General features: G+C 39.7%; 105 protein-coding genes and 1 riboswitch (1 of these 106 running past the window's edge). Of the genes, 38 read left to right on the top strand and 67 right to left on the bottom strand.

The window, feature by feature from the left end:
- Positions 1-82 precede the first annotated feature (82 nt).
- The 7 genes from DBR40_RS22210 to DBR40_RS22240 form a co-directional block, all read right to left on the bottom strand.
- Positions 83-520, bottom strand: a complete 438-nt coding sequence (locus tag DBR40_RS22210) for a hypothetical protein (RefSeq protein ID WP_124561932.1) — start codon at positions 518-520, stop codon at positions 83-85.
- Complete coding sequence (locus tag DBR40_RS22215) at positions 507-890, bottom strand: phage holin family protein (protein ID WP_124561933.1); 384 nt, start codon at positions 888-890, stop codon at positions 507-509. The genes DBR40_RS22210 and DBR40_RS22215 overlap by 14 nt, the downstream gene beginning before the upstream one ends.
- Before the next feature lie 52 nt (positions 891-942).
- Complete coding sequence (locus DBR40_RS22220; RefSeq protein ID WP_039474732.1) at positions 943-1209, bottom strand: YtxH domain-containing protein; 267 nt, start codon at positions 1207-1209, stop codon at positions 943-945.
- A gap of 72 nt (positions 1210-1281) precedes the next feature.
- Positions 1282-2331, bottom strand: coding sequence for an AI-2E family transporter (locus DBR40_RS22225; RefSeq protein ID WP_124561934.1), 1050 nt, complete (start codon positions 2329-2331; stop codon positions 1282-1284).
- 141 nt (positions 2332-2472) lie between these two features.
- Positions 2473-2679 carry a response regulator gene (locus DBR40_RS22230; RefSeq protein WP_158674115.1) on the bottom strand — a complete coding sequence of 69 codons (207 nt, stop codon included), beginning with the start codon at positions 2677-2679 and terminating at the stop codon, positions 2473-2475.
- A 155-nt stretch (positions 2680-2834) separates the two neighbouring features.
- The gene (locus tag DBR40_RS22235) at positions 2835-3614 is read right to left on the bottom strand and encodes an enoyl-CoA hydratase/isomerase family protein (RefSeq protein WP_124561935.1); all 780 of its coding nucleotides are present in this window, start codon (positions 3612-3614) and stop codon (positions 2835-2837) included.
- Between the two features lie 3 nt (positions 3615-3617).
- Complete coding sequence (locus DBR40_RS22240; protein WP_124561936.1) at positions 3618-4037, bottom strand: cobalamin B12-binding domain-containing protein; 420 nt, start codon at positions 4035-4037, stop codon at positions 3618-3620.
- Positions 4038-4299: 262 nt separating this feature from the next.
- On the opposite strand from DBR40_RS22240, the gene DBR40_RS22245 reads away from it, so the two are divergent.
- The gene (locus tag DBR40_RS22245) at positions 4300-5955 is read left to right on the top strand and encodes a glutamine--tRNA ligase/YqeY domain fusion protein (protein WP_124561937.1); all 1656 of its coding nucleotides are present in this window, start codon (positions 4300-4302) and stop codon (positions 5953-5955) included.
- A gap of 163 nt (positions 5956-6118) precedes the next feature.
- Here DBR40_RS22245 and DBR40_RS22250 read toward each other — a convergent pair whose 3' ends face one another.
- Positions 6119-6901, bottom strand: coding sequence for an N-acetylmuramoyl-L-alanine amidase (locus DBR40_RS22250; RefSeq protein ID WP_233603959.1), 783 nt, complete (start codon positions 6899-6901; stop codon positions 6119-6121).
- A gap of 167 nt (positions 6902-7068) precedes the next feature.
- Between DBR40_RS22250 and DBR40_RS22255 the strand changes: the two genes are divergently transcribed.
- Positions 7069-8748, top strand: a complete 1680-nt coding sequence (locus DBR40_RS22255) for a dipeptidyl-peptidase 3 family protein (RefSeq protein WP_124561939.1) — start codon at positions 7069-7071, stop codon at positions 8746-8748.
- Between the two features lie 398 nt (positions 8749-9146).
- Positions 9147-11588 (top strand): outer membrane beta-barrel protein, encoded by a 2442-nt coding sequence (locus tag DBR40_RS22260; protein ID WP_124561940.1) that lies wholly within the window; start codon positions 9147-9149, stop codon positions 11586-11588.
- Positions 11589-11682: 94 nt separating this feature from the next.
- Here DBR40_RS22260 and DBR40_RS22265 read toward each other — a convergent pair whose 3' ends face one another.
- From DBR40_RS22265 to DBR40_RS22295, 7 genes are all read right to left on the bottom strand, one after another.
- Positions 11683-12630: a TPM domain-containing protein gene (locus DBR40_RS22265; RefSeq protein ID WP_124561941.1), complete on the bottom strand. Its 948-nt coding sequence runs from the start codon at positions 12628-12630 to the stop codon at positions 11683-11685.
- A 161-nt stretch (positions 12631-12791) separates the two neighbouring features.
- On the bottom strand, positions 12792-13286 hold the full coding sequence (locus DBR40_RS22270; protein WP_124561942.1) for a GNAT family N-acetyltransferase: 495 nt from the start codon (positions 13284-13286) through the stop codon (positions 12792-12794).
- Positions 13283-13843 carry a thiamine pyrophosphokinase gene (locus tag DBR40_RS22275; RefSeq protein ID WP_124561943.1) on the bottom strand — a complete coding sequence of 187 codons (561 nt, stop codon included), beginning with the start codon at positions 13841-13843 and terminating at the stop codon, positions 13283-13285. The genes DBR40_RS22270 and DBR40_RS22275 overlap by 4 nt, the downstream gene beginning before the upstream one ends.
- 63 nt (positions 13844-13906) lie before the next feature.
- Complete coding sequence (locus tag DBR40_RS22280; protein ID WP_124561944.1) at positions 13907-15199, bottom strand: hypothetical protein; 1293 nt, start codon at positions 15197-15199, stop codon at positions 13907-13909.
- 60 nt (positions 15200-15259) lie between these two features.
- Positions 15260-15904 carry a thiamine phosphate synthase gene (locus DBR40_RS22285; protein ID WP_124561945.1) on the bottom strand — a complete coding sequence of 215 codons (645 nt, stop codon included), beginning with the start codon at positions 15902-15904 and terminating at the stop codon, positions 15260-15262.
- Between the two features lie 120 nt (positions 15905-16024).
- Positions 16025-18472 (bottom strand): TonB-dependent receptor, encoded by a 2448-nt coding sequence (locus DBR40_RS22290; RefSeq protein WP_124561946.1) that lies wholly within the window; start codon positions 18470-18472, stop codon positions 16025-16027.
- Positions 18473-18528: 56 nt separating this feature from the next.
- Positions 18529-18627, bottom strand: a riboswitch (TPP riboswitch).
- A 187-nt stretch (positions 18628-18814) separates the two neighbouring features.
- Positions 18815-19351, bottom strand: coding sequence for an AAA family ATPase (locus DBR40_RS22295; RefSeq protein ID WP_124562091.1), 537 nt, complete (start codon positions 19349-19351; stop codon positions 18815-18817).
- A 438-nt stretch (positions 19352-19789) separates the two neighbouring features.
- On the opposite strand from DBR40_RS22295, the gene DBR40_RS22300 reads away from it, so the two are divergent.
- The gene (locus tag DBR40_RS22300; RefSeq protein ID WP_124561947.1) at positions 19790-20107 is read left to right on the top strand and encodes a carboxypeptidase regulatory-like domain-containing protein; all 318 of its coding nucleotides are present in this window, start codon (positions 19790-19792) and stop codon (positions 20105-20107) included.
- Positions 20108-20319: 212 nt separating this feature from the next.
- The gene (gene carB / locus DBR40_RS22305; protein WP_124561948.1) at positions 20320-23157 is read left to right on the top strand and encodes a carbamoyl-phosphate synthase large subunit; all 2838 of its coding nucleotides are present in this window, start codon (positions 20320-20322) and stop codon (positions 23155-23157) included.
- A 191-nt stretch (positions 23158-23348) separates the two neighbouring features.
- Here carB and DBR40_RS22310 read toward each other — a convergent pair whose 3' ends face one another.
- The 3 genes from DBR40_RS22310 to DBR40_RS22320 all read right to left on the bottom strand — a co-directional run bounded on the left by DBR40_RS22310 (position 23349) and on the right by DBR40_RS22320 (position 27794).
- Positions 23349-24656 (bottom strand): M20/M25/M40 family metallo-hydrolase, encoded by a 1308-nt coding sequence (locus DBR40_RS22310; RefSeq protein WP_124561949.1) that lies wholly within the window; start codon positions 24654-24656, stop codon positions 23349-23351.
- 10 nt (positions 24657-24666) lie between these two features.
- Positions 24667-26508 (bottom strand): M61 family metallopeptidase, encoded by a 1842-nt coding sequence (locus DBR40_RS22315; protein WP_124561950.1) that lies wholly within the window; start codon positions 26506-26508, stop codon positions 24667-24669.
- A 164-nt stretch (positions 26509-26672) separates the two neighbouring features.
- Positions 26673-27794 (bottom strand): DUF4407 domain-containing protein, encoded by a 1122-nt coding sequence (locus DBR40_RS22320; RefSeq protein WP_124561951.1) that lies wholly within the window; start codon positions 27792-27794, stop codon positions 26673-26675.
- A gap of 128 nt (positions 27795-27922) precedes the next feature.
- On the opposite strand from DBR40_RS22320, the gene DBR40_RS22325 reads away from it, so the two are divergent.
- Positions 27923-28240, top strand: a complete 318-nt coding sequence (locus tag DBR40_RS22325) for a rhodanese-like domain-containing protein (RefSeq protein WP_124561952.1) — start codon at positions 27923-27925, stop codon at positions 28238-28240.
- A 189-nt stretch (positions 28241-28429) separates the two neighbouring features.
- Complete coding sequence (locus DBR40_RS22330; RefSeq protein ID WP_124561953.1) at positions 28430-28630, top strand: DUF6358 family protein; 201 nt, start codon at positions 28430-28432, stop codon at positions 28628-28630.
- A gap of 45 nt (positions 28631-28675) precedes the next feature.
- Here DBR40_RS22330 and DBR40_RS22335 read toward each other — a convergent pair whose 3' ends face one another.
- The gene (locus DBR40_RS22335; RefSeq protein WP_124561954.1) at positions 28676-29710 is read right to left on the bottom strand and encodes a dipeptide epimerase; all 1035 of its coding nucleotides are present in this window, start codon (positions 29708-29710) and stop codon (positions 28676-28678) included.
- A 79-nt stretch (positions 29711-29789) separates the two neighbouring features.
- Between DBR40_RS22335 and DBR40_RS22340 the strand changes: the two genes are divergently transcribed.
- Complete coding sequence (locus DBR40_RS22340; protein ID WP_124561955.1) at positions 29790-30926, top strand: hypothetical protein; 1137 nt, start codon at positions 29790-29792, stop codon at positions 30924-30926.
- 205 nt (positions 30927-31131) lie between these two features.
- Here the strand turns inward: DBR40_RS22340 and DBR40_RS22345 are convergent, their stop codons facing one another.
- The 11 genes from DBR40_RS22345 to DBR40_RS22395 all read right to left on the bottom strand — a co-directional run bounded on the left by DBR40_RS22345 (position 31132) and on the right by DBR40_RS22395 (position 46825).
- Positions 31132-32757 (bottom strand): NADP-dependent glyceraldehyde-3-phosphate dehydrogenase, encoded by a 1626-nt coding sequence (locus DBR40_RS22345; protein WP_124561956.1) that lies wholly within the window; start codon positions 32755-32757, stop codon positions 31132-31134.
- Between the two features lie 121 nt (positions 32758-32878).
- Positions 32879-34324: an MFS transporter gene (locus DBR40_RS22350; RefSeq protein WP_124561957.1), complete on the bottom strand. Its 1446-nt coding sequence runs from the start codon at positions 34322-34324 to the stop codon at positions 32879-32881.
- Positions 34325-34352: 28 nt separating this feature from the next.
- On the bottom strand, positions 34353-35015 hold the full coding sequence (locus DBR40_RS22355) for a bifunctional 4-hydroxy-2-oxoglutarate aldolase/2-dehydro-3-deoxy-phosphogluconate aldolase (RefSeq protein ID WP_199748414.1): 663 nt from the start codon (positions 35013-35015) through the stop codon (positions 34353-34355).
- 2 nt (positions 35016-35017) lie between these two features.
- A complete protein-coding gene (locus DBR40_RS22360) occupies positions 35018-36064 on the bottom strand; it encodes a sugar kinase (protein ID WP_124561958.1) in 1047 nt (348 codons plus the stop codon).
- Between the two features lie 114 nt (positions 36065-36178).
- The gene (uxaC, locus tag DBR40_RS22365) at positions 36179-37579 is read right to left on the bottom strand and encodes a glucuronate isomerase (RefSeq protein WP_124561959.1); all 1401 of its coding nucleotides are present in this window, start codon (positions 37577-37579) and stop codon (positions 36179-36181) included.
- A 143-nt stretch (positions 37580-37722) separates the two neighbouring features.
- On the bottom strand, positions 37723-39369 hold the full coding sequence (locus DBR40_RS22370; protein ID WP_124561960.1) for a UxaA family hydrolase: 1647 nt from the start codon (positions 39367-39369) through the stop codon (positions 37723-37725).
- Position 39370: 1 nt separating this feature from the next.
- Positions 39371-40882: a tagaturonate reductase gene (locus tag DBR40_RS22375; protein WP_124561961.1), complete on the bottom strand. Its 1512-nt coding sequence runs from the start codon at positions 40880-40882 to the stop codon at positions 39371-39373.
- Between the two features lie 58 nt (positions 40883-40940).
- Positions 40941-41969 (bottom strand): pectate lyase, encoded by a 1029-nt coding sequence (gene pelA, locus DBR40_RS22380; protein ID WP_124561962.1) that lies wholly within the window; start codon positions 41967-41969, stop codon positions 40941-40943.
- 129 nt (positions 41970-42098) lie between these two features.
- Positions 42099-44030: a glycoside hydrolase family 88 protein gene (locus DBR40_RS22385; protein ID WP_124561963.1), complete on the bottom strand. Its 1932-nt coding sequence runs from the start codon at positions 44028-44030 to the stop codon at positions 42099-42101.
- Between the two features lie 5 nt (positions 44031-44035).
- Positions 44036-45709 carry a glycoside hydrolase family 28 protein gene (locus tag DBR40_RS22390; RefSeq protein WP_124561964.1) on the bottom strand — a complete coding sequence of 558 codons (1674 nt, stop codon included), beginning with the start codon at positions 45707-45709 and terminating at the stop codon, positions 44036-44038.
- Positions 45710-45868: 159 nt separating this feature from the next.
- Positions 45869-46825: a pectinesterase family protein gene (locus DBR40_RS22395; protein WP_124561965.1), complete on the bottom strand. Its 957-nt coding sequence runs from the start codon at positions 46823-46825 to the stop codon at positions 45869-45871.
- Positions 46826-47076: 251 nt separating this feature from the next.
- Here DBR40_RS22395 and DBR40_RS22400 point away from each other — a divergent pair, with 251 nt between their 5' ends.
- Positions 47077-48732: a glycoside hydrolase 43 family protein gene (locus DBR40_RS22400; RefSeq protein ID WP_124561966.1), complete on the top strand. Its 1656-nt coding sequence runs from the start codon at positions 47077-47079 to the stop codon at positions 48730-48732.
- A gap of 12 nt (positions 48733-48744) precedes the next feature.
- Positions 48745-49524: a rhamnogalacturonan acetylesterase gene (locus DBR40_RS22405; RefSeq protein ID WP_124561967.1), complete on the top strand. Its 780-nt coding sequence runs from the start codon at positions 48745-48747 to the stop codon at positions 49522-49524.
- Between the two features lie 40 nt (positions 49525-49564).
- On the opposite strand, the gene DBR40_RS22410 is transcribed toward DBR40_RS22405, so the two are convergent.
- The 4 genes from DBR40_RS22410 to DBR40_RS22425 form a co-directional block, all read right to left on the bottom strand.
- Entirely contained in the window at positions 49565-49999 is a 435-nt protein-coding gene (locus DBR40_RS22410) for a carboxymuconolactone decarboxylase family protein (RefSeq protein WP_124561968.1), read from the bottom strand.
- Between the two features lie 189 nt (positions 50000-50188).
- A complete protein-coding gene (locus tag DBR40_RS22415) occupies positions 50189-50758 on the bottom strand; it encodes a Crp/Fnr family transcriptional regulator (protein ID WP_124561969.1) in 570 nt (189 codons plus the stop codon).
- Between the two features lie 56 nt (positions 50759-50814).
- Positions 50815-51597 carry a GLPGLI family protein gene (locus tag DBR40_RS22420; protein WP_124561970.1) on the bottom strand — a complete coding sequence of 261 codons (783 nt, stop codon included), beginning with the start codon at positions 51595-51597 and terminating at the stop codon, positions 50815-50817.
- Positions 51598-51602: 5 nt separating this feature from the next.
- The gene (locus DBR40_RS22425) at positions 51603-54398 is read right to left on the bottom strand and encodes an outer membrane beta-barrel family protein (protein WP_166207940.1); all 2796 of its coding nucleotides are present in this window, start codon (positions 54396-54398) and stop codon (positions 51603-51605) included.
- A gap of 274 nt (positions 54399-54672) precedes the next feature.
- Here DBR40_RS22425 and DBR40_RS22430 point away from each other — a divergent pair, with 274 nt between their 5' ends.
- The gene (locus DBR40_RS22430) at positions 54673-55317 is read left to right on the top strand and encodes a GIN domain-containing protein (protein ID WP_124561971.1); all 645 of its coding nucleotides are present in this window, start codon (positions 54673-54675) and stop codon (positions 55315-55317) included.
- 121 nt (positions 55318-55438) lie between these two features.
- On the opposite strand, the gene DBR40_RS22435 is transcribed toward DBR40_RS22430, so the two are convergent.
- Entirely contained in the window at positions 55439-56980 is a 1542-nt protein-coding gene (locus tag DBR40_RS22435; protein ID WP_124561972.1) for an aldehyde dehydrogenase family protein, read from the bottom strand.
- A 117-nt stretch (positions 56981-57097) separates the two neighbouring features.
- Here DBR40_RS22435 and DBR40_RS22440 point away from each other — a divergent pair, with 117 nt between their 5' ends.
- Positions 57098-57976 carry a TraB/GumN family protein gene (locus DBR40_RS22440; RefSeq protein WP_124561973.1) on the top strand — a complete coding sequence of 293 codons (879 nt, stop codon included), beginning with the start codon at positions 57098-57100 and terminating at the stop codon, positions 57974-57976.
- 92 nt (positions 57977-58068) lie between these two features.
- Entirely contained in the window at positions 58069-60579 is a 2511-nt protein-coding gene (locus DBR40_RS22445; RefSeq protein WP_124561974.1) for a M1 family metallopeptidase, read from the top strand.
- Between the two features lie 77 nt (positions 60580-60656).
- Here DBR40_RS22445 and DBR40_RS22450 read toward each other — a convergent pair whose 3' ends face one another.
- On the bottom strand, positions 60657-61112 hold the full coding sequence (locus DBR40_RS22450) for a nuclear transport factor 2 family protein (protein ID WP_124561975.1): 456 nt from the start codon (positions 61110-61112) through the stop codon (positions 60657-60659).
- 249 nt (positions 61113-61361) lie between these two features.
- Between DBR40_RS22450 and DBR40_RS22455 the strand changes: the two genes are divergently transcribed.
- The 7 genes from DBR40_RS22455 to DBR40_RS22485 all read left to right on the top strand — a co-directional run bounded on the left by DBR40_RS22455 (position 61362) and on the right by DBR40_RS22485 (position 67451).
- Positions 61362-62765: a tetratricopeptide repeat protein gene (locus tag DBR40_RS22455; protein WP_124561976.1), complete on the top strand. Its 1404-nt coding sequence runs from the start codon at positions 61362-61364 to the stop codon at positions 62763-62765.
- 60 nt (positions 62766-62825) lie between these two features.
- A complete protein-coding gene (locus DBR40_RS22460) occupies positions 62826-63593 on the top strand; it encodes a phosphosulfolactate synthase (RefSeq protein WP_124561977.1) in 768 nt (255 codons plus the stop codon).
- 77 nt (positions 63594-63670) lie between these two features.
- Positions 63671-64414 carry a shikimate dehydrogenase family protein gene (locus DBR40_RS22465; protein ID WP_124561978.1) on the top strand — a complete coding sequence of 248 codons (744 nt, stop codon included), beginning with the start codon at positions 63671-63673 and terminating at the stop codon, positions 64412-64414.
- A gap of 46 nt (positions 64415-64460) precedes the next feature.
- Positions 64461-65048, top strand: a complete 588-nt coding sequence (gldD, locus tag DBR40_RS22470; protein ID WP_124561979.1) for a gliding motility lipoprotein GldD — start codon at positions 64461-64463, stop codon at positions 65046-65048.
- Positions 65049-65055: 7 nt separating this feature from the next.
- The gene (locus DBR40_RS22475) at positions 65056-65694 is read left to right on the top strand and encodes an MBL fold metallo-hydrolase (RefSeq protein ID WP_124561980.1); all 639 of its coding nucleotides are present in this window, start codon (positions 65056-65058) and stop codon (positions 65692-65694) included.
- Positions 65695-65830: 136 nt separating this feature from the next.
- On the top strand, positions 65831-67066 hold the full coding sequence (locus tag DBR40_RS22480; protein WP_124561981.1) for an ABC transporter permease: 1236 nt from the start codon (positions 65831-65833) through the stop codon (positions 67064-67066).
- Position 67067: 1 nt separating this feature from the next.
- On the top strand, positions 67068-67451 hold the full coding sequence (locus DBR40_RS22485; RefSeq protein ID WP_124561982.1) for a hypothetical protein: 384 nt from the start codon (positions 67068-67070) through the stop codon (positions 67449-67451).
- A 92-nt stretch (positions 67452-67543) separates the two neighbouring features.
- On the opposite strand, the gene DBR40_RS22490 is transcribed toward DBR40_RS22485, so the two are convergent.
- The 4 genes from DBR40_RS22490 to DBR40_RS22505 form a co-directional block, all read right to left on the bottom strand.
- A complete protein-coding gene (locus DBR40_RS22490; RefSeq protein WP_124561983.1) occupies positions 67544-67921 on the bottom strand; it encodes a VOC family protein in 378 nt (125 codons plus the stop codon).
- A 102-nt stretch (positions 67922-68023) separates the two neighbouring features.
- Positions 68024-69691 (bottom strand): sodium/sugar symporter, encoded by a 1668-nt coding sequence (locus DBR40_RS22495; protein ID WP_124561984.1) that lies wholly within the window; start codon positions 69689-69691, stop codon positions 68024-68026.
- A gap of 125 nt (positions 69692-69816) precedes the next feature.
- Positions 69817-71148, bottom strand: coding sequence for a xylose isomerase (gene xylA, locus DBR40_RS22500; RefSeq protein WP_124561985.1), 1332 nt, complete (start codon positions 71146-71148; stop codon positions 69817-69819).
- Positions 71149-71224: 76 nt separating this feature from the next.
- Positions 71225-72709: a xylulokinase gene (locus tag DBR40_RS22505; protein ID WP_124561986.1), complete on the bottom strand. Its 1485-nt coding sequence runs from the start codon at positions 72707-72709 to the stop codon at positions 71225-71227.
- A gap of 209 nt (positions 72710-72918) precedes the next feature.
- On the opposite strand from DBR40_RS22505, the gene DBR40_RS22510 reads away from it, so the two are divergent.
- The 5 genes from DBR40_RS22510 (at position 72919) to DBR40_RS22530 (ending at position 75507) form a co-directional block, all read left to right on the top strand.
- A complete protein-coding gene (locus tag DBR40_RS22510; protein ID WP_124561987.1) occupies positions 72919-73254 on the top strand; it encodes a tRNA-binding protein in 336 nt (111 codons plus the stop codon).
- A 72-nt stretch (positions 73255-73326) separates the two neighbouring features.
- The gene (locus DBR40_RS22515) at positions 73327-73794 is read left to right on the top strand and encodes a nucleoside deaminase (protein WP_124561988.1); all 468 of its coding nucleotides are present in this window, start codon (positions 73327-73329) and stop codon (positions 73792-73794) included.
- A gap of 273 nt (positions 73795-74067) precedes the next feature.
- Positions 74068-74676 (top strand): superoxide dismutase, encoded by a 609-nt coding sequence (locus DBR40_RS22520; protein WP_124561989.1) that lies wholly within the window; start codon positions 74068-74070, stop codon positions 74674-74676.
- A 95-nt stretch (positions 74677-74771) separates the two neighbouring features.
- Entirely contained in the window at positions 74772-75230 is a 459-nt protein-coding gene (locus DBR40_RS22525; protein ID WP_124561990.1) for a hypothetical protein, read from the top strand.
- A gap of 43 nt (positions 75231-75273) precedes the next feature.
- Entirely contained in the window at positions 75274-75507 is a 234-nt protein-coding gene (locus DBR40_RS22530) for a hypothetical protein (protein WP_124561991.1), read from the top strand.
- A 45-nt stretch (positions 75508-75552) separates the two neighbouring features.
- Here the strand turns inward: DBR40_RS22530 and DBR40_RS22535 are convergent, their stop codons facing one another.
- Both DBR40_RS22535 and DBR40_RS22540 read right to left on the bottom strand, forming a co-directional pair.
- On the bottom strand, positions 75553-76485 hold the full coding sequence (locus DBR40_RS22535; RefSeq protein ID WP_124561992.1) for a hydrogen peroxide-inducible genes activator: 933 nt from the start codon (positions 76483-76485) through the stop codon (positions 75553-75555).
- 136 nt (positions 76486-76621) lie between these two features.
- Positions 76622-77551, bottom strand: a complete 930-nt coding sequence (locus DBR40_RS22540; RefSeq protein WP_255420136.1) for a GDP-L-fucose synthase family protein — start codon at positions 77549-77551, stop codon at positions 76622-76624.
- A gap of 115 nt (positions 77552-77666) precedes the next feature.
- Here DBR40_RS22540 and trmB point away from each other — a divergent pair, with 115 nt between their 5' ends.
- The 5 genes from trmB to DBR40_RS22565 all read left to right on the top strand — a co-directional run bounded on the left by trmB (position 77667) and on the right by DBR40_RS22565 (position 80357).
- On the top strand, positions 77667-78317 hold the full coding sequence (gene trmB, locus DBR40_RS22545) for a tRNA (guanosine(46)-N7)-methyltransferase TrmB (RefSeq protein ID WP_124561994.1): 651 nt from the start codon (positions 77667-77669) through the stop codon (positions 78315-78317).
- Positions 78317-78652 (top strand): MGMT family protein, encoded by a 336-nt coding sequence (locus DBR40_RS22550; RefSeq protein ID WP_124561995.1) that lies wholly within the window; start codon positions 78317-78319, stop codon positions 78650-78652. Before trmB ends, DBR40_RS22550 begins: the two co-directional genes overlap by 1 nt.
- A 67-nt stretch (positions 78653-78719) precedes the next feature.
- Positions 78720-79073 carry a carboxymuconolactone decarboxylase family protein gene (locus tag DBR40_RS22555; RefSeq protein ID WP_124561996.1) on the top strand — a complete coding sequence of 118 codons (354 nt, stop codon included), beginning with the start codon at positions 78720-78722 and terminating at the stop codon, positions 79071-79073.
- Between the two features lie 163 nt (positions 79074-79236).
- On the top strand, positions 79237-79824 hold the full coding sequence (locus tag DBR40_RS22560; protein ID WP_124561997.1) for a DNA-3-methyladenine glycosylase I: 588 nt from the start codon (positions 79237-79239) through the stop codon (positions 79822-79824).
- A complete protein-coding gene (locus DBR40_RS22565; protein ID WP_124561998.1) occupies positions 79824-80357 on the top strand; it encodes a GNAT family N-acetyltransferase in 534 nt (177 codons plus the stop codon). The genes DBR40_RS22560 and DBR40_RS22565 overlap by 1 nt, the downstream gene beginning before the upstream one ends.
- Positions 80358-80364: 7 nt before the next feature.
- Here DBR40_RS22565 and DBR40_RS22570 read toward each other — a convergent pair whose 3' ends face one another.
- The gene (locus DBR40_RS22570; RefSeq protein ID WP_124561999.1) at positions 80365-81048 is read right to left on the bottom strand and encodes a hypothetical protein; all 684 of its coding nucleotides are present in this window, start codon (positions 81046-81048) and stop codon (positions 80365-80367) included.
- Positions 81049-81204: 156 nt separating this feature from the next.
- Between DBR40_RS22570 and polA the strand changes: the two genes are divergently transcribed.
- The 3 genes from polA (at position 81205) to DBR40_RS22585 (ending at position 85393) form a co-directional block, all read left to right on the top strand.
- Positions 81205-84009: a DNA polymerase I gene (polA, locus tag DBR40_RS22575; RefSeq protein ID WP_124562000.1), complete on the top strand. Its 2805-nt coding sequence runs from the start codon at positions 81205-81207 to the stop codon at positions 84007-84009.
- 49 nt (positions 84010-84058) lie between these two features.
- A complete protein-coding gene (locus DBR40_RS22580) occupies positions 84059-84898 on the top strand; it encodes an energy transducer TonB (RefSeq protein WP_158674116.1) in 840 nt (279 codons plus the stop codon).
- Positions 84899-85051: 153 nt separating this feature from the next.
- On the top strand, positions 85052-85393 hold the full coding sequence (locus DBR40_RS22585; protein WP_124562002.1) for a hypothetical protein: 342 nt from the start codon (positions 85052-85054) through the stop codon (positions 85391-85393).
- 184 nt (positions 85394-85577) lie between these two features.
- Here the strand turns inward: DBR40_RS22585 and DBR40_RS22590 are convergent, their stop codons facing one another.
- The 7 genes from DBR40_RS22590 to pdhA form a co-directional block, all read right to left on the bottom strand.
- The gene (locus DBR40_RS22590; RefSeq protein ID WP_124562003.1) at positions 85578-86255 is read right to left on the bottom strand and encodes a metal-dependent hydrolase; all 678 of its coding nucleotides are present in this window, start codon (positions 86253-86255) and stop codon (positions 85578-85580) included.
- Between the two features lie 40 nt (positions 86256-86295).
- A complete protein-coding gene (locus tag DBR40_RS22595) occupies positions 86296-86601 on the bottom strand; it encodes a YbaB/EbfC family nucleoid-associated protein (protein ID WP_124562004.1) in 306 nt (101 codons plus the stop codon).
- A gap of 69 nt (positions 86602-86670) precedes the next feature.
- Positions 86671-87903: a serine hydrolase domain-containing protein gene (locus DBR40_RS22600; protein WP_124562005.1), complete on the bottom strand. Its 1233-nt coding sequence runs from the start codon at positions 87901-87903 to the stop codon at positions 86671-86673.
- Between the two features lie 68 nt (positions 87904-87971).
- Positions 87972-88523, bottom strand: coding sequence for a cupin domain-containing protein (locus DBR40_RS22605; protein ID WP_124562006.1), 552 nt, complete (start codon positions 88521-88523; stop codon positions 87972-87974).
- A gap of 120 nt (positions 88524-88643) precedes the next feature.
- Positions 88644-90422 carry a DUF885 domain-containing protein gene (locus DBR40_RS22610; protein ID WP_124562007.1) on the bottom strand — a complete coding sequence of 593 codons (1779 nt, stop codon included), beginning with the start codon at positions 90420-90422 and terminating at the stop codon, positions 88644-88646.
- Between the two features lie 125 nt (positions 90423-90547).
- Positions 90548-92194: a pyruvate dehydrogenase complex dihydrolipoamide acetyltransferase gene (locus DBR40_RS22615; protein ID WP_124562008.1), complete on the bottom strand. Its 1647-nt coding sequence runs from the start codon at positions 92192-92194 to the stop codon at positions 90548-90550.
- A gap of 30 nt (positions 92195-92224) precedes the next feature.
- Complete coding sequence (gene pdhA, locus DBR40_RS22620; protein ID WP_124562009.1) at positions 92225-93220, bottom strand: pyruvate dehydrogenase (acetyl-transferring) E1 component subunit alpha; 996 nt, start codon at positions 93218-93220, stop codon at positions 92225-92227.
- 510 nt (positions 93221-93730) lie between these two features.
- On the opposite strand from pdhA, the gene DBR40_RS22625 reads away from it, so the two are divergent.
- From DBR40_RS22625 to DBR40_RS22635, 3 genes are all read left to right on the top strand, one after another.
- Positions 93731-94288 (top strand): C40 family peptidase, encoded by a 558-nt coding sequence (locus tag DBR40_RS22625; protein ID WP_116252145.1) that lies wholly within the window; start codon positions 93731-93733, stop codon positions 94286-94288.
- 321 nt (positions 94289-94609) lie between these two features.
- On the top strand, positions 94610-95599 hold the full coding sequence (locus DBR40_RS22630; protein ID WP_233603960.1) for a CapA family protein: 990 nt from the start codon (positions 94610-94612) through the stop codon (positions 95597-95599).
- A 44-nt stretch (positions 95600-95643) separates the two neighbouring features.
- The gene (locus tag DBR40_RS22635; protein WP_124562011.1) at positions 95644-95826 is read left to right on the top strand and encodes a hypothetical protein; all 183 of its coding nucleotides are present in this window, start codon (positions 95644-95646) and stop codon (positions 95824-95826) included.
- Positions 95827-95954: 128 nt separating this feature from the next.
- On the opposite strand, the gene DBR40_RS22640 is transcribed toward DBR40_RS22635, so the two are convergent.
- Together DBR40_RS22640 and DBR40_RS22645 are read right to left on the bottom strand one after the other, a co-directional pair.
- Positions 95955-96140 (bottom strand): hypothetical protein, encoded by a 186-nt coding sequence (locus DBR40_RS22640; protein ID WP_124562012.1) that lies wholly within the window; start codon positions 96138-96140, stop codon positions 95955-95957.
- A 110-nt stretch (positions 96141-96250) separates the two neighbouring features.
- Positions 96251-98293, bottom strand: a complete 2043-nt coding sequence (locus DBR40_RS22645) for a M13 family metallopeptidase (RefSeq protein ID WP_124562013.1) — start codon at positions 98291-98293, stop codon at positions 96251-96253.
- An 88-nt stretch (positions 98294-98381) separates the two neighbouring features.
- Between DBR40_RS22645 and DBR40_RS22650 the strand changes: the two genes are divergently transcribed.
- Positions 98382-99314 carry an SPFH domain-containing protein gene (locus tag DBR40_RS22650; protein ID WP_124562014.1) on the top strand — a complete coding sequence of 311 codons (933 nt, stop codon included), beginning with the start codon at positions 98382-98384 and terminating at the stop codon, positions 99312-99314.
- 130 nt (positions 99315-99444) lie between these two features.
- Here the strand turns inward: DBR40_RS22650 and DBR40_RS22655 are convergent, their stop codons facing one another.
- From DBR40_RS22655 to DBR40_RS22670, 4 genes are all read right to left on the bottom strand, one after another.
- A complete protein-coding gene (locus DBR40_RS22655; protein ID WP_233603961.1) occupies positions 99445-101619 on the bottom strand; it encodes a carboxy terminal-processing peptidase in 2175 nt (724 codons plus the stop codon).
- Between the two features lie 346 nt (positions 101620-101965).
- Positions 101966-102649: a hypothetical protein gene (locus DBR40_RS22660; protein ID WP_124562016.1), complete on the bottom strand. Its 684-nt coding sequence runs from the start codon at positions 102647-102649 to the stop codon at positions 101966-101968.
- A gap of 29 nt (positions 102650-102678) precedes the next feature.
- Positions 102679-103521, bottom strand: coding sequence for an isoaspartyl peptidase/L-asparaginase (locus DBR40_RS22665; protein ID WP_124562017.1), 843 nt, complete (start codon positions 103519-103521; stop codon positions 102679-102681).
- Between the two features lie 57 nt (positions 103522-103578).
- On the bottom strand, positions 103579-104475 hold the full coding sequence (locus DBR40_RS22670) for a cyanophycinase (protein ID WP_233603962.1): 897 nt from the start codon (positions 104473-104475) through the stop codon (positions 103579-103581).
- Between the two features lie 271 nt (positions 104476-104746).
- Between DBR40_RS22670 and cphA the strand changes: the two genes are divergently transcribed.
- Positions 104747-107362: a cyanophycin synthetase gene (gene cphA, locus DBR40_RS22675; RefSeq protein WP_124562018.1), complete on the top strand. Its 2616-nt coding sequence runs from the start codon at positions 104747-104749 to the stop codon at positions 107360-107362.
- Positions 107363-107494: 132 nt separating this feature from the next.
- On the opposite strand, the gene DBR40_RS22680 is transcribed toward cphA, so the two are convergent.
- The 11 genes from DBR40_RS22680 to upp all read right to left on the bottom strand — a co-directional run.
- Complete coding sequence (locus DBR40_RS22680) at positions 107495-107950, bottom strand: PA2169 family four-helix-bundle protein (protein WP_124562019.1); 456 nt, start codon at positions 107948-107950, stop codon at positions 107495-107497.
- A 120-nt stretch (positions 107951-108070) separates the two neighbouring features.
- The gene (locus DBR40_RS22685; protein WP_124562020.1) at positions 108071-108988 is read right to left on the bottom strand and encodes a glycosyltransferase; all 918 of its coding nucleotides are present in this window, start codon (positions 108986-108988) and stop codon (positions 108071-108073) included.
- A 180-nt stretch (positions 108989-109168) separates the two neighbouring features.
- On the bottom strand, positions 109169-109930 hold the full coding sequence (locus DBR40_RS22690; RefSeq protein WP_124562021.1) for a class I SAM-dependent methyltransferase: 762 nt from the start codon (positions 109928-109930) through the stop codon (positions 109169-109171).
- Between the two features lie 12 nt (positions 109931-109942).
- Positions 109943-110590, bottom strand: coding sequence for an FkbM family methyltransferase (locus DBR40_RS22695; protein WP_124562022.1), 648 nt, complete (start codon positions 110588-110590; stop codon positions 109943-109945).
- Entirely contained in the window at positions 110587-111915 is a 1329-nt protein-coding gene (locus DBR40_RS22700; protein WP_124562023.1) for a flippase, read from the bottom strand. Before DBR40_RS22700 ends, DBR40_RS22695 begins: the two co-directional genes overlap by 4 nt.
- A gap of 64 nt (positions 111916-111979) precedes the next feature.
- Complete coding sequence (locus DBR40_RS22705; RefSeq protein WP_124562024.1) at positions 111980-112597, bottom strand: hypothetical protein; 618 nt, start codon at positions 112595-112597, stop codon at positions 111980-111982.
- A 42-nt stretch (positions 112598-112639) separates the two neighbouring features.
- A complete protein-coding gene (locus DBR40_RS22710) occupies positions 112640-113158 on the bottom strand; it encodes a DinB family protein (RefSeq protein WP_124562025.1) in 519 nt (172 codons plus the stop codon).
- 18 nt (positions 113159-113176) lie between these two features.
- Positions 113177-113881, bottom strand: coding sequence for a DUF4476 domain-containing protein (locus tag DBR40_RS22715; protein WP_124562026.1), 705 nt, complete (start codon positions 113879-113881; stop codon positions 113177-113179).
- A gap of 78 nt (positions 113882-113959) precedes the next feature.
- On the bottom strand, positions 113960-114649 hold the full coding sequence (locus DBR40_RS22720) for a YjjG family noncanonical pyrimidine nucleotidase (protein ID WP_124562027.1): 690 nt from the start codon (positions 114647-114649) through the stop codon (positions 113960-113962).
- 47 nt (positions 114650-114696) lie between these two features.
- The gene (locus tag DBR40_RS22725; RefSeq protein WP_124562028.1) at positions 114697-115014 is read right to left on the bottom strand and encodes a low molecular weight protein tyrosine phosphatase family protein; all 318 of its coding nucleotides are present in this window, start codon (positions 115012-115014) and stop codon (positions 114697-114699) included.
- 28 nt (positions 115015-115042) lie between these two features.
- Positions 115043-115343, bottom strand: the 3' portion of a protein-coding gene (gene upp, locus DBR40_RS22730; RefSeq protein ID WP_124562029.1) for a uracil phosphoribosyltransferase. Its footprint extends 344 nt past the window's final position; 301 of the gene's 645 nt are visible here — the last part of the coding sequence; its start codon lies beyond the right edge, outside the window; it ends in the stop codon at positions 115043-115045.

Consider the following 115343-nt stretch of genomic DNA (forward strand, 5'->3'; position numbering starts at 1 on the left):
ACTTTTTGGGGTCAGTCTATCTGTGGCTTTTTGTTTAAATGGTTTTGCTCCTGGTTCACTAATGACTTAATGAACTATTGAACTAATAAGTTTCACTATCTGGCGGGATGCCATAATCGACAAACTTCTTTTCTTTTTTCTCTTTCTTTTTACTGAACCAGCCTTTTACTGAATTAAAAATGGCAGAAAGGTGTTCCGCATCAAGCGATTTTCCCAGTTTTCCGGAAACCAATCCTACAGCTGCTTTAGTTAAAAAACCAGCACCTCTAAAGATGGTTTTATTCATAATCATAGGTAAAAGCAAAGACATGGCTGTGCTACTGATGTTCAGCTTTTCATCGGCCTTGAACAAATTGCTGGGTGTAGCATATCTTTTAATCAGCGCGCCTAAAGTAAATTGGTGAAAGTACGCTTTAGCATCTGTCTTTAGCATTTTTTGCTTCAGGGTATATTCCACTTTTAGCTCAAGTTTTTTAGCCTGCAGGTCTTCGAGGTTTCTGATGGTTTTATAGCTTCTCATCTACTTCCTCCTTATCTGCTAGTTTATCGAAATACTTTCTTATGGCAATATTGATGATTGCTTTTTCGATGTATTTATCTTTTGTGAAATATACAATTACCGCAATTAAGATGTAAAGTAAGGATACACAGCCAAAGCCAGCGGCATAATTGTGTAAAACCTCACCCAGGTAAAGCCCAAGCGTAACAGAACCGAACAAAAAGGCCAATACAAAGCAAACGATAACAACAGTGCTTGTTACCAGATCTGCAAAAACCTTGGATACTTTTTCTATAAGATAAAGCCTGGTGTACTCTACCCGGGCTTCTAAAAAGCCTTTGGCATCATCTACCAGATCTTCTATACTTTTGTCTTTATTTTCTTCCTGCATAATTCAGATGAGATTTAACAGGGGCAAATGCCCGGCTATACCTGTTTATTTCTTAAGCGTGTTCTACGTCGTCGCTATACTCTTCTTCTACGCTTCTTAATTTGGTTTTGATAGAGCTTACTACTTTATCTTTTAAGCTAGCCAGGTTATTAATTTCATCAGCAGCTTTATCTTTAATCGAATCGCCTAAATCTTTTAACGATTGGCTTAATTTGTCGCGCGTTTCTTCGCCTTTATCTGGTGCGAATAAAATTCCTAGCGCTGCACCTGCAGCTAATCCTGCTAAAAGCGCAACTACAACTTTTGAGTTATCATTCATAATTAATCTATTTTAAGGTTTAACAATTAAGTACAATATAAAACTACTACATTATTTTATTGTTAAGCTATATTATAACTCCATATGCTCATTATTTGTTTTAATTCTTTCCAATCTCTCTGATGCGAGCGTACTCGTTTCGTAAATTTTAACAAGCAGTATAAAATAAGATAGTAGTAAAGGGCCAAAAACAAGACCCAATATACCGAATAAAGGGATACCAATAATTACGCCAATTACAGTAATTATTGGGTGGATATTGCCAATTTTTTTTGCAATGATAAAGCGCAGTACATTATCGATATTGATAATAACCACAAAACCAAAAACAAGCATGGCCCAGCCGGCAAAATTATTGCCATTTGCAATCTGCAAAATGGCCGCCGGAACAAAAACTACTGGTGGTCCCAAAACCGGTACAAACGATATAAAAGTAGTAATTATGCCCCAAAAAAGCGGGTCTTTATATCCTAAAATAAGAAAAGAAAGACTAACCAATGAGCCTTGAACCAGACAAATTAAGCCCTGTCCCAAAACATTGGCATAGGTTGTGTTCCTCATTTCATCACCAAAGCGTAGGGCATTTTGTTCTCTGAACGGTGCGTATTTAATTAACGAAAATTCGAATTTTTTGCGCTCAATAAGCATAAAGTAGAGTAAAAAGTACATCACCAGCAGACTTAAAATAATATTTACTGCACTCGAAATCAGAGATGGGAATAATTGCGTAGCCCAGTTGCCCAGCCTGTTCATACCTTCCTGAATTAAATCCTGGTTAATTTTTATGGGAATAAGATGTTGTAATTTAACGAGCAGGTTTTTGAAAAAAATTTCATTATTTCTCAACTCTGAAATTTTACTGATTACCATGCTGCTTAAGGCATAAAATGGCAGTACAATTAAAATTATGCTAATGGCAATTAGCGAAATGGCAACCAGTCTTTTGTTCCATCCTTTCCTCTCTGCCAGGTGGATATAGGCAGGGCGCATAATGGTGTAAAGCACAAGTGTACTTAAAATGGCACTGAAAATACTTTGTAATGAGTAGGCAATTAATATCCCGAGGGCAATAATGATAACAAGGTTAATGTTGTTACGTTGCTTATATGAGAATACTGACATAATTTAAATGCTTGGTATTCTTTAAATGTGAAATTGGCAGGTTTTGTTTTACCTAATTTTAATTTAGTTCGTCAATATTAATACCCGAGTAACCAGTAATAATGGTTACACTGGTGGCTGGGTAGTTTTCTTTTATTTTTATTAAAATCTCTCTCCCGTCAATATCTTCCAGCCCCGGTAATCGCACAATACCAAATCGAAGGCCTGTTCCTTTAAAACAGAGGGCGCTGTTGCACCGGATCCTGTACTCGAAACTTCGAAGCCATTTTTGGTTAAAAATGTTGAAACCAGTAACCCGATATTTATCTCATTATCTACTATAAGTATTTTATTTTTCTCTAATAGCATTCTTTATGCTAAAAAGAGCTTCAAATAATCAACCAATTAATTATTGGAGCGCTCTGGATTAACAATTTAGATAGCGCATAACTACTTAAAAAAATTAAATTGAAAAACTTTTGCAATATTTTGTTGTATTGAGTTCGAATTAATACTACAATTGGCTATTCGCCTCTAAAAACGGCCTTTCTTTTTTCTACAAATGCAGCTACTCCTTCTTTAAAATCGGCTGTTTCGAAGCATTTTCCAAACGCTTTAATCTCTGTAGCATACCCATCATTATTGTTTACAGCTGCAACAACCGATTTAATAGCGGCAGAAACCGCCAGTGGCGCACGCTGCTTAACGGCGTTGAAAATTTCTTCTGCTTTAGAGATTAGCTCACTTTGTGGCACCACATAATTTACCAATCCAAACTGCAATGCATCGGTAGCTGTAACCATATTGGCTGTAATAATCATTTCTATGGCTTTACCTTTTCCAACCAGTTGTGTAAGGCGTTGTGTGCCACCATAACCCGGTATTAGTCCTAAGGTAACTTCGGGTAGCCCCAGTTTTGCGTTTTCGGAAGCTATGCGCATGTGGCACGCCATGGCCAGTTCTAATCCGCCGCCCAGCGCAAAACCATTAATGGCCGCAATAAATGGTTTAGTAGAATTTTCTATTGCATTAAAAACAGCATCTTGCCCTTGCTTTGCCAGTGCTTCACCCTGTTCGCCATCATAATCAGAAAACTCTTTAATGTCGGCACCCGCAACAAATGCCTTTTCGCCGGCACCGGTAATAATCACACCTCTTACTTCTGTTGTTCGATCTGCAAATGCAACTACATCTGCCAGTTCGGCTAAAGTATCTTTGTTTAACGCATTTAGTGCCTTTTCGCGGTTAATGGTAATGTATAAAACCTGTTCTTTTATTTCTGAGATTAAATTCTGGTATGCCATAGCTTAAAAATTTCTGTTTTCTGTAACCCAATCCTGTATATATGTCACAATGCTGACCATTGTTGTGCCTGGCGGAAATAGCGAACCCACACCCATATCAGCCAGTTTTAAACGGTCGGCTTCTGGAATAATTCCTCCGCCTGTTAACAACACATCGTCTAACTGTTTTTCTTTCATCAGCTGAATAATCTTAGGAAAAACTGTCATATGGGCACCCGATAAGATAGAAATACCAATGGCATCAACATCTTCCTGTAATGCAGTGTTGACCACCATTTCGGGGGTTTGACGAAGGCCTGTATAAATCACCTCCATTCCTGCATCCCTTAAAGAGGTTGCAATCACTTTTGCGCCTCTGTCGTGGCCATCTAACCCAACTTTAGCCACCAAAACACGAATTGGCCGGTTTAATACTTTGCTCATAATGAATATTAAGTTGTTGTAAATGTATTGAATTTATTAAGCAATTGTGCAATAAGACCTTTGCAGAAGATGTTTCTAGTCTATTAGTTATCGCAATGGTTTACAGCTGTAAGCAGGGCTGAAATAATTCTCTGTTTAGCTTTTAATCTGTAAGTAATAGGTTTATGCGCTATTAACTAACAACTGTGGGCTAATAAACCTTTAATCATTGTATAAATCCGCTCAATCTTTTTACATTTGCATTCCTAATTTACAGGTTTTTATGAGTGAAGAGAAGTCATTGAACTTTATTGAAGAAATTGTTGAGAACGACTTAAATAGTGGTAAGTATGAAACCCTGGTTACGCGTTTCCCGCCAGAACCAAATGGTTATTTACACATCGGCCACGCGAAAGCGATATGCTTAAATTTCGGACTAACACAAAAATATGGCGGGTATACCAACCTGCGTTTTGATGATACCAATCCGGTTACGGAGAAAACAGAATACGTAAACAGCCAGCAGGAAGATATTAAATGGCTGGGTTTTAACTGGAAAAACGAATTGTATGCATCGGATTATTTTGATGAGTTATACGGTTTTGCCGTTAAGTTGATTGAAAAAGGTTTAGCTTACGTTGATGAAAGTTCTGCTGATGAAATTGCGTCCCTAAAAGGTACGCCAACTGAACCCGGACAGGATAGCCCATACCGCAATCGCAGTGTTGAAGAAAATCTGGCCATTTTTACGAAAATGAAAAATGGCGAGTTTGCTGATGGTGCTTATATTTTAAGGGCAAAAATTGATATGGCAAGCCCGAATATGTTAATGCGCGATCCGATTATTTATCGCATTAAACATGCTGAGCACCACCGTACCGGTAATAAATGGTGTATTTACCCTATGTACGATTTTGCACACGGGCAAAGCGATAGTATTGAAAACATTACCCATTCGATTTGTACCCTCGAGTATGTTTCGCACCGCGAACTGTACGATTGGCTTATCGAAAAATTAGAGATTTTCCCTTCCAAACAATATGAGTTTGCACGTTTAAACCTTACTTCAACAGTAATGAGTAAGCGTAAGCTGCTGCAACTGGTTAACGAAAATTTGGTTAACGGTTGGGACGATCCGCGCATGCCAACCATTTCGGGTTTGCGCAGAAGAGGTTTTACGCCAAAGAGTGTTCGCGAGTTTTGCGAACGTATTGGTATTGCTAAACGCGAAAATTTAATTGAGTTGAGTTTGCTTGAATTCTGTATTCGTGAAGACCTGAATAAAAGCGCTAACCGTGTAATGGCGGTTTTAGATCCGATTAAACTGGTTATTACCAATTATGATAAAAATTCGGAAGATTTAATTGGCGAAAATAACCCGGAAGCAGAAGATGGCGGTGGTACCCGTGTAATTCCTTTCAGCAACGAACTTTGGATAGAGCGTGAAGATTTTATGGAGGTGCCAGCTAAAAAATGGTTCCGTTTGGCGCCTGGCGCAATGGTACGTTTAAAATTTGCTTACATTGTAAAATGTGAGGATTTTGTGAAAGATGAAAACGGTAACGTTACCGAAATTCGTTGTACTTATATTCCTGAATCGAAGAGCGGAAATGATACCAGCGGAATAAATGTGAAAGGAACCATACACTGGGTAAGTGCACAACATGCCAAAACTGCCGAAATCCGCTTGTATGAGCGTTTATTTACTTCAGAAACACCTGATGCAGAAGAAGGCGACTTTAAAGATTATTTAAATCCCGAGAGCTTAACGGTATTGCCAAACGCTTACATTGAACCAGCTTTGGCCGATGCCAATTTAGAAAGCCGTTATCAGTTTATCCGTAAAGGTTATTTCTGTTTGGATAAAGATTCGACAGCCGATAAACTGGTATTTAACCGTACGGTTACGTTAAAAGATACGTTTAAGAAACCAAATTAGTTTTAGCTATTTTAACCACAGATAGGCACAGATGAACACGGATTAACGTGGTTTGTCTGTGCTTTCTTGTTAATAGGGGTTAATCGGTTAATTGTTTAAACTGGTTAACAGTGTATGATATGAATTCCCCCTCTTACATCTTCCATCATCCTTTTCCCATCTTTTAGTATTTCGTATACACATTATAAAGCACCAAAATATCTACAGGTGTAAGTGTCGATGTAATATCGGTTTGAATGAAGTGGATTTTGAAAGCGGTAATTGCAGCAGGCAGGTTGCTGGTATCATAACCGATATATTTTAAAGCCATTTCGGTATTAAAATCGGTAGGTGGGTTTTTCAACACATCATCGTACCAGTAGCCAAAGCCCTTATCGGCCAGTTTTTTCCAGGGGAAGTTTTTAGGATCATTTTTACGCTTCGGCGCAATATCGGCATGACCAATAAAATTGGCAGTCGGGATACCGTAAGTTTTCTTTAAAGTAGCCAATAGTTTAAGGAGGCTGTTAATTTGTGCATCGGGCCATGGATCGGTTAAACCATTATTATCCAGTTCGATACCAATAGAAGAAGAATTCAGATCGGTATCTTTGCCCCATTTGCTTATACCGGCATGGTTGGCACGCAAATAATCGTTTACCATGTGTACTACTTTGCCATCGCGGCTAACAACATAGTGCGCACTGGTGCCGGCTTTTGTTGAAAAAAAGGTTTTAACTGTTTGTGCCAGGCTATCTTGCGCGGTATGGTGTATCACTACAAAATTGGGTTTACGTATCCCAAAATTTACAGAACCAATCCACTGTTGGTTTGTTGCATTTAATGAATCATAAAGTTGCCCTGTTGGAGGTACAGTGCCAATAATTTCTGCAAAACCTTTTGCTTTGTCCTTATAAATTTTTTCGGTTGCCGCATACTTGCTCGTGGTACATGAGGCTAAAACCATTGTTAGAGAAAAAGCAGTTATGATAGAGGTTTTGTATAAATTAGAAAACAGCATAGGCATGTTGATTAAAAGAATGAAGTTACAAAGTTAGGCTAAACTTCGCCCAATGCATCAAACTTTATACAAAGCTTTCAAAAATTACTAATTTAGCGGCGATATACTTTAATATGAAGAATTTATACAAATCAACTATACTTTTGCCGGTTTTGGCTGTTTCTGTAGCTGCGTTGTCTGCTTGCGGTGGGGGCTCTAAACCTGCTGATGATAAAAACGGAGCTGTACAAAAAGACAGCCTGACCAGTTATGTGGCCGATCGTTTGCCGATTTACGAAAAGGTAAAACTAACCACCAACATTAACCAGCTAAGCGTTAACGACCGTAAAATATTGCCGCTACTTATTCAGGCGGCAGAAATCATGGACGAGTTGTATTGGAAACAGGTATACCCGCAACGCGATAGTCTTTTGGCTACCATCAAAGATGAAAAAACACGCGATTTTGTAAACATCAACTACGGTCCGTGGGATAGGTTAAATAATGATAAGCCTTTTGTACAGGGAGTTGGCGTAAAGCCTGAAGGTGCAACGTTCTACCCTTATGGTATTACCAAAGAAGCAGTAGAAAAATCTGATCTGGCTGATAAGTTTGGCGCTTATTCGGTTATCAGGAAAGATAGCACGGGCAAATTATCTACCGTGCCTTACCATGTTTTATTTGCCGCTGAGTTGCAGAAAGTAAGTTCGTTATTGAAACAGGCAGCCTTAATAGCTGAAGATGCCGGCCTAAAAAAATATCTGAATTTAAGGGCTGATGCCTTGGTAACCGATAATTTTACAGCTAGTGATTATGCCTGGTTGGATATGAAAACCAATGGTTTGGATATCATTATTGGCCCGATTGAGAATTATGAAGATAAACTTTTCAATGCGCGCACCAGTTACGAGGCTTATGTTCTGATTAAGGATAAAGAGTGGAGCAAGCGTTTAGCCAAGTATGTAAAAATGCTGCCCGAATTGCAGAAAAATTTACCTGTTGAAGCAAAATACAAAACCGAAACACCGGGAACGGATTCTGAATTAAATGCATACGATGTGGTTTATTATGCCGGCGATTGCAATGCCGGATCGAAAACAATTGCTGTTAACTTACCCAACGACGAGAAAATACAGCAGGAAAAAGGCACCCGTCGCTCGCAGCTGAAAAATGCAATGCAGGCAAAATTCGACAAAATACTGGTCCCTATTTCGAAAGAACTGATTGATGCCGAGCAACAAAAATACATTAAGTTCGATGCCTTTTTTGCCAATGTAATGTTCCACGAAGTTGCGCATGGTTTAGGTATTAAGAAAACAATAACCGGTAAAGGCTTCGTTCGTGCGGCTTTAAAAGAACAATACAGCTGGCTGGAAGAAGGTAAAGCCGATATTTTAGGTTTGTATATGGTAACAGGCCTGCTTAAAAAAGGTGAATTACAGGGCGATATAAAAGATTATTACACCACTTTTATGGCTGGTATTTTACGCTCGGTACGCTTTGGCGTTTCGGAAGCGCACGGTAAAGCCAATATGCAATGCTTTAATTACTTTCAGGAAAAAGGTGCCTTTGAGCGTACGGCTAAAGGAACTTACAAAGTAAATTTCGACAAATTTGCATCTGCCATGAACGAGTTAAGTGCATTCATCATTACGCTTCAGGGCAATGGCGATAAAGTTGCAGTAGAAAAGGCACAAAAAGAAAAAGCCATTATCCATCCGGAATTGCAAACAGACCTAGATCGTTTAACCAAAAAGAATATCCCGGTTGATGTTATTTTTGAACAGGGTGTTGATGTGTTGGGGGTAAAATAATATTTCTCATTAAGAGATTCAAAGGCCATAGAACAACAGGTGCAAACTTGTTGTTCTGTGGCTTTTTTTTGGTTCATTTGTTCACTGGTCATTAGTAATTGCAAATTGGTTATTTGTATTAATTGTTTAAACTGGTTAATCGGTTAACTGTAGTATGCTTATTTTTCTATGCACCAAAATTTTAGTCATCGAAGTGCCGACTCCAGACTTAGGACTAAAGACTTTTTCAAATTTCCTGTAACCTTTTAAAAAAACGGTCGTCTTATCTATAACAAAATCATGGAAACCTTTCGTTTCCGAACTAAACTTTAAAATGATTTGCAATAAATGGAAAATGCCTGTACAGGCGTTATGGAAATTTTTTTGCCCGATTTTTTTAAAATATTTAAACCAGACCAATGAAAAATTTATACAAAATATCATTCATCCTTAGTTTCTTTTTTACCACTACACAGCTTTTTGCCCAAACAACAGCTAAGCCCAATATTAGCGGGGTAATTCTGGATGAAAACAATAAACCGGCAGATTATGTTACCGTAGTGCTCTTCAAAGCAGCAGATTCGAGTATCGTTAAAACAGCCTTTACCGATCCAAATGGTACGTTTGGCTTTATAGTACCGGGCAAAGGAAGTTACTTTTACAAAGCCAGCAACATGGGGTATAAAACCTTTAAAAGTAAAACCGTTACGGTAGCTGAAGACAATCAGAAAATTGATTTCGGCACAGCTCAGCTGGTTGCGACTGCACAGAATTTAAAGGAGGTAAACGTAGCCGTTACCAAGCCGCTGATTGAAAGAAAGATGGATAAAATTGTGATGAATGTTTCTAACAGTTCTATCATGACGGGTTCTTCGGCATTAGAGGTTTTACAGAAAGCACCGGGTGTAACGGTCGATCAGAATGATAAAATTTCGATGATGGGTAAACAAGGCGTACTGATTCAGCTGGATGGAAAACAAACCTACATGAGCAGTGCCGATGTAGCCAACTTGCTGCGTAACATGCAGAGCTCCGACATAGAAAGTATCGAGCTGATTACCAATCCATCTTCCAAATACGATGCATCGGGTAATTCAGGAATTATTAATATTAAAACCAAAAAGAATAAAAACGGTGGAACGAATGGTAGTGTAAATGGTTCGCTGGGTTATGGTAAAAACCTGAGGGCAAATGCAGGTTTAAACCTGAATCACCGTACGCAGAAGCTAAATCTTTTTGGTAATTATAACTATGGTAAGTTTGAGCGTGATAACCTGATCGCAATCGACCGGATTTCGAACGGAACGCCAGATACTTACTTTATGCAGGTTGGCGAGAGTAACAGGAAACAGTATAACAATAATTTTAAGGCAGGTTTAGATTATTTTATCGATAAGAAAAATACTATTGGTTTACTGGTAAACGGTTATTTTAACCATGGCACCGAAGCTGCAGGAAACAATACCTTAATCGGTCCGTCTTTTCAAAAAATTGATTCTACATTGATTTCAAACAGTCTGCAAACAAATAAGTACAACAACGTTTCTTACAATTTAAACTATAAATCTGTTTTAGATACTGCTGGTTCAGAAATTTCGGCGGATGTAGATTATTCTAAATACAATGGGAACGATGGTTCTGATTACGCAAACGATTATTTATTTGCTAATGGAAACCGGATTCGCCCCATCAGTTACATTAGAAACAACACCCCATCAATTATAGATATTAAAGCCTTTAAGGTTGATTATAATGTATCGTTAAGTAAAACGGTTAAACTCGAAGCTGGTGTTAAGAGTAGTTGGGTTAAAACCGACAATGACTTGCAGGCTGAGGAATTTGTGAATAATGTTTGGCAAAACGATGTACGCCGCAGTAATCAGTTTATTTACGATGAAAATGTAAACGCCGCTTATACCAACTTAAACAAGCAGTTTAAAAATACCAGTGTACAGATTGGTTTAAGGATGGAACAAACCAATTCGAAAGGAAATTTAGTAACAACCAATACAGTGGTAAAACGAAATTACTGGGATTTTTTCCCAACACTATTTGTGCAACAAAACCTTTCTAAAAACAATCAGCTGGGTTTTTCGTACAGCAGAAGGATAGACCGGCCGAGTTATGATGCTTTAAACCCTTTTATTTATTATCTCGATCAATATACTTACAGCAAAGGAAATCCTTTTTTAAATCCTCAGTATACGCATAATTTTGAACTCAGCTATACCCTGTTGCAGAAATATATATTATCTATCGGCTATAGCCGGGTAAATGATGTAATTGCTGAAGTGATTTTACCAGATGCTGTAAATAAAGCACTTTATCAAACCAATGCCAATATCGCTACCAATATCAGTTACAATGCCAACTTAAATGTGCCAGTTCAGATTACCAAATGGTGGCAAACCAATAATAATTTGAATGTTTTTTATCTGAGTTTCGAAGCTCCGGATTTAGCGGGAAGCGCTCTGAAAACAGGAAAAACATCTTTCCAGTTTAAATCGCAGCAAACCTTTACTATTGTAAACGGCTTTACGGCAGAGCTAAATGGGAACTACGAATCGCCTCTTGATTATGGTACCCTTAGCTTAAAAGCCCGTTATTCTATCGATGCAGGTTTAAGCAAAACGCTGTTTAACAAAAAGGCAAGTTTAAAACTGGCGCTGTCTGATATATTCAATATGTCGGAAAATAACTTATCGAGCGCATATCCAGGTTTGACCTATACTGTGCATCAAAAAAACGAAACCCGTGTTGGACGGATCAGCTTTACTTATCGTTTTGGTAAAAATGAAATCAAGCCTGCACGCCGCCGCACTACTGGTACAGAAGCAGAACAGGGAAGGATGAAGAATTAACCCACCTATTTTGCAAAAAGAAATTATTGATAAAAATAAACGCCGTTCATTTTGGTGAACGGCGATAAATCGTGCGTATAATATTGGCTGTTCTTTACCAGTCTGAGCTAGCCCCTCCGCCTGAAAATCCACCACTTGAAGAACTGTTACCGTTCGATGAATTATCACGGGATGATCCCCAATCGCCGAAATTACTTTCGTTGCTTGGACGTTCTTCCTGTTGTGTTTGTTGAGGAGGGGGAACATTATTGTGATATCTATTCCTGTTTAAAAAACTATTCGCGAAATAACCAGTTGCTGCGCCCGCAAAAAAGGAGCCCATGCCGCTTCTGCGACCGCCATTGTAGCCACCATCATAACCGTTATTATAGCCTCCATAATCACCTCCTACCTGCGGAGGGCCGCTTGGTCTTCGTCTAAAAAGTCTGATAATGAGCATCACTACGATTGTTGCAAATGCAATCCCAAAAAAACCAAGCAATGATAAGCTGTGGTCAGATTTTTGATGGCTAACAGTTTTGGCTTCCTGTTTATCAACAGCCACAAGAGATTGTACTGCGGGCGGTTCGCCATAGCCTGCACTATCAAGTTTAAAAGCAATATTGGACACCAATGCAAAGAGGCCCTTTCCATAATCTTTTAGACGAAAATGTGCCTTTGTTTTAGCTAGTGCATCCTGACTGGTTTCAGCATTAAAAATAGTTTCAAGGTTATAGGCTACTTCGAGTCGTTGCTTTCGTTGCTTTACTGCGGCAACGTAAACTAAACCATCCTCTTTATTGCCAACTTTCCATCTGCGGGCAATAATTAACGAATATTCTTCAATATCGTATTCCTTTGGTATTTTATTTACAATAACAAGTGCAAGTTGTACACCTGATTTTTTTTCGATTTGTTTAATGGTATCGTTTAATTTTTTAATTTCCGACTTAGAAAGCACTTTTGCAAAATCATTTACATAAGTGTCTTTTAAAGGTTTTGGTATTTGCGAAAATGTAGTAAACGTTACGAAAATTAGTAGGAGCGATAATATATATTTCATGATTTAAATTATAGAGCCAATTTAATAATTATTTTTTCTTAAAACTATGCATTAATGGAAGTGGAGAATGAACTCGTTTTAATTTAATTGAAAACGCCCCTCATTTTCATGAAAGGCGTATAAAAGTATTTATGTTGCTTACGGCTATCCGGGACAGTAATTTAGAATTTATATTCCATTACATAATCGTCCATAACATACCCCTCGCCAATATCGAGTTTTACAGATTCTTTAATGGTAAAGCCCCCTTTTAAGTAAAAGTCTTTAGCCTTATTGTGTTTGTTAACATTAAGCTGTAAAGCCGTTCCTCCGGCATCTTTTATCTGATTAAAAACCTCGTTAATCAAAATCTTACCTACGCCTTTACCATGAGCTGATGGCAGCACATATAGTTTGTGTAATTTGTAAATACGTTCTTCGTGGCCGATAATGGAATAGCCCGCAAAACCATATTGATTTTCGCCTTCTTCGGCAATCAAAAAAATATGGCCTTCCATCAATTGTTTCAGCAGCTCGCCCTGGTTGTACATTTTATCTAACATATAATCAATCTGAGCCTGACCAATAATATCCAGATAGGTTGATGGCCAGGTTGCTGCGGCAATATCCCTGATGATTTCTATATCCTGTTCTTTTGCTTTTCTAAGGGTAATCATATCGGTTCGCTAATAAAAATAGGTTGTCCAGAAAAGGTAAATTCTACAAAGCCATCGTTCACCACTTCGAAAACTTCTTCTTCGGTTTGCATCAGGTTGGTTACCTCCAGGTAACGGTTACCATGAATTAAGAATTCGCTGCCAGCAGGTTTCCAAACAGAAAAGCCCGATTTAATAGGATAGTGTTTAGCTCTTTCTGTAAATACTACCAGGTTAATTTTATCTTCAAATCCTGCGAATTTTTCTAAGTCGAACTTTTGGGCAATCACGTTAACTGCCGGATATTTTTCTTCAAATAAGAAGTTGATAGCTACCATTAATGCATCAACCGGGCCCTGAACAACTTTGGTATCTTCCTGAACGTCGTGATTGGTGCCGTTTACCAAAACATCTACCTTCAGGCCTAATGAGACTATTTTGTCGTAGTTGTCGCCATTAACCAAAAGTGTTGGGCTCCATTCCAAAAGCTGTCCTAAAAACTCTTCGTTAAAATTGCCAAGCTCGTCGATATACAAAGCTGGTTCTTGTTTCTCTTTTACAATGTGATGTGATGACATGTTGCGAATATAAAAAAATCACATTAAGTATGGTGTACGAAGAATCAACCAGATGTAAAATGGTTAACGGTTGTAAGGATATTCATTTACCCAGCGAAAGCCCCTGTTAATTAACCTAAAATCTTTCAGATCCTTCTTTTTAAAACTAACTGTGATAGAATCTTTGCCTTTTAGGCCAGAAATAATCAGTTTGTCTTTTCCAATAAGCTGGTAAGTTAAAATATATTGAGCGGACTCCTTATCTACCGAGCCTAATGTGAGCTCCCGCTTTTTTGTATTAAACACTGTTGAGAAGTTAAAGGTACTGTCGTTCATTGTTTTTATACGGGCATAACCAGAATAGTTAATCACCATTTGTTTCCACCGGGTGCTATCGGTAGTTAAAGGTTGAAGTGTTTTGCCTTTAAGCCTCATGCTTTCTACATTGTAAATGCCATATAAAAATGGTTTGGGTGCATCGCCGCCGTAAGTTTTTCTTTGCTGGTTAAACGTATACAATAAAGTACCAAAGGAAACTGTTATGTACAGGTATTTTATGCCATAAGCCGAAAAGTAGAGCCATCGCTTTTTAAAAACTGGCTTGTACATCTTATCTAATTGCGCACTTTCATATTGAATAAAGAAACGGTATAATTTTAAGAAATGAGGTGCCAATATAAAAAGGCTCATCACAACAAGGGCTGTAGAGAGTAATTTTACGGGCACATCGAAGAAGTAATTCATCGACATTACATGAGCAGTTGCTGCAAGTGATAGAAAAGCGCCTACAATTATGGTTCGGCGAAATAAGAGTAACACTGCAGAAACTTCTATAATGCCCATGAAAATATTGTAGCCTTTGGAGAACCCAAGGAAAGTCCATGCCAGGCCCATAGGCGATGCATCGCCAAAAGGTTGGAGCAGACGGTTTAAAGAAGGATCGGGAAACTGGAGTTTAATGACTTTGATTAAGCCGTATAGCACGAGGGTAAAAGCCAGGTAAAACCTGATCAGGACTACCAGCCAATAATAAGCAGCATTATAACTCTTGCGCTTGCGGTCGAAAAGAGACCAAATGATACAGCCCGTTAGTGAAACAAGAAATATAAAAAGCAGCAATATCCAATCGTAGGATGTATCGCCGCTGCCATTGGTATAAATTTTAAAATCGTACTTATAATGAATAACATGTTCAGAAAACCACGGGATAAACTTGTGAAGGACCAGCGCTGGCAACTGCAGCAGGCCTGATATAAAAGGAAAAGCCCCGTTATTGTTCAGGAAAATAAACAGCGGCAATAAAATGAAGAAGAACCTAAAAGAGATTTTTTTTAAAACACCCCAGTGGGCATTGTTTTGAAGAGCGTTTTCTGACATATTGGTTTCGGTTTATCCCAAAACTAAAAAATATCTAACGCGTATTCAAATTACAAGTAGCTAATTCACAGCACTTTCTTTAATTGAAGTGTAAAAATCCTGATAAGCTTCTATAAAATCATCGGCAAAATTTATCGCTCCGGAAACGGCAATACCATAAACACCGGTTTGCATTAAGGCTTCAGCATCGTAAATTTTAATGCCGCCTACCGCCAAAACGGGTAGTTGAATGTTTGCCGCTTTAAGTTCTTGCACTGCTTTGTAATAACCTTCTACTCCTAACAGAGGCAAATTGTTTGGCTTGGTTTCGGTTGTAGCAAATGGCCCGAAGCCCGCATAATCTACGCCCTGCTTAGCTAAACGAATTAAGTTTTCTATCGCATTTGCCGATCCACCCAGCGTAATATCGTTGCCAATCTGGTTGCGGATAGCAGCGAAATCTGCATCCATATCCTCAATATGAAAGCCCTGTATATCGGCCTTGCCATTTAAATGAATGTGATTGGTAACGATTAGTGTAGTACCCCAATCATCGCAGGTTTCGGCAATGGTATTTATATCGGCCAAAAGTGCTTCATCGGTTTTGCTCAAGCAACGGTACTGTATCCACTTTGCTCCTGCTTCGCATGCCAGTTGTGCCTGCTCTATGTGCGAGAGGTGTGGAATATCGTGTGTGATGTAGTGGAGCTTTTCGATGTATTTCATGTTAAACTATTGTTCTGGATCGGGGTTGCAATATAAACAAAATCGCCATTGAGCGTTTGTCCTCAATGGCGATTTTATACTTTGGTCTTTATGCTTTAGCCTTTCAGCTTTCGGGCTTTCTTAAAACTTCACATTCAGGCTTAATAAAAAGTTGGTTCCTGCCTGTGGATAAAAGAAGTTTTCGGTAACCCTGCTGCCGCCCAATTGGTAGCCATAAGTATAACCATTGTTCTCGTAGCGTTTATCAAAAATATTATTGACCAATAAACCCAGATTAATGTTCTTAACCCCGGCAAATTTGAAATCGTAACCTAAACGTGCATTACTTACCCAATAACCATTTATTGTACGATCGTTATTTTGGGTGTTATCTAAATACTGCTTGCTTACATATTTGCTTTGTAAGGCTACCGCAAAACCACTAACCGGCTTGTAGACCAGTTCGCCAAAAAGTACGGCACGCGGTGAGTACGAAATATCGGGAAGTTCGTAGTTGTTTACTACCTTGCCGCCATTATCGTAATCATCATAATACTCCGTAAAATTCTTGATTTTGTTGCGGCTTAATGCAGCGTTGGCGTTTAATATAAACTGTTTACTAATGGTGTAGGCACCATCCAGCTCTATACCCAAACGGTAACTTTTATCAACATTCTGGCGATAACTGGCTCCAACATCATTTATTTGGCCGGTAACCACCAACTGGTTTTTATAGAACATACCATAAGCATTTGCGCCGATGTTTAATTTGTCGTCTTTATATCTGTATCCCAATTCTATATCACTTAAGCGTTCTGGTTTAGGCGAAATACCTGCTACCGAAGCATCGGTATAATCATCACGGTTAGGTTCTTTGTTAGCCACGCTGAATGAGGCATATACATTACTTTCGGGATTGATGAAGTAAGTAGCGCCAAACTTAGGATTAAAGAAATTTAAAGTTTTATTTATGGCGAGTGAATTCAATTTGTTTTCAGTTCCGGCGATATCGTAATAAACGCGGCGGTATTGTAAATCAGCAAACAAGCTTAACGATTCTATAGGGCTGTAGTTAACCTTAGCATAGGTGTTGAAGTCTGTTTTAAAGCCATCGTTATCATAATAATGCCTGTCTATATTGCCGTTTGAGGCATATTGTGCCCAGATAACCTGTCCAAAGTGTGCACCTTTATATTCGTTATATGCACCACCAAGCGTAAAGTTGAGGTTCTTTTGCGGAACATAGTTAAACGCATAGGTAACGCCATAAAAGTCGTTATCTAACCAGCGGCGGCGAATCAAATCTGTTTTGGTAATTGGCGTACCACCGGCAATAACAACCGGATTTAAGCCGTAATTTTTTAGTTGATCCTGCACACGGTATTCTTCGTAGTAGCCTGAGCCCTGGGTATAGTGTAGCGCTCCGTTAAATGAGAACTGATCAGAGAACTGTCTCGCATAAATTAACTGATAATGGTTTTGAACATAATTATCAGTTTGGTTATTGTATAAGAAACTGTTATATCTTCTTCCTGAGTTTAACAGGTTAGCTGCGTCTTCCGCGCTAAGCTCATTCCGGGCTATATAGGCATTCATGCCAGCCACATCATTTTCTAAACGCGATTGCGGAATGCCATTCCACGACTGATAAGTTTTTTCGTTACCAGAGAAAACATTTACGCGCAATAAATCCTTGTTACCATGGTATGCACCTGAAAGGAAATAAGATTTAAGTAAAGATGAACCACGATCTACATAGCCATCAGAACTGATTCTCGATAAACGGCCATCGAAACTAAAACGGTTGTTAATTAAGCCTGTTCCAACTTTTACGGTGTTTTTCCAGGTGTCAAAACTACCATAAGTGCTATTTACTTCTGCATAAGGTTCGGTTTCGCTGGCGGTAGTCTGGATGTTTAAGCTGGCACCAAAAGCACCGGCTCCATTGGTCGAAGTACCTACTCCTCGCTGAATCTGAACATTATCAACTGATGAAGCAAAATCGGGCATGTTTACGTAAAATGTTCCCTGACTTTCGCTATCGTTAATTGGAATACCGTTAACCGTTACGTTAATGCGGCTATTGTCGCTTCCCCGTATGCGGATTCCGGTATAACCAACGCCAGCACCTGCATCCGAATTAACTACCACACCTGGAGTATTCTGTAAAATAAAAGGTAAATCCTGGCCAAAGTTATTTTGCTGGATTTCTTCTTTGCCAATGTTCTTATAAGTAGTTGCCGATTTTTCGGTGGCCCTTGTTGCCCTTACAATCACTTCATCGGCCAGAAAATTCTGCGCGGTTAAAGAGAAATCTATCGTACTGTTTTGCGAAAGGGTTACTGTTTTTTCTTCAGTTTTGTACCCAACATAACTCACTACAAAGGTATATTTTCCATCAGCGAGGTTTGATAGGGTGAAGTTTCCGCCTGCATCGCTCAATACAATGGTTTTCTTATTTTTTATTTTAACGGTGGCCCCAGGTAGGGCATTACGGTTTTGGTCCGTTACCTTGCCGGTAACAGCAAGTTGTGCCGATGCAAAGAAAGGCAATATTGCAACAAGCGCTGCAAATAGTAAATTTTTCAATGTTCTTGTTTTTAGTTAAACCAACCGGAAAAAGGGGTTTCCCCGATTTTTAGTTAAACTTCCATAACTCCAATCCCTACGCCGGCATTACCCGGATCAGGTGCATGACTTTAAAATTCCAATAATCAAATTTCAATGTTCAGTTTTTGAAAATTGAATATTTTGATTTGGTTATTCAAGTCAATGGGTATGTTCTCAGCCTGTTTTTGTGTTTATTTAAACAAGGCACCCCTAATGATGGTGCAAATGTAGGGAATATTTGGCAATTCGGGCGGATATTGTGATATTATGGGGCTAAAAGTTCAAAAAATTGACGGCGTAATCGCAATATTCGAAAATTTATTATGCTGATCCAGCTAAAAAATCGTCAACTGCTTTTTTAGCATTGGCCAACCTATCATCGCCCAGGCCACTAATTACTACATAATTTGCATCGAGTGCTTTTAGTTCTTTATGCCATACTTCCATAAAGTATTCGCGTTGGTTGGGGAAATCGCGCAGCGGATCATCTTGCCAGGGCAAATCAATATCCATTAACAGATATAAATCGTAGGGCCTTTTGGGTAGGGTATCCAAAACCGATTGCGGGGTTTTGCCCAGCACTTCATCGCTCCATATTTTAACCGTTATAAAAGTGGTATCGCAAATAATAAAATCACTTTCTGTTACGGCAAGGATAGCATCTTCGAGTGCCACCTGACCATAAAACATGTTCTCCTCATCCTGTAAGGTATAATCTGTAACCAGGTTTTCGCAATAATAGCGGGCGTACTCAGGTACCCACGAAACTTTATAGTACCTGGCCAATAATTGAGACAGTGTTGATTTACCTGTACTCTCGGGACCAACAACGGCGATCTTTTTAATATTTTTATTCACGTAAATGTATTCTGACAAGGTTCAAATGTAAAAGAAAATGCCTTAAAAGAAAAAATCCGGTTGAGGAGGGCTCCTCTAACCGGATAATAAACCAAACAAACTATTTATGAAGAAATCCTCATGGCGGGTAACTAATCCGCGGAGGAAGCTTTAGATCATTGTCTAAAGTATATACAAAACGCATATATGTTCTACTTATTACAACATTATTGCCAATATTGCGAACATCACAACTTCGTGACTTAATTCTGACTTCTGAGGGCAGTTTCTTAGTGTTATTTTAACACTTATTAACATTCAGATTACAATTGTATATTTCGGCACTACTATTGTGTATAATTATTAGTACGTTTTGAATTTTGGCTGTTCATTATTTAAAACTATTTGTACTAATTGGTGTTATTTATTTTAGACAGTTGAAAATTAAAAACTAAACCAATGAAAAAGTTATGTGCAATATTAGCGCTGCTCATTGTTTTTGCCCTGGGGGCAATCGCCTATACAAATATTAAGTTAGGCGGAATTATTGGTAAAATCACTCCTTCAGATGCTGCTGCTTCTGTTTCACTTGTAGCCGGAACCGATACCTTAAAGGCACAGTTGAGCCAGGGAGTTTTCACCTTTTCTAACCTTAAAGAAGGCGTTTATACAGTTTGGATACAGGCCAACGCGCCGTACAAAGATGCTGTTATTGAAAAGGTGGCAGTGAAAGATAGTGCTACTACAGATTTAGGCGAAATTAAATTACAACAGTAGGTGTTTTAACAAAAGAAAAGATAAAAAAGAGGCAGAATAAAGGCCTCTTTTTTATTTTAAAAAAATCAGCTTAAAATCGCGCTAAAGATGTATCTTTGCATCCCGACAGAACAGTTGGGATTTTTCTTCGCAATAGCACTAAATCTCGTTGCTTTCTAAGGTTCTTAAATGAACCAATACTTTAGAATTTTAATTATTGTTTAAGCTTTATCATGCCTAAAGACACTTCCATTCGCTCAGTACTAATTATCGGATCTGGACCAATTATTATTGGCCAAGCCTGTGAATTTGATTACTCGGGTTCTCAAGCGGCCCTATCTTTAAAAGAAGAAGGGATTACCGTATCAATTATCAACTCTAATCCGGCTACTATTATGACGGATAAAGTTATCGGCGACCATGTTTACCTTCGTCCGTTAACAGTTGATTCGATCGAAGAGATTTTGCAAGAGCATATTGCTGATGCAAGTTTACCTAAAATTGATGCCGTGCTACCAACTATGGGTGGCCAAACAGCACTTAATCTTTGTAAAGAAGCAGAAGAACGCGGTGTTTGGGAAAGATACGGTGTTAAAGTTGTAGGGGTTGATGTTGATGCAATCGAGAAAACAGAAAACCGCGAAGCCTTCCGCCAGTTAATGGTTGATATAGGCGTAGGTGTTGCTCAATCGAAAATTGCCAACTCATTCTTAGAAGGTAAAGAAGCCGCTCAGGAAATTGGTTTTCCATTGGTAATCCGCCCATCATATACCTTAGGTGGTTCTGGTGGTGGTTTTGTGCACAGAAAAGAAGAATTCGATGCTGCACTTAAACGTGGTTTAGAAGCTTCGCCAACACACGAGGTTTTGGTAGAGAAAGCAGTTTTAGGCTGGAAAGAGTATGAGTTAGAGTTGTTAAGAGATAGCAACGATAACGTAATCATTATCTGCTCGATCGAAAACTTCGACCCGATGGGTATCCACACTGGTGATTCGATTACTGTTGCTCCGGCCATGACTTTATCTGACCGTTGTTACCAGGAAATGCGTAACCAGGCGATTAAAATGATGCGTGCCATCGGAAACTTTGCCGGCGGTTGTAACGTTCAGTTCTCGGTTAACCCGGCTGATGACGAAATCATCGCAATCGAAATTAACCCACGTGTATCACGTTCATCAGCTTTGGCAAGTAAAGCAACTGGTTACCCGATTGCAAAAATTGCCGCTAAACTGGCTATCGGTTACAATCTGGATGAAATTGAAAACCAGATTACCAAAACCACTTCTGCATATTTCGAACCTACTTTAGATTACGTGATCGTAAAAGTACCACGCTGGAACTTCGATAAATTTAAAGGAGCCAATAAAGAGCTTGGTTTACAAATGAAATCGGTAGGTGAAGTAATGGCAATTGGTCGTACTTTCATCGAAGCTTTACAAAAAGCTTGTCAGAGTTTGGAAATTGGCCGCTCGGGCTTAGGTGCTGATGGCAGACAAGTACGTAATATTGAAGAAATTATGGATGGTTTGGAGCATGCTTCATGGAACCGTCTGTTCTTAATAAAAGATGCCATGGCGATGGGTGTTCCTTTGGAGTCGATCCGTAAGGTAACCAAAATCGATAAATGGTTCTTAAACCAGATTCAGGAGCTTGTAGCTTTAGAAACTGAGTTAAAAAGATATTCATTAAATAATATCCCGCGCGATTTCTTCTTTACCTTAAAACAAAAAGGATTTTCGGATGTGCAGATTGCCTGGTTATTGGGTAACGTAACCGAAGATGAAGTTTACGATCGTAGAAAAGAGCTAGGCATTCGCAGGGTATATAAAATGGTTGATACCTGTGCTGCGGAATTCCCGGCGCAAACACCATATTACTATTCAACTTTTGAAGAGGAAAACGAATCTGTTTCCTCAGACCGTAAAAAAGTAATCGTATTGGGTTCAGGTCCTAACCGTATTGGTCAGGGTATTGAGTTCGATTACTCTTGTGTACACGGTTTACTGGCTGCAAAAGAATCAGGTTTCGAAGCCATCATGGTTAACTGTAACCCTGAAACGGTTTCTACCGACTTTAACATGGCCGATAAACTTTACTTCGAACCTGTTTTCTGGGAACATGTACGCGAAATTATCGAGTTAGAGAAACCGGTAGGTGTAATTGTTCAGCTTGGTGGACAAACAGCCTTGAAAATGGCTGAAAAGTTAACTGAAAAAGGTATCAAAATTATCGGAACTTCTTTCGAGAACATGGATATCGCTGAAGATCGCGGTCGTTTCTCTGATCTGTTAAAAGAGTTAAATATCCCTTATCCAAAATACGGAGTTGCTGAAAATGCTGAAGAGGCTATCGTTGTAGCCAATGAGGTAGGTTATCCGGTGTTGGTTCGTCCGAGTTATGTACTGGGTGGACAAGGTATGAGTATCGTAATTAACGATGAAGACCTGGAGAAAGCAGTAGTGAAATTGTTGGGCGATTTACCGGGCAACCGTGTATTGATCGATCATTTTTTAGATAGAGCAGAAGAAGCAGAATCGGATTCGATTTCGGATGGTGAGGATGTTCACATTGTAGGTATGATGGAGCACATCGAGCCTGCAGGTATCCACTCTGGCGATTCATTTGCCGTATTGCCAACTTTTAGCTTATCAGAAACGGTAACTAAAGCAATGGAAGAATACTCGGTTAAAATTGCAAAAGCTTTAGATGTGCGTGGTTTACTAAACATTCAGTTTGCCATTAAAGATGAGAAGGTATATGTAATCGAGGCGAACCCAAGGGCATCGCGTACGGTTCCGTTTATTGCGAAAGCATACGATGTGCCTTACATCAACATTGCAGCGAAAATTATGCTGGGTGTAGCAAAACTGAAAGATTTTACCATTGTACGTAAATTGAAAGGTTATGCCATTAAAGAGCCGGTTTTCTCTTACGAGAAATTCCCGGAGGTACCTAAAGAGCTAGGCCCTGAAATGAAATCGACTGGTGAGGCGATCCGCTTCATTAAAGATCTGGAAGATCCTTACTTCCGCAAGCTTTACAAAGACAAATCAATGTATTTGAGTAAATAATAAAAGAACAAAAAAAGGCTTCTGATGTAAATCGGAAGCCTTTTTTGTTTTAGGCAGTTGTTCTACCTATCGCGTTTTTTATCACCATCGTCATGCTGAATTTATTTCAGCATCCCTCCTGTGCTATTGAGACCCTGAAATAAATTCAGGGTGGCGGTCCTGTAAGGCCTGAGAGGTCTGTTCAACTCGTCTTACTGCTTCAGCTTCGGTATCCTTGTCGGTGTATCAGTTCCATTTACAATGCTGGTTGCACTCTTCGCAATTGCTTTGATGGTTGATAAAATATTTTCTACATCTAAAGAGCTGTATTCATCTTTAACTGAGTGGTACAATTTATCGATATCAATTTTATCGGTGCTGATGGTATGTGCCGGAACGCCCAAAGCCGCTAGCGTAGCGTTGTCGCTTCTGTAAAATAAATTCTGCTCAGGATATGGATCCGGGTGAAAAGTAAATTCGGTCCCGGCCAGGTTTTTCTGTAAAATTTTGCCAAAATCCGATCTTTCGTAACCTGTAATAAATGCGGTGTTTTTACCAAATTTAGAGTCTTTTCCAATCATTTCGATGTTAAACATAGCCACAACATCGTCTGGATTTAATTTTTCTGAGAAATATTTTGCACCAAAGCCGCCAATTTCTTCAGCAGTAAAAGCTACAAAAATCAGTGTGCGTTCGTTGTTTTTTTGTGCTTTATAGTATTTGGCGAGGGCAATCATTGCTGTTGTGCCCGAGGCATCATCATCTGCTCCGTTGGCAATACTATCGCCATCTACTGGCTTAAGAAAGCCCAGGTGATCGTAATGGCCCGAGAACACTACAATTTCTTTAGCTTTTGATTTTCCTGGAATTACACCGGCAACATTAAACAATGGCATTTTATCTACTTTGCTTTTAATCGTTGCAGAAAAATCGCTTGCTGCATCTTTGCCCAAAACAAAAACCTGTACCGCACTGGTAGTGGCTTTTATTTCTTTTTCATCAACAGTTGCAGGTTTGCTAAAATAATTTCTGTAACGCTTAAACAAATCGACGAATTTGCTATCAACCAAAACAATCTGATTTTTGCCTGCTTCTGTCATTGCCCTAAGCTGAGCTACAAAAGGTTTTTCAGGGTCTAATTTAACCACAGTGGCATTCGATTTATCGAGGTTAACGTTTTCTGTTGCTACGCCAGAAATAATCAGATTTTCTGAAGCTATCTCCTGCCCATCAATTTTAACACTGGTGTTTTGGTTAGTTATGCGGTATTTATTGAATGTTTGGCGAAAAGTTTTTTCGCCTTCTAAAGGTTTTAAACCAATTTTTTTGAATTCCGATTCGATAAATGTAGCGGCCTTATCAATACCAGGGGTAAAGGTAGCCCTTCCCTGCATATCATCGGCACTTAAAGTTTTAATCAGGTGGTCGGTATATTCTCGGGTAATAATTTTATCGATGTTTTGCGCTTTAAGCTGCAAACCTGCCATTCCGACTAAGGCAAAAAGGGCGATTTTCTTCATTTTTTTATGTTTAATTAGTTGTTTTCGATTTAACTTGTGAGCCTAACCAATTCGTTCTGAAATTTTGCATGGCAGGCGTTAAGGTTCCTCCAGCTTTTTCAATGCTAACAATTTCTAAGGTTGGATTTTCGGTTAAGGTCAATTTTGTTGTTTTTTCTACACCACGATAAAGATAAGTGATATCGACTGTGTCGCCTGGCTTATGATCGTCAATAATTTTAATTACCTCAGGGCCGTTCTTCACTTTTTTTCCATCTATTGTTAATAAAATATCACCAATATCCAGACCTGCTTTATACGCTGGAGTTCCTACAAGGGTTTGCGATAAAATAATTTTGTCGTCTATTGAGCCAATATTTCCAAAACCAGTATATGCCTGCCCTGGGTTTGCCTTACGCAGTACCAGTCCGGCATTTAGTAACAATTGCGCATAATCATTTTTTTCGGTGCCATATATGTACTTTTTAAAGAACCTGGAAGCAAAGGCTGGGTTTTTGGTTAAGCTTGCCAAACTTTTTTCTAAATCAGGAACAGTGTAAGCAATTTCCGGCTTTCCGTAAGCTTTCCACAGTGCCCGCATGTAGTCATCGAGCGTAAGCTTAAATTCGGCTCTTAAACGGAGGTCTAAAGCGAGGGCCGTAGCAGCCCCGTAAGTATAATAGGAAGTAAAAATATTGGCTTTGTTGGTTTGATCTATCGCTACACCGGCATCGGCAAATACCGCGTACCTGCTGGCTTCAATGGGCGAAAAGTTGAGTGCCCCTGGCGAAAGCAGCACCGCGTTTGCCAAACCGTTAAAAGTCTGGATGGCATTATCTTCTGTTTTTAAACCTGCACGGGTTAACAGCAGGTTGCCATAATACTGGGTAAAACCTTCGGCCAGCCAAAGTTCGTTGCTCATATTGGCATGTTCGAAATTAAAGGGTTCTAAGGTTTTGGGGCGTAGGCGCTCCACGTTCCAGCTGTGGAAAAATTCGTGCGAAAATGTGCCCAGCAAATTGGATTCGTACCCTTCAATTTTGGGGGTGCGTTGCACAATGGATGTCGAATTCCGGTGCTCCATCCCATCTCCTGCATTATCGGGGTAAACATCTTCTAAAAAGTAATAATGACCAAAGTCGTAGGTTGGAAACTCGCCCCATACTGCTAAATGCTCATCGACCATTTTTTTAAGCATTCCTGCATAATTGTCGATCGCTTGCTGATCATCGTTTGAATGTGAAATGAGATGGATGGTTTGCACTTTGCCGTCAGTATTTTTAACCTGCCAGCTTGCGGTTTTATAGTCTGCAATTTCAATAGGGCTATCCATAAAATATTGCAGATTGGGTGCAAAATAACTTCCATCGGCCTCAGGTTTAAGCTGGGTGGCCACTTTCCAGTTTTGTTTACCGGCGTAGTTAAACTTTACCTTTCTGGGGCGGTCGTCCATCCCAATGGGGAAAGCAAAGGTTGCCGGAATATTCATGTGGGCATGGGTTTCGTCGAAACCGGCATAGGTGCCGTCAATCCAATTGCCGAAAAGGGTATAGGTTATTTTAACGCTGTTACCTTGGCTGGGGATTTCGTATACATCACCTGCTGGCTGGTTAATCGTTAAGGCTTTTCCTGCGCCATCAAAAGCCTTTAAATGGTATATGTTTTTGCCAAACTCGTGTGTGGCATAGCGCCCCGGCGAAGAGCGGCTCATGCGCACCTTTAACGTGCCTGCAGGAACATTGGGAATAAGCATGCTGATTTCTGCCTCGTGGTGGATGGCATTTGGAAATGAAACTGCATAACTGATTTCGTTTTGGGCAAAAGCCGCAAGTGAGAGCAGGCTCCCGATTGCGGTACCTAGAAAATTCTTCATAAAAAGGGAATTATGAGGGCAATTTAATAAAAATGGAAGATTTTTAAGGTAGCCTTTTTGGCTATTGGTTAATAGTTAGATCGGGAACTGACCATTGTCTATAAGCCATCAACTATGGGCCATTAACCAACCTTTCACCTTCCCTATTCCATCTTCTCTCAAACCTAGCTGTCCCAGTCGTGTTTTTCCAGGTCCCGGTAGGCTTTTCCTTTAATAATTTCCTTTCGTTTGGATGATTCTGAATCGACCCGGGTTTCGTGAATATTATCTGCGACTTCGAAATGAAAATCTTTATCTTTTTTAGAATGGTAAATCGAAACCTCATCTCCGTCGGCAATGGCATAATCGTAAGGGCCACGGGCGCTCATCAGTTTAACAAATACAGGCAAACATTCGAAGAAGATAAACAGCAGGCCAATAAAAGTTACTGCAATGGCGGTGTTATTGTCGCGGCTGCCATCTACGTTAAATTTGAGCTGGCCAAGCGCCCAGTTACGATCGGCAAAACCTGCAATATTGGCGAGGCTGTCTAATTGCTTTTTGGTATATAGTTTTTCAGTAAACAGGCCATCAAATTCTTTGCGTTTATCAACAAAAGTTTCCGATTTGTTAATGGTTGCTTTGAGCGAATCGAGCTCTGCTGTGCGTTGTGCAATTTCGGCTTCCTTGCGTTTGGCATAAGGACCATAACCCATTACACCAGATGTTTCGGTAGTTTTATTCCCGAATATTTCGAAGTTAAGTTTCTGCCGGTCGGATTTGATGCCTTTTTCGAGCGAATCGCGGGTAGCTTTTTGCTGGTTTAAACGGCCAAATTCTACCTGGTATTTTTTCTCGAAAGCTTTATTCAGCGTATCTATTTTAGCGCGCTGACCATTAAGGTAGCTCACTTTTAACCGTTCTTTAATCTCTTTATCAAAAATTTTAAGCTCAATTGGTCTCGAAATTACCATCCCGATCATAATGGCGAGTAAAATACGCGGCGTTGCTTGTAGCAGCTGCTTATTGGTACTTGCGCTTTTATTGATGCTGGATACGATGTAACGGTCCATATTAAAAATGGCAGCACCCCACAAAAAGCCAAAAATGATGGCGAAAATTACCGCCAGGTCATCGCCTTTAAATACAAAATACATGGCATAACCGCCAGAAAGGGCTGCAAATAAGCCTGTAAAAAAGATGGTGGCACCAATGCCGGTATATTTATTTTGTTCTGAAGGATATTTTTCCAGTGTCGGGATATGAGCGCCAGAGCAAAACCAAAAGAAACGGTTCAGTTTGTCCATTTGTAACTATTTATAATTAAACGCCTAAGGGTTTAAGTTGTTACAGTTTTTAGCAAAATTTTATGGCATTTTTTTGATGGAGGCAGTAAGGCTGATTTTCTTATATTTGCATAAATACATTTAATAAAATGAAAGAAATATCGGTACAAGAACTAAAAGAGAAAATCGACAACAATGAAGATTTTCAATTAATTGATGTTCGTGAAACATTCGAATATGAAGTTTCTAATCTGAACGGTGAAAATATTCCGTTAGGTGGAATTTTAATTGAGGCTGATAAGGTTGCGAAAGATAAACCAGTAATTATTCAGTGCCGTAGTGGTAAAAGAAGTGCAGCAGCTGTAATGCAGTTAGAACAACAATACGGATTAGATAACCTTTACAATTTAAAAGGTGGGATTTTGGCCTGGCAAGAGGCTTACGATCCGAATATGCCGGTTTATTAGAATAACCAATTATCAAAAAACAATAACCAAAGTACAATTGTCAATTGGAGTAAGTTAAATATAAACAAATATCAATTTTCAAACTTTACCGATTGCGTAAATGTTATTGGCACCGGATAGGGTTTGAAAATTGGTTATTGCTAATTGGTGCTTTGTACATAAATCTCTTACAAACAAAATCCTCTATCTGTGGGTAAAAAATTTGCTTTAAATATCTTCTACAACCTGGCCATTATCCTTTCTATTTTTGGATTGGTTTGGTGTTACAACAACGCGAAATATCTTCCTGCAGGATTTTTAGTGGGCGTAACTTGCTGCTTGTTTTATTTCAAGTATCAGCTAACCAAAGACATTAGGAAAAGCTTTAAGGAAAAAGATCCTAAATTATAAAAGGATTGAGTTTTGAATGATTGAATGAGGGAATGTGCATTTTGGCTATTCATTCCACATAAGCTCATTAACACCTTCAAGTCCTAATCCGGGTAAATCTTTTAAAATATACCTGCCATTTTCGAAAGCCGGAGCGGTAAAAGGATTGTTTTTGGTTAACCATGGACCATCTAAATCTGCCCAGTTGCACAATGGCGCTAACGCGGCTGCAGCTAATGTTGCGCAGCTGGTTTCGCTCATGCAGCCAATTAAAACCCTCATTCCAAAAGCACGGGCCTTCAAAATCATCTGATGCCCTTCGTACATGCCACAGCTTTTCATCAGTTTTACATTAATGCCGTGGTAAACTCCTTTCAGTCTGTCCATATCGGCTAAGCGCTGTACAGCTTCATCGGCCAGTAGCGGAATCGGGCTGCGCTCGGTTAACCAGGCGTTACCAGCTAGATCATCTTTATCCATAGGCTGCTCAATTAGAACCACACCATTGTTATGCAGCCAGTAAATCAGATCGATGGCTTTAATTCGGTCTTTCCATCCCTGGTTGGCATCTACATACAACGGAACATTGGTCATACTGCGGATTGTTTCGATAATCTCCTGATCGTTATCCCTCCCCAGTTTAACTTTTATCACCTTAAAAGCACTGGCATCTTTCAGTTTTTCGCGGATGACTTCGGGGGTATCAATACCAACGGTATAAGAGGTAACAGGCATTTGGTCTGGGTTTGCTCCATAAATTTCGTAACAGGGTTTATTTAAAATTTTCCCCTGTATATCGTTCAATGCAATATCTATGGCTGCTTTTATAGCTGGCTGTCCGAGTGCAATGCTATCGAGGTAGGCAATAATTTCCCCAAAATTGAAAGGGTGCTTAAAAGCGCTTAAATCTACCTGTTTTAAAAAGCTTGCGGCCGTTTCGTAACTTTCGCCCATGTAAGGCACCATTGAGGCCTCTCCATAACCTGTAATTCCCTCGTAAGTTATTTTAAGCAACATTAAAGGCGTGCTGGTGCGGGTAAATTTGGAAATCGAGAACGGGTGTTTTAATTCTAGTTCAAATTGTTTGTAACTAATCTTCATGATCAATCGTCTTCTAAATAAATAGGGAAATTATTGCCTTACAAAAGTATATTTGTTTATTAACGCAAAAACCTCTGCCATGGAAAACGTTTCAAGATTACGGTATTTTATTTATTTATCCTTAATAATTATTGGAGGATGTACCACAGGAAAGAATGCGCTGCAAAAAGGCGACTACGATGCGTCGGTAAGTAAGGCGGTTAGCAGGTTGCAAAACTCGCCCAAAAACACCGAAGCTATGCAGGTGCTTAAAACTGCTTATGATCTGGCTTTACAGAGCCATTTGCGGAAAATTGATGAAGCTAAATTATCGAACGACTTGTTCAGATGGGAATCGATTATGTACGATTACCAGAAAATAAACCAGCTGGCAGATGATATTAACAGCTGTCCGGCTTGTTTGGCAATAGTGCCCAGCCCATCGAAATATATAAATGAGCTTGCAGATAGTAAATACATGGCTGCCGGGGCGAGATACAACTCAGGGTTGGGTTACTTAAGGGAAAATAACCGTTTAGCAGCAAAAAAGGCTTATTACGAGTTCGAAAAAACACTGAACCTGCAACCGAATTACAAGGATGCGAAAGCTAAAATGGAAGATGCCTACTGGGCTGCGGTAACCCGGGTGGTTGTACAACCGATTATTGTAAACAGCAGCATGTATAAATTAAGTGCCGATTATTTTCAGCGGCAAATTGATCAGTTTATTGGTCAATATTCGCGGAATAAGTTTGTGATTTTTTATGGCGAGCAGCAGGCTACTGATCAAAAAATTGTTCCCGATCAGGTATTGAGCTTAAATTTCGATGATTTTGTGGTTGGACAAACTTATGTAAAAGAGCGGGTTGAAAGGCTCAAACGCGATAGTGTAGTAATTGGCGAAACCCGCGAAAGAAAACCCATTTATGGTACGGTTAAGGCTACTCTGAGTATTTTTGAAAAGAATATTTCTTCTTCAGGCTTGCTGGATATGAGTATTATGGACTGGAGCACTAAAAAACTGGTGCGTCAGCAAAAATTTCCGGGAACTTATATTTGGAGAGATAGTTGGGCGAGTTATAAAGGCGATGACCGTGCGTTGAGCAAGCAGCAACTGGCCATGACAAAACGCAGGGAGATGCTTCCACCGCCACCAAGTACCTTATTTTTGGAGTTTACCAAGCCGATTTACAACCAGTTGGTAGATGATATTGGCTATTATTATAATAATTACTGACAGCCCCCATGGAATTCGCTATTGCAATAACGGTATAGGCAATCCGTCATTCCCAACTTGATTGGGAATCGTAATGAATAAGTTTTAAGATTAGCTTCGCTGAGCACTACTTGGTTCCCATATGCACTGGAATGACGATCGTCTTTTTGCAGAATGACAGGATAAAAAAACGCAAATCCATTGATTTGCGTTTTTTGCTATCAAACTAGAAAATGTATTTCGTACTCAGGAAGTTCGAATCATCTCCTTTAACAATCTCGTTTAATAGTTTTTTATTGCTATCGGTAAATTTAGTGGCTACAAGTGATCTGATTGAGAACGAACGTAACGCATCTACTACCGAGAGGGTACCTTCGGCACTATCTTTACGGCCGGTAAACGGAAATGCATCCGGACCACGCTGGCATTGACAGTTGATATTAACACGACTCACCTGGTTAACCAATGGATCGATTAGCGAAGAAATAACTGCCGCATTGTTACTGAAAATACTGACCTGTTGGCCGTGTGGCGAACCGATTAAGTACTCGATTGGTTCTTCTAAATCATCAAAAGGCACTACAGGTACAATCGGGCCAAACTGCTCTTCGCGGTAAAGTTTCATGTTGCTGTTAACCGGATAAACAATGGCAGGGTAAACAAAAGTTTCGAGGGTTTGTCCACCGTTTTTGTTAATTACCTTTGCACCGTGTTCAGCAGCATCATCAATGCAATCTTTTAAATATTCGGGTTTATTTAATTCTGGTAGTGGGGTAAGGTTTACGCCTTTTTCCCATGGCATACCAAACTTTAGTTTCTCTACCTCTGCCGATAAACGTTTTAAGAATTCCTGCGCCAGGCTGCGGTGCACGTAAACAATTTTAATGGCAGTACAACGCTGTCCATTAAAAGAAAGCGAACCCAATACTGTTTCAGAAACTGCCAGATCAAGATCTGCATCTTTGGTAATAATAGCCGCATTCTTGGCATCAAGCCCTAAAATGGCCCTTAAGCGGTTTACTTTAGGGTGTAGTTTTTTCAGCTCGTTGGCCACCTTGCTCGAACCGATCAGCGTTAGCACATTAATTTTTCCCGATTTCATTAAACCCGGAACAATGGTATTACCGCGGCCGTAAATGGTGTTTACTACTCCCTTCGGAAAACTAGAGCGGAACGCCTCTAATAAAGGGTAGTGCAATAATGTACCGTGTTTAGGTGGTTTGAATAAAAGCGTGTTGCCCATAATCAAAGCCGGAATTAAAGTGGTAAAGGTTTCGTTTAAGGGATAATTAAACGGCCCCATACAAAGTACTACCCCCAGTGGCGAACGGCGCACCTGGGCCACAATACCCTGCTCTATTTCGAAACGCGAAGATTGTCTGTCGATATCTTTTAGCGCATCAATGGTAGCATAGATATATTCAACCGTACGGTCGAACTCTTTTACCGAGTCGGCATACGATTTACCAATTTCCCACATAATCAGTTTGGCAACAATTTCTTTTTGCTCGATCATTTTGTGGGTAAAGTTTTCTACGCAGGCAATACGATCAGCAACGCTCATGGTTGGCCACTGGCCGCGACCGTTATCGTAAGCAGCAACTGCAGCATCCAAAGCTTCTGTCGATTCCTTTTCGGTACATACCGGGAAACTTCCAATCCGTTTTCGTTTTAAACCTTCAGGAGTTTTAATACATACGGGAGAAAAAACTTCGTTAAAAGGTCCGTTCCAGGGTTTCATTTCACCATTGGAAAGGAATTCTTTCTGATTGATTTCTTCCTTGAGCCTAAATTCATCTGGAATCTGGCTCTCTTCAACGAAAATACTTTCGAGGTTTAGCGGTGTACTCAATTTTGGTTTGGTTGTTAGGGTTTATAATTGTTAGTCTATAGTTTAAGTATAGATTAACGTTTTTAAAAAAAACATTAAAGATTTAGGCACTTTTTGTGGTGCCTAAATCTATTGGTTTGAATTATTTAACTTCTATCACTTTATATTTTGGAACAAGTGCTTTCATCACTGTCCATCCAATTAAATAAGCTATAGCACAGAAAGAGAAAACGATAAAATAACCGGCCTCTTTACCCTGGAAACCCATAAAAGTCATTTGGGTATCGCCAGCATAGGTAAACAGTACTCCTGAGCCCTTGTTGATAAAAAATGAGCCTAAACCTCCGGCCATACCGCCAATTCCGGTTACCGTAGCAATGGCCTGACGAGGAAACATATCACTTACGGTAGTAAATATATTTGCAGACCAGGCCTGGTGTGCGGCACCTGCAATACCAATGATAATTACCGGTAACCAGTAGGTGTAATGTCCTAAAGGTTGAGCCAGTAAGGCCAATAGCGGGAAGAAGGCAAAAATCAACATCGATTTCATCCTTCCATCGTAAGGGTTCATGTTTTTCTTGCCGATAAAATAAGATGGTAACCAGCCTCCAATAATCGATAGCAACGTAATTACGTACAATATAAACAGTGGGAAAGCACTTTCGGTACCGCTCATTTTGTAAATATCTTTCAGGTAAGCCGGCGACCAGAATAGGTAGAACCACCAAACACCATCAGTCATAAACTTACCAAAGGCAAAGGCCCAGGTTTGTTTAAACTTAAGGCAATCGGTAAACGATAGCCTTTTTGTTGGCGATGCAGCAGTAACCGTTTCGCTCACTTGCTCATGCGCTACAATATCCTGCTGGATATAAGCCAGCTCAGTTTTGCTTACACGTGGGTGGTTTTCTGGTTTGCCATAAAGTAAAATCCAGAAGAACATCCAGATAAAACCTAAGGCACCAATGATAATGAACGACATCTCCCAGCCATAAGCCTCGGCAATGTAAGGAATGGTTACAGGAGCTGCCAAAGCACCAACAGTTGCACCCGCATTGAAAATACTGGTGGCAAAGGCACGGTCTTTTTTAGGGAAATATTCGGCGGTAGCTTTAATGGCTGCCGGAAAGTTTCCTGCCTCACCCAGGGCCAGTACAAAACGGGCAAAAATAAATAACGAAAGGCTGGTTGATAGAATTAAGGTCGTATTACCCACGGTAGAAAGTGCCTGCTTTGCTCCTGCAAAACTCATGGCCCAGGTACCGGTAATAATCCCTGAAGTAGCAATACCACAAAAGGCGTGGATACATGCACCTACCGACCAGATTCCGATGGCCCAAAGGAAACCTTTTTTGGTATCCATCCAGTCAACAAAACGTCCTGCAACCAACATCGATCCAGCATAAAAAAGAGAGAACAGCGCCGTAATGGTTCCATAGTCGCTATCTGTCCAATGAAATTCGGGAACAAAATAATCTTTCCATGTAAGTGAGAGTACCTGTCGATCTAAATAGTTAATGGTGGTTGCAACAAATAACAGTGTACATATTGTCCATCTGTATTTGCTCATTTTGGTTTGGCTCATTTCGGTTGTGTGTGGTTAGGGATTGGGGTTATTTACTTTGTTTAATGAGGTCGAGTGCCAGTTGGGTATTTTCGTACAGTTCATCGTAAAGACCCTTGCTCATCACATCTTTACTGATTAGTTTACTGCCCATACCAACGGCACAAACACCAGCTTTAAACCAGGTTTTTAAGTTATCGGCATCAATTTCTACACCTCCGGTTGGCATAAATAGCTGGCCGGCAAATAAATCTTTAATTGAAGAAATAAATTCGGGGCCTAAAATATTAGCTGGGAAGATTTTAATGAGCATAGCTTTGTGCTCTTGCGCCACGCTAATTTCGGTTGGGGTCATACAACCCGGAATCCACAGCATGCCTATTTTGTTCGCAATTTCGGCAACAGCCGGATTGATAATCGGTGCAACAATAAAATCGGTTCCGGCCTCAATAAAAGCATTTGCATCAGCAGGGGTTTTAATGGTACCAATACCCAGATAAAGATCGGGCATTTCTGCATCGCGGATTTCTTTTAGCTTTTTAAAATTAGGCAAGGCTGATTTACCACGGTTGGTGTATTCGAAAACACGAACACCTGCTTTATACAGGGTACGCAATATTTCTACACTTCCTGCTTCGCTATCCTGATAAAAAAGGGGTAGCATGCCCTGCTCTAAAATGGCATCTAAAATTTTGTGCTTGTTACTGATCATGGTTATATAATTCTTTGTTCTATATCGGCCACGGTGCTGGTTGTGGCATCACTTGCAATGTATAATTTATCGTATGCGGCTGCGGTAGCAAAATTTAAGGTTTCTTTAGCTGGTAAACCGTTGTAGAAACCATAAATCAATCCGCCCATAAAGCAATCGCCGCTACCCACTTTGTCTAAAATTTCTTCCGAAACATATTCTTCTGAAACGGTGAGTTCGTTGTTGGTATAAATGGCGGTATAATAGCGGATGCCTTTGCCATGATCGAACCTGAAGGTATTGGCTACGGCTTTACATGCAGGGAACAAACTTAATATTTCTTTAGAAGTATCAGTTGCTTGTTGCAGTAACGTTTCTTTTGCATAACCTTCGGTTGGCAGCAAATCGGGGTGGAGTGCCGTGCCCAGCATCTTATTGGCAGCCCAAACATTGCCCATAATTAGGGTACAATATTTAGCCAGCTCAGGTAAAATATCGATCGGCTCCTTACCGTATTTCCAAAGTTTGGCGCGATAATTTAAATCTAAAGAGATGGTAATGTTTTTTGCGCTGGCGGCTTTAAGTGCTTCCAGGCATACATCGGCAATATTTTGGTTAATGGCAGGGCAGATGGCGCTGAAATGGAACCAGGCTACATCCTCAAAAACTTCGTCCCAATTAATCTGTCCAACTTTTAAACCAGCATAGGCCGAATTGGCCCGATCGTAAATTACACCAGCATTTTTAAGGTCTTTTCCTTTTGGCAAATAGTAGAGGCCCAAACGCTCGCCATCGTAAACCATTGGCGTAGTATCGATATTGCGGACATTAAGATATTCAACAATTTCGCGGGTTACCGAATTATCGGGCACAGCCGACAAGTAAGCCGAAGGTACATTCCATAAGGCTAAGGCGGTAGCTACATTTAGTTCGGCGCCTCCAACATAAAACGGCAGTTTGTTTTCTTTTAACCATTGGCCATCCATATCTGGACAGATGCGTAAAAGTATTTCACCAAAGCTTAAAACTTTTTTTCCTTTTTTTGATGAATCGAATATTTGGGTACTCATTTTTGTAGATAATCGGCTTTTTTCATGCTGTTTTCTGCAACGGTATGAAAATAGAAGTAAAACGTTTGAAATGCGTTGAATCCAATGAAATTCTTCGTTAAAGCCTGATTTTGGTTAAAATTTAAAGTAATTTTTTGCGTTAAAGTACGAAATATCCTGCACAATTTTACCGACCCACTCCAGGTCGTTAGGCAATTCGCCATTTTCAATGTCGGTCCCAAACAGGTTACAAACAATCCTTCTGAAATATTCGTGACGTGGGAAAGAAAGGAAACTGCGCGAATCGGTAAGCATACCCACCAGGCGGCTTAAAAGTCCCATGTTCGATAGTGCATTTAATTGTTTAATCATACCGTCTTTTTGATCTAAAAACCACCATGCCGATCCAAACTGTACTTTACCTGCTACCGAGCCATCGTTAAAATTGCCAATCATGGTGGCGATTAATTCGTTATCTGCAGGGTTAAGATTATAGATGATAGTTTTGGCCAGTTTATCCTGATTGTCTAAACGGTTTAAGAATTTAGAAAGCATACGTGCCTGGCTAAAATCGCCAATTGAATCCCAGCCGGTATCAGGACCTAATTGTCTTAACATGCGGGCATTGTTGTTGCGTAGTGCACCCAAATGGTATTGCTGTACCCAGCCTTTTTCGTGGTCCCAATCGGCAAAATAAACCAGCATTGCTGATTTAAATTTCAGGTTCTCTTCGTAAGAAATTCCTTTTTTACTACGGATTTTATCAAAAATAGCGCTGATTTCGGCTTCGGTATAATCTTCGGCATAAATTTGCTCTAAACCATGATCAGATACCGAACAGCCATTAACTGCAAAATAATCGTGACGGCTTTTCAACGCATCGATATAATCCTGAAAACTGCTAATGGTTTTATCCACTACACTTTCCAGTTTATCAATGTATTCGTTTAAACCTTCAATATCATCGCTGTTCATGGCCTTATCAGGACGGAAAGCGGGTAACATTTTTAAGTTTGCACCTTCTCTGGTCAATTGCTGGTGAAAGTTCAGGCTATCTAAAGGATCGTCGGTGGTACAAACCGATTCTACATTCATTTTTGCCAATAAGCCACGTACCGAATATTCGGGAGTTTGTAGCTTAGCCGAGCATTCCTCGTAAATTTTCTGTGCGGTTTTGCCCGAAAGTAAATCGGTAATACCGAAATAACGCTGAAGTTCTAAATGCGTCCAGTGGTATAAAGGGTTACGCAAAGTGTAAGGAACAGTTTCTGCCCATTTCTCAAATTTCTCAAAATCAGAAGCTGCGCCGGTGATGTATTTTTCATCAACGCCATTGGCACGCATGGCCCGCCATTTGTAATGGTCGCCGGCCAGCCAAACCTGGCTTATGTTGGCAAACTGTGTGTTGTTGGCAATTTGCTCCGGGATGAGGTGATTGTGGTAATCTATAATGGGTAATGGTTTGGCAAAATTGTGGTAAAGTTTCTCTGCAGTTTTGCTTTCCAAAAGAAAATTTTCGTCTAAAAAAGGTTTCATGCTATGGTTAGATGTACGATATGAAAGTTGTTCTGGTCATATCTGGTTAATATTCTGTTTCTACCGGCTTGTGTCTCCACAAGCCGGAATTAGGATTAAGTTTAATCCTTCTGGTCAGTGCGGACACTGATCACGGCTGATAATTAAAGGCTCACACCGCGTTTCCAAGGAATAAAATCGTCTTGATTTAATAAGACGGCCTTTGGAATAACCTCGCCACTTGCGGCTTTAATGCAGTATTCCAAAATATCCTCGCCCATTTGTTCGATGGTTTTTTCGCCTTCGATAACCGGACCGCAATTGATATCGATAATATCGCCCATACGTTTGGTTAGGGCATTGTTGGTCGATACTTTAATGGTTGGGCAAACAGGATTTCCGGTAGGCGTACCCAGGCCGGTGGTAAATAAAATAAGGGTTGCGCCCGATGCCGCTTTACCGGTAGTGGCTTCAACATCGTTACCAGGTGTACAAACTAAATTGAGGCCTGGTTTGGTTGCAGGTTCGGTATAATCCAAAACATCTTCAACCGGCGATGTACCGCCTTTTTTTGCTGCGCCAGTGCTTTTTATCGCATCGGTAATTAAACCATCTTTAATGTTGCCTGGTGAGGGGTTCATGAAAAAGCCAGAACCAACGTTTTCAGCCGATTGGTTGTAAGCCGTCATTAACTGGATAAACTTGCGTGCAGCAGTTTCGTCTTTAGTACGGTCAATTAGTTGTTGTTCTGCGCCGCATAGTTCAGGGAACTCGGCGAGCAGAACTGTTCCGCCTAAGGCCACTAATAAATCGGAAGTATAACCCACCGCAGGATTGGCGCTGATTCCACTAAAACCATCGCTACCGCCACATTTAACGCCTAATACCAATTTGTTTAATGGCGCTGGCTGGCGTTCTATTTTATTGATTTCGGTTAAACCGATAAAAGTTTTTCTAATGGCTTCTTTAACCAGTTGTTCTTCACTTTGTGATTGTTGCTGTTCGAAAACAAACAAGGGTTTATCGAAATTAGGGCTGCGGTGTTTCAGGTCTTCCATAAAATCGTGCACCTGCAGATTCTGGCAGCCCAGGCTCAAAACGGTAACACCGGCCACATTAGGGTGATCAGCATAGGCCGCCAATAACTTGCTCAAAACAGCAGCATCCTGACGGGTACCGCCACAACCGCCCTGGTGATTTAAGAACTTTATACCATCAACATTTTTAAAAACACGGTTGGCTGATGGATTGGCCTGCCCGATGGATGCCGGATCAGCCTCTGCTAAAATCTCGCCGTTTTTATAAGCTTCTACCAGCTGGTGTGCGTACGATTTGTATTTGTCGGTTACAGCATAACCCAGTTCGTTATGTAAGGCTTCGCGAATTACATCGAGGTTACGGTTTTCGCAAAAAACAGTCGGGATGAACAACCAGTAATTGGCTGTTCCCACACGGCCATCGCTGCGGATATAACCATTAAATGTACGGCCTTCAAATTTAGAAACATCAGGTGCCTGCCATTCGTAATGGTATGGACGGAATTCGAAAGGATCAGACGCATGTTTGGTATTTTCGGTATCCATTAAGCCACCTTTTAGGATGAAATGCTGTGCCTTTCCAACCAATACACCGTACATAATAATGTGGTCGCCCTGGTTCATATCCTGCATAAAAAATTTATGCTTGGCCGGAATGTCATCCTGTAAAATATAGTCCTGCCCATCGTGGATAACGGTTTCGCCTTTTGCCAGGTTTTGAAGCGCAACCAATACATTATCGTTAGGATGGATTTTTAAAATTCTCGTAACCATTTTATATTGTTCTTTCTGAATGCAAGTTACCTAAAGTTTCTTTTGCACCTTTATTTTGTAATAAATCAACGTACGATTTTACGGCCGCGTTAAAGCCGGGGTAATTGTTTAAGTTTTTATCCCAAAGGCGTCTGTCGCCAAGGGTATTGTCTACCACAGTTTCAGGATTTTTCCAGTATTCGTATAAAATTCCGGCAAATTCATCATCAATAGGGTAAGTTTTTCCATTTAATTTTGCAACGAAAGCATCGCCATCTTTAGCTACATTCATGAAAAGGATATAGGCCGCCACACCCAGCGCGGTAAGCTGAGGCACCTCGTTTTTTAAAGCGTAGTACCTTCTGATTAAAGGCATGTTACGCATCTGCAATTTTGAAGTGTAGTTTAAGGTAATGGCCTGCCACTTGTGCTCTAATGCCGGGTTACTGAAACGGTCGATTACACTTTTTGCAAAAGCAAGGGCTTCTTCGTAAGTAATGTCTTCGTTTACCACAACCGGGGCAATTTCATCCTGCATCAGTTTTAGTACGTGGGCCGAAAACTCTTCGTTGGCCATGGCCTCTTTTACCGTATTAAAGCCGGCTAAAATGGCTAGTCCACAGCTAATGGTGTGGGTGCCGTTCAATAATCGGAGTTTTAATTCTTTAAATTTATCGATTGATGGAACAATGAAAATGCCTTTATCGGCTTTGGCAAACGATAGGATTTCTTTAACCTTTTCGCTCGATGATTCGATGGCCCAAAGTCTGAAAGGCTCTGCCATGATCATCAATTCATCTTCGTAGCCTAATTCGTTTTCAATGGCTTTTTGCTCGGCTGCCGGTAGTTTTCCGGGTACAATACGATCGACCAGAGTTTTGCAGAAATGATTGGCGGTTTTTAACCAGTTTTCGAAATCCCAGCCCAGTTTATTCTGGATGGCCAGGTTCAGTACAATCTCTTTTAGTTTATCAGCATTATCGCTAATGAGTTCAGTTGGTACAATCACCATTCCGCTTTCTGCCGAACCGTTAAAGGCGTTGTAACGTTCGTGCAAAAAGGCAAGCAGTTTGCCGGGGTAAGATTGTGGTGGGTTATCGGTAATTTTATCTTCGCTTTTTACAATACCTACTTCGGTGGTATTCGAAATTACCACTTGCATTTCGGGCTGGTGTGCCGCTTTTAAAATTTCAGCCCAATCCTGTGCAGCCGATAGTACACGACTGATGGATGAATTGATGGTATTTTCTTCAACGTTATCACCATCTTCAATACCTTTAACACACAGGGTATACAGGTTATCCTGTTGCGAGAAAGCATCTGCGCCACCTTTTGAGGTTGATTTAACGACCAGCACGCGACCATTAAAAATGCCCTGATGATTGGCCTTATCGATGAAATAATCGGGTAAACCACGCAGTAAAACGCCTGTTCCAAACTGGATTACTTTTTCTGGTAATGCCAAAATTTCAGCGTTTGGTTTGGTAACCTTTTCGCTGCTGATGCTGTTTAAATTTTCTTTGTTTAAAACCATTGCTGTGTCTTTTCTGTCATTTGCTTTGTTCGCCGCAATGACGTGTTAAACCATTATTTTATTTACCGTTTGTGGCTAGCCACTTCGAGTAATCTTTTTCTATAAATTTTTGGGCCCAGCTACCGTACCAGGCATAACCATTTCTACGTTCCGGAATCAGTTCTTCCAGTTTTAACTTAATGCTGTTGTCCCTGTCGCCGAAAATCGGGATGTTTTTATCGAGGTCGTAAAAACGCGCCCAAACCACTGATGACTGATCGGCAACCAGCGCTGCACTTTTTTCTTTGGTTTTTGGGTCTGTGCCCCTCTCAAAGCGAAACCCTGTAATTTTGTAGGTATTAAACCAATTGTAGGCTGCGGTTATGGCTGCTTTAATTTCGGGCGAAGGATTTTTAAAACGCATTAAAAAACGGGTGATGCCCATCGATTCGCTTGTGCTTAAAGATGCAGGCTCAAAATTCCGTGCTTTTGCTGGCAACAGGCTGTCTTTATCGTATTGTGCAGCCCAAATGGTTAAAACGCCATTCTGTTTTGCCTGTGTTTTTAAAATGCAGGTTATACCTTTTGAAACCGCTTTTTCCGCTTTTGGAATATACGCGGTATTCACGACTTCAAAATCATTCTTTTTAGTTACAATGTCTTCGAGGATATCGAGTACATTAATCATGGCATCATCGTTATAGGTGATCTCTGAGCGGTAAAGCGCTTTATCTGGATAGTATTGCGGCCAGCCGCCATTGGCATACTGTGCTTCCAGGATATAATCAATTCCTTTTTCAGCCGCTTTTAAATAGCTTGCGTTCTGTGTTTTTTTATAAGCTTTAACTAAATAAACTACCTCCCTGCTGGTGGCTTTGTTATCGAATGTGGCGTGTAAATCTTTAGTGGCTTTTATCCTGGCCAAAAGCTCAGGTGTTAAAGTTGCACCATAGTTAACCACACTTTTATCTTCCAGTTGCTTTGGCCAGCCACCATTACCTAGCTGATAAACCAGCATTTTTTCAGCGGTCGAATCTGTAGGCTGCTGTGCAAAACACGATAGCATCAGTGTGCTACAAATCAGGGTTAATACTATTTTTATTTTCATTGTTTGCTTGTTAGTTTTTATTGCCGCAGAGGCACGTATTAACACAGATTATTTTTCTTTTCCATGCGCCATGGTTCGTGTCCGCACGAACCATTTAACCTATAGGTTGGTATCCTCACCAACCATCATTTATTTCTTGCCTAGAACCTGCTTAGTCAGCCAGTTTACCAGATCGTTTGTTGCTTTAAAGTTTTCAAAATCTGCAGGTAACTTTCTGCCATCAATGTATTCGTTGTAAAACCAGGGGTCGCCGACTGCAAAAACGGTTCCTTTGCCATATTTAGCCGTTGCAATCAGTACATCGCCATTATCGGTTAAAGCTGAAACGGCAGGTGCTTTGGCCACAATGGTCGAAATTTCTTTGATGTAAACTTTTTTAGCGGTTTTAAAAATTGCATTTCCTGAAGGGATTTTTACCGCCCCCTGTTCAAAGTTTGCACCTTGCACTTTATTGCGGCTATCTTCATTGAATTTAAGCCCGAAAGTTTCTGGCAGTACATTGAACTTGCTGATTTCGCAATTACCCACATCATTTAATAACAATACTAACACTCCTCCTGCTTTAACCCAGTCCGCTATTTGTTTAGCATGATCGGCATTCATGTAATTCGGATTGGCCGTTTCTTTTTCGGTATCCGGATCTACAATAATATAAATGTTGCTTCCCTTTAAATTTGCAGTTGTTGGTGCAGCTTTAAGCGTAGTAGTTTTAGCACCTGCATCGTTAAATATTTTACCGAATAGCGAGAATCCGTTGTTTTCGTCTTCTTCCCAAACATAATGGAAAGGAATTTTGTCGCCCGTCGGCCCGGTCGTGTATTCGTTGTTGAAGAAATTATCGACAGTTACGGTTAAGCCCTTGCCGGTTTTAGGCAACGCTGCAATTTCCATTTCAGTCGAGGCGCAGATGAAAGCGCCAACTCCTTTCGGATCGTTGGTGATTACTTTTTCGCTAATGTAATATTCAAAACTGCCATCACGGTATTTGGGTTTGCCACCCAGACCCGAAACTGAAACGGTTTTGGTTAGATTGATCCTTTCGTTGCCTGCAGGTTCAACAAATTCTTTCTTTAACCCAGTATAGCCTTTATTGGCGGCTGCCATAAAAGATGGGGCTAACCAACCTTTACGCACGCCTTTGGCCAGGCCATACACAAACATGCTTGAGGCCGAGCTTTCCAGGTAATTTCCTTTTCTGGTGGGCATATCCAAAATATCAAACCAAACCCCCGATTTAGGATCCTGGTATTTTACAGCCGCTGTCGCTGTACGGTTTAAAATTGCTAACAGCTCAGCTCTTTTAGGGTGATTAGCAGGGAAATTATCCAAAACATCAACCAATGCCATAATGTACCAGCCCATAGCCCTGGCCCAAAAATTGGGTGAACGACCAGTTGTTTTATCGGCCCATTGCTCAGCCCTGCTTTCGTCGTAGCCATGATACAATAAACCTGTTTTATTGTCGCGCGAGTTTTTTTCCATTAGAATAAATTGCGTCGCGATATCGTCAAACGCAGCATCTTTTTTCATCAGTTTGGCGTACTCTGCATAAAATGGCTCGCCCATGTACAATCCATCGAGCCACATTTGGTTCGGATAAATTTTCTTGTGCCAGAAACCACCTGCTTTGGTGCGTGGTTGTTTCTGCAACTGATCATAAAGTTTGGTTGCTGCTAACAGATATTTCTGTTGTCCGGTAACTTTGTATAGTAACAACAGCGACCGACCGTTTTTAACGTTGTCGATATTAAAATCTTCAGCTTTATAGGTGCTAATGTTGCCTTCTTTATCGAGATAGGCATCCATCGAGCTTTGCACATATTTAAAATATTTTCCATCACCGGTATTGCGCCAAACTGCTGCTGCACCTTCTAAAACTACACCCATATCGTAGGTCCATTTTGGGCCTTTTGCGCCTTTAAGCAAGGTGGTATCCTGAAACAGTTTTTCCATTGCAGTTAAGGTTAGCTGTTCAGATAATTTCTTTTGTGCTAACCCATTTTGTACGAAAACAATGAGGAACGCTAAGGTTGCTGTAAGGTATATGATTGATTGCTTCATCTTAATTATTTTGAAATCTCCAATACAGATTGATTTACTTCGGTGCCAAAAGCTGATGTTTTTTTTGCTTTTGAAACATCGGTTCCTGTTATTTTCAGGGCTTTTGTTTTTTCGCCGCTAATGTCGAAAAGAAGTTCAGCACCATTTTTATACTGAAGCCCGTTGATATTGATGTTGCTACCGTTTTGTACGTGCACTACCGGATTGGTATCGTTGGTAATGACCTTAACATTTTTAAGGAAAATATTCGATGCTTCAATAATTTCGATGCCTTTTTTAGATTGAATGGTTACATTTTCGAGGTGAATATCCTTGATGTTCATTTCGGGTAAACCCCTGAAAAAGATTGCTTTTTCGGCACCATTGGCTACTACATCTTTAATGTAGAAATTTTTAAATTGAGGAGTTGCTTCGGTAACCGGAACCGTAACGGTTTTAATGGCTTCGCGTTTTTCGCCTGCCAAAGGAACCGGATCAACAGCTGCATAATACATGTCGAATAAAATGGCTTCACCGGGGATATCAATCATGTTAATGTTGTTCACATAAATATTTTCGACCACACCACCGCGGCCACGTGTGGTTTTAAAACGCAGACCAATATCGGTGCCAATGAAAGAACAATTGTACACCCAAATATTTTTGGTCCCGCCGCTCATTTCGCTTCCGATAACGAAACCACCATGCGCGTGGTAAACCACATTGTTTCTGATAATTACATTTTCTGTAGGTACGCCACGTTTGCGGCCAGCTTCGTCCCTGCCAGATTTAATGCAGATACCATCATCGCCTACATCAAAAGTGCTGCCCTCAATCAATACATTTTTGCACGACTCTACATCAACACCATCGCCGTTTTGTGCAAACCATGGGTTTTTAACCTGTAGGTTTCTCAAAGTCAGGTCTTCGCAAAGCAAGGGGTGCAGGTTCCAGGCTGGTGAGTTTTGAAAGGTCACGCCTTCTAAAAGCACTTTTTTGCAACCGGTTAATACCACCAGGTTAGGTCGAAGAAAATCTTTAATATCTTCGTAATCGGCAGCAGTTTTACCCGCTTCAATTACGCCGGTATTTTTGGTGTTCGAGCCTTTAACCGTTTTTTCTGATGGGTACCACATTTTGCCATCGGACCTTACCACACCGCCAGACGCTACTAACGTTTTCCACTGGGTTTCGGTGAGTTTATCTTTTTTTACCATGCGCCATGCGCCACCGTTTCCATCAATAATACCTGCGCCAGTAATGGCTATATTTTGTAAATTAACACCAGAAATAGGGCTTTGGTTACGCCAGGCTGGTTGTCCTTCCCAGTTTCCCTTAACCAGTTTATATTGGTTAAAATCGGCAGTAAACTGCAGAATGGCATCGCGTTTTAAGTGTAGGTTTACATTGCTTTTTAATTCAATTGGTCCGGTTAACCATAGGCCAGATGGGATGAGCACTACACCACCACCTTTTTGACTTACAGCCTCAATGGTTTTGTTAATGCTCTGGGTATTTAAAAAAAGTCCGTCGCCTTTAGCCCCAAAGCTGGTAATGCTGGTGGTATCGTTTTTAAATTTAACCTGCTGAATAACGGGCAATGCTTGATTTTGTTGAGCAATAGCCGAACATGCAGCCGATATTAAAATACATGTGAGCGCTATTTTTGTCCGATAGAAACTACCTGCTATATGTTTCATTGTTGATGCTGTTAAATTATATTTGGTTAATCGTATAACAAGTGTACGTTGTTTGCGCCTAAAACAGAAGAGAAATCTATGCAAACGTTGCCGGAAAACAAACGCAAAAAGCACCTTGTTTAAGGCGCTTGTATTTTGATTATCAGTTGTTTAGTTGATTTATTTGCCCTCGGGAAGCCAGCCTCGGAAAACGTTTTCCAAAATATAGACACTATACTCAATATCCGTTAATTGGTGCGACCATTTGGCTCTCCCATTTGGATTTGCGCCCTTTCCAACACTTTTGTATTCAGCATAGTAGGCAGTTTGTTCGTTACTTGTTTTGCCCCAATTGTTCCAGCCTTCGGGGCGGATCAAATCGGGCAGTGTGCAGTTTAAATAAGCCACTTTTGCATAAGGTCGCCAGGGTCTGCCCAAATAGAAGCTATTTACCTGGGCATCGCCTTTAACAGTACACTTGTTAAAAACATAACCAAATTTGGTCGTATCGGCGGTTGATGCTGCTGTAATGTAACCTGCCTTTTTGCAATAAAGCGTACAGTTTTCGAACCAGGCGGTTGCTGCACCAAAAATGAAATCGACAGTACCTTCAATGTAGCAGTTTTTATAATACTGGCGGTTATTGCCGCCATAGGTATAAAGTGTATCCTGAAAGCCCAAAAGCCTGCAGTTCGTGAAAACCGATTTATCGCCACCTGCCCAAACCGCTACGGCCTGTCCAACCGGACCCGATGAATTTTCGAAAGTGATGTTTTCTGCCGAAAAGCTTTCGCCGTAAATGTAAAAGCTGGATGAACCTGAAGTACCCTTTTCTTCGCCAAAGGTATTTTTCTTTTGCGCATAGTCATCGTAAGTTAAAATGGTTTCGTTAAGGCTTTCACCAATCAGTTTTACATTTTTCTTTGATGCAGCTAAAATCAGCTTTTCTTTGTAAGTACCTTTTTTAATGAAAATTACAGTGGTTTTATTTCTGAAATCGGGTACTGCATGGATGGCTTCCTGTACCGTTTTAAAATTCCCGCTTCCATCGGCCGCAACAATAAAATCGGGTTTAATCTCTGCCGCGTGCGCCTTCAGGGCAATAACCATTAAAAAGAATAAGGCAATTGTTTTCATATCGATTTGGTTAGGAATAAAATAAAATCGGCCACGCAAAAGTATGAACTTCATCACGCAGCCGTGTTTTAAAATATATGATGAACAATTTTAAACATTAATATCCATCAGAAAGAAGTTTTAGCGAAATTAAAAGATGCAAACGATGTCGGGAACGATTGCACAATATCTGTTTGCCTTGGAATAAAAAAAGGCTTAATCTTGTTAGTAAGCCATTGTTAGCCAAATATTACGAAAAACAGCGTTGTAAAATGAAATACCTCCTTAGTTCGATCCTTATTATAGGTTTTGTTGCTGGCACATTTGCGCAACAAAATCCGTCGAATAAATATGTTTCTAAAGTTTGGGTGTCGGATCAGGGCAACGGAACTTATAAAAATCCGGTTGTGAATGCCGATTATTCCGATCCGGATGCTATTCGCGTAGGCGACGATTTTTATATGATTGCCTCCAGCTTTGATGCTGTTCCGGGCTTACCGATTTTGCATTCTAAAGATCTGGTGAACTGGAAAATTATTGGCCATGCCTTAAAGCGCCAGCTTCCTTTTGATCATTTTGAAAAAACACAGCACGGCAATGGCGTTTGGGCACCCGCTATCCGTTACCACAATGACGAATTTTACATTTATTACCCCGATCCTGATTTCGGGATTTATGTAACCAAAGCCAAAATGATTACGGGCGATTGGTCTGCACCACAATTGGTTGCTGCTGGCAAGGGTTTAATAGATCCCTGCCCTTTTTGGGATGAAGACGGAAAAACTTATCTCGCTTATGCTTATGCAGGCAGCCGGTCTGGAATTAAAAGCGTTTTGGCCATTATGCCGTTAAGCAGTGATGGGCTGAAAGTAGTGGCCAAAGGCCGTATTGTTTACGACGGACATGAACTCGATCCGACTATTGAAGGCCCAAAATTTTATAAACGTAATGGTTATTACTATCTTTTCGCACCTGCCGGGGGTGTTTCTACAGGCTGGCAGTTGATCTTGCGGAGTAAAAATATTTACGGACCTTACGAAAGAAAAGTAGCCATGGATCAGGGTAAATCGACCGTTAATGGTCCGCACCAGGGTGCATGGGTAAATACACAAAGCGGTGAAGATTGGTTTTTACACTTTCAGGATAAGGATGCCTATGGCCGTGTGGTGCACTTACAACCCATGAAATGGATTAATAACTGGCCGGTAATTGGTGTGGATAAAGGTGGTGATGGTATTGGCGAGCCGGTTTCAGTTTATAAAAAACCGAATGTGGGTAAAGTATATCCGATCGAAAATCCGGCTGAAAGTGATGAATTTGGAACAGTTGATTTAGGCTTACAATGGCAGTGGCAGGCAAACCCGCAACCCACCTGGTGGTTTACCGATGCCGGCAAAGGAGTTTTAAAATTATATACATCTAAAATACCTGATGAGGCTAAAAATCTTTGGGATGTACCCAATTTATTGATGCAGAAGTTTCCTGCCGATGAGTTTAGGGTAACCACGAAACTTAATTTTAAGCCCAACCCTAAGCTGGAAAATGAAAGCACCGGCCTGGTAATTATGGGGAGAAGTTATGCCCAGATTAGCGTTAAGCGTAAAAAGGATGGCTTGTACCTGATGTATGGTGTTTGCCCGAGTGCAGATAAAGGCAAGCCCGAAAATGAAAAGGAAATTGCCAAACTCAATCCGACAACTGTCGGATCAGCATCAGTGCAGTTAAGGGTACAGGTTGTTAACGGAGCCAAATGCCGGTTTAGCTACAGCGAAGATGGCATTAGCTTTCATCCAATTGGCGACGAGTTTCAGGCTACAGCCGGGCAATGGATTGGGGCAAAATTAGGCTTGTTTGCTGTACGCGATACACAGACAAACGATTCGGGAATCGCCGAATACGATTGGTTTAGGGTGGAGCCAATTAAATAATCGATCAGAAAAATGAAACACCATAAAATTATTATCGCAGTTGTAGCTACTGGTTTTTTGCTGATGTCTTTCATCACCAAACCCAGGCCGGTTAAGGTTTATTTAATCGGCGATTCGACTGTTGCAGATTATACTTTAGATGATGGATACTTACAAAAGAAATATCCACTTACAGGCTGGGGACAGGTTTTTCAACCCTTTTTGCAAAAAGATAGCCTAAAAAAAATAAGCCGACTGATAAAGAGTGATAGCGCTTTGGTGGTTGATAAGGCAAAAGGAGGCAGGAGCACGCGCAGTTTTTTTGAAGAAGGCAGATGGAAAGAAGTTTTAGGCAGTTTACAGAAAAACGATCTCGTATTGATTCAGTTCGGTCATAATGATGCCGCAAAAGATAAACCCGAACGTTATGTAGATATACCGGGTTATAAAGATTTTTTAAAGCTATATGTAAATGAAACCCGGGCAAAAGGTGCTTTACCTATACTCATTACACCAGTTACACGTAATTATCCCTGGAAGGATGGTAAGTTGGGCAGTGCACATGGCGAATATCCACAGGCCGTAAAAGAGGTGGCCAAAGCATTACATGTGCCGATTATTGATTTAACCAGTCTTTCTGCTGATTTTTTTACTACCAAAGGCCAGGAGTATGTGAGCAAAAACTATTTTATGAATTTAGATTCGGCCAGGTATGAGGCTTACCCTAAAGGGCAAAAAGACAATACCCATTTCCAGCCGGAAGGTGCTAAGGAAGTAGCAAGGTTAGTTTTTGGGGAGCTAAAAAAGATTTAAAACCTATCAGATTTTTAAAAACCTGATAGGTTTGGAAATTTTATCCAACAATTACTTTGGCGGTGATAGCAAGTCTGTTCCAGGCATTAATGGTAACAATAGCCATAATGATATTGGTGATTTCGGTTTCGTTAAAGAAACTGGCCACTTTGTTATAAGTAGCATCGGATACATGGTTGCTAATTAAGGTTACCTCTTCAGTTAAAGCAATAACCGCTTTTTCTTTTTCGGTAAACAGGGTGGTTTCTTTCCATGCGCTTAGCAAATACAACCTTTGTTCGGTTTCACCAATTTTGCGTGCATCGGCAGAGTGCATGTTTAAACAAAATGCACAACCGTTAATTTGCGATGCCCTCATTTTAATCAGCTCTGAAAGAATCGGATCGATTTTACTGGCTGATAAATATTTTTCTAAAGCGTACATGGCCTGGTATGCTGCCGGATCTACTTTTGGGATATCAATTCTGCTTTCCATTTTTTTATTGTTTTTGATTACGATGTAAAGTTCCGCATCCTGGCCCTAAAAAAACTTAATGTAGTTTAAGAAATGGATTTAACCGCAAAGGCCGCTAAGTTTTACGCTAAGCTGCGCAAAGAGATATGCGCCCAACTCTGCGTATTTTGCTCCTTGCTCTGCGCGCTCTGCGGTTAAAAATAGCTTAGATTATCTCTTCGCCCTGATCTTACTCAAAAACTCAGGCGTAAAGCCCAGGTAAGAGGCCAGCATGTATTGTGGTACCCGTTGTACAAATTCGGGGAAGAGTTGGTTAAAGTGGCGGTATCTTTCTTCGGCAGTTTGGCTGTAGAGGTATCTAATCCGCATTTGCGAAGCCTGGTGGTTTTTCTGTAAAATTAGCCTGAAATACCTTTCCAGTTTGGGCAGTTTATGGAACATTTCGTCGTAATGATGATGTTCAATGGCAATCACTTCGGTATTTTCTGCTGCCTGGATATAAAATTCTGAAGTTTTTTGGAAGAGGAAGCTGGTTAAGTCCGTAATCCACCAGTTTTCGATAGCAAATTGAGTGGTTTGCTCGGCACCTTTAATGTCGATGAAATAGAGCCTGAGGCAACCCTTTACCACAAAGTAATTGGCCCTGCAGGTTTGCCCTTCTTCCAATAAAAAAGTTTTCTTTTTAACCGAAAAAGATTTGAGTAATGAGGCAAGAAGTTCCTGCTCATCGTTACTCAAATCTATAAATTTATTAATATGGTTATAAAGCGCGCTGTACATTATTTTCCTTTGATTATGCTAAAATAGGCATAATTATAAGAATGAAATATACATCGTTAAAGTGAGAAGGCCTTTAGCGCTGAGAGTGCTTCAGGACCATAATTTTTCAATGCTGAAGTTATTTTATCAGTTAAGCCTTTATTATCGATTGGTTTTCCTTTCGTTGGAGGGGTTAGGTCTTTTTCAGGAACAGTAACTTCAGTTACTTTGGTTGCAAACCAGCTGATGTTTTGATGCGGCAATGCCAAACCTAAAATCATCCCTGGCAATCCTGTAAACGATTCTGGTCCGCCAGAAACTGCAATCTGATTTGAATAATAAGCCACCACATATATCGAATCCATAATAATGGCATTGGCTCTACGGCATTCGTAACCAGCAATTTCTCTTGTTTCATCGGTAATTTTCCAGTTAATCTTGCGCAGACTATCCTTAACAATATAGGTGTCTTCATAAACCGCTTTTTGGGAAATACTTGTGTTGGCATTAAAATCGGTAGCAACGGTATTTTTTAGATCAACAAGAGGATCTCTTGCTGCCCAGTTTGGATTTACAGTTTCCTCTACAGTTGGCCATTTATATAAGCTTTTATCCTTATTAAAGCTTAAGGTACTTTTCGCAACCTTAAATTGTGGATTGTTCTTTTTATACTGATCAAAAGCAGGCGACATGTAACTTTCATTGTCTTTATTGATTTTCTTTTTGATCAAAGCGTACATATTAGACCTTTTCTCAAATTCGATCACCCCACTTTTTACGAAGTGTATATTTTGAGCAAACGTGCTTTTGCTGATGAAAATAACAGCAAATAAGAGGATATATTTTAGTGTAGTTTTCATGATAATTATTTTTGTGTTTTAATTCCGCCGCCCATTTTGTTAAAATCCCATGATACCGAGAACATTAAATACCGCCTTATGGTGGTATAGCTGCTTTGGCTTATGGTCGTGTTAGATGCAAAACGGTTGAAGCCGATATTTTGGTTTAAGATATCATTTACAGTTAAAGAGAACTTTAAATTTTCTGACTTGAAGAATTTTTTACCTATCGATGCATTCCAGATAAAACGTTCAAAACTTTCGGTTAGCACTTGTGTTTTTCCATTATACTGATATTGACCATCTGTAGATATCTCAAATTTTCCAGGCAGTTGTACATTTCCTGATGCATAACCATTCATGCCCCATCCATCGCTGTTAGAACCAATACTCGCTCTTGATGTATTGTAGGTTGGGCCAAAACGCACATAAAAGCTATATTCCTTGTCTTTATATTTTGAAATGTTTATTCCGCCACCATATGTGTAATTTTTGGTGTTATTTAAGGTCCTGCCAAGCTTTGTAGTTATAAAGTTATAAGAAGAGCTCCCGTTAGCATTTGCATTTAAACCAACATTCATATCTAAAAAGCCTATTTTTCTACTTATCTGCCCATACATGTAAAAATTGGTCTGCATTTTATCATCAAAATTGATGTATCTGTAAGTACTCTTACCAACATCATCCGTTGTAACATCACTAATAATCGGATTTGTGGTAAAACTATATGAAGCATTTAGCCACACTGATTGATTGGTTAAAACTTTGTAAGAATTATAACTGGCATTGATATTACTTCTGAAAGATGGTCTTAAATCCTGATTTCCTTCAACAACATTAAACGGGTCGTTATTTACCCTAACCGGCTGAAGCTGATCGAGTGATGGTTGGTTAGTATTACCGTTGTAGTTAAGTCTGAGCGATTTTTGTTGAGAAAAGCGATATTGATAGGATGCTTGTGGCATATAGTTAACAAAGTTTCTTACATAAGTTTTGTTGTGATAAATATCGTCTTGTTTAAAGTTTACACCACTAAATTTTGATCCGAAGTTGATAATTGTTTTGCCCTTTTTATAATTGAAGATGGCACCGCCTTGATTGATCGTTTGGGTCAGCTCAAAATTATTACTGTAAACAGTATCTAAAATATCGTATCTGCCACTACCCGACTGATTGAAAGATTTGCGATCTGATGTTCCATTCATTAGCGTTAAGCCATAATTTATGATGACAGTTAAGGTTTTTGAGAGTGGTTCTGTATAGGCAGCATTTAATTTGAAAGTACTGTTGGTAATATCATTGATTTTTAGCTGATTGGTAAGACTATCTACTTGTCCGGCTGAGGTTAAGCGTCGGTTAAGGGAATTTAAATATCCTTCACTATTACTTTTATTAATTGATTGATTAATATTTAATGATAGTGTGCGGCCCGTTTTCTTTAGTTTTTTTGTGAATAAAACATTAGCGTTAAAGTTTTGATCATCTACTTCATTACTCAACGTTCTGTTTGAGGAATTTAGAAAGCCACCATTGCCATTAGTGGTACCAGTTAAGTAATTGTTTGAAGTATTGCTTTTTTTCAATGCACCGTCAACATTAACTTTCATTGTTAAGGTTGTATCAATCTTGATCTCATACATGGCATCCAGTTTTTGTCTGAACATGTCGTTATCAAACGATTCGTCTGAAGTGCTATTTTGAGTGCCCGATGCTAAATTATTTTGACTGATTGAATTCCTTTCCCCCGAAACCCTGATCGATCCGATTTTATAATTTGTATTTAACGATTCTTTATCCTTATTCCATTTGTTATCGAAATGTAAACCTCCGGTACGGGCTACTGGCAAGCCCTGGCCATTATATTGCCCATCGTAGCTGTCGAAATCATCTCCGCCACTGCTAAAATACATCCCACCATCATCAGTCATAGTATATCCACCAGAAGCGCCATATTTATCACGATCATCCCAACCTAAACCTACAGTGCCGTTGTTACCCAAAATGCCATAGGCTGAAAATTTCTTTTTACCCCAGAATTTGTTAAACATCCCCTGTCCCTGGTAAAAATCTTTTGTTCCGTAACCTCCCTGCACTTTGCCAAAATAGCCATTCTTCTTATCCTCTTTTAGTTTAATGTTAAGGGTTTTGGTTTTCTCTCCATCATCAATCCCCGTAAAACTGGCCTGATCGCTGGCCTTATCGTAAAGCTGAACAGATTCTACCATATCCGCACGTAGGTTTTTGGTAACCAGTGTCGGATCATCGCCAAAAAACTCTTCACCGTCTACCAGTACTTTCGGAACTGTTTTTCCTTGCGCAGTAATTTTACCATCCTTATCAACCTGAAAACCTGGAAACTGTTTTATCAGGTCTTCAACTTTTGAGTTGGGCTCTATGTTATATGCTTTTGGGTCGAACTCTGTGGTATCGCCTTTAATTTTTATCGCCGACCTGTTTCCTTTAATAATTACATCAGCCAATATCTTAGCCATTCCCGTCAGGTTTATCTTATTATAATCTTTTACAAGTGTGGTAGAGTCGAGTGTAAAATGATCTACAAAGTCGGCATATTTTGGGTAGGAGACCAATAGGATAAACTTACCATTTTTGATGCCGGTAAGCTCAAAGGAGCCGTTTTCTGCCGCTCGGGTAAATTTTACCAATGTAGAGTCTTTTGCGTTTAAAACTGCAATAGTGGTCCCTGATAAAAGGGTTGTCGAAGCAGTGTCAATTGTTCGGCCTTTAATGGTATGGTGACTCTGGGCTCTTGTATACGATGCAATGGTGACAAAAAAGCACAGTGAGAGTAATAGACGTTTCATAGAAAGAATCTGTTTTGTTTTTACGAATATAAAACTAATATGTTAGTTGTGCGTTAAGTTTTAACCTTTTTTAACATATAGTACTTAACATCAGCATGAAGGCCACTTTTGAGCTAAAGGGCCAGGCAATTTTCGTATAGGTTATTTGGGCGTTCGTCTATAAATACATGGGCGTGGTATAATATAGCCGCTCTGCCTGAAACGTTTTCGGGAAACAGTCGTCTTATTTTCAGAAAAACAACTGGTAATAAAGGATTTATAAAATATTAAGGTCATGAAAAATTCTATTAAAAAATTATTTGCAGCTGCATTGGTAATGGTTACTTTAAGTAGTGCAACAGTCATAGCAAATGCTACAGAAAACACAGCAAGCTATACCGCTTTAACAAAAGTGAAAAACATCAGTAAAATTGTGGTATCAGGCAATGTTAAATTAATCCTGGTTCAGGATGCTAAAGAAAGTGTTGAGATTTACGATCAATACTACGGCAAAAATGCAATGGTGCAACAACAAGGAGCTGAACTGCGGATTAGTTCTTTTGATAAAAATACTTTAATGGTTATTGCTCATGTTAATAACTTATCAGCTATCGAAGCCTCAAACACTGCAACAGTAAGTACTGCCGGAAATTTTAACCTGTTAAACCTGAATATTGTACTTAACGATAAGGCATCAGCTGATATTAAGGCCAATACGGTTAATTTATCTACAGAAATTAAAGATGCAGCAACGTTGAAATTAGCTGGCTCTACAGAAACACACATCGCTGCAATCGGGGCAGAATCGAAAATTAAAATGGGCGATTTTACTGCCGCTGAAAGCTTCATTAAAGTAACGGCGAAACCAGTTGTACTAGCCAATAGCAATCCATCACGCTATAGCGACATAGACGTAGCTTTATTGGAAAAACTATTCTAACTCCATCATATATTTTACTTAAAAGGCGCTAAATTTTAAATTTAGCGCCTTTTTTATTTTACCCTCATTACAAACGAGGGGCAGCGGACACTGCATTTTTAATGCAGGATTGAAGAATTATCTACAAATCAAATTTAATACCTTGCGCCAGTGGCAAAGTATTGGCATAATTAATTGTATTGGTTTGCCGGCGCATATAAGCTTTCCAGGCATCCGATCCACTTTCGCGACCGCCACCAGTTTCCTTTTCGCCTCCAAAAGCACCACCAATTTCGGCCCCCGAGGTACCAATATTTACGTTGGCTATGCCGCAATCAGATCCGTTGGCCGATAAGAATTGTTCAGCTTCTCTCAGGTTTAAGGTCATAATTGCCGATGAAAGTCCTTGTGGAACACCATTTTGCAAGGCGATGGCTTCATTCAGTGTTTTGTATTTGATTAAGTATAAAATTGGCGCAAAGGTTTCGTGCTGCACAATTTTAAAATCATTTTTTACTTCTGCTATACATGGCTTTACGTAGCAACCACTTTGGTAAGCTTCGCCCGATAATACGCCGCCTTCTACCACGAAATGACCGCCTTCTACCTTGCATTTTTCAATTGAATCAAGGTAAGCAGTAACCGCATCCGTATCAATCAGTGGACCAACATGGTTGTTTTGATCCAAAGGATTGCCAATGCGCAATTGCCCATAGGCATTAACCAGCTTTGAGGTGAAGGCATCGTAAACACTTTCGTGAATAATCAGTCTGCGGGTAGAAGTGCATCGCTGTCCAGCGGTGCCAACAGCTCCAAATACTGCACCAATTAAACTCATATCTAAATCAGCATGTTCCGAAATAATAATGGCATTGTTGCCACCTAATTCGAGTAAACTCTTGCCCAGGCGTGCACCAACAGCTGCCGCAACTGCTTTGCCCATTCGTGTGGATCCTGTTGCAGAAACCAAAGAAACCCGGTCATCATTTGTCAGCTGTTCACCAACTTCTTTATCGCCTAAAATTAAACTACATACGCCTTCAGCAACAGCATTTGCTTTAAAAACTTTTGCAATAATATGCTGACAGGCAATAGCGGTTAATGGTGTTTTTTCTGATGGTTTCCAGATACACACATTGCCGCATACCAGCGCAAGGGCAACATTCCAGCTCCAAACCGCAACCGGGAAGTTAAAGGCCGAAATAATACCTACAATACCCAGCGGATGCCATTGCTCGTACATGCGGTGGTTTGGGCGCTCGCTGTGCATGGTTAAGCCATATAGCTGGCGCGATAAACCCACGGCAAAATCGCAGATGTCGATCATTTCCTGTACCTCGCCAAAACCTTCCTGTAAACTTTTCCCCATTTCATATGAAACCAGTGTGCCCAAAGCAGCTTTGTTTTCACGCAGGGCATCGCCAAACTGGCGAACAATTTCGCCTCGTTTTGGAGCAGGAACTGTACGCCATTCGGTAAACGCAGTCTGTGCTTGAAGCACAACAGCTTCGTAATCAGCACTGGTTGCCACTTTCGCCGAAGCAATCAGTTTTCCATCTACAGGCGAAAAACTTTCCAAAGTTTTTACATTTGCCGCTCCTCCCCAATGGCTTCCTGTGCTAAATGCTGCGTTATCGGCATTTACGCCCAATTTGTTTAAAATGGATTGAATATCTGTAATCATATTTCTAACGGTTTACACAAAACAACAAAAAAATAAAGGAAAGCAGCACACATTTGGTGCTTAACTTTATCACAATTCTTAATATCTTGCCCTAACATTTACTAAAACGACTACTCAATGAAAAACATTAAATTATTACTCATTGCTTTCCTGGGCTTTGGGCTTAGCCTTAAAGCACAAACCAAAAAAGCAACCAACACGCTGCTGTGGGAAATTTCTGGCAATGGATTAAAGAAACCGTCATATTTATTTGGTACCCATCATTTTACAAGCAGAAAGTTTGCCGATACCATGCGGGTTTTGCAGGAGAAACTAAAAACGGTTGATGGTGTGGTAGGCGAGATCGTAATGGATAGCACTATACAGGGAAGAATGGCGCCATTTTTAATGATGAAAAACAATAAACTCGATAGTTTATTTACGCCAGAGGAGTACAAAGAAGTAAACGATTATATTAAAGCTAAGAATCCAGATATTGATCTAAAATTGCTCAATACCTTCAAACCTGCCCTGGTTAGCGTCATGGTTATGCTACTCGACAATCCCGAAATAAAGGAAGTGGCCGATGGAATAGATGACAGCTTTCAGAAGTATGCCAAAAGTAATGCAAAATCCCTTTATGGTTTAGAAACCGCCGAATACCAGGGCGCTTTATTATTTGATGACGATTTGCAGAAGCAAAAAAAGGCCTTGTTAAAATCGATCAGAGAATCGGATAAAAGCAAACTTAGGGCAAAGGAACTTAAGGATTATTACCTTGCTCAGGATATTGATAAACTAACTGATCTCTTTAAAATCCAAGATGAAGAAAATCGAGCGTTTATGACTGAGATGCTCAAAAATCGGAATCGACGCTGGTTAGATCAACTGCCTGCTTTGATGGAAAAAGAATCGCTGTTTATTGTCGTTGGTGCAGGTCACTTGGTAAGTGATGAAGGCCTGATAAAAGGACTGGCGGCTAAAGGCTATATTTTAAAACCTGTTGCAACCAATTAGTTTTAAATATTACTAACAAAAATTTTAATATTTAATTACCACAATTCTTAATACCTTGCCTCAAAGATTACTGACTTATTAAATCTTAAGAAATGAATAAAAATTTTATTGCCTGTGGGGTAATATTGGCTGCTGCTTTTATGGCCAATCCTCTTTTCGCACAGGAACAAACTGCTGAAAAATCTAATAACCTTAATGTTTACCGAGTAACCGCAACCAAAGTTAATGACCTGGTACATACCAAACTCGATGTTTCTTTCGATTATGCAAAACGCTACCTGCACGGTAAAGCATGGCTTACTTTAAAGCCTCATTTTTACGCTACAGACTCGCTAACGCTTGATGCGCAAGGGATGGATATTAAAAGTATTGCGCTGGTTGGGCCAAAAGGCAATACACCACTTAAATACACTTACAATGATAATAAGCTGTATATCAACTTAAATAAAAAGTATACCAACACAGAGAAATATACTGTATACATTGCTTATACAGCCAAACCCGATGAGTTGAAAGTGAAGGGGAGCGCGGCAATTACCGATGCCAAAGGCTTGTACTTTATCAATCCGGATGGTGCCGATAAAAATAAGCCAACGCAAATCTGGACGCAGGGTGAAACAGAATCTTCATCGGCCTGGTTTCCAACTATCGATAAACCCGACCAGAAAACTACACAGGAAATTTCGATGACAGTAAAATCGAAATACACCACCCTGTCAAACGGTAAACTCGTAAGCCAGAAACCCAATACCGATGGTACAAGAACTGATACCTGGAAAATGGATTTGCCACACTCACCTTACCTGTTTATGATGGCCGTAGGAGAGTTTAAAATCACTAAAGATGCCTATAAAGGTAAGGAGGTGAGCTATTACCTGGAGCCTAAATACGCACCATACGCGAAGCAGATTTTTGGTAAAACACCTGATATGATTCAGTTTTACAGCAATTTGCTTGGGGTAGATTATCCATGGAACAAATACTCGCAGGTAGTGGGCCGCGATTACGTTTCGGGAGCAATGGAGAACACCACTGCTACTTTACATGGCGAGCATGTGCAAAAAACTGATCGCGAGCTGTTAGATGGAAATGAAGAAGGTACCATTGCACACGAGCTTTTTCACCAGTGGTTTGGCGATTATGTAACTGCCGAATCATGGTCTAATTTAACCATGAACGAATCTTTTGCCACTTTTGGCGAAGTAATCTGGCATGGCCACGATGCCGGTCAGGATGCTGAAGATAAATCGCGTTATGAAAAACTGCAATCTTACCTTGGTTCGACTAAAAAAGGCGAAAGCCCGGTGTTGGCCCGCTTTTATTATAACGATAAGGAAGATATGTTCGATAACATCAGCTATGCCAAAGGATCGATTATTCTTTATGCGTTGAAAAACCAGATGGGCGATGCCGCTTTTTATAAATCACTTAACCGTTATTTAACTAGCAATGCTTTTAAAAATGGCGAAACGCACCAGTTACGCCTGGCTATGGAAGAGGTAACCGGTAAAGACTGGAGCCCCTATTTTAACCAGTGGTATTACAATGGAGGTCACCCGGTTTTAAGCATCGATTATGGTTACGAAAATGGTAAAGCAATCATTAAAGTTAAACAAACGCAAGATGCCAGCGTGCAGACATTTACCCTGCCTGTTAAAATCGATATTTATGCCGGTGAACAAAAAATCAGAAAGGAAATCCTGATTAACAGCCGTGAACAGAACTTTAGCTTCGATGTAAGTACCAAACCCGATTTGATCGATTTCGACGTAGATAAAATTGTGGTAGGCGAAACCAACGACAATAAAACCGCCGAAAATTACTACTTCCAGTATAAAAATGCACCCAGTTATGCCAACCGGATTGAGGCCTTGCAGTTTATTATGCAAAGCAAAGCCAACAGCGGGCAGCAGGTATTGTTAACAGGTTTAAAAGATAAATCGGCTGATTTACGTGCTTTGAGCATTGATGGGCTGAATTTGGAAGATGCCCAGATAAAAGCTGCGGCCTTACCAGTTCTGCTACAATTGGCCAAAAGTGATAAAGATACCGAAGTAAGATCGGCAGCGATAAGTAAACTTGCCGAAACTGGCGACCAAACCTATAAAGCTTTAATGAACGAAAGTTTAAAAGACCGTTCGTACAAGGTAATTGCTGCCGGACTTGGTGGTTTAGCTAAACTGGCACCGCAAGAAGGTAGTACCGCTTTAGCGGCTTTAGATGCAGATACTAAAGACCATATTGCCGGTTCGGTTGCAACATTATACATCAGCGATCCAAGAGATGAGCACCAGGCCTTTTACGAAAACATTATGGCTACTGGCGACAGAAGTAAAATTTTCGCCACCATTGGCCAGTATTTTCAATATTTAAGGGCAAATACTAACCCTGAGGTTACCGAAAAGGGAATCAAGAATATTAGCGATGTTATTGAAAGATTGAAACTGCAGGCTTATTTAAACAAACAATTGGCAGGCGCTTATACTGCAACTGTGCAGGCTAAACAAAAACAGGCTGCTGCAGCTACGGGTGCAGCTAAAGAAAACCTAAACAAGCAGGCTGAATTGTTTAAAAAAGGTGCAGCAGATTTAGGTAAAGAATAACGAGCAGGTTGAAAAACAAAGAAGGCTGGCATGAAAAACATGACCAGCCTTTTTTCACTTACTTCAAAGCCGTTATCCTAATTGCAGGCATCCTTCCTTCTTGTATCAATAATATAAACAATCTGCCAGCCTTTATCGCCCTTTACCAACTGAAAGGAATTTACGCCACAGTGGCTGAATTTATCGCCCAGATAAAATTTGTAATCCGTCCAAACCGAAGCAAGGGGGCCGTCAATTAATATTTTGGTAAATACAATCCGTTCATCATACTGATCCTCATGCGGAGTGCCAATTAACTTGATAAAATTGTTAACCGACTCGGTCCGTACATTCACTTTCCCATCCTTATTAACAATGGTTTGCATTACTGCATCAGTAGCAAAAGCACTACGTGTTAGGGTGCTGTCGTTGGTTTTCATGCCAGTAAAAAGATTATTTACCGCTTTTTTAATGGCGCTTTCTTCATCCTTTTGAGCAAAGGCCTGTAGGCCAAAGCAGATCCAAAACAGGGCAAAAATGACTGATCCTTTCATGACTTCTTCATTACGTTTGTGTCATAAATTTATAGTATTTTTGTGAAAGAAGGGAAAAGGAACCGCGATGTTGCAAAAATCTATTGATTATCCACACATCTTAATCACAGTTAATAAGCTTTATATTCAGCTATTTACATCATTTTAAATAGGTGATGTTAATAATTATTTTAAAAACGGATAATTAAAAGTAGTAAAATTATAATGTGTTTTTATGCTAATTGGCACGGTTCTTTAATAGTATAATATATGGAAGAAGAATTCTTTTTTGAATCCAACGAAGACGCACAACGCTCAGTAGAACGTTACGAAGAAATGCTCCGCAATCAGGACCAATATTTTTTCGATGCAGGCGCTTTTGAATACATTGTAGATTTCTACATTGAGAAAAATGATCCGGTCAAAGCTTTGCAGGTAGTTGATTTTGCAATTAGTCAACACCCTTACGCAACTGTTTTTTTAATCAAGCAGGCTCATCTGTACATTTTAACCAACAACCACGAACAGGCTTTTATCGCTTTGCAAAAAGCCGAACTACTGGAACCATCAGAACCGGATATTTATTTGCTCCGTGGCAATATTTTTCAGAATACCGAGCGCTTTGACGAAGCTTTAGAAAATTACGAAAAAGCTTTGGGCCTTGCCGAAAGTACCGACGAAATTTTACTGCAAATGGCTTACGTTTACCAGAGCATGTCTGATTACGAAAATGCCATTACCTACATCAAGCTCAGCTTAGAGCAAAACATGGAAAACCAGGATGGATTATACGAGCTGGCTTTCTGTTATGATGTATTGGATAAGCAGGAAGAAAGCATTAAGTTTTACCAGCAATATATCGATACCGACCCGTATTCTTATGCGGCATGGTACAACCTGGGTAATAGTTTTCACAAGCTTAATCTTTTTGAAAAGGCTATTGATGCTTACGATTATGCCATTCTGATTAAAGAAGATTTCAGTTCGGCTTACTTTAACAAAGGCAATGCACTGGTTCAGTTAGATAAGTATACAGAAGCTATTGAGGTTTACAAACAGACTTTTGAGTACGAACCGCCCAATGCCGATACTTATTGTGCCATTGGCGAATGTTACGAAAAGCTCGAGAAAATGGACGAAGCCCGTTCTTATTACAAAAAATCGGTGAAAATGGATCCTAAAATGGCAGATGCCTGGTTTGGGATTGGTGTTACACTTAATTTTGAAGAACGTTATTTCGAATCGCTTCATTTTTATAAAAAAGCAATCGATTTAGAAGCCGAAAATGCCGATTTCTGGTTTGCATTGGCCGATGCCTATTACAAATTGAATCAGATTGATGAATCGATCGAAGCTTATGAGAAAGTTTTAGAGTTTAATCCCCTTGATATTGAGGCCTGGTTAGATTTTAGTACCGTATTGTACGAGCAGGGTAAATTGCTGGAAGCATCGGAAACCATGGCCGAGGCCATTAAAAATAACCCCGAAGCAGCAGAGTTGTACTACCGCATGGTGGCCTATCTTTTTGCGCTGGGTAGTTATACCGATGCATTAGGTTATTTAGAAACGGCTTTAACAACTGACCCTGAAAAACACTATATTTTATTCGAATATTTGCCACAATTACAAGATAATAGTGCCATTTTGAACGTAATAAACAGATATATTAGGTAACGACCTTGTGAGAAAAATTTAACAAATAAATCTCAAAATTTTTTTCACTTTTGTAGGCATATGAATTATCCATTATTAAACGTTCCCGAACGTCCAGCTAAACCACGCCAAAAAGGCTTAACAATGGTTATGGATAAGGGATTAAGCCTGCGCCAGGTTGAAGATTTTATTGACGTTGCAGGCGTACATACAGATATCGTAAAATTGGGTTGGGCTACCTCACATGTAACACCAAACCTTAAAGAAAAGTTAGCTTTATATAAAAGTGCAGGTATTCCGACCTATTTTGGCGGAACACTATTTGAAGCATTCATTATTCGTAATCAGTTTTCAGATTACCAGCGTGTGCTCGATCAGTACGGAATGGAGTATGCCGAGGTTTCGGATGGTTCTATTGAAATTGAGCACGATAAAAAGTGCGCTTATATTAGCGAACTGGCCAAACAGGTAACCGTAATTTCGGAAGTGGGTAGTAAAGATGCTGCCAAAATATTTGCCCCATACAAGTGGATTAAATTGATGCAGGCAGAAATCGAAGCTGGCTCATGGAAAGTTATTGCCGAAGCACGCGAAGGTGGTAATGTAGGTATTTACCGCGGAAGCGGCGAGGTACGCGAAGGATTAGTTGATGAAATCCTGACACAGATACCCGAAGAAACCATTATCTGGGAAGCGCCCCAAAAAGAGCAACAGGTTTGGTTTATTAAACTCATTGGAGCAAACGTAAACCTGGGTAATATTGCGCCAGCCGAAGTTATTCCGTTGGAAACCATTCGTTTGGGATTAAGGGGGGATACTTTTGATCATTTCTTAAACTTAGGTAAATAATATAAAATTTCTGCATTGCGAGGCACTGCTTACCCTCTTGGGGGAAGTACTGTCTCGCAATGAATGTATATGTGCTTATGAAAACTTACGGCTTAATCGGATATCCACTCTCTCACTCTTTCTCTAAAAAATATTTTACCGAAAAGTTTTTAAATGAGGGGGTTGCCGATCATCAATATGAGCTTTTTCCTATCGAAGATATCAAATCGCTACCTGATTTATTAAGTGAAAATCCTGCACTTTGTGGCTTAAATGTAACTATCCCGCATAAGGTAAATGTTCTTTGCTATTTAAACGAGGTAGAGGAAGCTGCCGATAAAATTGGTGCGGTTAACTGTATTTCCATTAAAAGTTTTGAAGGGAAAAACTATTTAAAGGGTTATAACACCGATGCTTATGGTTTTGAAGCGTCGTTAACACCTTTATTAGAACCTCAGCATACCAAAGCACTGGTTTTTGGTGATGGAGGCGCAGCTAAGGCTGTAAAGTATGTTTTAGAAAAGTTAAATATCGAATATCAGATAGTGGTGCGTAAAGCAGTTGAAGGGGCCATTTTATATTCGGATATCACACCTGAAATTTTAACTTCACATAAATTATTAATCAACACAACGCCGTTGGGCATGTCGCCAAATGTAGATACCTTTCCTGATATCGATTACAGTTTGTTGGGGTCTAAGCATTTGGCTTACGATCTGGTTTACAATCCGCTAGAAACGGCATTTCTGATTAAGGCTGCGGCCGGTGGGGCAAAAGTTAAAAACGGACTGGAAATGTTGCATCAGCAGGCAGAAAAAGCCTGGGCCATCTGGAATAAATAATTTGGTTTATCTTTATGCTGTTAACCATTAAGCAATCTTCTGAGGAATGAAACTAAAACTGCTGATTTTTTTACCCTTTGCACTGCTTTTATGCATAACAGCCTGCCAAAATCAAGATTATAGTCCGAAACCTAAAAGTTATTTTCGAATTTATTATCCTGCAAGGGCATATCAAAAATTTGCATCAGATGCACCATTTACCTTTGACTACCCGGTTTATGCTAAAATTGAAGCCTACACCGGGAGAGATGCGCAGCCTTTTTGGTATAATTTGCATTTTCCTCAATTTAACGGATACATTCACCTCACCTATCATGGAGTAGCCGGAAAACCAGAATACGACAGGCTTTTAGAATATACCCGTGAGCTCGCCTTTAAACACACCATCAAAGCAAGTGCAATAGACCAGAAGCTCATCAACTATCCCGATCATAAGGTATATGGAATTTATTATGCCATTGAAGGAAATACCGCCTCATCGGTTCAGTTTTTTTTAACCGATAGTGCAAAACATTATTTCAGAGGGGCATTATATTTCAACGAACGTCCGCAGTACGACTCGATTGCGCCCGTAATCAATTTCATTAAAAAAGATATTGATAAACTTATTTCCACCTTTAGATGGAAAAACTAACAACAATATGATTACAGTAAAAACATTAACTTTTAATGCGTATAGTGAAAATACGTACGTTTTATATGATGAGAGCGGAGAATGTGTAATTATCGATCCGGGAATGTACGAAGGCTACGAGCAGAACGAACTGGTTTCATTTATTAAAGAAAATAACCTTAAACCTGTTTTGTTGCTCAACACGCATTGCCATTTAGACCATGTTTTTGGTAATAAATTTGTGTTCGATACCTATGGTTTAAGGCCGCAGTTTAACATAGGCGAATTGCCAATATTACAGGCCGTACCCGGCTATGCGCCGCAAATGGGCTTTAGCCATTACGAGCTTTCGCCAGAGCCTGATACGTTTCTGCCCGAAACCGGAACAATCAGTTTTGGAAACAGTACACTAAGTTTAATTTTCGCACCAGGCCATTCGCCTGCCCATTTATGCTTTTATAGTGCGTCAGACCATATTTTAATAGGTGGTGATGTGCTTTTTTATGGCAGTATTGGCCGAACCGATTTACCGGGCGGTAACCATCAGCAATTAATTCAAAACATTACCGATAAACTATTTGTCTTACCTGATGAAACCAAAGTTTACCCCGGCCACGGACCGGCAACCAGCATAGGTTTTGAAAAGCAGCATAATCCATTTTTTTGACGTAAAATGGAAGATGGAAAAGGAATGATGGGACTATACTTTTTTTGATGTAAAATGGAAAAGGGTTGATGGGGCTATTCATTTTACATCTTCCATCTCACATCATCCATATTACATTTTAACTATCTTTACCGCAGTGAACACATCTTTCTATATCGCCAAAAGGTATCTTTTTGCCAAAAAATCTACCAATGCCATCAACCTGATTTCGGGTATATCGATGGTAGGCGTAATGGTAGGTAGTGCCGCGTTAATTATCATTTTGTCGGTTTTTAATGGTTTAGAGACAGTAGTGTTGAGTATGTTCGATACCATTACCCCTCAAATTGCCATTACACCGGCTAAAGGAAAGACGTTTGACCCCAATACTACCTATTTTAACCAGTTGAGGCAAAATAAGGCAGTTTATACTTTTACAGAGGTGCTACAGGAAAATGCCTTGTTAAAATACAACAATAAGCAGGCTGTGGGCATGGTTAAGGGAGTTAGCTTCGATTACTTAAAAAACAACAAACTCGATAGTACGATAAAAGAAGGCCGTTTTGTTTTGCACAATAGCAGTGGAGCCAGCGCAGTAATTGGCTCGGCTTTACAGAGCTATCTGGCCGTTAATACTGTTGATCCCTTTACCGAACTGGAAATTTATTCGCCCAAAAAGGATATTTCGGTGAACAATATCAATCCAGCCGACGATTTTGTAGCAAAAAGTATCCGGGTAAGCGGGGTTTTTGAAGTGCAGCAGGATTTTGATAATGGCATTATTGTTCCGCTCGATTTTGCCCGTGAGTTGCTTGGCGAAGATAAAAAAGTGTCGGCTATTGAGATCAATCTGCAGCCGGGCACGGATGTAGACCGCTTTCAAAATGAAGTGATTGAAAGGACCGGAAAGGATTATGAGGTGAGGAATCAGGCAGAGCAGAATAAATCGCTCTACCACATTCTAAACACCGAAAAATGGGCAGTATATATTATTCTTACTTTTATCCTGATTATTGCTATATTTAATATCATCGGCTCGTTAACCATGTTGGTGATTGATAAGGTAAAAGATGTGGCAATTTTGAGTAGCCTGGGTGCCGGAAAAAAGTTAATAAAACGTATATTTTTATTCGAAGGGATGATGATTACCATGTCGGGCTGCGTGCTTGGCTTAATAATCGGAGTTATTTTCTACTATTTCCAACATACTTATGGCTTTATAAAGATGGGTGAAGATGAGCATAAAACCCTGGTAAGTGCTTATCCAATAGGGTTGAAATGGAAAGATTTTGTTTTAGTTTTTGTTACTGTAGGCATCTTCTCATTTTTGGCATCTGCTTTGTCATCCAATTTAAGTGTTAAAAAGATCGATCAAATAAATCAAACCATATAAAATGAAGTTATTTAAGCAAGCTTTTGTATTTGTTGTGCTCCTTGGCGTAGCGGTTACCGCTTGTAATAGAAAAGATAATGCCGAGGGAGAGAATAGTAACCTGAAAACGGTTAAGGGTTTATATAGTTTTGGCCCCGAAATGAAATCGTTTACTCTTTGCGAAGATGGTCGCGAATACTGGGTTAAAGATAGCGTAAGAACCCTTGAGCTATCTTACAGTAATCTGGGTTTCGAAAAACCGTACGAGCCTGTTTACGTAGAACTGGAAGGTTTTTTTGCCAAATCTGATACTTCTATGGTTTCGGCTGATTTTGATTCGACGTTGGTAGTTACCAAAGTCTTAAAAATCAGTAAGGAAATTCCTGACGGCCCTTGTGCACAGTAATTACGCGCCATTGGCTGTGTCTCCATGAGCCATATAATTACGTTATCGGTAGGTATCATCGCCGACCGAAATAGTGGTAATCAGCCAATCAATTATTCCTCATCAGGAACAGCTAACCACCAGGTGTTGTGCCAGGCATCGGTAAAACCAGCACTTAAGCCATAATCCCTTTCATCAGGCTCTTGTACCGAGGTTGCTCCGTTTGCCATAGCCTTATCGTAAAATGCCATTGCCCTGGGCGAAAAAATAAACAAAGCCGAGCCATAGGGCGAATACATTTCGTTGGCCTGCGTAAACATAATTGTGCCTTTATCAATCGTGGCTTCAGCGTGCATGGTACTTCCATCCTCACGCGGTACAATTAACTTAATCTCAGCATCAAAAACAGTTTTAATGAAATCAATAAATTGGCTCGCATCCTTAATGCAGAGGTAAGGCATTATGGGTTGGTAATAATCGGGTGCTTTCATAACATAGCAATTAACCTGTTTAATAAAGTTACCAATTCCTGTTAATAAAAAAAGGCTCACAATTTTCATTGCGAGCCTTTTGCATATTCTTGATTTTTAATTTTACCAGAAAATAGAGTAAAGTGCAACTAAAATTCCGCACACTAACAGCGATCCAACTGCAAATGATGGATGAACTTTGAACATACTTGTATCTACTTCTAAACCATGTGATTTATCGCCTTTGCTGTTTTCGAACATACTAATGGCATACATCACAACGATACAAATTACAAATACAAAACCCATTCTATCTAAGAAAGGTATTTCGTAAATTCCATCTGCGTTGGCTACCGAGAATCCGAAATCGTGTAGGAAAGATAAATCCATCATTCCTGGTAAGAATTTTAACAATACTGATAAACCAAAACCACCAATTGTAGCAAATAAAGCTGCATTTGAAGTTGTTTTTTTCCAGAAGAAACCCAAAATAAACATGGCGAAAATACCCGGACTTACAAAACCAGTGTATTCCTGAATAAATTCGAAACCACCTTTTTTATCGATACCTAAGAAAGGTGAAATGGCGATTGCGATAGCCATTGCAACAATTACTACAGTGCGGCCGGTTCTTACAAGTTTACGCTCGCTGGCTTCTGTATTAATGTGTTTTTTAAAGATATCTAAAGTGAAAATGGTAGAGATACTATTGATTTTACCTGCTAACGAGGCCACAATTGCAGCAGTTAAGGCCGCAAAAGATAAACCTTTTAATCCTGTTGGTAAGATATTCAATAAAGTAGGGTAAGCCCTGTCCGGACGAAGCTCGCCACCCGGCATCATTGAGTTTACATCAATACCTGTTTTTTCCTGATACAACATGTAAACAGCGATACCCGGTAAAACCACGATTAACGGCATTAAAAGCTTTAAAAAGGCAGCAAATAAAATACCTGCTCTTGCAGTTTTTAAATCAGCACCTAATGCACGTTGGGTGATATACTGGTTACAGCCCCAATAGTTTAAGTTTACAATCCACATCCCTCCAAGTAGTACAGTCATACCCGGCAAGGAAGCATAATTGGCACTGTCTTTCTTAAATATCATGTGGAAATGGTCGGGCGCTTTTTCTCTTAAGAAGGCTAAACCATCCAATACTCCGTTTCCGCCAAAGTGATCACTCACTAAATTAAGTGCCAGATAAGTTGTGGCTAAACCACCGAAAATTAAGAATGCTACCTGGATTACATCTGTATAACCAATTACTTTCATACCACCTAATGCTATAATTACAGCAAAAATGGCTAAGCCCATCATACAATACCAGAATCCAATACCCGAAATACTGCTTACAGCTAATGCACCTAAATATAAGATTGAGGTTAAGTTAACGACAACATACAATAACAACCAAAACACTGCCATAATCATTGCAACAGTACCATTGTAACGTTGACTTAGAAATTGTGGCATGGTGTATATCTTGTTTTTAAGATATACCGGAATAAAAAATGTAGCAACAATTACCAATGTTGCAGCTGCCATCCATTCGTAAGTAGAAATAGCTAATCCCATTTTAAATCCGTCACCACTCATTGCTACAAATTGCTCAGCACTAATGTTCGAAGCAATTAACGATGTACCAATTGCCCACCAGGTAAGTGAACCTTCTGCAAGGAAATAATCCTTACTGCTCATCTGCGTTTGCTTCTTACGATGGTAAATCCAAAAACCATAAATTGCTACAATGGCAAAGTAGGCTAGAAAAATAATGTAATCTGTTACTTTCATTTAAGATAAGTTATTTGGTTTAGAGGGCTAAATGTAATAAAATCATTAGTTAAATTTCAAATTTTTTTGTTATAAAATGTTAAATTGACATTTATTATTTTGTAACCTAATCTTTTAGCCTGCAATTAGATGTACCTGTTAATTAAATTTTCCAGATACTCTTGTTTACCGCTGCGTACTTCCGGCTCGCCGTTTTCTGCTGCGTAATTTCTTAAATCTTCTAAACTTAGTTTACCCTGCTCAAACTCTGCTCCTTTGCCACTGTCGAACGAAGCATAACGGTCGGTTCTTGTTTTTTTGTAGTCCGATTTCTGTAAAATAGCATCGGCGGTTATCAGTGCTCGGGCAAAAATATCCATACCACCTACATGTGCGTAAAATAAATCTTTTGGATCGGTAGAGTTACGACGGATTTTAGCATCGAAGTTTACACCACCACCTTGCAGGCCGCCGCCTTCTAAAATGATCAGCATCGCTTCGGTCAGTTCATTAATGTCGTTCGGGAACTGATCGGTATCCCAGCCGTTTTGGTAATCGCCACGGTTGGCATCGATTGAACCTAGTAAGCCGGTATCTACCGCAACCTGTAGTTCGTGTTGGAAAGTATGGCCTGCCAAAGTCGCATGGTTAACCTCCAGGTTTAATTTAAAGTCGTTTAATAAATCGTATTGCTGCAAAAAGCCCCTAACTGTAGCTGCATCATAATCGTACTGGTGTTTAGATGGCTCACATGGCTTAGGCTCGATAAAGAATGTACCTTTAAAACCTTGTTTACGGGCATAATCTTTGGCAGTATGTAAAAATCTTGCCAAATGTTCCTGTTCGCGTTTCATATTTGTGTTTAACAGGCTCATGTAACCCTCTCTCCCTCCCCAAAATACATAGTTTTCACCTCCAAGGGCAATTGTTGCGTCAAGGGCGGCTTTAACCTGCGCTGCGCCGTGTGCCAGTACGTGGAAATCTGGATTGGTAGAGGCACCGTTCATATAGCGTTTATTGCTGAACAAATTGGCGGTTCCCCAAAGTAACTTCACGCCACTTTCGGCTTGTTTTTGTTTGGCATAGGCCACCAGCGCTTCAAGCCTGCGTTCGTTTTCTGCAATGTCATCACCATAGTCTACTACATCCACATCGTGGAAACAATAATAAGGAATCTGCATTTTGGTAATAAATTCAAAAGCAGCATCCATTTTGTCTTTTGCCCTTTCTACAGCATCTTTCTTTTCATCCCAGGGAAAAATATGTGTTGCACCACCAAATGGATCGGCACCGTTGCCATTAAATGAATGCCAGTATGAACAGGCAAATTTAAAATGCTCTGTCATGGTTTTTCCCGCCACTATTTTATTGGCATCATACCATCTAAACGCTAATGGGTTGTCGCTTTCTAAGCCCTCGAATTGAATCTGATCAATACCTTTGAAAAATTCTTTCGCTCCTGTTACTACTCTTGTCATGGTGTTTATTTGTTTTTTTTGTTGATGGTTTTTTGGTTGATAGTTAATTGCCATTGTGGCTATGCGCTATTAACCATTAACTCATTACTAATTGTTCTATTAATATGGTTTTCCAATCCTGATAAATTGGTTCGTATACTTCACTGTTTTGAGGTGTTAATGTTTTAATAGCCTCATGTTGTTTAAAAGCTTCTTCTGCGCTACTGAAAATCCCAGCTCCAATGCCTGCCCCTAAGGCTGCACCAACACTGCCATCGTTTTCATAAAGTTCTACCGGGATGCCTGTTACATCGACAAAGGTTTGGGCAAAAACATCACTTAAAAATAGGTTGGCCTTACCTGCCCTTATTACCTGCGGCCTCATGCCGTTTTCCCTCATAATATCTAATCCATATCGGAATGAAAAGGCAATGCCTTCCTGCACAGCTCTGAAAATATCGGCTTGTGTATGGGTGTTTAAATCGATACACAATAGTTGTGCGCCAGTATACTGATTGTTTAACATGCGTTCGGCGCCGTTGCCAAAGGCAAGTACTTTTAAGCCGTTGCTGCCAATTGGTGCGCTTGCTGCTAAGTTGTTTAATGCCGCATAGGTTGAATTTGGAGCGAAAGTATGTTTTGCCCACCTGTACATGCTGCCGGTGCCGTTAATGCAAAGCAAAACGCCAGTGTGCTTTTGTGCTTCGGTGTAAGTTACATGCGCAAAAGTGTTTACTCTCGATTGTTGATCGCAGGTCAGGTCGTTGCTTACGCCGTAAATAACACCAGATGTTCCGGCGGTAGCAGCTACTTCACCAGGCTTTAACACATTTAAAGAAAGTGCGTTATTGGGCTGGTCGCCCGATTTGTAAGCCACCGGAATGCCTGTTGTTAAACCAAGGTGCTTAGCAATATCTTCTTTTAAAAGTCCGTGGCTGGAGAACAATGGTTTTACTTCAGGAATCAGGTTATTGCTGAGGCCGTAATAGTTCATTACGTCTTTCGAGATTTCATGCTGTTCAAAATCCCAGAAAATACCTTCAGAAAGTGCCGAGATACTGGTGGTAATGACTCCGGTTAATTTCATGGCAATATAATCGCCAGGGAGCATAATTTTGTCGATCTTAGTGTAAACATCCGGCTCATTTGCTTTTACCCAGGCCAGCTTAGAAGCTGTGAAATTACCCGGTGAATTGAGCAGGTGCTTTAACGATTTCTCCTGGCCAATAGCTTCAAAAGCCTGGTTGCCCAGTTCAACTGCCCTGCTATCGCACCAAATAATGCTATCGCGCAATACCTGCTGATCTTTATCTACCACAACTAAACCATGCATCTGGTAGGCAATGCCTATAGCACTGATATCTTTAGGATTAAACAGGCCGGTTGCATTCAATTTTAAAATGGCTTGCTGTACATTTTGCCACCACTCGTTTGGCGATTGTTCTGCCCAGCCCGGTTTTAATGATTTGATTGGAGTTTCTTCTTCCGGATATTGTGCTGTAACCACTTTTTTTTGCGTTGCAACTTCTACAAGTGCAACTTTAATAGATGAAGTTCCTAAATCAATCCCTAATAAATACATGGTTTTAAATTAATTTTATATTTGGTTTATGCAAACGGTTGCATAAAGATAGATGATAAAATATAAAACGCAAATTTTTTATAAAAATCAGCACCTGAAGCATGTGTTGAGATAAATGGTTAGAGTAACATTTCTTTCATTTAATTGTATCACAAGCAGATTTACACGGGAATTTATATTTTTGTTTTTTACACATTTAGAATTAAGTTATGCAAGAGATTAGCTGGGATGATTTCGAAAAAGTTGAATTAAGGGTTGGTACTATTTTAGAAGCCTTCGAATTTCCCGAGGCCCGAAGGCCTGCTTATAAAGTTAAGGTCGATTTTGGTGAATTTGGAATAAAAATGAGCAGTGCTCAAATAACCAAACATTATACATTAGCTGAATTGCCTGGTAAACAGATTGTGGCGGTGACTAATTTTCCTAAAAAACAGATTGGTAAATTTATGTCAGAATTTTTGGTAACTGGCTTTGCCGACGAGAGCGGAGATATTGTACTCACAGCCGTTGAGCGTAAAGTACCTAACGGAAGTAAGCTGATTTAACATTCACGCCTTTCTGGGGCGCCAGCACTTTAGCTTTTGGAAACTTCGGAAGTGTTACCCTATCTTTACGCCATGAGTTTTTATAATTTCGAAGATACCAATCCTGAAGCGGAAGATATTCATTACATGAAGCTGGCGCTCGAAGAAGCTAAAAAAGCTTTGGCCGAAGATGAGATTCCGATTGGGGCGATAGTGGTAAGTAAAAACAGGATTATTGGTCGTGGTTATAATTTAACCGAGCGCTTTAACGATGTAACTGCCCATGCCGAAATGCAGGCTTTTACCTCTGCAGCACAAACCATTGGTGGCAAATATTTAAGAGACTGTACTTTATATGTAACCATCGAGCCTTGTGTAATGTGTGCTGGCGCAAGTTACTGGACACAGGTTGGCCGCATTGTTTACGGCGCCAGGGAAGAAAAAAGAGGCTTTATTTCAAAAGGCACAAGTTTGCTTCATCCTAAAACGGTATTGAAAGGCGGCGTAATGGCAGAGGAATGTGCGGCATTGATGAAGGGGTTCTTCGTCAAAAAGAGATAGGTTCTGCGGTCAATAATTAGTTGGTAGTTAATGGTCAATAGCCACGTGGCTTATAAACGAATCAAATAGATGAAATCTAACTATCAATAATGAACCATTTTTTATCTCCAGAATAAACAGTGCTTATCGTCTTGATTGTCATAACTTTCAACTTTTCCATTATTACAACTTTCCAAAGAAAACCATTTGATGATAATAACATGAACAAATCTTAACGTTCTAATGTTATATTTGCTACAAGAAACATTTTTAAATCTTTAAACATAACATATTATGGCTTTTGAATTACCTGCGTTACACTACGCAACCGATGCATTAGAACCGCATATTGATAAAACTACCATGGAAATCCACCATGATAAACACCACCAGGCTTATGTTACCAACCTAAACAAAGCATTAGAAGGTAAACCTGAGGCAACTGCTAAAATCGAAGACGTTGTAAAAAATATTTCAAAATTCCCTGCTGCTGTTAGAAATAATGGTGGTGGCCACTATAACCACTCTTTATTCTGGAACATTTTAGGTCCAAATAAAGGTGGCGAGCCAACTGGCGATTTAGCTAAAGCTATTAACGAAACTTTTGGTTCGTTTGCTGAGCTTAAAACTAAATTACAGGAAGCTGGTGCAACCCGTTTTGGTTCAGGTTGGGCATGGTTATCAGTAAGTGCTGATAAAAAACTTCAGGTTTCTTCTACTCCAAACCAGGATAATCCTTTAATGGATATCGCTGAAGTAAAAGGTACCCCGATTTTGGGTATCGATGTTTGGGAACACGCCTACTACTTAAAATATCAAAACAAACGTCCTGATTACTTAGCGGCAATCTGGAACGTGATTAACTGGGATGCAGTTGCTGAGCTTTACAAAAAAGCATTGTAATTAAAACCCAATAAAATTTTAGAAAGTCCCGGTGTAAATCGGGACTTTCTTGTTTTAAGATAATTGAGTAACTTCGCACATATTAAATGTTTAACATGAAAAGGCTTGTAATTTTATTGGTAATTCTGATTGGTATAAACGGTTTGGTGCGTGCGCAACAGAATAAGATGCCCACCCCTACAGAAATTGCCCAAAAGAATGTAGATGAACTGGATAAAAGGTTAAAACTAAATGGTACGCAAAAAAGTGTGATATATAGCTTTACCTATAACCAGGCTAAAGAGCAGGCTGATTTAATTAAACGGCAGCAGGCGGGCAACTCGAAAGAGGAAGATGTAGATAAATTCTATAAACTTCAGAACGAGACCAGCAAAAACATTCGGAATGTATTAAGACCAGAGCAACAGCTTGAATACGATAAAGTTATTGAAGAGCGTTTAAGCGGAAAAAGCCAAAAAAATAAGAATAAGAAAAAGAAAAAAGGAGAGGAAGAAGTTGAGAGCGATATTAAAGGATTGCTATCTGCGCCTCCGATAGAGAAACAAAATCAATAATGGCCTAAGCGGCCTTTCTACAGTATCTTATTAATAAAAACAGATGCCAGAAATAATCGTCGGTGCAGTTGTACTGGGGCTGTTATTGTCGCCGCAATTACTGGCAGGTTTTTTGGCCAAAAGAACAGGGCGTAAATTTTGGTTCTGGTTTTTCATTTCCTTTTTAATTCCCGTTATTTCGCTAATTATTTTAATCTTTTTGGAAGATAAAAATCCGGCTACAACTGGTTATAAGCTGGCTGCACATGTAGATAAGGACAAGGAATTAGCATCTTAGTCCGAAAGACTAAAACTCAAATGGACGATGGTGGTGCAAACGGGCTTAAATCCCAACAATATCCTTTTTCTTTTTTTGCTTCATCGCCTTAGGGATAATTTCCAAAATCTCATCTTTTAAAGCATTCAGCATCCGCTTTTTAATGAAGTTTTTATGCGTTACCAAACTGATTTCACGTACCGGTTCAGGCGATTTGAAGTGACGTATTTTACTTGTTTGTTTTGCATTAAGTTCAGCAATAGCTAATTCGGGGAGTAAAGTTGCTCCACCATTTAAATCAACCATTCTAACCAGGGTTTCTACACTACCCGTATTGTATTCAAGTCCTTGCAGTCTGTTATTTTTAGTAGAACGGCAAATGTTCAATACCTGGTTGCGCATACAATGCCCTTCGTTTAACAGCCAGATATTTTCGTCGTTTAGATCCTCTGCATCTACAGCTTTCTTTTTATAAAGTTTGCTGTTTTTACTAATGTAGCTTACAAAATTTTCGTAGTACAACGGTGTTTCGGTAATGTTGGCGTCTGTTAATGGTGTAGCCAAAATGCCACAATCCAATACACCCGTTTTAAGGTGATGGATAATATCTTCGGTGGTATATTCCCAAATTAGTAATTTTAGTTCGGGGTATTTTTCGAGCATTGCTGAAATAACCTCGGGCAATAAGTAAGGTGCAATGGTTGGGATAACGCCGATCTTTAGTTCTCCTAAAACATCCTGCTGCTGACTGCTGATTAGCTCTTTTATTTTGCCGCTTTCCTGTAATACAATTCTGGCTTGCGCAATAATTTGAACACCAATTTCGGTCGGACTTACGGGCTGTTTGCTCCTGTCAAAAATTTTAACATTTAATAATTCCTCAAGCTTTTGTACCTGCATGCTAAGTGTGGGTTGGCTTACAAAGCATTTATCGGCAGCGGTAACAAAACTTCTGTAAGTATCTACTGCAACAACATATTCAAGCTGAACTAAAGTCATATAGTTAAAATTTATTTATAATATCAAATATATAAAATATAACTATATGAAATTAATGAGTGAGAGAATAAGTGAGTGAATGGAAGTGGATTAAAGCATTCTGTCATTTAGCCCTTCTCTCATTCAAATCATTAATTTAATATCTGCTTTCGAAATCCTGATAAGCCAGGGCAATACCTTCTTTAAGTTCGATTTTATGTTTCCACCCCAGATTATGAAGTTTACTTACGTCCATTAATTTGCGTGGTGTGCCATCTGGTTTGCTGGCATCAAATACAAGCTCGCCCTCGTAACCCAATACTTCTTTTATGAGCAAAGCCAGGTCTTTAATAGTTAAATCGTGACCGGTGCCAATATTGATCAGATTTGGTTCGCTGTAGTTTTGCATTAAGAAATAACAGGCATCTGCGAGGTCATCCGCGAATAAAAATTCGCGCATAGGTGTGCCCGAGCCCCACACTACCACTTCTTTTTCGTTGTTTGCCTTTGCTTCGTGTACCTTGCGGATTAATGCCGGTAAAACGTGCGAGTTTTGTGGATGGTAGTTGTCGTTATAGCCATAAAGGTTGGTAGGCATTACCGAAATAAAATTACAGCCGTACTGATCGCGGTAAGCGTCGCACATTTTAATGCCTGCAATTTTAGCAATGGCGTAAGGTTCGTTGGTGTGCTCTAAAGTACCGGTTAAAAGGTAATCTTCTTTTAAAGGTTGCGGAGCCATTTTAGGGTAAATGCAGCTTGAACCCAGGAACATTAATTTTTTAACACCATTAACATAAGCGTTGTGGATTACGTTATTCTGGATAGCCAGATTTTCGTAAAGGAAGTCGGCTCGGTAAGTATTGTTGGCTACAATGCCCCCTACTTTAGCCGCTGCTAGAAATACATAATCAGGTTTTTCTTCGGCAAAAAAATCGGTTACAGCCTGCTGGTTACGTAAATCCAATTCAGCAGAAGTTCTGGTTATAATATTGGTATAGCCTTCTTTTTGCAACTTGCGGTGAATAGCTGAACCTACCATGCCCCTATGTCCTGCAACGTATATTTTAGCACTTTTTTCCAAAATCTGTTTCTTTAATAGCCTGCAAAAATACGATTGATTATTTGAAAGAGACGAGTTATGATCCGAAAAAACAATTTGCTAAATGATTTAATTGTAAATTTGTCTCAAAAAAGAAAACTTGGGTAAAGATAAACTTAGACGTTTTGCAGAAATAGAAACATTTGCAAACGTATATCAATTAGATGAAGGAAAAGCCTTAAAAGGCAAATGGGCTGCAACACATTTTAAAAACAATAATCCGGTTGTGTTAGAACTGGCTTGCGGAAAGGGGGAGTATTCGGTAAACCTGGCTCGATTATTCCCTGAAAAGAATTTTATTGGCGTTGACTATAAAGGTAATCGTATTTGGCGTGGAGCGAAAACGGCGATTGAAGATGGGATTGATAATGTGGCTTTTTTGAGAATACAGATCGAAAACCTGCTCGATTATTTTAATGAAGGTGAAGTAGATGAAATCTGGATTACTTTTCCCGATCCACAACCGCAGGATAGCCGCGAGAAAAAACGGCTCACCTTTCCGGTTTTTTTAAACCGTTATAAACAAGTGTTAAAACCAGGAGGTTGCGTAAACTTAAAAACTGATAACGATCAGCTATATGCTTATACCTGCGAAAAAGTAGCAGAACTGGGTTTGGTTGTGCACAAAAACACCGATCACCTCTATACTTCTGATTTGGTTGATGAGGTATTGTCGATTAAAACGTATTACGAGAAGAAATATTTATTGCACGATAAGAATATTAATTATATTCAGTTTTCTTTTGAATAATGGATACTAACTTTTACGAACAGGTTTATGAGGTTGTAAGGCTCATTCCGAAAGGAAGGGTGACATCCTATGGAGCCATTGCTAAAAGTTTGGGCGCGGCAAAATCGTCGCGGATGGTTGGGCACGCAATGCTTTATGCGGGCACTGCCCATCCACAAGTACCTGCCCACCGGGTTGTAAACAGCAGTGGACTGCTTACAGGAAAATTCCATTTTAAACCGCCCGAATTGATGGAAGAACTGCTAAAAAAAGAAGGGGTTGAAGTTAAGAACGATAAGGTGGTCAACTTTAAAAAGGTATTCTGGAATCCACTGGAGGAAATCAATCTGGATTAAACGGATTGAATTTAACATTAATGCTCATTCACTCATTAAAAAAATCAACATTCAATAATTTGGATACATGGGAAAGTTAGTAGAAGAATTTAATGGCTATCGCGAAAAAATGAACGATAGGATTATGGAAACCGCAAATACCAACATTAAACGGTTCTTTGCACTCGATACCACTTCCTATGCTGATGGTGCGCTGGATGTGAAAACCAAAGAAATGCTGGGCCTGGTGGCTTCGATGGTGCTGCGTTGCGATGATTGCATCAAATATCATCTCGGAAAATGTTTCGACGCTGGCGTTAACAACGACGAAATGAACGAAATTTTCATGATCGCTAATTTGGTAGGAGGAAGTATTGTAATTCCGCATTATAGAAGAGCTGTGGAGTATTGGGATGAGCTGAGTTCGGAGCTGGGAGTTTAATAGAAGAACAGGTAGAAAATCGTCATGCTGAACTCGTTTCAGCATCTCTCCTGAAAGCAAATTAAGTAGATCCTGAAACAAATCCGATAGCTATCGGATCAGAGGGGACGATAAGGAATGAGAATTAATTTATTGACAATTTAACCTTCAAAATTCGCCTAATATGACTCAAGACTCTGGACTTAAGACTCTGGATTCAATAATACGCTGCAGCTGGGCCGGTTCCGATCCACTGTACATTAAATACCATGATGAAGAGTGGGGTAAACCTGTTTACGACGACAAGACTCTATTTGAGTTTCTGATACTGGAAGGCGCACAGGCGGGTTTAAGCTGGATTACCATCCTTCGCAGGCGCGAAAATTACCGCAAGGCTTTTGCCGGTTTTGAGGTAGAAAAAGTTGCTGCTTTTACTGAAAAAGATGTAGAAAGGTTGATGAATGACGAAGGCATTATCCGAAACCGCTTAAAAGTGAACGGGGCCATAACCAATGCCAGGTTGTTTATCGAAATCCAGAAAGAATTTGGTAGTTTTTCTAAATACATGTGGAATTTTGTGCCAGATGGAAAACCGATTTTAAATTCCATCGAAAAAATGAGCGATGTACCTCCGCGTACTGAATTGTCTGACCGTATTAGCAAAGACATGAAAAAGCGTGGGTTTAAATTTTTCGGTACGACCATTTGTTATGCACACATGCAGGCAACCGGAATGGTTAACGATCATTTGTTAAACTGCTGTGCCAGGTAATGTTTGCACCGGCTACATTACATACCGACAGGTTTTTACTGAGGCAATTTTCTGCTGATGACCTGCCATTTGTTTTTGAAGGATTATCGCACCCCGAAGTAATCCGTTATTATGGTGTAAATTATTCTACCCTTGAGGAAACCAACAATCAACTCATCTGGTTTCGTGAGATTCAGGAAAATGAAACGGGTATGTGGTGGGCAATCTGTGATAAAACAACGCTGAGTTTATTGGGCGCCATCGGATTTAATGATTTAAGCAAATCTGATCAAAAGGCCGAAATAGGTTTCTGGTTATTGCCTGAATATTGGGGTCTGGGCATAATAAAGGAAGCAGCCTCTGCAGTGTTTGGTTATGCATCGAAAGTGTTAAACCTGGCGAAGATTGTAGCGTTGGTTGAAGCAGAGAATAATAACAGTAAAAAACTAGTGAAAAAGCTTGACTTTATTTATCAGGAAACTTTATGGAATTGCGAGATTAAAAATGATAATCCCATCAGTTTAGAGATTTATGAAAAGATAATTTCTGAATAGGTTGCTGTTATTTCTTGACTGCATTATATTCTTTTACCCATTCTATTACATCCCTGCTGTTAAACTCGGCACTAGTTTCTACTTTAGCTTTTAGGGCAGGCTGGTCGCCAATTTTTTGTAACAGGATATTTTTAACCTCAATTTTTTTAGCATCATCTGTAATGGCTTTCATGGGTACTTCTTGTAACGGGCCTGCGCCAGGTTTTTCGATGAAGTAACGCACTGCAGGAGCTCCTGCAGATCTTTCGGGAGCAGAATTGTTACCGCCTCCGATACTGATTCCACCGCCCATACCCATGCCACCAAAGCCTCCGGTACCAGTGCCAATACCAATTGAGGGTCTGAATTTTACCTTCTTTTCTTTTACCGTCGGAACAAGCGTACCACCGCCAAATGAATAGAGGTTAACCGTACCCATTTCAATTACTTTTACAAAACGGTATTCGAAATTACGTCCGTTTGCAAAACCTTTGCTTACGAAACTATTGCCGTTCCAGAAAAAATTCTTGATGTCTTTGGCTGGTAATATTACATCGGCTTCATCGTTGGCACTGATAAAAACCGAAAAATAATCGGTGCCTTTAATCGTGCCACGAATTACGTCATCGTTGTTTTTAACGATAAAATCCTGGGCATGGATTGCGTATGTAGTAGTAAAAATAAGTATAATCAGCGTTAGGGCTTTTTTCATATCCATTCGGTTTTTTAAAAATAACGCAATTTTACCGGTTTTGAGATACAGTTCATAAAATTTCATATTATTAGTTCTATAGATTGTTAACTTTGATCTTTTACGATCCGGTAAATCAGTTTATCGGTGCAATCACAAAATCAGTGTAATCATAATATGAAAAAACTCTTTCTTCTAGACGGTATGGCGCTTATGTACAGGGCGCATTTTGCATTAAGTAAAAACCCTCGCTTTACTTCAACAGGAATCAATACCTCGGCAGTAATGGGCTTTACCAATACTTTGCTCGATGTTTTAAAGAAAGAGAAACCAACACATATTGCGGTGGTTTTTGATACCGAAGCCCCTACCGAAAGGCATACCACTTTCGAAGCTTATAAAGCCCAGCGCCAGGCCATGCCCGAAGATTTGGCCGCTGCAATGCCCTATGTAGTTAAATTAATTACTGGTTTTAATATCCCTGTAATTACCTCCGATGGTTATGAGGCCGACGATATTATCGGTACACTGGCCAAAAAAGCGGAGAAAAAAGGTTACCAGGTATACTGTATGACACCTGATAAGGATTTTGGACAATTGGTATCCGAAAATATTTTCATTTACAAGCCTGCACGTATGGGCAACGATATGGAAATACTGGGTGTAAAAGAAATTCTGGCTAAATGGGAAATAGAACGGGTAGATCAGGTTATTGATATTTTGGGCCTGTGGGGCGATGCCGTGGATAACATCCCTGGCATTCCCGGAATTGGAGAAAAAACCGCCAAGCTTTTAATTAAGCAATATGGCACAATGGAAAATATTATTGCCAACTCGCACGAGTTAAAAGGCAAACAACGCGAAAATGTAGAGAACTTTGCCGAACAAGGTCTGATTTCGAAAAAACTGGCTACCATTTTATTGGATGTTCCGGTTGAGTTGGATGAAGTCAGTTTAGAACTTTGCGATCCAAGCCGCGATTTATTAGATCCTTTGTTTACGGAGTTAGAATTCAGAACGCTGGGTCGAAGGGTTTTTGGTGATGAGTTTTCGGTTACTACGGCCAAGTTTCAGGAAGGTACGCAAACTGATTTATTTGGCAACCAGTCTGGAGAGGTAATTCAATATACCAATACCCTTGAAGAAGAACCTGCAGAAAAACTGCCCGCTAAGAGTATAGAAAATACAACGCACGATTATCAGCTGGTTGATACTGCCGAGCAACGTGCTGAATTAATTAAGCTGTTGCTGGCCGAGAAACGGATTTCATTCGATACCGAAACAACTGGTACCGATGCCAATATGGCCGAGCTTGTGGGGCTTTCTTTTTCGGTAAAGCCAGGTACAGGTTACTATATTCCGGTTTCAGCTGTACGCGAAGAAGCACAAGCCATAGTAGATGAGTTTAGGGTTGTGCTGGAAGATGAAAATATTGAAAAAATTGGCCAAAATACCAAATACGATATTTTGGTATTGAAATGGTATGGCCTGGAGGTAAAAGGAAAACTTTTTGATACCATGCTGGCGCACTATTTAATTGATCCGGATACCCGTCATGGGATGGATGTATTATCTGAAAATTACCTGGGCTATTCGCCTATATCCATTACTAAGCTGATTGGACCAAAGGGAAAAGGGCAGCTTAATATGCGCGATGTGGCCGTAATTGATGTGGTTGATTATGCCGCAGAAGATGCTGATGTTACTTTGCAACTGGCGCATGTATTCGAACCGAAATTAACCGAACTGAACGCAGCTAAACTGGCCGAAGAAATTGAAAATCCTTTGGTATATGTATTGGCCGATATCGAAAAAGAAGGTGTTCGCATCGATATTGAAACCTTAAAGGCTTATTCTAAAGAACTCGAAACCGACATTATTAAATTTGAACAGAATGTTTATGATAAAGCAGGGATTAAATTTAACCTTGCATCGCCAAAACAGCTGGGCGAGGTTTTATTTGATAAACTTCAGCTTGATCCCAAAGCCAAGAAAACCAAAACCGGGCAATATCAAACCGGAGAAGATGTTTTAACAGCTTTAGCAAGTAAAAGCGATATTGTACAGGATATTCTGGATTTCCGCCAGTTGCAGAAGCTTAAATCAACTTATGTTGATGCCTTGCCACTAATGGTTAACCCGAAAACCGGCAGGGTTCACACTTCTTACAACCAGGCTGTAGCAGCAACCGGACGCTTAAGTTCCAACAACCCGAACTTACAGAATATTCCGATCCGCACCGAACGTGGACGGGAAGTGCGCAAGGCTTTTATTGCCCGCGATGAAAACCATATTCTGCTATCTGCCGATTATTCGCAAATCGAATTGCGCATTATTGCCGAAATCAGCAAGGAACAAAATATGCTCGATGCATTTAATAAAGGCATCGATATTCATACCGCTACCGCTGCAAAAGTGTATGGCGTAAGCATCGAAGAAGTAGATGGCACTCAGCGTAGAAATGCGAAGGCGGTAAACTTTGGTATCATTTACGGTCAATCGGCATTTGGTTTGTCGCAAAACCTGGGCATTCCGCGTAAAGAAGCCGCCGAAATTATTGAGCAGTATTTTACGCAATATCCGGGTATTAAACAATATATGAGCGATACCATGAACTTTGCGCGCGAAAATGGTTTTGTTGAAACGATAATGGGCAGAAGGCGCTACTTGAGAGACATTAACTCTGCTAACCAAACTGTAAGAGGATTTGCGGAGCGAAATGCCATTAACGCGCCTATTCAAGGTTCTGCAGCCGATATGATCAAGATTGCCATGATCAATATCCACAAAGAGATGAAGGCACAAAATTTAAAATCGACCATGACCATGCAAGTGCATGATGAGTTGGTTTTTGATGTGTTGAAAACGGAAAAGGAAGCCATGAAAGCTATTATCCAGGATAAAATGACCAATGCCATTAAACTTACGGTACCTATTGTAGTGGAGATTGGCGAAGGTGATAACTGGCTGGCGGCACACTAGTATGAAAATGCTCATTACGCTCTTTGCCTGCTTTATTTCGTTTGGATGCATGGCTCAAAAAAGTGATACTTTAATTACTTATAACTTTAATGGCATCCCCACAAAAAGGATTAGTAAAGCAACCTCAACATATAAAATATTTAAAAAAGATAGTACGACTTGGATAAGAATAACATCTGACAAAAATTTCGTAATTACGAAAAGAGAAACTTTTTCAGATTCGCTATTAACGGTGCTAAACGGATATTACCTGGGGTATAAAAATGGCAAACCATTTATAAAAGGAATTTATATTAATAACAATAAATCTGGTGCATGGCTTAGCTACGATTCTACGGGTGTTGCATTAAGTTCTGAAATGTATTTGAATGATGAATTGAATGGGCCTTCTGTTTTTTATTGGCCAAATTCTTCAATTTATTCAGAAACAAATTATATTGATAATAAATATGTTGGCGAAAGGAAGTTTTTTTATAGTAATGGCAACCTGGCAATAAAAGAAATTTATAATGAAAAAAGCAATTTAACAGATAGCTCATATTTTGATATCGAAGGAAAGCCAACGTCGATGAATAAACTGCAAAAAGAACCTAGCTTTCCTGGAGGCATGAATAAATTATATCAATTCATTGCAAAGGGCTTAAAATACCCTGAATTAGCTCTGAAGGAAAGGGCTCAGGAGCGAGTTTTTCTCTCTTTTATCGTAAATGAGTTGGGCGATTTGGAAGATATAACACTAACGCGTTCTCTAAATAAAAGCTTAGGTGAAGAGGCGTTGAGGATTGTAAAAACTTTTCCAAAGTGGATTCCGGGTACATTACTGAATAAGCCTACGCGTACAAAATACAACATCAATATAAATTTTACTTTAAGTGGTATCGGGTATTAGAAAATAAAAATATTCGTTATCTTCATTAAATCTTCATTCCGAATAATGAACTTTATATCAACAAAATAAACGAGTAAAACAAAAATCGAAAGGGCGAAACCTCGGAATAAAACGAAGACGCTTCTAACCACTAAAAAAACAAAATCAAAGAGTATGAAAAAGTTATTGAGTTTAATCGCAATCGCAGCATTTGGTTTAACAACAGCATTTGCTCAAACCCCTGCCACTACAGCACCAGCTAAAGCTAAAACTGTAGTTAAAAAAGAAGTAAAAACTACTGTAGCTCCTGTTAAAGCAGGCGTTAAGCAAGAGGCTAAAAAAGTAGAAACTAAAACCACTACTACAGCTGCTAAAGTAAAAGCAGATGGTACGCCTGATATGCGTTTTAAAGAAAATAAAGCAAAAGCAGTAACTAAGGTTGCTGGCCCAACTAAAAAAGATGGTACAGCTGATATGCGTTATAAAGCAAACAAAGCAGCTGCTAAAAAGAACTAGGTTTAGGTTTTATAATTTGAAAGGGTCCCGGTGCGTATTGGGACCCTTTTTTGTTGAGGCTTACCCTATTTTAGAACCGTCACCCTGAATTTATTTCAGGGTCTCTCTATCTGTTTATAATAAAAAAGAGAGACCATTTAGCCTCTCTTAATTTTGAATCTATAGATTTATGCTTTTTTGAGAATTACAATATTATCGTTTCACCAATCTCTGGCAACAATAAGGTTTTATTTTCGCGTTTAAACTTATCCAAAGCTACAGCTGTATCAATCTCAATTACCGGAAAGGTATTGTAATGTACCCCAATTACCTTGTCGCAATCGAAATATTTGGTAGCAACCAATGCATCATCTACATCCATGGTATAGTTGCCGCCAATTGGTAAAATGGCATAATCTAAATTGTAAATGTCGGCTAAAACCTTCATTTCAATGGTTAGGCCGGTATCGCCGGCAAAATAGATTTGTTTACCATCTGCTTCTAAAACAAAGCCTGCAGGGTTACCGCCATAACTTCCATCGGGCAGGCCTGAAGAATGTGTAGCAGGTACCATGCGCACTGTTCCCCAATCAAAAGTAAACTTGCCAAAGTTCATTCCGTGTACTTTTTCTACGCCTTGTTTGGTCGCCCAGTCGGTTACTTCAGGCATAGCAATTACAGTTGCCTGGGTTTGTTTTGCTAAAGCAACCAGATCGGCTACATGATCGCCGTGACCATGGCTTACCAATATGTAATCGGCTTCAATAGCCTTAATATCGATGTTTTTGGCCAGTGGATTGTGCGAAATAAAAGGATCGAATAAGAGTTTTTTGCTTGCCGTTTCGAGCAAAAAACACGATTGGCCGTAATATGTGTATTTCATAATTGTTGTTGCAAGTATCTGGTACGAATGGCTTAATTTCTTATTGTCCGAACATGCCACCTAAGCCGCCCAGCATATCTTGTGCCGATGCCTGCATTTCTGCTGCACTCACCTGTTCCGCACTGATTAAGGCTTTGTTAATGGCCGTAAGAAGCAGTTCTTCTAACTCTTCTTTATCTGCGTTCTTCAAAAAATCCTCGTCGATAGCAATGCCTGTGATGGCTTTATTTGCTGTTGCGGTAATTTTAATGGCACCGTTCTCAACTTCACCATATACCGATATGGTATCTAAACGCTTTTTAATTTCTTCGGCTTTTTGTTGCGCCGCGAATAATTTATCGAACATAGCTTTGTGTTTTTTGTATTAAACGTTAATTGTGTAAAATGTATATCCTCGAAGAGAAATTAATCCCCCTTAATCTTCATCAGAGCCCGGTAAACTTCCATTACCATGGTAAGCTCCTTTACGTATAACAGGCATATTAAAATGCTTGTATAGCTCATCCAAATGCATTAAACTACCATTAGTTAAATTACCTAAAAATATAATAACAATATTCTTATTTAAATCTCTAACGTAAATGTGGCGAAAACCGTGCCACCATCCCGTGTGATAAACCACTTTATCCATATTTTCACCGTCGAACATTCTCCAGCCATAACCGTAGTTAAAGTGACCGTTTATAGGTTTATTGCGACCTACATAGGCCGAATCGAGACTCTTTTTGGTGAGTAATCTTCCATTTTTCAGGTATTTATCAAATAATACCAAATCGTGTACCGTGCTGTAAATGCCTTTATCTCCAACCGGACCGTCCAAAAAGTTTTGCGCCACAGAATATCTAAAGCTATTGCGGTCATGGCCAACCACATCAACTGGTATTTTTTCGTATTCAGTAGTGCTATAGACATGGGTATGTTTTAAGCCTGCAGGTTTAAATACATGTTCCATCATGTATTGCGAATAGCGCTGACCGGTAACTTTTTCAATAATGGCACCCAGTACCATAAAGTTGGAGTTGTTATAGTGGAAACGGTTATCGGGTTTGGTGTATGGATTAGGTTTCCTTTCGGCAATTACATTCATTACTTCCTGGTTGGTTACACCTTTTTTCATGTTACGTTTTTCTTTGCGCCAGATATCATCAATGAAATACACATAGTTCATCATGCCGCTGCGATGCGAAAGCAGGAGTTTTACTGTGATGCCATCATAAGGAAAGTTGGGGTAGAATTTTTTAACATCATCGTTTAACGAAAGTTTACCGGCCTCTACCAATTGCATGATTGCGGTACCTGTAAACGTTTTAGTAATAGAAGCCAGCTCAAATTCTGAGTTAATGGTTAAGCTATCGCGGTGCAGGTAATCGGCCCAGCCAACGGCTTTTTCGTAAAGGATTTTACCATCTTTAGCCACCAGCATATTGCCGTTGAAACCGAATTTTCTGTGCAGGTTATCTACAAAATCAGCAATCCACTTGTCCCCTTTTTGTGGATTGTAAACTAATAACAGGCTATCGGCTTTGTCGTCGTCTTTTGTGCGTATTTTTTTTTCGGCGGCCTTCTTCTCTTCAGATTTTTTGCTTGAGCAGGCAGTTAGTAAAGTTACGGAGAGGGCTAATGCGGAACATATATATCGAAAATTCATTTATATCAGGGATAGTGTATTTAAAACCCGAAAATTAAAGAATTTTAGACGGTTAAAACGAAAGAGTTTTACACATTTTCGCAATTTTGATTGTACCAGCACTCAAATAAATGCCCTTTGCTGCCGTTAACCGGGTCGCTATCCGGATTTTTTACTTTCGCAATATCTTCATCAGCCTCTGGGCGCTCATCGGCCCTGCCATATTTCATGTTATAATCGGCTCCATTTGGATAGGCACCCACAACAGTAAAATCGTCGGTTGAGTTGAGTTTTTTATGTGCAACACCTGCCGGAATAATCACCACATCGCCTTTATCGAGTTCAATACAAACGCCGTGGTCTCCACCAAACTGTACATCGGCCTTACCACAAAATACGCCCATTACTTCGTGTGTATTGCTATGGTAATGGTGATAATCAAAAATACCATCAACCCAGGCATTGGTGTATCCGTTCTGCGCAAAAACTTTTTTAATTACTTCTTCATTGTCATCCGGATGGAGCCTCAAGGTTCCTTTGTAAACCATTAAAGGAAGAACCGGATTATTAGGGAAGTTTCCGTTTTCTTCTATTTTATGTGCAACTAAATAGGCTTCCTGTATTAATTTTTCTTTATCCATGGCTAGGGTGTTTTACTAATTAACAAAGTAAGTACGAAAGGGTTTAGAATTTTGTTTTATTGCGATGGCTTTAAACCCATCGCAATATTTAGCCTAGGGTTTAAACCCTAGGCTAATAATTTATTTCTGGCTTTCTGCCCAGGCATCCATCTTAGCTTCGAAAACGGAAAGTGGGAAAGAGCCATCTTTTAAAACTGCAGTATGAAAAGCTGATAATTTGAATTTTGACCCAAGCTCCTTTTCATATTTGGTTCTTAATTCCCTTATTTTCATTGCTCCGGTTTTGTAACCCAATGCCTGTGCCGGGATACCCATATAGCGTTCAATTTCTGCAGTTGCCCCTTCGGTACTAATGGCTTCATTGTCGGTCATATATTTAATGGCTTGCTCACGGGTCATGTTTTTGGTGTGAATAGCCACATCAACCACTAAGCGAATGGCGCGGTGCATTTCGTCACCTAACGCTCCCATATGTTGATAAGGATCCTGATATAAGCCCAATTCTTTTCCTAACGATTCGCAATAGAGTGCCCAGCCTTCTACATAAGCATTGTGGCCTCCAAAACGGCGGAAATTAGGTAAGGATTTATTTTCCTGAGTTAAAGAGATCTGATAATGGTGACCAGGAATGGCTTCGTGCAGAAACAGTGATTCCATACCTGAAGTAGTATTGAATGTTTTGGCATCTAAAATCGGAACATAAAAGATTCCCGGACGTTTTCCATCTGCCGAGCCCTGATTGTACTCAGCACTGGCCGACGCTGCCCTGAAAGCCTCTGTTTGACGGATTTCGAACGGTGTTTTAGGCTCCACATCAAACATCTTTTTCAAATTGGGTTTCATGCGCTGATGAATGTCTTCAAAAGCTGCCAATACCTCTTTTGGCGTTTTGTAGGGCATGAATTTTTTATCTGTTTTCATGTATTCGAAAAAGGCCTTTAAATCGCCCTTAAAGCCAACCAGATTCTTGATGCTATCCATTTGTCCTTTTATCCGGGCTACCTCTTTTAAGCCGGTCTGATAGATCTCTTCGGGTGTTTTATTGGTGGTGGTTTGTTGTTTTACCAAATAGGTGTACCACTCTAAACCGCCTGGCATGGCAGACCATCCAGAACTTGTCCTCGCTTTTGGCAGGTATTCATTTTGAAGAAAATCGGCTAATTTTTTATACGTAGGGACAATAACGGTGGTTATAGCATTACGATATGCTTCGGTTAATTTTTGCTTATCAGCAGCAGAAAAATCAGCAGGCAATGAATTGATGGGGCCATAAAATAAACTTTTCTCAGGACTGTTTACTACCATGCTCTGCATCTGCGGAATCATTTTAACCACCAGGGCCTTAGGCAAAACAATTCCTGCAGCCTCGCCTTTTTTAAAGTTGGCAATAGCTGTATCTGCCCAAACCGAGAAGGCTGAGGCACGTTTTAGCCAGTTTTCGTAATTTTTTACCGTTTTAAAAGGTTGTGCACCTGTACCCGAACCCAGTTGACCAATGGTTAAAGGCAAAGCAAACATTTGGTTAAACGGAAGATATTCTGAATGGTATTTTAAACCTTCTAAACTGATACTTAGCTGGTCTTTCAGATAATCAAAGGAGAGTTTATCATTGGCATTAAGGTTTGCCCTGTCGTATTTACCCAGGCTATCCAGATAACGTTCGTTAAACGCTTTGTATGCTTTAATGTAAGCTTGCGAGCCATCGTTTGGCAGGAGGTCATCATAACGTTCGTCTCCAATATAAGTTGCGCTGATTGGATTAAGTTTTAAACCATCCTGATAATATTGTTCGCACATGTTGGCAAATGCCTTGTTTTCTGCGTTGGCATCAGATTTGGTTCCTTGCTTGCAGGCCGATAAGGAAGCAATGCAGGCTGTAAAAAGAAGTATTCTCTTCATATGGTTTAAGTTAGTGTTTAACCAAAAATAATAAATTAAACGTCATTTTATAGATCAGGCCTAAAGCAAAAAAGCCACCCCGGTTAGGGATGGCTTTAATTTATTTTTTCAGTTTTGAAAACTGATTATGCTAATAATCTGATTGGCTCTTCCAATAAACCTTTTAAAGTTTGTAAGAAAGCTGCTCCGGTTGCACCATCAACCACACGGTGATCGCAACCTAAAGTTAACTTCATTACGTTGCCTGGAACAACAGCACCATTTTTAACAACAGGAACGGCTTGGATAGCACCAACTGATAAAATTGCACCATCAGGAGAGTTGATAATTGAGGTAAACTCATCAATACCAAACATACCTAAGTTCGAAACGGTGAAAGTAGAACCTTCCCAATCCGCCGGTTGTAATTTTTTAGCTTTAGCTTTAGCACCAAAATCTTTAACTTCTGCAGAGATATGTGATAAAGATTTACCATCTGCAAAACGCACAACAGGTACCAATAAACCATCTTCAACAGCCATAGCTACACCAATGTTGGTGTGCTCGTTGAAACGGATTTTATCGCCACCCCATGATGAGTTAACAGCTGGGTGTTTTTTCAATGCAACAGCTACCGCTTTAATAACGATATCGTTGAAAGAAACTTTAACTGGAGCAACTGCATTGATTGCCGTACGTGCAGCCATTGCGTTATCCATGTCAATGCTTATTGTTAAATAGAAGTGTGGAGCAGTAAATAAGCTTTCAGCTAAACGTTTTGCAATAACTTTACGCATTTGCGAAACAGGTGCTTCAGTAAATTTAACTTCACCAACAAAAGTTGGAATTACTGGCGCTGCAACTGGTGCACTTCCTGCCTTCGGAGCTTCTGCCTGAGGAGCAGCCGATGGTTTGAAGTTTTCGATATCTTTTTTAATGATACGGCCACCTTCAGCACTACCCGAAACCTGCGATAAATCGATTCCTTTATCTTTAGCGATTTTCTTCGCTAACGGAGATGCTTTAACGCGGCTATCAGATGATGAACTTTCGGCAACTGGTGCAGATGAACTAGCAGCAGCAGTTGTTGCTAGTTTTTCTTCTTTCGGAGCTTCAGCGGCAGCTTTTGGCGCAGTAGTACCGCCAGCTAAAATACCGCTAACATCAGTACCTTCAGGGCCAACAATAGCAATAATGCCGTTAACTTTTGCTGCCGAACCTTTTTCAACACCGATGTGTAATAAAGTACCGGTTGCATAACCCATAACCTCCATAGTTGCCTTATCGGTTTCTACATCAGCTAAAACATCATCATCTTTTACTTTATCACCAACTTTTTTATGCCATTCAGCAATTACGCCTTCAGTCATGGTATCGCTTAACAAAGGCATACGGATTACCGTTACACCTTTTGCTGCTAATTCTTCTTCGCTTAATCCACCACCCTGAGCAGGAGCGGCTTCTTCTTTTGGTGCTTCAGCTTTTGGAGCTTCGCTTTCTGCTTTAGGGGCTTCGGCACTTTGCTCAGCAGCTAAAGCTGCTTTATAATCTTCACCTTCTTTACCAATAACGGCCATGATGGCATCAACAGGAACAGCCTGACCTTCTTCTACACCGACGTATAAAAGGGTGCCATCCCAATAAGATTCCATATCCATTGTTGCCTTGTCAGTTTCTACTTCTGCCAAAACATCGCCGCTTTTCACTTTATCGCCCACTTTTTTATGCCACTTCGCCAAAACCCCTTCGGTCATGGTGTCGCTCATTTTGGGCATTTTAATTACATCAGCCATTATATCTAATTAATTGAAATCTTATTAATATTAGTCCATTACGTAAGGGTAGTTCTCAGTTACATATACATCTTTGTATAACTCAGATGCCTCTGGCCAAGGAGATTCTTCAGCAAATTTCACTGCCTGATCTACCGTAGCTTTAACTTTAGCTTCTACTTCTTCAATCCAGGCCTGGTCTGCATACTTTTCTTTCAAAATAGTTTCTCTTGCAAACTCAACAGGATCTTTTGCTTTATAATCTTCTAACTCTTCTTTAGTACGGTATTTTGCCGGATCTGACATTGAATGCCCACGGTAACGGTAAGTTCTCATTTCTAAGAAAGTTGGTCCTTCACCTTTACGCGCACGTTGAATGGCTTCGTCCATTGCATTGTGAACTGCAACAGGATCCATTCCGTCAACAGGAGCACAAGGCATATCGAAACCTAAACCAATTTTATAAATATCGGTCATGTTGGTAGTACGTTGTACCGAAGTACCCATTGCGTAACCATTGTTTTCGCAAACAAAAACTACAGGTAGTTTCCACAACATGGCCATGTTAAACGTTTCGTTTAATGCACCCTGACGTACAGCGCCATCGCCCATGTAACAAATGTTAACATTATCTGTTCCTTTATATTTTTCTGCAAAAGCAACACCAGCACCTAGTGGAATCTGACCTCCAACAATGGCGTGGCCACCATAAAAGTTATGCTCTTTACTGAACATGTGCATTGAACCACCTTTACCTTTAGAACAGCCGGTAGCTTTACCATACATTTCGGCCATAATGCTATCTGCACTAACGCCTAAAGCCAAAGCATGAGCATGATCACGGTAAGTTGTAATCATCGAATCGCCTTTTTGCATCGCAGATATTGCACCTGCAACTACAGCTTCTTGTCCAATGTATAAATGACAAAAGCCACGTATTTTTTGTTGTCCATATAACTGGCCAGTTTTTTCTTCGAACTTGCGCATCAGCAACATCGACTCAAACCACTTTAACCAGGTATCTTTATTTATTTCTACTGCACTCATTTTAGGGTATTTGTTTTTTTGCGACAGCAAATCTAATTTTTTTATTGTAATTTTTGGCACTTTCGAGTGTAAAAACATCATATTCCCGGCCATAAAATTACATTTAACACTTGTTTTACAATTGAATATGATTGGGAATCGCCTTTTCTGTTTTTAGAAAGATTTATAGCTGATTTTTTATAATTAAAACAACGCCCTTTATCGTAATCTGGAATTAAATTATTCTAAAATTTAATTTTGCGTATGCCATTATTTACATAATTTAAAATATTGCCACTTTTTGCTTTTAAGCCAGGCTTTAGAAAAGAAAAATTTTTGTGACAAAAGATGATTTTCTAGCAATTATTTAACTTAAAAAGGAGCGTATTAAAACAGAAATGTTAATAACTTTTACTTTTTAACATCTAACATTTGGATAACATTTGTATAATTAATACTTTTGGCAACCAACAATAAGCCCATGTGGTGTACGTTAATGTGTAAGTGAATACCCAAACATAACTGTATAACATGATTAAAAAATTTTTGTTTTCTACTCTAATCGCTATTTGCACGTTCTCAGCAGCATTTGCGCAAACTAAAACAAAAGAATCTGGTAAAGAATTAAATGACCCTGATAATCTTGCATCGCAGTATTTCTCGCAAGTAATGGGTGTTGCAGTAGATGCGACTTCGAATTTAAAGCTATACAAATTTATATACGAATGGATCGGAACGCCATATAGTTATGGCGGAAATACTAAAAGAGGCATTGATTGCTCTGCTTTTACTAAAGCGATTTACGATAAAGTTTTCAACACTACTATCAGAAGAAATTCTCGCGATATTTTTAGCATGGTTGATCCCTTATCTAAAGAAGATTTAAAAGAAGGTGATCTGGTTTTCTTTAAGATCAAAAGCAGAAGTATTTCACATGTTGGTATTTACCTGGGCGATAACAGGTTTGCACATGCATCAAGTTCTCGTGGAGTAGTAATCAGTAACCTGAACGAGCCTTATTACAGCCGTTATTTTTACAAGGGCGGGCGTGTACTGGAATCGTTTAAGAAGGAATTTACGGTAGAATAATCAGATCGCAGTTTACAGTTATCAGTTTATAATTCTCAAAGCTTAAAATATACAGTCCTCCCGAAGAAATTTTGGAGGATTTTTTGTTTACTACAACCCAAGCCGTCATTTCGAGCGAACCCGATAGCTATCGGGTGAAACGTATTCGGGAAACCAGTTGAGATTAGATCTCTAGGTTCCAGTCGAGATGACGACTACAATAAAGACCTAATGAAGCTCATTAACACAATCTTAATTTTTCCCTTTGTTCTTATAATTTTAATCAGTTGTACCAGCAACAATGCTCAGGTTATTACTACGCCTGCAGTCAAACAAGATACGGTGATTAGAAAGTTAAAAGATACGATTTCAATCACTGCTGTTGGCGATATTATGCTGGGGTCGGCTTTCCCTTCAAAAATGAACCTTCCTTCCGATGATGCTGTAAATAGCTTTCAGGCTGTAGATAGTTTGCTTAAAGGAGATATTGTTTTTGGAAACCTGGAAGGTTGTTTCCTGAATTCGGGGAACTCTAATAAATGCAATGGCATTAACCCAAATAGCTGTTACGCTTTCAGGATGCCCGAACGTTATGCCGCGATCTATAAAAAAGCAGGGTTTAATGTACTGAGCATTGCCAATAACCATGTAGGCGATTTTGATGCAAGGGGAAGAAAAAATACTGCACGGATTTTAGATTCCTTACAGATTCATTACGCCGGACAGGTAAACAAGCCCTTCCAAATTTTTGAAAAAGACAGTGTTAAATATGCGTTTTGTGCTTTTGCCCCGAACGAAAATACGGTATCTATAAATAAGATTGATAGTGCTAAGGCACTGGTATCGCGCTTAAAAACTATGGCCGATATTGTAATTGTGTCTTTTCACGGTGGTGGCGAAGGTGCCCGTTTTGAACATGTGCCACGCAAAAATGAAATCTTTTACAGAGAAAACAGAGGCAATGTTTATGCTTTTGCACATGCGGTAATTGATGCTGGTGCCGATGTGGTTTTGGGACATGGTCCGCATGTAACCCGGGCAGTTGAGGTGTATAAAAACAAATTTATCGCCTACAGTTTGGGTAATTTCTGTACTTATGGCATGTTCAGCTTAAAAGGTAATAACGGAATTGCGCCTCTACTTCAGCTTAAGATTAACGCAAAGGGCGATTTTCTGTACGCTGATGTGGTATCTGTTCAGCAGGATAAAGTTAACCGCTTAACCATTGATGATAACCATAGGGCTTTTAAGCGGATTAAGGAATTAACAGATATTGATTTTATTGGTCATCAGCTAAAATTCGAGAATAATAAAATCAGTTTAAAAGATTAATTTTCTCCGACATCAATCTCAGTTTATTTCAGAATATTTGCTGTATGAAAAAGGGACTAATACTTCATTACATTATTGGCATTGCAGCTGCGATGCTGGTACTGGCTGCTGCATATTATATTAACCAAAACCCGAAGAACTTGTTGTCGGCCGGAGTTATTATTCTGGCGGGTTGTTTAGTGGCTTTTAGTCAATATCAAATCATTAAACAAAAAAAGAAACAATAATATGCTTGCTATTATTTTGCAGGTAAACCAAACCGATAATTTTAAAGAGGGCATTTATTTAGCACTTGCTGTAGGTGCGGCAATTCTCTTATTTGTTTTATCGAGAAAATTTAGAAGGAAGGGGTAACCTAACTCTCATCCTTTGTATTCTTTACCAATCCAATTCCGGATACAAAGAAAATCAATCCGATTATTCCATAAACCAGCAAGCCTCTGCTGTTTTGACTGTGGTTAACAAAGCCATATCCAGCGTAAATTAAGCCGATAATACCCAAAATGGTTAATATGGTCCCAAAAGTTCGTTTTACGTTCATGATTTTTTTTTAGATAAGACAAAAAAATAAACCTTTTTGTTTTAACCCAATAAAAAAGTCCATTTCTTGAATTGAAATGGACTTTTTACTTTCTTAACTAAAATCTTTACTTACCACACACCTAATCTGTTTGCGGGCGCAACATACATTTTTGCCGTGGCAGGAATATTAAATGCTTTATAGAAGGCCTCCATGTTGTAAACAGGGCCATTTACACGGAACATTTCCGGACTATGCGGATCGGTTTTTAAGCGTACGCGCATACTTTCGTCGCGATCTTTAATTCTCCATACCTGGGCAAAACTTAAAAAGAAACGTTGATCGGGTGTAAAGCCATCAATTTTTTTATCGCCTTTTGCTTGTTCGGTTAGTTTAAATGCATCATATGCAATATTTAGTCCGCCAATATCAGCCAGGTTTTCGCCTAGCGTTAGCGATCCGTTTACATGTTGGTTATCAAGCAAAGTGAAATTGTTATAAAAGGCTTCTACTTTACCTGCTTTAACTTTAAATTGATCCGCATCGGCTTTGGTCCACCATTCTTTTAAGTTACCTGCAGCATCGTACTGGCGGCCCTGATCATCAAAGCCATGTGTCATCTCGTGTCCGATTACCGCACCAATTGCACCGTAATTAATGGCGTCATCTGCAGCAAAATCAAAGAAAGGAAACTGTAGGATGCCCGCAGGGAAAACAATTTCATTAAAAGATGGATTGTAATAGGCATTAACAGTTGGCGGTGTCATGCCCCATTCTGTTTTATCGACATTTTTACCCAGCTTATCGATCATTTCTTTATAAGCATGTTTATTTGCCGATTGGAGATTTGCATAATAAGTATTTTTCGAAACTTCAACATCGTCATATTTTTTCCACTTATCTGGATAGCCGATTTTTTTAATAAATGCGTTTAATTTTTCTAATGCCTTCTTTTTGGTTTCCACTGTCATCCAGTCTACTTTCTGGATTCTTTCTGCATACACTTTTTGTAAATTGTTTACCAAAGTTAACATGCGTTCTTTGGCTTCAGGCTTGAAATATTTCTCGGCGTATAATTGGCCCAAAAGCTCGCCCAGACTTCGATCTGTAGCATTTACAATGGCTTTCCACCTTTCGGTAGGGGCTTGCTGTCCATAAAGTGTTTTAGAGAAGAAGTCGAATTTAGCATCTCTGAACTTCTTGGTAAATGAATTTGCAGATCTGCTTAAAGCATCAAATTTTAGCTTTTCCTTCCAGATTTCTATTGGCTGACTTTTTACCAGTGCTGATAAAGCCTGATAGTATTTTGGCTGTCGAACAATAACAGTATCAGTTTTAGTGCCCAATTTGCTCAAAACAGATGTCCATTCGATGTTTGGGGTCTGTTTCTGAAAATCAGCCACTGTCATTTTATTATAGTTTTTCTGTGGATCACGTAATTGAACCGGGGTAGAATGCGATTGGGCAATGCTTGTTTCAAGTTTTAAAATATTTTCAGCGTATTTGGCTGCATTTACCGAATCGCCTGCCAGGCTAAAAATTTTTGTGATGTATTTGGTGTACTCAGCTCTGATTTTCTTTGCCTTTTCATCTTGTTCTAAGTAATAACTCCGATCAGGCAAGGTTAAGCCGGCTTGTGAAAATGATAATGCGTTTTTTGTACTTAATTTATCGTCCGGATCTACACTAAATCCCAATAAATCTCCTTCCCCTTTTTTATAGCCATCAGCAATAAAACTGATTAAATCTTTATCATTTTTAATGCCATCTATTTTAGCCAAAAGTGGTTTTATGGGATCAATACCTAATTTTTCTATGGTCAATGTATCCATACCACTGGCGTAAAAATCGCCCACTTTTTGTTCTACACTCCCTTTTGTCGCACCTGCTGTCGAAGCATTTTCGAGAATCTTATTCAGATTTTTAAGGTTGTCGTTATATAGCGTATAAAATGAGCCCCAACCGGTTTCTGTTTTTGGGATTTCGGTGTTTTTTATCCATTTACCATTGGCATATAAGAAAAAATTATCCCCGGGTTTTACCGTAGTGTCCATCCCAGCTTTATCAAAAAATTCAGAGCGGTTAGTCACAACATCCGCATCTTGATGTTGTTTATTTTGGCACGCAGCAAACAGTAAAGAGCCGGCAGCAGCAAAGATTAGTTTAATTTTCATTGTTAATAAGTTAGTTAGAAAACTTAAAGCTACAAAATGCCTGATGGAGTTTGTATGAATTTTTATAACTTCATAAAAAAATCTAATTATGCAATACACACTTTACATTCTCATAGCGCTCGGGGTAATTATCCTGTTAAGCTCATTTGTAACCGTTAAACAGGGAACAATAGCGGTTGTAACCGTTTTTGGTAAATATCAAAGACTGCTAAGACCAGGACTAAACTTTAAAATTCCATTAATTGAACAGATTTACTCCCGTATCTCAATCCAGAACCGCTCTGTAGAATTATCTTTCCAGGCAGTTACGCAAGATCAGGCTAATGTATACTTTAAAGCCATGCTTTTGTATTCGGTAATTAACCAGGACGAAGAGACCATCAAAAATGTGGCTTTTAAATTCGTTGATGCTACAAACTTAATGCAAGCATTGATTAGAACCATTGAAGGTTCGATAAGGGCTTACGTGGCTACACAAAAGCAAGCCAATGTATTGGCGCAGCGTAATGAAATTGTACTACATGTTAAAGAGCAGATTGACCAGGTTTTAGATGGCTGGGGGTATCACCTCCAGGATCTTCAGTTAAATGATATTACTTTTGATGAAGAAATTATGCGCTCAATGAGCCGCGTAGTGGCATCTAATAACTTAAAAGCGGCCGCAGAAAACGAGGGTCAGGCTTTATTGATTACTAAAACCAAGGCTGCTGAAGCAGATGGTAACGCCATTAAAATTGCTGCTACTGCCGAACGCGAAGCTGCCCAGTTACGTGGTCAGGGTATTGCCTTGTTTAGAGAAGAGGTAGCAAAGGGTATGACCAATGCAGCACACGAAATGCAACAAGCCAATTTAGATACCTCGGTAATTTTATTCACCATGTGGACAGAGGCAATTAAACAATTTGCTGAGTATAGCGAAGGTAATGTGATCTTTTTAGATGGAAGCACTGAAGGCATGAATAAAACCATGAAAGAAATGATGGCGATGCAACAATCGCAAAATAATGCTAAAAAGGCTTAAAACTCAAAGTTAACAAGTGAAAACACTTTAGATATCCAGGTTTTATCCTGATTTTTCAATTTTATTTCAATAAAAAAAGCCTATCAGAATTTTACATCTGATAGGCTTTTTTATGATTAAGTATTACTACTTATTTATTTATTTTTTCTGCAGCAGGGATACCTAGGTTCATTACATAATTACCCGATTGTTGCATAAAATCGCCCATTACTTTTAATGATTCATCTTCAATAAAATCGAAAGCATCTTGTTTCGTAATTTTATCCCCTTTTTTAATTGCTGGCAAGCCTCTCAATGCTCTTAATTCGTTTTGTCTGGCAAGCGATTTAGCTTCCTGTGCATCGCGCTCTGCTTTAAGCTTAGCTTCGTTCAAGGTTACTGAAGTTTCAGCATCACGTTTTTTCAGCTCGGCAATATCTTGTTTCAGGTATTTAAAATCTAACGAACTGGCAATGCGTTGCTCACTGTTTTTAATCAGTTGCGCCTTAACAGCAGCTAAATTGGCTACTGGTTTAAAGTTAGAGCTTGCAATCACATCCCATGGCAGGGCAGATGGCTCAGTATCTTCTCCAATTTTATCCATTGGGTACACAGAAGGGAAAACCACATCAGGTGTTACTCCTTTATGCTGTGTACTGCTGCCCGCAACTCGGTAAAACTTAGCCATGGTTAAATTAATCTGGCCTAAGTTAATATCGGCAGGGTTGGCTGAACTTGGAGAAGTACCAACAGTTTTATCTTTAGCTATTAATCCGGCTACCCTTTGCAACATGCTTGGGTTTACCAATTTGTTTAAGTCGATTGATGATTGAACAGTACCTTTACCATAGGTTTGGCTGCCCATTACAATACCGCGACCATAATCCTGAATCGCTCCGGCAAAAATTTCAGATGCAGAGGCGCTTAAACGATCTACCATTACGCCAAATGGACCATTCCAGGCTACACCGCTATTCTCATCCTCATCTACTTCTATTTTACCACGTAAATCTTTCACCTGAACAACAGGGCCTTTATCGATAAATAAACCGGTTAACGAAATGGCTTCAACCAAAGAACCACCACCGTTTCCACGTAAATCCAATACAATAGCATTCACTTTATCGATGTTTTTTAAAGAATCAACCAATTTTCTTACATCACGGGTGGTGCTTTTGTAGTTTTTATCACCTGCATTTGCGGCTTTAAAATCTGCATAGAATGCAGGCAATGAGATGATACCAATTTTATAATCTTTACCGTTTGAGTTAATGGTTTTAACTTTTTTCTTAGCCGATTGGTCTTCAAGAATTATTTTCTCTCTTACAAGCTCAATAATTACTGGCTTAGACGACATTTCTTTTCCTACAGGAATTACTTTCAAACGTACTTTGGTTCCTTTAGGGCCTTTAATTTTGGTTACAGTTACGTCAAGTCTCCAGCCAATGACATCAACAAACTCGCCATCGCCTTGTGCTACAGCAATAATCCTGTCGCCAGCGCTTAATTGTTTGCCTTTAAAGGCTGGTCCACCAGGAATAATTTCTGAAATTTTAACTACCTCGTTTTCCAATTGTAAACGGGCACCAATACCTTCGAACGAGCGCGACATTTCCTCATTAAATTCTGTAGCCCTTGCCGGCACAAAATAATTAGTATGTGGATCTATAGACTCGGTAAAAGCATCCATCAGGATCTGGAAAACATCCTGATTATTGGTTTTCGAGGTTTGCGATTGTAAATTCTGGTAACGTTTGGTTAAAGTTTCTACGTTTTTAGTATCTGTTGTGCCGGCCAGGTTTAAGTTAACCAGTTCGTATTTAACACGTTTTTTCCAGGTATCGTTTAAAGCAGCTGAGGTAGTAGCCCAAGGCATTTTCTCGCGATCATAAACGTAGCTATCGGTTTGGTTAAAATCGAATTTGGTTTTAATCTGCGCCAAAGAATAAGTAAAGTATTCATTTAATCTTTTTGCGTAAACGTTATAGATGTAAAACGGACCGCTTAAATCACCGTTTTTAAAGTCATCATCAAGCGTATATCTGTATTTTTCAAATTCTTTGATATCGGTAGCCAGGAAATAGTTTCTTCCCGGGTCTAAAGATTTGATATACTTATCTAAAATAAGCGAAGATATAGAATCGTTGACCTGAATTTTTTTGTAATTGTAGCTCTCAATTAAATTAACAACTTCTTTAATAACGAGTTGTTGTTGCTCATCTGGTTTCACATTCGTAACACCCTCAACCATTGGCTGAGTTTTAGGTGCAGCATGACAAGCAAGTACTGCTGCAGTAAAAATTACAAAAAATATTCTTCTTAACATCTCTTTAAATGATTTAAAATCCATTTCCAATTCTATATAGCCAATATGATACCATTTTAGCAAAAAAACAAAAAAGAGACAGCATTATTACCGTCTCTTGTTAAAACTTAATCAAATCTAGCTAAAAGCTTTTTATTTAACAATAACTATAGGAGAACGTTAACGCTTATTTTTTGTTTTATTTGAGTATTGAAATTTGACCATTTGCAGACGATAAATGGTCAGTTTAGACGCGAATTCTATTTTTGAAGCACGTTTTTTAGCCTGTTTCCGGGCGGTTTTGCCGAAAATGGAGTGGCTAAGTTGATTGTGATGATTAAAATAATCAGAATTGAGGGAACTGTGGTTAACCTTTTTTTCCAGCAGTTTTACTGGCAATAACATCCCTGGCGTCTTTAATCTGGCCTTTATATTGGGTTGTTTTAACAGAGTTGGCAAACCACTCTGCCGATTTTAAGTCGCGGAGGGCCAGGCTAAAATCTTTCTTTTTAATTTTAACCTGCACAATACCCAGCATCGATTCGATGTAGGAGTTGTTGCTTTTTAATTGTTTAGCCAATATGCCCTGTTGGGTATAGAACCACATGGATTGGGTGTATTTGGTATTGGCGAGATAAACTTTGCCCAATAGGCTGTAGGTATTCATTACTCCCGCCCTATTGCCGGTTTTAGAGTAATTCTTTAAGGCAACATTTAGCAGGATTTGCTCGGCATCAGAAAAGCGGCCCAGCTGGTAGTGCATGGTGCTCATTTTGATCACAGCCTGGCCATAACGGTTAAAATTTTTTACCGCATTGTATTCGAAGGCTGCTTTGCCAAATAAGGTTAGCGCTTCATTGTAGTCGCCTTTTCGCTCTAAATCTTCTGCTTCCTCAAAAAAAGAGTTGCCATCTTCCAGTTCAAATTTAGATACGGCAATATTGATTGCGTTACCTCCGTTTGGTTCCTGAATTTCCGGTTTGTCGATATTTTGAGCTCGTAGTTGTACTGATGCAAAAAGGCCAATTAAAGCCAATACAATCCTGGTCATGCAACAAAAATAATACTTTAAATTTAATTTCAGCTAAATACCTGTAAATTAACATCGAAAGATGCCCAAACCATGTATGGATGAGAATCGCAGTGGTACACTTCTCCGGCTGCAGATATGCCTACAATGCCTGCAAAGCCATCAAAAGCTTTAAGTTCGGCGAAAGATTTATCGGCAGCATTTTTTAAAGAAAAGCCATCAGTAACCCGTGTTACAATTTTGGCGGCCAGTGCGCCACTTACAATATCCTCGCCTACACCGGTACATGAAATACCTGCATGGGCATTGGCAAAATTGCCCGCCACTGTAGCCGAATCGCTTACACGGCAGGGAATTTCGAAGCCTTTGCCTCCTGTAGAAGTACCTGCGGCTATATTTCCATCTGCATCGAGGGCTACGCAGCCAACGGTACCTTTGTTGTTTTTTTGGTTTAATTTGGCTTCGTATTCTGCCTGGCGCTGAGCCGTAATAGGATCAAAGTATTCGAATCCGTTTTTGCGTGCAAAATCCTGTGCACCCTGTCCGCTTAAAACACGGTCATCATATGTCAGTAGGTTTTGCGCAATTTTGATCGGATTTTTAATATCTTCAACATTAATTACACCGCTAAATTTTTCAGTTTTACCATCCATTAAGGCCGAACTTAACCGTACCTTTCCATCGCTTTGAATTTGCGAACCGATTCCCGCGTTAAAAAGCTCGTTATCTTCGAGTAAGGCAACGGTGTAAACTACGGTTTCTAAAGCAGTATGGTGCTGCAAATAAGCATGGCCAAGGCTTACAATTTCTGCGAGGGCATCTTGCTTCGCTTTTTTGGTTTCCTGGTTGGTGGATGATTCGCTAAAAAAGCCTCCGTGTATAATTAGTTTCATTTTGTTAGGATCAAGTAGTACGATTTTGTATCAAGTTAACAATTATTGCCAACTGAATTATGCTATCGGGGCTACTTTTGGATGCTGGATAACCAAACTATGATCGTTCAGGTCGTAAACGTCGCCATCGCACATTACATGCACCACCATGTTCTTGATTGATACCGGTTGTCCCATTTCAACATCTGTTAAATTGGTGTCGGCCATGGTACGGCCATCTACTAAAATTACCATACCAGAGCCTATGGCTTCCATCACGTGGCCATCCGAAATGAAAAGACCGGTGTCTTCGCCAAGGCCAATGCCTAAAATACCCGGATTACTAGCTGCTGCATATAATAAACGGCCAATTCTGCCCCGTTGTACAAAGTGTGTGTCTACAATTACATCATCAATAAAGCCAAGTCCGCCGGTAATTTTAACCTCACCTTTTAATAAGGCATCTTTACTGCTGCCCTGGTAAATCATGTTTTTTGAACTGGCTGCTGCTCCGGCCGATGTACCTGCAATAACTACTGGCTCGGTTCTGTATTTTTCGAGCAGGAGCTGATGAATTTTAGTGCCACCAAAAATAGATGAAAGGCGAAGCTGATCGCCGCCGGTAAAAATAATTACCTCTGCCGCTTTAATACGTTCGTAGTTTTCGTCGGCGTTGGCTTCTTCACGGTTGGTGATATTTAATACCCCAACATTGTGTACATCTAATTGTGCGTAAGCTTTTATGTATTCTTCGCCTACTTTTTCGGGCATTAATGATGCCGTTGTGATAATTTCGAAACGTGATTCGGTATCTCTTGCAGATTCGGTTGTAATCCGCTTTAAAATTCCACGCTCAAAAAAGTTCATGTTATCGGGCAATCCGAATTGAGTTTCGGCAAAGCTGCCTGTGTTTATTGCACCGCCAATAATGATGAGTTTACCTTCCGGAACCATTTTTTGTGTATTTGATATCAAAAAATCCAAATATATAGGCTTATGATAAAAAACGCGACTTTTTTTGTCAATATTATTTAAGTTATTAACAATGGTTGAAATAATATAACATAAAATTAACAGTCATGTACCTAAAAATAAAACAAATACCCTTTAAAATTGATTTAACCAAAGGCAGGCGCTATTCTGAGAATAAATGCATAATTTACAGTCAGCATTTTATGTTGTAAATTGAGAAGAAATTTGGCCACCCCAAAGCCTGGTTTAACATTAAAAGCGAGCAAAATATTACATGAAGATATCAAACATACAAGTATTAAGAGGGCCAAACATTTGGTCGATTAACCGGAAAAAGCTAATTCAGATGCGTTTGGATTTGGAGGATATGGAGCAGAAGCCAACCAATGTGATCGAAGGATTTAGCGAAAGGATTGAGAAATTGCTACCCAGCATGTTTACCCACCGTTGTTCTAAAGGTGTAGAGGGAGGCTTTTTTACCCGTGTGAAAGAGGGCACCTGGATGGGACACGTAATTGAACATATTGCTTTGGAAATTCAAACCCTTGCGGGGATGGATACTGGCTTTGGCAGAACTCGTATGACCAAAACCGAAGGAATTTACAATGTGGTGTTCAGCTATTTGGAAGAAAAAGTGGGCGTGTATGCTGCTGAAGCAGCAGTACGGATTGCTGAAGCACTTATCGACAACAAAGAGTACGATTTGGAGCATGATATCCGCCGGATGAAAGAGATCAGGGAGCTTGAGGCGCTGGGTCCAAGTACCGCTTCTATTGTAGAAGAGGCCGTGAGTAGAAGCATTCCGTGGATTAGGCTGAATAAAAGTTCGTTGGTGCAATTGGGTTATGGTAAAAACCAGGTACGTTTCAGGGCAACCATGACTGAAAAAACCAGCAGTATAGCCGTAGATATTGCCAGTAACAAGGAGGAAACCAAGCGCTTGCTTACCGAAGCCGCCATTCCAGTAGCAGCTGGGGTAACCATCTCAAATATCGATGATTTAGAAGCTTCGGTTAAGAAAGTGGGTTTCCCACTGGTATTTAAACCTTTGGATGGTAACCATGGTAAGGGAGCAACTATTAATGTGAAAACCATGGAAGCCGCGATAGCAGCTTTCGAATATGCCAAAACTTATTCCAGAAGGGTAATTATTGAAAAATTCGTTACCGGATACGATTTTCGTGTATTGGTAATCGACCATAAAGTAATCGCCGCTGCGCAACGCGATCCGGCACATGTGAGGGGGAACGGAATTCATACTATTCAGGAACTGATTGATAAGGAGAATGAAGATCCACGCCGCGGTTACGGGCATGAGAATGTGCTAACCGAAATTGCGGTTGATCGTGACACACTGGATTTATTGGCCAAGAAAGAATATACTTTAGCAACCATCCCTGAAAAAGGAGAGATTGTTTACTTAAAATCTACAGCGAATTTGAGTACCGGGGGAACATCTATCGATGTAACCGACATTGTACATCCACAAAATATTTTTATCTGCGAAAGGATTTCGAGGGTAATTGGACTTGATATTTGCGGGATAGACATTATGGCGCAAAACCTCACCCAGCCATTAACCGAAAACGGAGGTGTTGTTTTGGAAGTAAATGCTGCACCTGGATTCAGGATGCACCTGGCGCCTAGCGAAGGTTTACCCCGAAACGTGGCTGCATCGGTTATAGATATGCTTTACCCGCAAGGAAAGCTATCACAGATTCCAATTATCGCTGTAACCGGAACAAACGGAAAAACCACTACTACGCGTTTAATTGCACATATTATCCGCAGTAATGGTAAACGTGTAGGTTTTACCACCAGTGATGGGGTGTACGTACACAATACCATGTTAATGAAAGGCGATACCACTGGGCCGGTGAGTGCTGAATTTATTTTAAAGGACCCGACGGTAGAATTTGCAGTACTAGAAACAGCCCGTGGAGGAATTTTAAGAGCCGGATTAGGTTTTAATGCCTGCGATATCGGCGTGGTAACCAATATTCAGGAAGACCACCTGGGGATTTCTGATATCCATAACCTCGACGATTTAACCCGCGTAAAAGCAGTTGTTATCGGGGCGGTTAGACGTAAGGGCTGGGCCGTGCTAAATGCTGATAACGGTTATTGCGTACGCATAGCGAAAGATGCCCGCTGTAATGTGGCTTATTTTAGCATGGATGAAAATAATCCGGTAGTTAAAGAGCATTGTAAAAAGGGTGGCATTGCCGCTATTTACGAGAATGGTTACATTACCATAAAAACCGGCGACTGGAAATTAAGGGTAGATAAAGCCACCCATATTCCGCTAACTTTTGGCGGTTCGGTAAATTTTATGATCCAGAATGTGCTTGCTGCAACATTGGCAACTTATTTGTGGGGCTACAAACCTGAAGATATCCGCCTGGCATTAGAGACTTTTATTCCTTCTGCTGCACACACGCCGGGAAGGATGAACGTTTTCAGATTCAAAGATTTTAAAGTACTGGTAGATTTTGCACATAACCCTGATGGCTTTAACGGCGTTAAAGGTTTCCTGCAAGGCGTAGAAGCAACCGAGCATGTGGGTATTATTTCGGCAACCGGCGATAGAAGAGATGCTGATATTATAGAAACAGCCCGCATTTCGGCTCAGATGTTTGATAAAATTTACGTATGTCAGGAGAAATACCTTCGGGGACGTGCACAGCACGAATTGGTAGATTTACTGGTGAAAGGGATTAAGGAAGTTGATCCGAACAAGGAAATTATTATCAATAACAAAAGTACTGAGTGTTTGCAAATAGCAATTGAGACCGCTAAAAAAGGTTCTTATCTAACCATTTTAAGCAACACGATCGATAATACCATTCAGCGGGTTACCGAACATTTGGATAAAGAATTGGAAGCTTAGTTTTTCGCATCGAATATCGTCATTTCGAGCGAAGTGCAACGGAGTCGAGAAATCTCTTCTCTAGCAATATGCAGAAAAAAACTCCCCCAGTTATAAACCAGGGGAGTTTTTCGTTTTTATATAAGTACTCAATTAGGCATGTGCGTCGCGCAGTCTTTTAATTTCGTCGTGCGAGGTTCTTAACGATGCTTTTTGATCGGAAATCAGCTCTCTGATGTTAGCAGGGAGATCTTCGCTCTCTAAAGCCATTTTATAAGCATTTTGTGCAGCATCTTCGCCAAATTCGCAATTGTTTAAAACCGTTTGGCGGTCATTTCCGGTAAACATGGCTTTAACATCCATCCAAACCCGGTAAATTTTGCCTGAATTGGTCGTTCCAGTTTCAATGTCTTCGCCTAAGGCCGATACTTCAGTTGCCAAAGCCATTTTATATTTCTGGCTTTCGCCAATCATATTGAGAAAAAGTGATTTTAGATCGGCATCACCATCTTTTAACTCCTGGCGGCCTTTTTCGTAACCTTCAATGCGGTCGTTGTTAATTTGGACAAGATCGTTTAATACTTCTGCGGTTGCTGTTGTTGTTTTCATGTTTTTATTTTTTATAGTTTCGATGTATAAAAAGAACATGACCGTTTAAAAAAAGGTTTGTCATTTTTTAAATAGCTTACAACAAGAGGCTATACGCTTGGCAATGTTTGTAACAGAAAGCTATTTTTTAGAAAAGTACTGCGTCAGTTTTTCTTTAACAAAACGCCTGATGCGGGTTACCATATTTCCTTTCCTTTTGGCCAAAAATCCTTTTATTGATTTGTATGCGTTAGCGTCTTCAGCAATTAAGGTTGGAAACTCTGTTATGGGTTTAGGGTTGATAATTACGTTATAAATATCGTTTATGCCCGAGTGTACCCCGGTTCCATCGTGCCCGATATTGTTGACTAAGGATTGCGAAGGGTTAAGTGTTAAGCCGCCTTTTAAAAAAATAGAAGCATACCACCTGATGGCCCAGCTATTGTTTTTTCCTTTTTTAAATTCCAACATTTGTTTCCAGAAATTCATGGTATGATCGATAGAAAAGGCTTTTCTCTTTTTCTTATCGAACTGTTTTATTAAAAGGTTGATATCGGGTTCGAAGTTTTTCCAGGCCCTTCCCCAGGTAGCCCATCCCCAGCTGGTGGCAGCACGATAAAAAAACGATTGGGGGAGCTTTTCAGCTGCCAGGGGATACATGTATGCACCGATATGCATTACTTTTTCCTCGTCGCGGTAACGGTTTAAAGCATCGTTAAAATAGCTTAACATATGCGGCGAAGTAACCAGATCGTCTTCAAGAACAATTACCTGATGATATTCGTCAACCAATTGACTTACACCAGCAATTACAGAATTGGCTAAACCGGCATTTTCCTGTCGCGCAATCACTTTAACGGATTTGAAACCTTTGGTTTTATTGATGATGGCCCTTACCTCTTTAACTTTTTCGTCATCCTGTGGAGTTTTTGCCCCATCCGAAAAAATAAATAACTGACTTTCGGCTGCCAGTTCATTCTGTTGCAAAAAGTTTAGTGTGCGCTCGGTATGCTGCGGGCGGTTATAAACGAAAAGGGCTATGGGGGCAAGTTTTTGCATGTTTGTTTTATTTCAATTACCTATCAATAAATTGGACAATCGTTTTGCGCCTTGTCATCTCGACCGGAACGCAGTGAATCGCCCGCCTGCTTCGAGCTGTGAGAGATCTACCTCGAGACAGATTTCTCGGATTCGTTTTACTACGCTCGAAATGACGATTTCGCTATCGTGCAATACTGTCTAAAATATATGAAGGTTAGAATCTGATTTTTGAGTGAGTACGGTGTACGCATTGGCAAACTGTTCTTGTTTTTTCTTCCCCAGTAAATTGCCTAAAGCTTTTTTAATGCGGTATTCCAGTTCTATTTTTAAGTTTTTAGTAAAGGTTTTCGGGGCTTTGCGGTTAATAAATTCATTAAATTTTACAGTTTCGGTTGCCGTCATAGAAACTTTATCGGCTAAAATTTCCAGGCCTTCACTTTGCAGTAAAAATCTTAACGAAGTTGGTGTGTACATGTTAATGTGGCCATAATCCAAAAAGTGTTTCATGCGTTGATCTACGCCAAACCGGTAATCTTTGGGTACTTCTACTACGATATATTTCGCTACCCGTTTTAATTCGCGGATAAGGATGCGTTCGTGCTCTACGTGTTCCAAAACATGCGCCAAAATCACTAGGTCGAAAGCATCGTCCTCATAAGGGATTTTATAGCCATCAAAGGTTTGCACTTCTTTCAGTTTAGATAGGTTGCGTTCTTTAATGATATCGACACCACTTTGTGCAATTTCCAAAGCATAAAGCTCGGGTGCGAAGCTCCATTCGTTTAAAAAGTGTAAGATACTGCCATCGCCAGCACCAACTTCTAAAACTTTTTGAGGTTTAATGCCTTTGCAAACTTCAACAATGTTTTGCGCTTTATATTTGGCGCCGAGCATACGCCAGGCTACATCACTATTGGTATAAAAATTATCGTAGGCCGTTTTTACTTCTTCGCTTAGCATAACATAGTAGGATTAAATACCTAAACAGTTGTTTTCCTTGTAAAAAACAGAAGTAGCCTTTTCGTAAAATAAGCCGGGCGAAATTCCGCTGAAACTGATTTCTTTAAAACCTTGTGCTTTTAAAAGTACGCGTGCTTGCTGGTAAACTTCACGCTCGCTATCATCTAAAACCAGAACACCGTTTGCTGATAAAGCGTCCACACTGTATTTACAGCAATTTACGCGGTCGCGGCCATCTACAATAATGATATCGAATTTGCGGTTAAGCAGGGTTGCTTTTTTAGCGTATTCGCCATCTTTTTCTAACTGGCAGAATATCATTTCGGCATTGGCAGGGCTTGTATTTTTTACATTATCGTACCAACCCTTATCGTGCTCTACCGATGTAACCGAACCTGCGCGCTCTGCATAAAATAGCGTAGAGCTGCCCGATCCATATTCGAAAATATGCTGCGTTTTGTTGATTCTTTCTTTAATGAAATCGATAAAAGAATAGGTTACCCAGGGTAATGCCTTCCCGTTTCCATCTACGGCCTGTTTTTTATCAAAGGCCATAAACCAGCCAATGCTGTTCAAGTATCCTTTATGTCCGTATGATAATAATGCCTTAAGCCTGTTTGGCTTGGCAATTAGTGTTGTTAATGCTTTAAGAGTACTCAACGTTTAAATATTTTTTGAAATGCTGTAACCAAAAGTAATGATTTTAACATCATTATACCCTGTTGGCGGGTTTTAGGGATTAATAAAATAAAAAAAGTTGCTATAAAATAAGCAATCAGCGTCGCCAGGGCAGCCCCCATTATGCCATATTTAGGTATCCATAGGATGTTTAAGATAATGTTTGCTAAAGCCCCCATCCCAGTGCGCAACATAGATAATTTGGTATAGCCTTCGGCAATCAGATATTGGCCGCTGGCACTACCTAAGAAAACAAATATTCCCGCCCAGACATGAACCGTTAATACGTGAGCACCATCCCAAAATTCAGGCGTGTAAACAATTCTGTATATGATTGGTGAAGCAAAAGTCATGAAAATAGCTACACTCAAACTTATCCAAACCATTAGATCATACATATTTTGCAAACGCTTAATATATCTTTCTGGATTATCCCTCTTTGCATTCATTATTGCCGGAAATACTGAAGTTACAATGGCAACAGGGATGAAATACCAGCTTTCACTTAGCTGTACAACAGTTGAATAAATTCCTAAAGCACCCGTTCCCAGATAATTTTCTACCATGAGTTGATCTATTTTCATGTATATTGAAACGAGAACCGCAGACAGTGCAAGTGGCCAAGAGTGTTTGATAAGATATTTTGCGAGTGTAGAATCAAATACCCATTTGAAAATGCTTCCAACTTTTATACGATAAAAATAGATATATCCAGTGGCCAGAATTATGGTATCAAGTAATAGAGCAAAAACAAACCATCCAACACTTAATTTCAAGAATATAAAGATCAATTTTATTATTGCAGAGATAATATTTCCAAATACCTGAACGCGCATTACATATTTGGCTTGAACTTTAGACTGAAAGTAGCTGTCGGTTATGTAAAAAGCTTGGGTTATTCCCGTAAGTCCTACAATGAGTACGTAAACCAAGGGCGTTTCTATGGGTCTGTTTGCATTCCAAAAAGTATAAGCAAAATATATTAGCGGAACGATAGCAATTCCCCCTAAAAGCTTAAGCCAAAAGGCCGTTCCTAATAAACGATCTCTGTTTTCTGGTGTACGAAGCAGTTCTCGGGTTGTAAATCCATCTAAGCCAAGAGCTGCAGCTGCGACAAAGAATGTTGTAAAGGCTGTCGGATAATTTAAAATACCATTTTGATTCTTACCTAAGTAGTTGGTAATCGCAAATCCTGCTAAAATCTTGATTACTAAACTTCCAACTCTGGCTAACATTAACCAACCCGTATTTTTAAAATACTTGTTAAATGCTTCTTCGTCAAAACCTTTTATGGCGGGTAATTTCATCAACGCAAAGATGTGAAAAAAATGTGCGTTAAGCGCGATGTTGAAAATTCAAATTATGCAATGACTATTTTCCTTCACTTTTCGTTTCTATGGTTTTGGTTTCCGGTGTTTTGGTTTCGACAGCCGGAGGGGGAACTACGATTGGGCCAGGTTTGCTGTTTAATGGAGCACCAACGGCAATGTCGCAACGGTGGTTGGGTTGTCCATGAGGTGGGTTTAAGCCCTTGCCCACTTTAATGTTCGAAACTTGTGTAACTGTTGGCTGAACCGTAGTTGTTTTTGCTACAGCTAAAGGTTTCGAATCTAAGGGAGCACCCACTGCAATATCGCACCGATGACCAGCTTCGCCATGTTTGGGATTTAATTTTTTACCTGCGGTATTGGCTACAGGCACTGCGGGTGCCGGAGCAGGTTGGGTTACAACTGCTTGTTTGGGTTGAACGGCAGCGGTTCTATTTAACGGCGCTCCAACTGCCAATGCACAGGTATGGCCGGCCTCTCCATGTGGTGGATTAAAAATAAGATTACTTTTTGTGCTGACTGATGGAGCTGCTGTTGTATTGCCTTTCTGCAGTCCCTGTATCCCCGCAGGTGTGGGAATCATGGCCTGTGCGGTTTCTTTTTTTTCGCTTTTACAGGCGCAACAAAAAACAAGGGCTAACAGATAAAAAGCGTTCTTCATGAGGTTGAGTGTTAAGGATTACTCAAATATGGTGAAATTAATTTACGCCTGAAAACTCTTTTCTATTCTTTCTAACTGCCTGAGGTGATGTTTTAAATGAATTTCGATAAACCTTAGCCATTGTTTGGCATTTAAATAACCTAGTCGTGGATGCTTGGTTTTGCAGGTGGCGGTAGCTAAGCCAACCAAAGGATAGTTGTCAGCTAAAGCCTCTTCAAACTCTAAAATAAAATCGAGTGCTTCTGTTTTGCTGATTTTTTTTACCCTGTCGGCCAGCCTTTGAGGTACTTTATATTGCTGCGCCGGAGGGAGCGCACCTAAAAGCAAAATGAGTTTAACAGCAAAATGAGTAGGTTTATTTTCGCCTTTGCCTTTTGCTGCATGTTCTAAAGCCATTAACGATAGCAGGCTTGAATCGAAAATATGCGAATATACTTCGCTGTAACTCCAGCCAGCTATAGGTGGTTGCTGCTGAAAAATATCGTCAGCATAAGCAGATAGTTTTGATTTATAAGCATCGACCGTTTTATGTATCGATGCCTTTATTTTTGCAGCCCTCATATAATAAAGATAAGCGAATTATTCTTTAGCAATGAAATTCAAAAAATCATCTTTACTGGATGAGAACCTGAATGTCTCGGCCAATAAGGTATAGTTTTGTTTATCTAAAGTTTTTGAATACAGATGTTTGGCAGTCTCTAAACGCTGATCGTCGAAAGAAAATTCTTTGAGCAGGTATTTTACTTGCTCAGTGATAAAAGTAGCATTTTTACTTGTTGCTTTGATTAACCTCGATCTGCCGTCATCGAATCTTTCTTTTTTGTACAAACTAAAGTACTGCTGAAAGGCTTCAGGAGACATTAAATTGTAATTCCTCACTTGTCCTCTGTCTGGTCTTAGAGAAATATCACCTTTGGGGTCTCCGCTATAGCCATAAAAATCATCTAAAGCGTATTGATTGTTGCGGAACAGGCTAAGCTGTTTAATTACATTTAGCTTGCCGTTATCGAAGCCTAAAACGAGACGCTCCTGTGCATTTACGTTAATCGGCTCTTTTAAGATTAATCTATCGCCCTGCATTATAGACAGCTCGGGTTTAGAATTGTATACATCGTAAAAACGGAATCTGCCCGTAGCCGATCCCACAAGTTCATCGTCTAAGTATACCATATACTTGCCGGGTTTGGTAATTTGCAGGAATACTTCAGCTGCACTGCGGTTGTTTTGAGCAAAACTTAGGGTAGCAAAGAGCATTACCAGGCCTAATAAGATGGTTTTTTTCATGTTAATTAAGGTTTCATTTGTGTGTGTATTGAAACCTTTGCCAAAGCAATGCCAAAACCAAACAAAAGAGGAGTAAACTTAAAAAAGTTTCAACAACTCTTCAAGGTGAACAATTTGATGCGTCACATCTTCAGGTTTTTCTTTTTCCATAGGGTTGAAAAAGATGGCTTCCATGCCAAAGTTTAATGCGCCATAAATATCTGCTTCAAGACTGTCGCCAATCATAATGCTTTCAGCTTTTAGTGCTTTTGCTTTATCGAGTGCATATTCGAAAATAATAGGGTTGGGTTTGTTAACGCCAACATCTTCCGATATAATTACATTTTCGAAATAAGGATTTAGCTTCGATAAATTCATTTTGGTTAAGGTTGTTTCCTTAAATCCATTCGAAATAATATGCAGGGTATATTTTTGTTGTAGATAGGTCAATACCTGCTCGGCACCTGCAAACAAATTGGTTTTTGTTGGTGAAATGTTTACGTAATCAGCTTCAAACTGGTGTGGTACAGCATCTGGATGGATACCCAATTGAATGAAGGTTTTACTGAATCGCTCTGCCCTTAAAAAATCTTTGGTAATTTTTCCCAAATGATAATCGGCCCATAGCAAATGATTGTTTTCGGTGTAAATGCTAATAAAATCGCTACAGGATGTAATACCCAGTGTATCTAATTTATAGGTCTGGTAAAGCTCTTTCAGTGTTTCTTCGGCATTGCGATCAAAATCCCAAATGGTGTGATCGAGGTCGAAGAAGATATGTTTTTTCATTAATGTAATTGTAGTTTTTGCAAAGGTAGGTGCTATTGCGGCTGGAATTATAAATAAGCTGTCATTTTTGATTGAATATCTTCCACGAGTTCTTCGTCCATATACTCATAATCATCTGGGATGTTCAGGATGATGATTTCTTTCTCCAACGTTTCGTCTTCGAAACGTTCGGTAAGGATTTGTTTATGCTTTTTCTCCATTACAAAAATTACATCGGCCCACAAAATGAGTTTTGCGTTGATTTTGATCCTGGCAGATGATGCGGTGCCAGCCGACCGCACATCATGATCGGGATGGTTTTTATATAGTGTTTCAGCAGTGGCACTGCGCCATTTATTTCTACTGCATACAAATAGAATATTCACAGGTTATGGATTTTAAGAAGGCTGCTAATTAAACCTTTTCTCCGTAAGCCAGGTCGCCGGCATCGCCTAAACCTGGAACAATGTACGATTTGCTGGTCATTTCTTCATCAATGGCCCCAAGCCAAAGTTTTGCTTTAGGCAAATTGGCCCTAACATGGGTAACGCCTTCAGTACTGGCTATGGCGGCAACAATATGAAGTTCGGCAATTTTATAGCGGTTAATCAACTCTTTACAACACATCACCATACTTTGGCCCGTGGCTAGCATCGGGTCGGCCATAATCAAAACCCTGCCTTCCAGATCGGGCGTAGAAACATAATCCATCTGG

This window comes from Pedobacter sp. KBW01 (genome assembly GCF_003852395.1).
In the GTDB taxonomy this organism is placed as follows: domain Bacteria; phylum Bacteroidota; class Bacteroidia; order Sphingobacteriales; family Sphingobacteriaceae; genus Pedobacter.

Bases quoted from the DNA above. Each gene is read 5' to 3' on its own strand.
- DBR40_RS22210 (WP_124561932.1), bottom strand. From the start codon at position 520: ATGAGAAGCTATAAAACCATCAGAAACCTCGAAGACCTGCAGGCTAAA.
- DBR40_RS22215 (WP_124561933.1), bottom strand. From the start codon at position 890: ATGCAGGAAGAAAATAAAGACAAAAGTATAGAAGATCTGGTAGATGAT.
- DBR40_RS22220 (WP_039474732.1), bottom strand. From the start codon at position 1,209: ATGAATGATAACTCAAAAGTTGTAGTTGCGCTTTTAGCAGGATTAGCT.
- DBR40_RS22225 (WP_124561934.1), bottom strand. From the start codon at position 2,331: ATGTCAGTATTCTCATATAAGCAACGTAACAACATTAACCTTGTTATC.
- DBR40_RS22230 (WP_158674115.1), bottom strand. From the start codon at position 2,679: ATGCTATTAGAGAAAAATAAAATACTTATAGTAGATAATGAGATAAAT.
- DBR40_RS22235 (WP_124561935.1), bottom strand. From the start codon at position 3,614: ATGGCATACCAGAATTTAATCTCAGAAATAAAAGAACAGGTTTTATAC.
- DBR40_RS22240 (WP_124561936.1), bottom strand. From the start codon at position 4,037: ATGAGCAAAGTATTAAACCGGCCAATTCGTGTTTTGGTGGCTAAAGTT.
- DBR40_RS22245 (WP_124561937.1), top strand. From the start codon at position 4,300: ATGAGTGAAGAGAAGTCATTGAACTTTATTGAAGAAATTGTTGAGAAC.
- DBR40_RS22250 (WP_233603959.1), bottom strand. From the start codon at position 6,901: ATGGTTTTAGCCTCATGTACCACGAGCAAGTATGCGGCAACCGAAAAA.
- DBR40_RS22255 (WP_124561939.1), top strand. From the start codon at position 7,069: ATGAAGAATTTATACAAATCAACTATACTTTTGCCGGTTTTGGCTGTT.
- DBR40_RS22260 (WP_124561940.1), top strand. From the start codon at position 9,147: ATGAAAAATTTATACAAAATATCATTCATCCTTAGTTTCTTTTTTACC.
- DBR40_RS22265 (WP_124561941.1), bottom strand. From the start codon at position 12,630: ATGAAATATATATTATCGCTCCTACTAATTTTCGTAACGTTTACTACA.
- DBR40_RS22270 (WP_124561942.1), bottom strand. From the start codon at position 13,286: ATGATTACCCTTAGAAAAGCAAAAGAACAGGATATAGAAATCATCAGG.
- DBR40_RS22275 (WP_124561943.1), bottom strand. From the start codon at position 13,843: ATGTCATCACATCACATTGTAAAAGAGAAACAAGAACCAGCTTTGTAT.
- DBR40_RS22280 (WP_124561944.1), bottom strand. From the start codon at position 15,199: ATGTCAGAAAACGCTCTTCAAAACAATGCCCACTGGGGTGTTTTAAAA.
- DBR40_RS22285 (WP_124561945.1), bottom strand. From the start codon at position 15,904: ATGAAATACATCGAAAAGCTCCACTACATCACACACGATATTCCACAC.
- DBR40_RS22300 (WP_124561947.1), top strand. From the start codon at position 19,790: ATGAAAAAGTTATGTGCAATATTAGCGCTGCTCATTGTTTTTGCCCTG.
- carB (WP_124561948.1), top strand. From the start codon at position 20,320: ATGCCTAAAGACACTTCCATTCGCTCAGTACTAATTATCGGATCTGGA.
- DBR40_RS22310 (WP_124561949.1), bottom strand. From the start codon at position 24,656: ATGAAGAAAATCGCCCTTTTTGCCTTAGTCGGAATGGCAGGTTTGCAG.
- DBR40_RS22315 (WP_124561950.1), bottom strand. From the start codon at position 26,508: ATGAAGAATTTTCTAGGTACCGCAATCGGGAGCCTGCTCTCACTTGCG.
- DBR40_RS22320 (WP_124561951.1), bottom strand. From the start codon at position 27,794: ATGGACAAACTGAACCGTTTCTTTTGGTTTTGCTCTGGCGCTCATATC.
- DBR40_RS22325 (WP_124561952.1), top strand. From the start codon at position 27,923: ATGAAAGAAATATCGGTACAAGAACTAAAAGAGAAAATCGACAACAAT.
- DBR40_RS22335 (WP_124561954.1), bottom strand. From the start codon at position 29,710: ATGAAGATTAGTTACAAACAATTTGAACTAGAATTAAAACACCCGTTC.
- DBR40_RS22340 (WP_124561955.1), top strand. From the start codon at position 29,790: ATGGAAAACGTTTCAAGATTACGGTATTTTATTTATTTATCCTTAATA.
- DBR40_RS22350 (WP_124561957.1), bottom strand. From the start codon at position 34,324: ATGAGCCAAACCAAAATGAGCAAATACAGATGGACAATATGTACACTG.
- DBR40_RS22355 (WP_199748414.1), bottom strand. From the start codon at position 35,015: ATGATCAGTAACAAGCACAAAATTTTAGATGCCATTTTAGAGCAGGGC.
- DBR40_RS22360 (WP_124561958.1), bottom strand. From the start codon at position 36,064: ATGAGTACCCAAATATTCGATTCATCAAAAAAAGGAAAAAAAGTTTTA.
- uxaC (WP_124561959.1), bottom strand. From the start codon at position 37,579: ATGAAACCTTTTTTAGACGAAAATTTTCTTTTGGAAAGCAAAACTGCA.
- DBR40_RS22370 (WP_124561960.1), bottom strand. From the start codon at position 39,369: ATGGTTACGAGAATTTTAAAAATCCATCCTAACGATAATGTATTGGTT.
- DBR40_RS22375 (WP_124561961.1), bottom strand. From the start codon at position 40,882: ATGGTTTTAAACAAAGAAAATTTAAACAGCATCAGCAGCGAAAAGGTT.
- pelA (WP_124561962.1), bottom strand. From the start codon at position 41,969: ATGAAAATAAAAATAGTATTAACCCTGATTTGTAGCACACTGATGCTA.
- DBR40_RS22385 (WP_124561963.1), bottom strand. From the start codon at position 44,030: ATGAAGCAATCAATCATATACCTTACAGCAACCTTAGCGTTCCTCATT.
- DBR40_RS22390 (WP_124561964.1), bottom strand. From the start codon at position 45,709: ATGAAACATATAGCAGGTAGTTTCTATCGGACAAAAATAGCGCTCACA.
- DBR40_RS22395 (WP_124561965.1), bottom strand. From the start codon at position 46,825: ATGAAAACAATTGCCTTATTCTTTTTAATGGTTATTGCCCTGAAGGCG.
- DBR40_RS22400 (WP_124561966.1), top strand. From the start codon at position 47,077: ATGAAATACCTCCTTAGTTCGATCCTTATTATAGGTTTTGTTGCTGGC.
- DBR40_RS22405 (WP_124561967.1), top strand. From the start codon at position 48,745: ATGAAACACCATAAAATTATTATCGCAGTTGTAGCTACTGGTTTTTTG.
- DBR40_RS22410 (WP_124561968.1), bottom strand. From the start codon at position 49,999: ATGGAAAGCAGAATTGATATCCCAAAAGTAGATCCGGCAGCATACCAG.
- DBR40_RS22415 (WP_124561969.1), bottom strand. From the start codon at position 50,758: ATGTACAGCGCGCTTTATAACCATATTAATAAATTTATAGATTTGAGT.
- DBR40_RS22420 (WP_124561970.1), bottom strand. From the start codon at position 51,597: ATGAAAACTACACTAAAATATATCCTCTTATTTGCTGTTATTTTCATC.
- DBR40_RS22425 (WP_166207940.1), bottom strand. From the start codon at position 54,398: ATGAAACGTCTATTACTCTCACTGTGCTTTTTTGTCACCATTGCATCG.
- DBR40_RS22430 (WP_124561971.1), top strand. From the start codon at position 54,673: ATGAAAAATTCTATTAAAAAATTATTTGCAGCTGCATTGGTAATGGTT.
- DBR40_RS22435 (WP_124561972.1), bottom strand. From the start codon at position 56,980: ATGATTACAGATATTCAATCCATTTTAAACAAATTGGGCGTAAATGCC.
- DBR40_RS22440 (WP_124561973.1), top strand. From the start codon at position 57,098: ATGAAAAACATTAAATTATTACTCATTGCTTTCCTGGGCTTTGGGCTT.
- DBR40_RS22445 (WP_124561974.1), top strand. From the start codon at position 58,069: ATGAATAAAAATTTTATTGCCTGTGGGGTAATATTGGCTGCTGCTTTT.
- DBR40_RS22450 (WP_124561975.1), bottom strand. From the start codon at position 61,112: ATGAAAGGATCAGTCATTTTTGCCCTGTTTTGGATCTGCTTTGGCCTA.
- DBR40_RS22455 (WP_124561976.1), top strand. From the start codon at position 61,362: ATGGAAGAAGAATTCTTTTTTGAATCCAACGAAGACGCACAACGCTCA.
- DBR40_RS22460 (WP_124561977.1), top strand. From the start codon at position 62,826: ATGAATTATCCATTATTAAACGTTCCCGAACGTCCAGCTAAACCACGC.
- DBR40_RS22465 (WP_124561978.1), top strand. From the start codon at position 63,671: ATGAAAACTTACGGCTTAATCGGATATCCACTCTCTCACTCTTTCTCT.
- gldD (WP_124561979.1), top strand. From the start codon at position 64,461: ATGAAACTAAAACTGCTGATTTTTTTACCCTTTGCACTGCTTTTATGC.
- DBR40_RS22475 (WP_124561980.1), top strand. From the start codon at position 65,056: ATGATTACAGTAAAAACATTAACTTTTAATGCGTATAGTGAAAATACG.
- DBR40_RS22485 (WP_124561982.1), top strand. From the start codon at position 67,068: ATGAAGTTATTTAAGCAAGCTTTTGTATTTGTTGTGCTCCTTGGCGTA.
- DBR40_RS22490 (WP_124561983.1), bottom strand. From the start codon at position 67,921: ATGAAAGCACCCGATTATTACCAACCCATAATGCCTTACCTCTGCATT.
- DBR40_RS22495 (WP_124561984.1), bottom strand. From the start codon at position 69,691: ATGAAAGTAACAGATTACATTATTTTTCTAGCCTACTTTGCCATTGTA.
- xylA (WP_124561985.1), bottom strand. From the start codon at position 71,148: ATGACAAGAGTAGTAACAGGAGCGAAAGAATTTTTCAAAGGTATTGAT.
- DBR40_RS22505 (WP_124561986.1), bottom strand. From the start codon at position 72,709: ATGTATTTATTAGGGATTGATTTAGGAACTTCATCTATTAAAGTTGCA.
- DBR40_RS22510 (WP_124561987.1), top strand. From the start codon at position 72,919: ATGCAAGAGATTAGCTGGGATGATTTCGAAAAAGTTGAATTAAGGGTT.
- DBR40_RS22515 (WP_124561988.1), top strand. From the start codon at position 73,327: ATGAGTTTTTATAATTTCGAAGATACCAATCCTGAAGCGGAAGATATT.
- DBR40_RS22520 (WP_124561989.1), top strand. From the start codon at position 74,068: ATGGCTTTTGAATTACCTGCGTTACACTACGCAACCGATGCATTAGAA.
- DBR40_RS22525 (WP_124561990.1), top strand. From the start codon at position 74,772: ATGAAAAGGCTTGTAATTTTATTGGTAATTCTGATTGGTATAAACGGT.
- DBR40_RS22530 (WP_124561991.1), top strand. From the start codon at position 75,274: ATGCCAGAAATAATCGTCGGTGCAGTTGTACTGGGGCTGTTATTGTCG.
- DBR40_RS22535 (WP_124561992.1), bottom strand. From the start codon at position 76,485: ATGACTTTAGTTCAGCTTGAATATGTTGTTGCAGTAGATACTTACAGA.
- DBR40_RS22550 (WP_124561995.1), top strand. From the start codon at position 78,317: ATGGATACTAACTTTTACGAACAGGTTTATGAGGTTGTAAGGCTCATT.
- DBR40_RS22555 (WP_124561996.1), top strand. From the start codon at position 78,720: ATGGGAAAGTTAGTAGAAGAATTTAATGGCTATCGCGAAAAAATGAAC.
- DBR40_RS22560 (WP_124561997.1), top strand. From the start codon at position 79,237: ATGACTCAAGACTCTGGACTTAAGACTCTGGATTCAATAATACGCTGC.
- DBR40_RS22565 (WP_124561998.1), top strand. From the start codon at position 79,824: ATGTTTGCACCGGCTACATTACATACCGACAGGTTTTTACTGAGGCAA.
- DBR40_RS22570 (WP_124561999.1), bottom strand. From the start codon at position 81,048: ATGAAAAAAGCCCTAACGCTGATTATACTTATTTTTACTACTACATAC.
- polA (WP_124562000.1), top strand. From the start codon at position 81,205: ATGAAAAAACTCTTTCTTCTAGACGGTATGGCGCTTATGTACAGGGCG.
- DBR40_RS22580 (WP_158674116.1), top strand. From the start codon at position 84,059: ATGGCTCAAAAAAGTGATACTTTAATTACTTATAACTTTAATGGCATC.
- DBR40_RS22585 (WP_124562002.1), top strand. From the start codon at position 85,052: ATGAAAAAGTTATTGAGTTTAATCGCAATCGCAGCATTTGGTTTAACA.
- DBR40_RS22590 (WP_124562003.1), bottom strand. From the start codon at position 86,255: ATGAAATACACATATTACGGCCAATCGTGTTTTTTGCTCGAAACGGCA.
- DBR40_RS22595 (WP_124562004.1), bottom strand. From the start codon at position 86,601: ATGTTCGATAAATTATTCGCGGCGCAACAAAAAGCCGAAGAAATTAAA.
- DBR40_RS22600 (WP_124562005.1), bottom strand. From the start codon at position 87,903: ATGAATTTTCGATATATATGTTCCGCATTAGCCCTCTCCGTAACTTTA.
- DBR40_RS22605 (WP_124562006.1), bottom strand. From the start codon at position 88,523: ATGGATAAAGAAAAATTAATACAGGAAGCCTATTTAGTTGCACATAAA.
- DBR40_RS22610 (WP_124562007.1), bottom strand. From the start codon at position 90,422: ATGAAGAGAATACTTCTTTTTACAGCCTGCATTGCTTCCTTATCGGCC.
- DBR40_RS22615 (WP_124562008.1), bottom strand. From the start codon at position 92,194: ATGGCTGATGTAATTAAAATGCCCAAAATGAGCGACACCATGACCGAA.
- pdhA (WP_124562009.1), bottom strand. From the start codon at position 93,220: ATGAGTGCAGTAGAAATAAATAAAGATACCTGGTTAAAGTGGTTTGAG.
- DBR40_RS22625 (WP_116252145.1), top strand. From the start codon at position 93,731: ATGATTAAAAAATTTTTGTTTTCTACTCTAATCGCTATTTGCACGTTC.
- DBR40_RS22635 (WP_124562011.1), top strand. From the start codon at position 95,644: ATGAAAAAGGGACTAATACTTCATTACATTATTGGCATTGCAGCTGCG.
- DBR40_RS22640 (WP_124562012.1), bottom strand. From the start codon at position 96,140: ATGAACGTAAAACGAACTTTTGGGACCATATTAACCATTTTGGGTATT.
- DBR40_RS22645 (WP_124562013.1), bottom strand. From the start codon at position 98,293: ATGAAAATTAAACTAATCTTTGCTGCTGCCGGCTCTTTACTGTTTGCT.
- DBR40_RS22650 (WP_124562014.1), top strand. From the start codon at position 98,382: ATGCAATACACACTTTACATTCTCATAGCGCTCGGGGTAATTATCCTG.
- DBR40_RS22655 (WP_233603961.1), bottom strand. From the start codon at position 101,619: ATGTTAAGAAGAATATTTTTTGTAATTTTTACTGCAGCAGTACTTGCT.
- DBR40_RS22660 (WP_124562016.1), bottom strand. From the start codon at position 102,649: ATGACCAGGATTGTATTGGCTTTAATTGGCCTTTTTGCATCAGTACAA.
- DBR40_RS22665 (WP_124562017.1), bottom strand. From the start codon at position 103,521: ATGAAACTAATTATACACGGAGGCTTTTTTAGCGAATCATCCACCAAC.
- cphA (WP_124562018.1), top strand. From the start codon at position 104,747: ATGAAGATATCAAACATACAAGTATTAAGAGGGCCAAACATTTGGTCG.
- DBR40_RS22680 (WP_124562019.1), bottom strand. From the start codon at position 107,950: ATGAAAACAACAACAGCAACCGCAGAAGTATTAAACGATCTTGTCCAA.
- DBR40_RS22685 (WP_124562020.1), bottom strand. From the start codon at position 108,988: ATGCAAAAACTTGCCCCCATAGCCCTTTTCGTTTATAACCGCCCGCAG.
- DBR40_RS22690 (WP_124562021.1), bottom strand. From the start codon at position 109,930: ATGCTAAGCGAAGAAGTAAAAACGGCCTACGATAATTTTTATACCAAT.
- DBR40_RS22700 (WP_124562023.1), bottom strand. From the start codon at position 111,915: ATGAAATTACCCGCCATAAAAGGTTTTGACGAAGAAGCATTTAACAAG.
- DBR40_RS22705 (WP_124562024.1), bottom strand. From the start codon at position 112,597: ATGAAGAACGCTTTTTATCTGTTAGCCCTTGTTTTTTGTTGCGCCTGT.
- DBR40_RS22710 (WP_124562025.1), bottom strand. From the start codon at position 113,158: ATGAGGGCTGCAAAAATAAAGGCATCGATACATAAAACGGTCGATGCT.
- DBR40_RS22715 (WP_124562026.1), bottom strand. From the start codon at position 113,881: ATGAAAAAAACCATCTTATTAGGCCTGGTAATGCTCTTTGCTACCCTA.
- DBR40_RS22720 (WP_124562027.1), bottom strand. From the start codon at position 114,649: ATGAAAAAACATATCTTCTTCGACCTCGATCACACCATTTGGGATTTT.